This window comes from Rhizobium oryzicola (assembly GCF_030504645.1).
Lineage (GTDB): Bacteria > Pseudomonadota > Alphaproteobacteria > Rhizobiales > Rhizobiaceae > Neorhizobium > Neorhizobium oryzicola.
Window position 1 is genome coordinate 451,097 of record NZ_JAUKWQ010000002.1, and the last position, 111,800, is coordinate 562,896.

A 111,800-nucleotide genomic window follows, 5' to 3' on the forward strand; every position below is an offset into this window, starting at 1 on the left:
CTGCACCACGTATTCCTTGCCTTCGTCACGTGCCTTGCCGGCTTCCTTGGCGCCCACTTCGCCGTTGTACTGGACAAAGTCCTGATAGGCGATGGTGGCGGCGCGGATGAAGCCGCGTTCGAAATCCGTGTGGATCACGCCGGCGGCCTGCGGTGCCTTGGTGCCACGGACGATTGTCCAGGCACGGCATTCTTTGGGGCCCACGGTGAAGTAGGTGATGAGGTCGAGCAGGTGGTAGCCGGCGCGGATTAGGCGGTCGAGACCGGCTTCCTCAAGACCAAGCGCGGACAGGAATTCCTTCGCTTCCTCTTCCGGCAGCTGCGCCACTTCGGATTCGATCGCAGCGGAAATGATGACGCATTCAGCACCCTGTTCCTTTGCCATGGCGGCGACGGCTTCCGTGTGCTTGTTGCCGTTGACGGCATCGGCTTCGGCGACATTGCAGACGTAGAGAACCGGATGCGAGGTCAGCAGGTTCAGGCCCTTCAGGATGTCGATCTCTTCCGGGGCGAGCGTCTTCAAAAGCAGGCGGGCAGGCTTGCCTTCGTTCAGAAGCTTTACGACGGCTTCCATGATCGGAAGCTGCGCCATGGAATCCTTGTCCTTGCCGGTGGCGCGCTTGCGGGTCTGCTCGACGCGGCGCTCAAGGCTCTCGAGATCGGCGAGCATCAGCTCGGTCTCGATGGTATCGGCGTCGCCGACCGGGTTGATGCGGCCTTCGACGTGGGTGATGTCGTCATCCTCGAAGCAGCGCAGCACATGCACCACCGCATCGACTTCGCGAATGTTGGCGAGGAACTTGTTGCCGAGGCCTTCACCTTTGGAGGCGCCGCGCACGAGGCCGGCGATGTCCACGAAGGAAATGCGCGTCGGGATGATTTCCTTGGAGCCGGCAATCGCGGCCAGCTTCTGCATGCGCGGGTCTGGAACCGCCACTTCGCCCGTATTCGGTTCGATGGTGCAGAAGGGATAATTCGCCGCCTGCGCTGCTGCCGTCTTGGTCAGCGCGTTGAAAAGGGTCGACTTGCCGACATTCGGCAGGCCCACGATACCGCATTTGAAGCCCATAAGGGTTCACCTGTCCTTGATTTTCAGTTGGTCTGGCTATGGGGGAAAGCGGCGAGGCGGTCAAGTGGAGAGCCTGTCAGGGCTAAATGGAATCGTTCTGCCGGAAGCATTTTTCGTCAGAATCGAGGCTTTCGGCAAAGAGCATACCTGCGAGGTACGGTCGAGACGAAAGCCGAAGATAATGGCGGAAAATGATCCGGCCCTTCGGGTTGGCTGAGGCGAGTCATCTGCTTTGTCGAGCGACTTGGCCGTATGCGTTGGCTACGACGCGCGCCGCTCTCCTCGCATCTGACTTCGCCTGAGCCAACAGAACTGTTTCCATTTAGCTCTGATAGGCTCTACGCCGCCGATTCCCTTGCAGTGTGGCCTTTGCATGCCTATCCTAACGTCAGGACTGTTGCTATGTGCAACTTCGCCTGTCCGCGAAAGACGGGATGTCCCAGGTATCATTCGGAGACCTGCCGCCATGAGCGATGATACGACCCTGAAACCGAAAACCGTCACGAAGCCCAAAGTGGAGCGCCCTAAGCTCTACAAGGTCATCCTGCTCAACGACGATTATACGCCGCGCGAATTTGTGACGCTGGTGCTGAAGGTCGTGTTCCGCATGAGCGAGGACGAAGGCTACAAGGTGATGATGACCGCGCACCGGCTGGGGTCCTGCGTGGTTGTCGTCTGTACCAAGGATGTCGCGGAAACCAAGGCGAAGGAAGCGACTGACCTTGCCAAGGAGGCCGGCTTTCCGCTGATGTTCACCACCGAGCCGGAAGAGTAATTTCAGTCGTTGCGGATCTGGTAGCCCGTCTTGTTCTGGATGAAGCCGCAAGCCTGGTAGAAGCGGTGGACGCTTTCTTCCTTCTGACCTGTCAGCAGCATGATCTTGTAGCAGTGGGCCGCCAACCCGAAGTTGATGGCGTGGCGGATGACCGCGTGGCCGAGCCCCTGTTTTCGATGGCTTGATGCCGTCACCACATTCTCGATCAGCCCATAGGGGCGGGCGGAGCGCGTCAGGTTGGGCACGATGATGAGGGTTGCGGTCGATACGGCGTGGCCATCCACCTCCGCTACGAATACATGCATTCCCGGCTGGGCCAGCATAGCGTCGAATGTCCGGGACGCCGCTTCGTCGTCCAGCCTCGGATCAGCCGGGTTCAGTTCCTGGTAAAGGGAGAGCAGATCGCTCAAGTCCTCGCGGCGGGCTGACCGAACAATTGCGGCTGGTGCGCCCATCACTCCTCATCCTTCTTGGCAAACATGCGCTTCAGCATGTCGGCCATGGGGCCGGTCGTGGGCAGAGCCTTGGGCTGTTTGAAGTTCCGCGCGGCGCGGATGTGAGACTGACCGGCGGGTTTTGCGGCGCCGGCAGCCTTGGGCGGCTTCGAGCTGTCGGCCTCAGGCTTGGCACCAACAGCCAGCGCCAGCTTGTTCATGAGTTGGGAATCCTCTCCCTTCACCAGCATTGCGGCGTTGTCAGCAATGGCGTCCAGCAGCGGCTCCAGCCAGGCCTTGTCGGCCTTGGCGAAATCGCCCAGCACATGATTATGCACCAGTTCCTTGGAGCCGGGATGGCCGATGCCGAGGCGGAGCCGCCTATACTCCTTGCCGCAGTGGGCATCGATGGATTTCAGGCCATTGTGGCCGCCATGGCCGCCGCCGGTCTTGATGCGGGTGCGGCCGGCCGGCAGATCCAGCTCGTCGTGTATGGCGATGATATTGGCAGGGGTGAGCTTGTAGAAGCGCATGGCTTCGCCAACCGCTTCGCCCGACAGGTTCATGAAGGTCTGCGGCTTCATCAGCAGCACCTTCTCGCCAGCGATCTCGCCTTCTGAAATGTCCGCCTTGAACTTTTTCGACCATGGCGAAAAGCCGGGCAGGCGCTGCAAAGCGTCCACGGCCATGAAGCCGATATTGTGCCTGTTGTCGGCGTATTTGGTTCCGGGATTGCCCAGTCCGGCGATGATCAGCATGAGCAGCCTCGTCCTGTTGGTGTTGCGTTTCTCAACCCCCTATTGGACGACAAGTCAACTCAGTCCGGCTCGATTCCATATTTCGTGAAGATCGATCGCATTGTGCCATCGGCGCGGATGCGATCCAATCCGGCACGCAGTTTGGCGATGACCTTATCCGGAATGTTCTTGTTGCAGGCAATGCCGAACTCCTGATCCGTCAGTGTCAGGACGGCGCGCAGAGGCTGAAACTCCCGTTTCAGCTTTCGATAGGTCGCCGCCCGTATCGTCATCAGATCGATGCGTCTTTCCATCAGCTTTGCCAGCGTCAATTCGAAGGAGCTGCTGAGATCCAGTCTCCTGAAACCACTATTTTGCAGGATGGTCGCAATGGCCGTATCTCGCTGCGTCCCGATTGTCATGCTCTTGGCGTCGGCCAGTGTCGCGGGGTGAACACTCGTATGGCTGTTTGCAACCAAAAGAGTCGCATCGGCAAAAAGCGGAGAAACCCACTTGAAACGGGTTTCGCGTTCTGCAAGCCGCCCGGCGCCAAAGAAGCAGAATTGGTCCAGGGTCTCGGCCAAGGCAAGCGCTCGCGCCGATGGTACGATTTCCATCGTATATGCGATGTCTGTTCCAACAAGTATCGACTGCATCTCCTCGACGCTGGCGCCGATGGGAGTTCCGTCGGCTCCCAGGAACGAGTAGGGCGGATAGGACTGCGTAACCAACTTCAGCTCTGTTGCCGAAACAGTGCCGAACTGGACGAAGATAAAAGCGCCTGCAAGAACAAGAGACCTCATTTCCTCCCCCGGGTCGGTTGTTCGTAAGCTAAATCATCATGTTCCTAACCCGCGGCTTTGACCAGATCCCGATCGGCAGCGGAAAGATCAGACATCAAATCAACTATACTACGCGGCCGGGAGAACAGATAGCCTTGCCCGCAGTCGATGCCGATGTCCTGCAGAATCCGGTGCTGGTCTACGGTTTCGATACCTTCGGCAATCACGGTACAGTTCATCTTGTGCGAGATTGCGCCGATGCCCTCGATCAACATGCGGTTCTTGAGCTCCAGTTCCCTGTTGTCACCGCCAATCGAGCGAACGAAGGATTGATCGATCTTCACGATATCGACAGGGAAGCGGCTGAGATAGCTGAGCGAAGAATAGCCGGTACCGAAGTCATCAAGAGCCAGACGACAGCCGAAGTTGTGAAGCTCGTTGATGATGGTACGAATTTCCGGATTGTCGTGCATCAGCACGGCTTCGGTGATTTCCACCGTCAGGCGATGCGGCAGGATATTGTACTTCGCCATCATCCCGGCAAGCCGCATCGGCAGCGTCGGTTCGAATTGCAGCGGCGAGAAGTTGACCGCCACATAGGTGTTTTCCATTCCCGGAATGCGCGACAGCTGGGCAAGGTTTGCCAGAGCATCTTCCAGAATAAGGTTGCCGATCTGGTCAATCGTTCCGGTCTCTTCCGCTACGCTGATGATGGCGGCCGGTGACACGAGGCCCTTGCGGGGATGACGCATGCGCATCAAGGCTTCAAAGCCGATGATCTCGCCGCTTCCGATTTTCACGATCGGTTGGAAATGCGCTTCGAACCAGTTGGCGGCGATCGCCACTTCCACATCGCTTTCGATTTCCGCGCGCTGGCGGGCACGATCGAGAATGGTTTCGTCATAGACGTTGGCGCCGTTCTTGCCATCGCGTTTGCGGGCATACATCGCCATGTCCGACTTCTGCAGAAGCTCGGCGGCACTGGAGGCATGGTTGGGGTAGAGCGCGAGACCGATGCTGGCGCTGAGCCGCACGCCCGTACCGTTCGCCTTGAAGGGCATATCGAAGATATCCACGATCTTCTGGCAGAGCTCGTCAGCCCGGCGAGCGGCACCCTCTCCGGTAATGAGAAGGGCGAACTCGTCCCCGCCAAGGCGCGACGCGGCATCGGTTTGACGGATCAAGGGCTTCACGCGTTCCACGAACTGGCAGAGCACGGCATCGCCAGCGGCATGGCCGAGCGTGTCATTGATGGTCTTGAAGCGGTCAAGGTCGATGTAAAGGCAGGCAAGTTCCGTTGAGGCGGCATCGGCTTCGATGATCTTTTCATCGAGCATGCCTTCAAAACCCTGTCGGTTCAGAAGTCCGGTCAGGTGGTCGGAAATGGCCTGGCGGCGATTGCGCTGTTCGGACTGCTTGAGTTCCGTCACATCGGTCATGACGCTCAGCGATGCCGGCAGGTCCGCCCCTTCCGATTTCAGGTCGGTTTCGAGAATGAGGACGTCCATGATCCGCCCGTCTTCGCAGAGGAAGCGGACGGTGACCTCGCGAGCCGTGCTGGCGTGGTTGTCGGCCTTCTTGCGATTGATGTACAGGGCACGATCGGCCGGGAAGATCAGATCGACGAACGGCTTGCCCACGACGTCCTTGCGCTTGAAGCCCGTGGCCAGAAGCCAATAATCGCTGACGGCCCAGATCAGGTCGTTCTCGTCGAGCGAAAACAGCATGGCCGGCGTCAGGTTGTAGATTTCCGTCGTCTGCTGGTGCGCCCGTTTCAGTTCCCGCTCTTCCCGTTCGAGCTGGATCTGCATCTCATTGAAGCTTTTGGCGAGACGCCCCATTTCGTCGGTCGAGCGCCAGTCAACATGGTGGCGGGAGCCGAGGCGCCGTGTCGCCTCAATGGCGGCGGTCAGGCGCAGCAGCGGCTTCATCACCATGATACGGTTGCCGATGATTGCGGTACCGAAGACGGTCAAAATTGCGACGATGAAGATCGAGACGAAGGCAAGTTCCATCCGGTTCAGCGCCGAGAATAGCCCGATCCTGGTGAACTGCACGGTGATGGTGCCGATATGCCGCGTCCTGTCCCCGGAACGGTACAGGATCGGCTTGCTCATTGTGTCGAGATCTTCCGAGGCGTCACGCAGGCTGCTTTCGGTCAGGTCAAGCTTTGCGAGACTATCCACCACGCGGATGACCCGGATACCCTTTTCGTTGATGAGCGTGCCGGTGATCTGCCTGATGCTGTCGACATCCAGATCCCAAAGTGGCTTAGCCAGCGCCTGGGTGTTGGCAGCCATCAGAATTTCGATGTGATCTTTGAGGCTTTCCGATGCCTGCTGCGAGGACAGAGCGAGAAACAACGTAAAAAGCGGCGCCACAACAATGAGAAGTGCGCCGGATATGATCGCGATGAAACGACTCTCGACTGAATGAGTCATCGGATACTCGTTTACGTCCCTGTGTCAGCCGCGACAGAACCTCACAATTGCTGCCGGAATGATGCAGCAGTTCTACCGCAGACATTATCAATTCTCTGTTCGTTGGAAGGGATCGTTTCATTCATTCATTAAACATTGCTGAACCAGGGTTCTCTGCGGGGTGTGGTGGGTTGAGTTCTCGCGGTTAAGATGAACGAAAATGAAACAGGTGCCGCGACGCAGACATGAAAAAACCCGCCGGTTAAGGCGGGTTCTATCAATTCGGAAATGATGTCGCGCCGATTATTCGGCAGCGGCTTCTTCGGTGGTGCCGCCAGCCGGAGCAACGATCGTAGCGATCGTGAAGTCGCGGTCGGTGATGGTCGGCTTTGCGCCCTTCGGCAGCTTCACATGCGAGATGTGGATGCTGTCGCCGATCTTGAAGCCGTCGAGGTCCACGGTGATGAATTCCGGGATGTCGTTGGCGGGAACCAGCATTTCCACTTCGTGACGGACGATGTTCAGGACGCCGCCGATCTTGATGCCGGACTTCTCTTCGTTAATGAAGTGAACCGGAACCTCGACCGTGACTTCGCTGTCTGCGGAAACGCGCAGGAAGTCGACATGCATCGTGAAATCGCGAACCGGGTCCAGCTGGTAGTCCTTCGGCAGAACGGAGATTTTTTCGCCGTTCAGAACGATGGTCGCAACCGTGGTCATGAAACCACCGGCATGGATGCGCTTTGTCACTTCGTTGGTGGACAGAGCGATAGAAAGAGGTGCCTGCTTGTCACCATAGATGACAGCGGGAATGAAACCGTTGCGGCGAAGTTCACGGGAGGACCCCTTACCAACCCGTTCGCGCGCCTCGGCCTTGAGCTCGTACGTTGCGTGGCTCATGGCATTTCCTTTCGAGGTTATTTGGAGAATCCGCTTTGGCATAGCGCCATGGGCGAATTGGAAGGGCATCATCCTATGCGCTTCATCCGCGTTGCCTCCAAGGGTGTCTACGCGGACGGGAGCGCTATAATATACTTGCGCACTTGTGGCAATACTTTCGATGGCGCGCCGGCCTTTTGGGGCTTTCCGATTGTCAAGACGTTTACCAAGCATCCCAAGCATTTAGCAGGAGAGTGCTGGTAGAGCAGATGTCTTGGCGTCCAAACAGGTCCTTTCCGATGCTTTATGTCATCTCCTGCCTCGTCACCTATCACAACCCAGCCTTCGTGATCGTCGCGGCGGGTCTCTGCATCCTGGGCTCGGTGTTGACCGCCAGACTGCTGTCACGCGCGATCAGGGCGACCGGTCCGGAAAAGGCGGTGTGGCTTGGCCTGACAGGCTTCGTCGGCGGCGCAGTGATCTGGACGACGCATTTCATGGCGATGCTCGGCTATGAAAATGGCGGCGCGGCGGCCTACGAGCCCTCGCTGACGCTGTTTTCGCTGCTGATCGCGGTCCTGTCCAGCTTCGCGGGGCTTGCCATTGCGGCCTACGGAGAGCGCACGATGCTTGTGGAAGCTGGCGGCGCCATTGTCGGGCTCGGCATTTCGGGAATGCATTTTGTCGGCATGGCTGCCTACAAGGTGTCGGGCACCATCATTTGGGACAACCGCTACGTCGCAGCCTCGGTCCTTATGGCGGTGCTGTTCGGCGCGTTGACCACCAACCGCATCATCCGCCCGGTCACGCGATTTTGCCGATATGGTGGTGCCGCGGCGCTGGTGCTCGGGATCACCTCGGCACATTTCACAGGCATGGCGGGCATCGACATCGTTCTCGCTCCTGTGCAGACAGTCGCATCGGACATGCTCTCACCCATCATCCTGGGCTTCAGTGTGCTGGGCATCATGCTCGTTCTGCTGGGGCTTGCCGCGTGCACCTATCTGCTCGACGCAAAAACCAATCGCGCTGCGGTCGACCGCTACCGGCATCTGTCGCTGCATGACCCTCTGACGGGACTTCCCAACCGAACGGCCTTTCTGGAGGAACTTGCCGCGCTTCAGGCCGGTGAAAATGGCCAGCCGGGCAATGTTGCGATCTTGTCCTTCGATCTCAACCGCTTCAAGGAAATCAACGACGTGCATGGCCATGCTGCCGGCGATGCGGTGCTACAGGCGATCGGCGAGCGGCTGGCATCGGTGTCGCGGCCGAATGAATTCCTGGCGCGCATCGGCGGCGACGAATTCGTGGCCATCAGCCGCCACTATTTTGCCCGCCAGGATGCGCTGCAGGTTGCGCATCGTATTGTGAACGAGATCGGCAGGCCGATCGAATGGAATGCTGAGCGGTTCACGGTGTCTTCCAGTGTCGGCATCGCCATCTTCGACTATGACGGTTCGTCCGTGGATGATGTCGTGACACAGGCGGACGTGGCCATGTACCGCGCCAAAGCGACGGCCCCCAATACCATCTGCTTCTACGACCCTTCGATGGACCAGGCGGTGCGTGAACGCAATGCTTTGGCGATCGACATGCGCAGCAGCTTGCAGAACAACGAGTTCGAACTGTTCTATCAAGTGCAGAACGAGGCAGCGACCGGTAGGCCCATCGGCTTCGAAGCCTTGCTGCGCTGGAATCATCCGGTGCGCGGACGTATATCGCCGGCGGAATTCATTCCGATTGCCGAACGGACCGGCCTGATCAACGAGATAGGCGAATGGGTGTTGCGCAATGCATGCCGGGAGGCCGCAGGCTGGACGAACGCGCTTGGTATTGCGGTCAACGTCGCCGCGCAGCAGCTGGCTGACCTGACCTTTCCCGCCAAGGTGAAGAGCATTCTGACGGAAACGGGTCTGGACGCACAGCGTCTTGAGTTGGAAATTACCGAATCCGGTATCATTGAGGATCAGCGGCGTGCCCTTGTGGTGCTGAAGCAGTTGAAGGAAATCGGCGTAAAGATTGCCATGGATGATTATGGCACGGGCTATTCTTCTCTCTCGACGCTGATGAATTTCCCCTTCGACAAGATCAAGATCGATCGCTCCTTCGTCGAGCATGTGGCAACGGATTCCTTGTCGGCAGCGATTGTCCGTTCAACGCTGATCCTGGCCCAGAGCCTCAACATTCCCGTTCTTGCCGAAGGTGTCGAAGGTCAGGACCAGATCGATTTTCTGAAGAGGGAAGGCTGTCTGCAGGTGCAGGGATATCTCTTCGGCAAGCCCGTACCGCTGAGCGCGATCCGCCCGTTGATCGATGTTCCTGCATGGGCGGCAGAGGAGGCCGGCCCTTTAGGGCAGGTTGCCTGACCGGTTCCGTCATAGGCAGAGCGAAAATCGCCGCGTCCCATGAGATGCGGCGATAACGCTTATTGTCAAAGTGGGTGAGCGTATCAGTCGAACAGGCTGGAGACCGAGGATTCCAGCGCGGTGCGGCTAATCGCTTCGCCGAGCAGGGCGGCCGTCGAGACAACGCGGATATTCGGGGCAGATTGAACGGCAGTCGTCGGCTGGATCGAGTCCGTAATGACCAGCTCCTTCAGCTTCGAGGAACTGACGCGGGCAACCGCGCCGCCCGACAGAACGCCGTGCGTGATATAGGCCGTCACGCTGGTAGCACCGTTCTTCAGAAGCGCTTCGGCTGCGTTGCAGAGCGTGCCGCCGGAATCGACGATGTCGTCGATCAGGATGCAGTCCTTGCCGGTGACGTCACCGATCACGTTCATGACTTCGGATTCGCCTGCGCGCTCGCGGCGCTTGTCAACGATCGCCAGCTGACAGTCGAGACGCTTGGCGAGCGAACGTGCACGAACCACGCCGCCGACGTCGGGCGAGACGACCATGACGTTCTTCAGGTCGTAGTGATCCTTGATGTCGCGGGCCAGGATCGGCACCGCGAACAGGTTATCGGTCGGAATATCGAAAAAGCCCTGGATCTGGCCGGCATGCAGGTCGAGCGTCAGAACGCGGTCGGCGCCTGCTTCGGTGATCAGGTTCGCCACCAGCTTGGCAGAGATCGGCGTACGGGGGCCAGCCTTGCGGTCCTGGCGGGCGTAACCGAAATAGGGGAGCACCGCAGTGATGCGGCGTGCCGACGACCGACGGAAGGCGTCGATCATGATCAGCAGTTCCATCAGGTGGTCATTGGCCGGGAAGGACGTCGACTGGACGACGAACACGTCTTCGCCGCGCACGTTTTCCTGGATCTCGACGAAGATTTCCTGGTCTGCAAACCGTCTGACGCTGGCTTTTCCGACTGGAACATTAAGATAGGAACAGATCGCGTCGGCCAAATGCCGGTTCGAATTCCCTGCGAAAACCTTCATTGGGGTCCGCCTGTTTTTTGCGCTGGATGCGGGCCTTTTACCGCCCATCGCCTCGAATGCAAGACTGTTTTGCTCCCGCACCTGCAAAATTTGTGAAGGTTTTGCAAACGAACCCTCAGAATGGTTAGCGGCTGTTGGTTTCGCGCCACCGATTGAACTCCGCAATCGTCTTTTGACCGATCAATTCCATGGTTGGCGCGGGCACCGACCGCCAGGGGTCATCGCCGCCTTTGCTTGGGATTTTCTCCTGCCCCTGGATGCGATGAAGCCGTTGGCCGGCACCATCCAGCACATCCCATACATAGACAACGGTGACCTGTCCCTCGTCCTCGAAGGCGGACAGATAGCCCTTCAAGATCTGATCACTGCTATCGGTGGAGGCGCGAATGGTCAGGCCGCTCGCTCTCGCCGAGGCGCCCAGCTGTTTGGAGAGCGGAGCAACAACCTCCACCGGTGCCCCGATGATCGGCAGGAAGCGAATGCTGGCTCCGGATGCCGCAGCTGTCGGCTGCTGCGTTTGTGCGGGGGCGGTGGGCTGCACGGGTGCCGTTGTCTGGCCGGGTGGCGCTGGAGCCGCCGGGAAGTTCTGGGCGTTTTGTGCCATGCCGGGAAGCGGCGCTGATGCCACCGGAGAACTGCGTCCCTGATCGACGGCGCGGGCCTGTTCCTCCAGTGTGCCGCCCGGCATTGTCGATGAGGAGACGGGCGGAAGCGGTGCGCTCTGATAGGCGCCGTAACCGGTATCCGGGGACGGGGAGGCGGCCAACCTATTCGCATCCGCCTGCGTGATAGGCGGAGAGGGACGTGTCCCACCGCCGACATCCATCGGCGGTGTCAGCGCATCAGTGGTATTGCAACCTGTCAGAAGCGCGAGAGCCAACAAGGCCGGCAAAGCAGCGGGTAGCAAGCCTCGCATCTCGTCTCCCATTCTCTCGATGCAATGCTCAGGAGATTACGGGTGGTTGCAAGCCTATGTCAAATCGGGACAGCTAGCGGGCAATAAGGTCAAGTTCTATGCGGGACAAGGGCTTGGGTGCGTCCGATGTCGTGAGATAGGTGTGGCCGAGCGTCATGGCCGTTCCCGTATCGGAATCCATGATGATCATGTGCACGAAGAGCGACATGTCGGGCAGGATCTCCTGCGGATTGCTGGCATGGAACATTTGCTGTTCCATCCAGGACGGTGAGAAGCGGGCACCCAGCGAATAGCCGCAGGCGTTCAGCCGGTGCCGTGTCAGGCCGCGTTCATCCAGAACGCGTGCGTGGGTGGCGAACACGTCGCCGAAGGTGTTGCCGGGGCGCAAAACCTCTTCGATGCCCAAAATGGCTTCCCGGCAGGCGGCGTAAAGTTCGCGATGGCGGGCAGACGGTTCTCCGATGACGACGGTGCGCATCATCGCTGCATGATAGTGCGCACTGGCGCCTGCCCATTCCAGGGTCAGCTGATCCTGCGCGTCGAGGATGCGCCGTCCAGCCTTGTAGCGGCAGAGCAGGGCATCGACACCGGAGCCAATGATGAACTCGTTTGCCGGATAATCGCCGCCGCCGGCAAAGACGGCACCTTGCATGGCGGCCAGAATGTCGGCCTCGTTGCCGCCAGCCTTGATCAGGGGCAGTGCTGCTTCCAGCGCATCGTCTGCCAGGGCGGCCGCGCGTTCCACATGGGCGATCTCTGCTGGGCTCTTGATGAGGCGCAGCCGCCCGACGAGGTAGGACGCATCGCTGAGTTCGCCAAAAGTGGCGAGCTGGTTGTCGAGCAGGCGGGCGATGCGGCCGGTCATGCCGTGCGTGTCGTATTCCACGCCGAGCTTGCAGCCCAGCAGGTCCATCTCGCTGAGCAGTTCTTTCAAATCCATTGTCGGATCCGCATTGGCCCGGTCGACCCAGATATGGATGTTCTCAACAATAGAGGTGTGGCGAGCCTGCCGAAGATCGGCCGAACGGGTCAAAAGCGCCATGGTGCCATCGGCCTTCACGACCAGGCATTGGAAGAAGCAGTATCCGAAGGTGTCGTAACCCGTCAGCCAGTACATGCTCTCCTGGGCAAACAGCAGCATGGCGTCCAGCTTTTCGGCCTGCATGGCCTCCTGAAGGCGCGTGAGGCGGGGCGCATATTCGCTACGATCGAAATGAAGTGCCATGGGTCACGTCTCCGATATTGCGATTGCTGATATCTGGCGGCCGTAATCCGGTTCGCCCGCATGGGTGGTGCGACGGTAGGAGAAGAAGCGGTCTTCATCCGGATAGGTGTCGAGGTCGAGATTTTCTGCGCGAACGCCGGCGCGCGAAAGCCTGAGCATTGTCAGGCCCGGCAGGTCGAACAGCGCATGGCCCGGGCGACTCGATGGCCGGAAGAATTGCGCGTAGTCGGGATCATGTGCCTGAAAACGCTCCACGAATTCCGGGCCGACCTCATAGCTGGCGGCGGCGATGGAGGGGCCGAGGCAGGCGACGATGTTCTGCCGTGTTGCACCGAGGCTCACCATGCTGTCGATCGTGTTTTCCGCAACGCCTCCAAGAGCGCCCTTCCAGCCCGCATGGGCGGCACCGATGACGCCCGCCTGATGATCGGCAAACAGGATCGGCCCGCAATCGGCGGAAAGCACGCCCAAAACGATGCCCGGCGTTTTCGTCACCATGGCATCCGCATTTGGCCGCTCGCCCGCATAGGTCTCATCGATCATGACAACATCGGGAGAGTGAACCTGATTGACCGTGGCAAGCCGGCCCAGTGGCAGGCCGAACCATGCGGCGACGCGGCGGCGGTTCTCGAGAACCTTTTCTCGTTCATCGTTGGAGCCCAGCCCCACATTGAGGCTGCGATAGAGGCCGTGTGAAACGCCGCGCTCGCGGGTAAAAAAGCCGTGGCGGATGCGCTGGTCACCGCTGGCCAGCAGTGTGCTCTCGATCGGTGTCGGCAAGATTTCCTGCATGGGTATCTCTGATGTCGGGGAGGGGTCAATTGAGCGCACGCATCGTCGCGCGATCGCAGCTGTTGCTCTGCTTCGTTCGGGCCGGATGTTGTCCCGCGAGGGCTGGCGTGTCAACCGCCCTGTTTAGGTTGTGCCGGTCGTGATCGGCTCAGTCGCGGATGGGGCGGAAGGGGGCGAGCGTCACAGAGGGACTGGAAACGGCCAGCACCTTGAACAATTCGCCCATGCGGCCTTCGCCGGCACCGGCAAGGCGATCGACGGCCAGCGAGATGGCGCGCTGTTCCTGCTCGGCCTTGCCGCGGGCAAGCGCACTGGCGCGTTCGCCAATGCCCATGCCGAACAGGAAGTCGCTCTGGTACATGCAGCCATTCAGCTGAATGCCAACGCCACGTGCGATGCGGGCAAGATCTTCGAAGTCCACATGGCTCGTCAGGTCCGCTTCGCCGGGATGGGCCAGCGGCGGATCGAATTCATGGCGGAGTACCGCTTGCAGCGTGTCGCCGAAGCCCGTGACCATATGGCCGTAATCGATGATGACGGCGGTGCCGCCTGTCTTTTTCAGCCGCTCGCAAAGGGCCGCCATGACCGCCTGACGCGCAGGCGCGATCTCGAAGATCATGCCCTCCGGCTCGCTGGCGTGGCTTGGCGGCAGAAGGGCCGGGTCGATGGTGGCGATGCCTGCGCCGAAGGCGAGGTTGTCATCGGCATCCAGCCCCACCATTCGTTCGCGGAAACCGGTCGCGCTCTTGACGAACTGGCGGATCGGGATGGCATCGAACAGCTCGTTTGCTGCGAGCAGCGTGAAGCCTTCCGGTACATCCTGGAAATCGGAATGCCAGTGGATCTTCGAGGAATAGGCCTCCAGCGTCACGCGCTGCACACCGCGTAGTCGCTCGCTGGTCTCCACCATGTGGACCTGCAGGTTTTCATGGAGCGATGGCGCCAGCTTCGAGATCACGCGCAGCATGTCCAGCATCATGGTGCCGCGGCCGGGGCCGATCTCGACTAGCTGCGTATTTTCCGGCGTACCATGCTGTTGCCAGGCATGAACGAGGAAGATGCCGAGCATTTCGCCGAACAGCTGGCTGACCTCCGGCGCGGTGATGAAATCGCCCGTCAGGCCAAAGGGGTCGCGCGTGCGGTAATAGCCGTATTCTGGGTCTGCCAGACACAGCGCAAAATAGTCGGTCACGCTTATGGGACCGTTCATCCGGATCAGGGTCTTGATTTTCTCGGCAAGCGGCGTGGTCATGAACAGCCTCGTCCTCGCGTTATGGGTTCGGCGCCGCCCGGCGGGCGCGCCATATTGCCCAGAGACCCAGCGCCAGCATAGGCAGCGAAAGAACCATGCCCATGGTGAGCCAGCCGAAGGCAAGATAGCCGAGCTGCGCATCAGGCTCGCGGAAAAATTCGACGAAAATGCGCGAGCAAGCATAGCCGCAGACAAATACGCCCGAAACGAAACCCGGTTGCCGCAGAGCCTTGAAGCGGTGCGTCATCAAGCGAAGAAGCAGGAACAGGACGATGCCTTCCAGTGCTGCTTCATAGAGCTGGCTGGGATGACGGGCGAAGGGGCCGCCGGTTGGAAACACCATGGCCCAGGGAACATCCGTAATCCGGCCCCAAAGTTCGCCATTGATGAAGTTGGCAATACGGCCGAAGAACAGACCGAAGGGAACGACGGCCGCGACGAGGTCGAACATGCTCCAGACGGCAATCTTGTTGCGCTTGGCAAACAGGTACATCGCAAGCGTGGTGCCGGCGAGACCGCCATGGAAGGACATGCCGCCGTTCCAGATCTCAATAGCGCGCATCGGGTTTACCGAAACTGCCGCGAAATCGTAGAACACCACATAGCCAATGCGCCCGCCCAGAACGATACCCGCGGCGACCCAGACAAGAAAGTCGTCGAGCTTTTCGGAGGTTAAGGGAGCTTGCTCACCCGGCCACAGAGCCACATCAGCGAGCAGCTTGCGGGCGTAAAACCAGCCAACCAGGATGCCGGCCACATAAGCCAGGCCGTACCAGTGTACTGAGAGCGGCCCGATGGAAAATGCGACGGGATCGACATCGGGGAAAGGCAAAATGGCGAGGAAATTGGATGCTGGATACACGGATGTCTGTCCCTCGGCCCCTTATGCCGCCTGTTGCGGCGACCATGAAGGTCTGCGGGGAGGCGGTCAAGGACAATCTCTTGTCATAACCCCTTCATCCTCAAGGAAATGCTTTGCTAATTCAATGTGCGGCATGAATCTTCTTGCAAGCCAGAGCGCTAAATCCTACCTCCTTAAGCGATGATGACAGCACCGGCGCCCCCGGGCCCAAGCAGTGGGAGAAAGCCATGACGAATGGCACGAACCGAATTTTCGATGAATTCGCGCGACTGATGACCGATGCCGCCGGCGCTGCCCAGAATGTGCGCCGCGAGGTGGAAACTGCCTTCCAGGCGCAGGCGGAGCGATTCATGAACAGCATGGATCTGGTGAAGCGGGAGGAGTTTGAGGTTGTCCGCGAGATGGCAATTGCCGCCCGCGATGAAAACGATGCCCTGAAAGCCCGCATAGAAGCCCTGGAAGCGAAGCTCTCCCAGCAGAGCTGATCGTCGGGACGAATTTCCTGACTACGGTTTTCCACAAGACGGCGCGCTGTTCATTCTGGCACAGCGCGCCGTTTTTGTTTGCGTATCGATTTGCCCTTTTTAGAAGGTTAAAACACAATTAATTTCCACCCTGTGGACACTGCCGAAAAATGCTGACGGCAGAGTCAGTTAAACCATCAGGCTGAACTCGAAAAGGAAGCAGCCAAGTGAGTCGTCCCCGTAAATTCGAGGTGCGGGGGCTGGTTCTGAGACTCCGCCTCTATACACTGATTTTAAATGATGATTCGAAACGACGCCGTAAGCTCCAGACAGGGTGGCTCTGCCATTCTGCCGGTATCGGGCGAACATCTTGAGAATGTAGTTTCCGGTTTTTTGTTCGCGTCCGTTGGTGTGTTGAGCACGAATGCCGCTTTCATTTTTCCCGGTTTAGAAGGTGCCCCATGAGCCTCATTGAAATACAGATGGAACGTCATTCGAACCCGGTCGACATGATCGAGTTCGTGGCAGCCTCCAATGACTGGACGTTCGAACGCTCGGGCGAAGATGAAATCGCCATGACCGTCGAGGGTCATTGGGCGGATTATCATGTCTCCTTTTCCTGGATGGAAGAGTTCGAGGCGCTGCATCTGGCTTGCGCCTTCGATCTCAAGGTCCCCGATTTTCGCGTCAACGAAGTCATCCGTCTTCTGTCGCATGTCAACGGTCAGACCCTGATGGGGCATTTCGATCTGTGGCGCCAGGAAGATGCAATCATTTTCCGCCAGTCGCTTCTGCTCGCCGGGGGCGCGGAGCCGACGAACCAGCAGGTGGAAGGCCTTCTGGCCAGTGCTCTCGAATCCTGCGAAACCTATTATCAGGCTTTCCAGTTCGTCGTCTGGTCGGGCATGGAAGCCAAGGCTGCCCTTGATGCAGTTCTGTTCGAAACGGTTGGTGAGTGCTGATGCCGATTGAGGTTGGTGGTCCGATCGTTCTGGTCGGTGCGGGCAATATGGGTGGTGCCATGTTGTCCGGTTGGCTGAAAAGCGGCGTGTCTGGAAAGTCCATTCTCGTTCTCGACCCGGCGCCCGCCGAGGCGCTGAAGGCGAAGCTTGATGAGGCTGGCGTCTCCCATGCTGCCTCCGCGCCGTCGGACCTCAAGGCCTCCATCCTGTTTCTGGCCGTCAAGCCGCAGGTTATGGAGGCCGTTCTGCCTGGTCTTGCCTCGCTGGTAGGGCCTGAGACGGTTGTGGTCTCTGTTGCCGCCGGCAAGACGCTCGCCTTCCTCGAAAAGCATCTCGGCGAAGCTGGCATGGTTCGCGCCATGCCCAATACGCCGGCCATGGTCGGCCGCGGTGTAACCGGTGCTTTCGCCAATTCAAAAGTTTCAGATTCCCAGCGCGCGCAAGTCACGGATCTGCTGAAAGTCAGCGGGCCCGTGGAATGGGTGGAGCGCGAGAGCGACATTGACGCCGTCACTGCCGTTTCCGGCAGCGGTCCGGCCTATGTGTTCTATCTCGTGGAATGCATGGCTGAGGCAGGTCGTAAACTCGGCCTGCCGGCGGACCTCGCCATGCGGCTCGCGCGGGAAACCGTTTCGGGGGCGGGGGAACTGCTCTACCAGTCGTCCGATGAGGCGGCGCGCCTGCGCCAGAACGTGACCTCGCCTGGAGGCACCACGGCGGCGGCGCTTTCCGTGCTGATGGCTGACGATGCGATGCAGCCGCTGTTCGACAAAGCGCTGGCGGCGGCGCGCAAGCGTGCCGAAGAACTGGGAAGCTGAGATAGAGTAGCCATGGCCGAGATCAGTTGGGACGATTTCGAAAAGGTCGACATTCGTGTCGGCACCATCGTCGAGGCCGAAGTATTTCCCGAGGCCCGCAAGCCAGCCTACAAGCTTCGGATCGATTTCGGGCCTGAGATCGGCATCAAGCGTTCGTCAGCTCAGATCACCGTGCATTACACACCGGAAACGCTGGTTGGCCGTCAGGTTTTGGGAGTGGTAAATTTTCCGCCGCGCCAGATCGGTCCGGTCCGTTCGGAAGTGCTGACGCTGGGTTTTGCCGATGAGAACGGCGCTATCGTGCTGGCAGGTGTGGAGCGCGCCGTGCCGAACGGCATGAAGATGATGTGACTGATGTCACGGTTCGTGGCAATGAGCTGATCAAGGCGCCGCCACCCTGCCAAAATCAGGCGTTTCGCTCGAGGCGGCAAAGCCTTTCCGCTTATCTCAAGCCGTGCCTTACGCTGGCACCCGCACGATGGCACGCAAGCCTCCTTGCGGGCTTTCCGTCAGGGTGACGTTTCCGCCATGCGCGCGTGCGATGTCACGGGCAATCGCCAGACCGAGACCTGTGCCTGATTCATTCAGGTTTCGTGCTTCATCCAGCCGGAAGAAGGGCTTGAACACATCCTCGCGCGAAACTTCCGGAATGCCCGGACCATCATCGTCAAAGACCAGTGTCAGCCAACGGGCGCTATGGCGCGCCTCCACGTGCAGGCTATTGGCATAGCGCTGGCTGTTGGAAGCAAGGTTGGTGACGAGGCGGGTAAAGGCTCCGGGCCGCACGGCCAGAAGATCTTCCCCGTCGATCTCGTAGGTCATCGACTTGCCGTGCAGCGTAAAGTCGCTCTTCAGCTTTTCCAGGAGTTCGCTGAGGCGAAGCTCGCCGAAATCCTCTTCCGCCTCGCTGCGGGCAAAGGCGAGATACCCCTCCAGCATGCTCTGCATGTCGTCGACATCGCTGCTCATGCCGGCAAGGTCGGGATTGTTGCCGGCGAGCGCCAGTTGCAGCTTGAAGCGGGTGAGGATGGTGCGAAGGTCATGGCTGATGCCGGCCAGCATGGCGGTACGCTGTTCCATCTGCCGTTCGATGCGCTCGCGCATCTGGATGAAGGCGATGCCGGCACGGCGAATTTCATCGGCGCCGCGCGGCACGAAGGGCGACGTCATCTTCTGGCCCTTGCCGAAGCTTTCTGCTGCATCGGCGAGTGTCAGGATGGGGCGGATCTGACCGCGCAGGAAGAGCACGGAAATACCGATCAGCAGCAGCGATGTGCCGAACATCCAGACCATGAAGATATGCGTGTTGGAGGCATAGGTCTGGTTTCGAAGCGTGAAGACGCGCAGCACCTTGTCGCCCAGCTGGATGCGGATTTCCACCAGGCGGCTGTCGCCCACCGTATCGATCCAGTAGGGCAGGCGGATCTGGTCGTTGATCTGGTCGGCCAGAATGTCATCGAGCAGCGAGAAGAAGGGTTTGGGACGCGGCGGCGGCAGTTGCGCGTTGTTCTCGATCGAGATGTTCAGCGTCAGGCTATCCTGCGCGATGCGGATGATCTGGCTGTAATCGCTACCGGGCGGCGATATCTTGATGAGTTCGATGATCGCGGAAATATCGCGCGTTACGGCCTGCGACAGGCGCTCCGTCACCAGGCGCCAGTGTCGCTCCATGAAGACGGCCGCCACCACCGTCTGCAATAGCAGCATGGGAATGATGACGATCAGCACGGAGCGAAGATAGAGGCCCTTCGGCATGCGCCGCTTCAGCCACCGCCCGAAAGCCGGCCAGCCAGGCGGTGCGAAACGCCCCATGTCGCGTCTGATGGTGTCGATGATCGCCATGCTGCCTCTTGAAACGGCGCCCGGCCCGTACCGTTCAATCAATGCTCAAACGGTAGCCGATGCCGCGCACGGTTTGAAGATAGACCGGATTTGCCGGATCGTCTTCGATTTTGCGGCGCAGGCGGTTGATCTGAACGTCGATGGTGCGTTCGCCCACTTCCGCGTCGTCGCCAATCAGTTCATGGCGCGGAATTGTGTCGCCAGCACGAAGCGCAAACAGAAGCATGATTTCCTGTTCGCGATCGGTCAGACGAATGGTCTCGGCGGCACGGCGCAGCTCTTTTCGCGTGATGGAGAAGGTGAACGGGCCGAACATCACCTGATCGATCTTGGGCGTGTCAGCCGATGCGCTGCGGCGCAGGATGTTGTTGATGCGCAGCACCAGTTCGCGCGGGTCGAAAGGCTTTGGCAGATAATCGTCCGCGCCCGCTTCCAGGCCCTCGATGCGGGAAGCGGCTTCTGCGCGCGCCGTCAGAAGGATGATGGGGATAGGGCGCTTTTCGCGCATGGAGCGCGTCAGGGAGATGCCGGTTTCGCCCGGCATCATCACGTCCAGAATGATCAGATCGAAATCAAGCCCTTCCAGCTTGCGCCGGGCCTCGGCTGCTTCGCTTGCGACCGTGACCCGGAACCCTTGCTCCATCAGGTAGCGGTGCAAAAGATCGCGTATTCGCGTGTCGTCATCCACCACCAGCAGGTGGGCCGCATCGTCAGAAAGGGACACTAAACTATTACCCATCTCACTCGACCTCGTTATCGACGGCTTCCAAACCCTCTGCTCGTCCGCGCATGGCGCGCAGAAAGGCTAAAACGCCCTCGCGCTGTTCCGCACTCAGATCCTGCATTGCATGTCCGATACGACGCGACTGCGGCTCCGACAGCGCCAGTGCCAGCTCTCGTCCCGCCAGTGTGGGGTAGAGCCTGCGCTGGCGGCGATCCTTGGCGCCGGCCATCTGCCTGATATAGCCGCTGTCGATCAGCTGTTTCAGCACGCGCGCCAGCGATTGCTTGGTGATTTGCAACGTATCCAGAAGGTCCGTCACCATCATGCCCGGATGCCGGCATACGAAATATACCACACGATGATGGGCGCGGCCCATGCTGATCTTGGAAAGGATGGCGTCGGGGTCGGATACGAAATCGCGATAGGCAAAGAACAGCAGCTCGATCGTCTCGAAGTCGATCTTGCTTTCATCGACGGCAGGCATCGGCGGGTGAACCTTCTGTGCGGCTTTTCCTGTCGAACCCGGCGACACCTGTTGTCCTTTCCCATGCGCGATGCCCCTCGGCGGATGCCGGAATGGGAATCGAGATGCAAATCATTCGCATTTCGTGTTGCTGTTGATAAAGCGCGAAGCCATCCAACAATCAACCAATTAAAGGGATGGAGCTTGCGTCGTCCCCATCCAAGACTGTAAAGCCCAGGCGATACAGCATTGGGATGTCCAAATTCGGATCATGTGACAAGACTGGCACAATGCCCAGATGCTTTTGTCGACGCGCTTCGAATGCGGGAACCTTTTTGCGGAAGCGATCGTTGCGCGTTCAGAAATAGCCGGAGTGAATTCCATGTATGTTCCTGAGATCACCGCCGAAACCGGTGTGACCATCGCTTCCCCGTCCAAGCACGCCCTGCGTCCGGTTCTGGTTGCCGTATTTTCCGTCAAGCTTGCCGTCGCAGCATTTTTGCTTGCGTCCGTTTCGCTGACGCCGCCCGTCACCACAGAAATCGGCTATCTCGCCAGCGAGTGATTTTTTCGCTGCGCTGCCGGTCGTTCGGCGCTATAGGGCAGAGAGACATTCCACCTTAGCGAGACATCATGGGTAAGCTCCAGGCCGGCATTATTCCCGTTACGCCTTTCCAGCAGAACTGTACGCTGTTGTTCGATTCCGACACGAAGCAAGGTGTCGTGATTGATCCGGGCGGGGATGTCGACACGATCGTCGGCGTGCTCGAAGAGCAGGGTATCACGCTCAAGGAAATCTGGATTACGCATGGCCATATCGACCATGCGGGCGGTGCTGATGAGCTTCGCGAACGTCTGGGCATTCCGGTGATCGGCCCGCACGAAGCAGATCAGCCGCTTCTGTCCGTTCTGGAAAGCCGGGCAGCGAGCTTTGGCGTGGAGATGAAGGCCCGCAATCTGGTGCCGGACCGCTTCCTGAACGAGGGTGAGACCGTCTCTTTCGGGGAGCACGTGTTCGAAGTGTATCACTGCCCGGGTCATGCGCCGGGCCACGTCATCTTCTTCAATCGCGCGATGAACTTTGCCCATCTGGGCGATGTGTTGTTCAACGGCTCCATCGGTCGCACCGATTTGCCGGGCGGCAACCACGAACAGCTGCTGGCTTCGATCCGCGACAAGGTTCTGCCGCTGGGCGATGATGTCGGCTTTCTCTGCGGCCACGGTCCTGGCAGCCGGATCGGCGACGAGCGCCGCAGCAATCCCTTCCTGGTGGGCATCGGCGCGCCCAAGCCTGCCGAACAACCTTCACTGAACCAGTAAGTTACTGGAAGACGGCCAAGAAAAAACCCGGCATAACTGCCGGGCTTCAACTGGATTAAAGAATAGCCGTGTCGAAGGATCAGCCTGCGATCTGCAGATTGACGGCCTTCGGGCCCTTGCCACGACGATCCGGTTCCGTGTCGAAGCTTACTTTCTGATTTTCTGACAATCCGGACAGGCCGGAAGCCTGTACGGCAGAGATATGAACAAAGATATCGGCGCCGCCGTTGTCGGGCTTAATGAAGCCGAAGCCTTTGTCAGTGTTGAAGAATTTTACAGTGCCAGTCTCGGCCATGCATCAGGTCCTTTTTCCTCTGTCCGTGTTCAGCGGCGGACAGCATCACGATATAGCCCACAAGGGGCGAGCGGCAGGCATTTCGAAGATGGAGGAAAGGGGCCCGTATTGCCGCGTGGGATGAAGAAAAGTCCTGACCGGTGCTGTTCCACGTTCCCCCGCTCGGAAGTTTTGGCGCTCCCGAAACGCTTCATTATAGGTCTTCCCATGCTCGTAACTGCCCGAACATGCACAGAGTGCTGTGTTTATCGTAAATTGGCAAGAAAAAGTTTTTCGAGATGAAGGCCAAACACCGAATGATTGTACGGAATCTGGGGATTACAAGGGTTTTGGATTGGCTTGCCACTGTGGATTGATTTAGGGCGCCCTTGTAGGCTGCACAGCGCAGTCGTGTTGTTTGAAGTGGCAATGTCGCAAATTGGCTAATTTGCGTCGCATGAATTGGCTATGCCGTGCGTCGTCGTGCGAGCCATTCCGGCACAAGTTCAACCACGAGCATGGCCGCGAATATGAGGGCGCATCCGGCATATCCGGTAGGGGGCAGTTTTTCACCGAGCAGCAGGGCGCCCAGCAGGGCGCCGAACAAGGCTTCCGAGGATAGAAAGATGGCTGCTTGCGGTGCCGTGGTATAACGCTGGCCGATCACTTGCAGCACGAAGGCAAGCCCAGAGGAAATCAGGCCCACATAGAGCAGTTCCGCCGCCGCTGACCGGACGGCCTCGAAGCTGACAGGTTCGAGGAAAAGGCCGAAGGCCATGCTGAGAATGGCGCAGACGGCAAATTGCGTTGCCGAGAGTGCCAGAGGACGTCCGATGCGACCGACCCAGTAGCCAGCAAGTACAATCTGGATGCCCCAGAAGACGGCGCAGAGAATGCTCCAGAGATCTCCGGTGCTGAGGCGGGCAATATGGCCGCCGCTGAGCAGGAAAATGCCTCCGAGCGCCAGAGCACCACCGGGCCAGATGATCCAGTGCGGATATTTGCGCAGTGCCACGACCGTGATGATCGGCACGAAGACCACATAGAGACCGGTGAGGAAACTGGAATTCGTGACGGTTGTGGTGAGCAAGCCGATCTGCTGCGTGATGGCGCCGGCAAAGAGCGCCATGCCCACGGTGACAAGCCCGATGAATTGGCGGCCGGTCAACTGTGCCTTGCTTTTGCGCGCTTCGAACATTGCAAAGGGCAGGACCGCAAGCGCTGCAATGGCAAAGCGAATACCCACGAACCAGAAGGGACCTATGCGGTCCATGGCCGTTGCCTGTGCCACAAAGCCGCCGCCCCAGATTGCAGCGGCCAAAAGAAGCACGAGATTCGCCTGAGCGCGCGTCATGATCAATCCTGTTTCGGGAGGTGCTGGGCGTGCCGATGCGTCAGATACGACGAGGCTGACCTAACAGGAGTTTTTCAGCGCTTCAAGGGATAATGACCTCTTGTCAGTTCTGTTCGTGCAGTCGATCCTGCTGCGCTTTTGAAGAAGGGCGGAAACTGAGGCGCCATAGCCCGGCGGCGGCGATGGAGAAGACGATAATAATTGCGCTGAAGATGGCGCGGCTATCGGCCGTCGGCGCCTGCAGCAGCAATTGGGGGGTAACAACTTGGCTCAGTGTCGCTGTTTCGGCGGCGCTCGCGGTGTTCACCAGGACGAGCGTCGTGATCAGGCAAGCAGCCAATGTGGTGGCCGCAACCCAGAGGCTGGAGCGGGTTCTGTGCCTGCGAATTCTAGCCGATGCCTTCTCGTCGTCCACGAACATGAGCAGTGCCTCTCAAGGTCTTGCGATGACAGTGAGAAAAGCCTTTGAAAGCGACGCCTTCAGGACCGCATTGCGGCAGGCCGCGGCATTTATTGTGGCAAGATGAAGGCGCTGATCACGGGTTGTAAAATGCGCATATTTTCCGTGCGTGCAGAGCCTGTTTTAGCGAAGGTTAATCTGCTTTCGGACCGGCTTACTTTGCCGGTTTCTGCCGCTGTTTGGGCTTGAAAGCCGCGGCTTTCTTCGACATAGAACCTATGGCGATTTTTGACGTCGCCTATTCCAACTCACTCAGGATCAACTCATCATGGCCTTCCTTGCCGATGCACTTTCCCGCGTAAAGCCGTCCGCCACCATCGCCGTTTCGCAGAAAGCTCGTGAGCTGAAAGCAAAAGGTCGCGATGTGATTGGCCTCGGCGCCGGTGAGCCGGACTTCGATACGCCGGATAATGTGAAACAGGCAGCCATTGATGCGATCAATCGCGGCGAAACGAAGTACACTCCGGTTGCCGGCATTCCGCAGCTGCGCGAAGCAATCGCCAAGAAGTTCAAGCGCGAGAACGGTCTCGATTATACGCCGGCGCAGACGATTGTCGGTACGGGCGGAAAGCAGATTCTGTTCAATGCCTTCATGGCAACTTTGAACGCAGGCGATGAAGTCATCATCCCGGCACCGTACTGGGTGTCCTACCCGGAAATGGTGTCGCTCTGCGGCGGCACGCCTGTCATCGTTTCCACGACGCAGGAAAACAACTTCAAGCTCCAGGCCGCCGAACTGGAGAAGGCGATCACCCCGAAGACCAAGTGGTTCGTGTTCAACTCACCGTCCAACCCGTCGGGTGCCGCCTACAGCCACGACGAGCTGAAGGCGTTGACCGATGTTCTCGTGAAGTACCCGCATGTGTGGATCCTCACCGACGACATGTACGAGCACCTGACCTTTGGTGACTTCAAGTTCGTCACACCCGTCGAAGTGGAGCCGAAGCTTTATGATCGCACGTTGACCATGAACGGCGTGTCCAAGGCCTATGCCATGACCGGCTGGCGTATCGGCTATGCTGCCGGCCCGCTGGAACTGATCAAGGCCATGGACATGATCCAGGGTCAGCAGACCTCCGGTGCCTCGTCGATCGCGCAGTGGGCGGCTGTCGAAGCGCTGAACGGTCCGCAGGACTTCGTGGTCAAGAACAAGAAGATCTTCGAAGGTCGCCGCGACCTCGTCGTCTCCATGCTGAACCAGGCCAAGGGCATTTCCTGCCCGAACCCGGAAGGCGCCTTCTATGTCTATCCGTCCTGCAAGGGTCTGATCGGCAAGACGGCACCGTCCGGCAAGGTCATCGAGACGGACGAAGACTTCGTCACCGAGCTTCTGGAAACGGAAGGTGTGGCCGTGGTGCATGGTTCCGCCTTCGGCCTTGGCCCGAACTTCCGCATCTCCTACGCAACGTCGGAAGAACTGCTGGAAGAGGCATGCCGCCGCATCCAGCGCTTCTGCAATAACTGCAAGTAAGCAGATCGTTTTATTCGCATTGAAGGGCTCGCCGAAAGGCGGGCCCTTTTCTATTGAAGGCTCTAAAGCCCCAGCACGGTCAGCATCAGGAAGGTGGCAAACAGCACGAAATGCGTCATGCCTTCGATGGCATTCGTTTCGCCATCGTTGAGGTTTATCGCTGCGGCGATCAGTGTGATCGCCACCATCACTGTTTGCACCGGCGACATGGCCATGACGAAGGGCTGGCCGCTGTAGAGCGCAATCGCCTCCATGACCGGGACGGTCAGGATGACGGTCGAGAGCGAGGCGCCCATGGCGATGTTGACGACCGACTGCATGCGGTTGCGCAATGCGGCCCGCAGCGCCGTCAGAATTTCGGGTGCTGCGGAAATCGCGGCGACAATCACCGCCATCAGGGCGGGCGGCGAGCCGGTGCCTTCCAGGCCGGTATCTATGAAGGCGGACATGTATTCCGCGAGCACGCCGATGAGCACCACGCCGATCAGGATAATGACGATCGAGACGGTGGTATTGTCCTTTGCCGGCTCTTCATCCTGGGCGCCGTAAACGCTTGGCGCGGTGCTCTTGGGTTTTGGATAGCTGTAGCTGAAGAAGTAGCTGTGTGGGCCGACCTGCATGCGCAGGAAGAGGCCGTAGAGCGCCACCATGGCAAGAATCGTGAAGGCGGAATAATAATGCCACTTCGCCTCGGGGATGAATTCCGGAACGATCATGGAAATGCCCATGGCCGTCAGGATCATCACCCCATAGGTCTTTCCGGAATTGTCGTTGTAGGGCTGCTCGCCATGCCTCAAGCCGCCGAGCAGGGCAGCGAGACCCAGGATGCCGTTGATATCCAGCATGACGGCGGAATAGATCGTGTCGCGCACCAGCGTGGGCGAGTCCGCATGGCTCATCAGGATCGCCAGGATGATCACCTCGACGGCAACCGCCGAGAGGGTGAGGATCATGGTGCCATAGGGATCGCCGACCTTATGCGCCAGAACCTCCGCATGGTGGGCAACGCGCGTGGAGGCCAGCACGATCACGGCAATCAATAGGACGGCAGCCATGAGCGCAACTGTCTGGCCGGAAGCAATCAGACTGTGTTCCGCAAAATGGAAGCCAATGGCCGCCACAGCCGACAGCAGAAGGAACTTTTCCTGTTTGATGAGAGATGTCATGCTGTCCCGTGCGCCCTTGACCTATAGGCTGCAACTTAATGCGATGGTTTATCCTATCAAGTGCAGTGGATACGGCGCATGGAACCAGAGGCGGGTTTTCGACTTCCCCGATCTCCGGGCAACCCGCCCGTGTGATGAGCAGGAGGATGGCTGATGGCCAAGGTGGTTTACAAGATCGTGCAGCATGATGGCGGCTGGGCTTACAAGCTCGGCGATGTCTATTCCGAAACCTTCGCAACGCATGACACTGCGCTGGAGGCTGCCCGGATCGTGGCGGCGGAACAGCAGGTCGGCGGCGATTCCGAAGAAATCAGCTGGCAGGATGAAAAGGGCATCTGGCACATCGAATACAGCGATGGCGGTGATCGGCCGGAGGCGGATGTCGAGGACACGGCCGGGACGGCTGGGCGATAGTTGCCAAGCACAGGCTGGGGGCTAGCGGAGTTTCGAGACTTGAGTCCCCTCTCCCCGCCAGCGGGGAGAAGGGAAATGCACAACGTCTGCCCTCAATTTGTCTGTCGGGACATCTCTGCCTGCCGCTTGGCTTCGGCCTTGCGGGCTTCCGCCTCGATGACACTTTGCGGCTTCTTGCCGAGGATCTTGCGCGATCCCTTGTAGGAAAAGGGCTGGACCAACTGACCAATGAAGTTATCGGCCACGCGGCCGGTAATGCCGATCTTGGTGGTGGGTTCGCGTGGCGGGTTGAAATAGGTTCCGAGAAGCTGGTCCCAGACCACAAGGTTCTCGCCATAATTGGTATTGCCTTCCGCCAGATCCAGCGAATGGTGCCAGCGGTGCAGGCGCGGCGTGCTGAAGATATAATCCAGGAAGCCGGTGCGCACATCGATGTTGCAATGGGTGAGAAGCCCGATAAAGGCTGTCACCGCGCCGATCCAGAGAAACACCGGCAGCGGTGCCCCGAGAAGATAGAGCGGAATCTGGCTGAGCGCGATCTTGAAACCGGAATCGATGAAGTGGAAGCGCCCGGTATTGACGACCCACAGTCGTCCCACGCTGTGATGCAGCGCGTGGAAGCGCCACATGTAAAGGTTCTCATGGGCGAAGCGATGGGCGAGATAGAGGCCGAGTTCCGCAGTAACAAGACCGAGAACCACCTGAGCGAACATCGGTAGCTGATCCGGCCAGACATGAAATATGCCGCTGGTCAGCGGCTGCACCAGCGTAGCGACGCCCATGGGCAAGGATGCGCTGATGGCAGCCAGAATCTGCACCGCCCCCTTACTCAGCATCGTATGGGCCACGTCGTTGAAGGTTTCACCGTCACGGGCGAGCCATGTCTTTTCGAAAGGCATCAGCCGCTCGGCCAGCGCAATACCGGCGATCACTGTCAGATAGGTGACGTTGAACCAGAACAGCGGCGCGGACGACTGGAATGCGAAATGAGCGCCGATCAATCCACCGATGAAAAAAAGTGGCCAAAGGGTACGGGAAGCGAAAGCGTAGAGCACCTGAAGCCTCGGTTCAGAAGTTGGAAACACCTGCTGTATAGCTGGCCGATGAGAGTCGCGTCTATGCCCTTCCAGCTTCTGTGACATAGTCTCGCAAACCTGTGACAAGGGCATCGAACGTGGCCCGACAGCGCGGCGCTGTCTTCAGGTCTTCATGCATGGCGACCCAGGTGGGCAAAGGAAAGCGAAATTCCGGCAGCAGGCGCTGAAGGGTTGGCGCCCGCCGCGCAAGCTGTACCTGACAGATGCCGATGCCAAGGCCCGCGCGGATCGCCGTCAGCTGACCGAGGTTACTGTCTGTCCGGTAGCTCCACTCAATATCGTCCAGAGAAGGAAAGTCGGGCATGAGACTTTGCATGTCCTTGGCCGTGGACCGGATGAAGGCTGTCTTGCGGTCGAAACCGATCATGCTGTGCTGCGCCAGGTCTGCGAGATTTTGTGGCGTGCCGAACCGCTCCAGATAATCCGGATGGGCATGCAGGCCCAATTCTATCTCGCCCACATGCCGCGCCACCAAGGCGTCCTGGGCGGGGCGGGTCATGCGCACGGCAATATCTGCTTCCCGCCGCAGAAGATCTTCAACTGAATCGGAGAGGGAGAGCTCGATGGTGAGATCAGGATAGTCCCACTGCAGATGCCGAAGGATTTGCGGCAACACCTCGACGCCAATGATTTCGCTGGCGGTGATGCGGACCACGCCTTCTACCCGGTCTGCGCGTCCCGAGAGTTGACGCATGAGTGACGCCGAGGTGGCTGCCAGGGTTTCGGCGAAAGGCAAAAGGGCGCGGGCGGTATCGGTTGGCAGCAATCCCTGCTGGGAGCGGGTGAAAAGACTGCGGCCAAGCTGAACTTCCAGCTCGTCAATGTGCCGTCCTACGGTCGGCTGGGTCAGACCTACCTCCCGCGCGGCGGCTGAAAGGGAACCTTTCCGCATGACGGCCAGGAAGGTTCGATAAAGGTTCCAGTCCGGCTCATTCATTTTTGTATAGATGCTTCACGGTTTTCCGCAATTTTGTATAGTCTGAATTGGGCGGATACTCCAGCCATCGAAGCCAAGGAGATCAGGCCATGAAAAACAGAAACATTACACAGGTCCGCCCGCTTGCATTGGTGCTGGGCGCAACGGGCGGTATTGGCGGCGCTGTTGCCCGCCGCCTTTCCGATCGCGGCTGGAATGTGCGGGCGATGAACCGCAATCCGGTCGGCGCACAGGCGAAGCATCCGCAGTTCGAGTGGGTGCACGGAGACGCGATGAATGCGGCGGATGTGCTGTCTGCGGCGGAAGGCGCCAGCCTGATCGTTCATGCGGTCAATCCTCCGGGATACAAGGACTGGGACAAACTGGTTCTGCCCATGCTGGACAACACGATCGCGGCGGCACGCATCGTTGGCGCACGGGTTCTGCTGCCCGGCACGGTCTACAATTATGGGCCTGACGCCTTCCTCGATATCACCGAGGAGAGCCCGCAGAACCCGGTGACGCGCAAGGGCGCCATCCGGGTGGAGATGGAGCGGCGGCTGCGGCGCGCTGCGGATGATGGAGTGCCTGCATTGATCGTGCGCGCCGGAGACTTCTTTGGGCCGGGTGCTGCCAACAGCTGGTTCTCGCAGGGGCTGATCAAAATGGGCAAGCCGGTGCGCAGCGTCACCCAGCCGGGCAAGACCGGCATCGGACACCAATGGGCCTATCTGCCTGACGTTGCCGAGACGATGGTGCGGCTCATCGAACAGGCAGACCGCCTGCCGTCCTTCGCTCAGTTCAACATGGAAGGCGTTTGGGACCCGGATGGGCGAAGGATGATCCGGGCGATCGAGCGGGTGGTGCAGCAGCCGCTGAAAGTCGGGGCGTTCCCCTGGTGGAGCTTGTTGCCTGCAAGCCCTTTCGTGCCCTTCATGAGGGAGCTGCGGGAAATGCGGTATCTGTGGCAGCAGCCCGTGCGCATGCGAAACGAAAGGCTGCGGGCGTTCCTGGGGTCAGAACCCTCGACGCCACTGGATCTGGCGGTCGAAGCGACATTGCGCTCGCTCGGCTGCCTGGATGAGCGTTCCGCGCGCGCGACGGTAAATCTTCCCGTCCTGTAGGCGGCGCATATCCATCACCGGGCGGTGCGCCCGGTGATGGCGTTGTGACGTTACTCGGCGGCTTCTGCCTGCTGCAGCGTCGGGTAATCGGTATAGCCCTTTGCGCCGCCGCCATAGAGCGTCGCCTGATCGATCTGGTTCCAGGCGGCGCCGGTGCGGATACGCTCGACCAGATCCGGGTTGGCGATGAAGGGCTTGCCGAACGATACGAGGTCGGCCTTGCCGGTTTCAATCGCTTCCTTCGCCGTTTCCGCCGTGTAGCCGTTGTTGAGCAGCCATGCGCCCTTGCCGCCGGCATTCACGTAAGCCGCCTTGAAGGCGTCATAGTCGAAGCTGGTGCCAGCATACTGATGGGCGCGATCGCCGCCGGTGGCCCCTTCGATGACGTGGATGAAAGCAAGGTTACGCTTGGCAAGCTCGGCCACCAGATGGTTGAAGACGGCCTGCGGATTGCTGTCCGTCACATCGTTTGCCGGCGTGGTGGGCGACAGGCGAATGCCGACGCGTCCTGCGCCGATGGCGCCTGCGACGGCATCGACCACTTCCAGCGTGAGCCGCACGCGGTTCTCGATGGAGCCGCCATAGGCGTCGGTGCGCTTGTTGGCGCCGTCCTTCAGGAATTGATCGAGCAGGTAGCCGTTCGCGCCATGGATCTCGACGCCGTCAAAGCCGGCTTCCGCCGCGGCACGTGCCGCCTTGGCGAAATCCTCGACGATGCCCGGGATCTCTGAAAGCTCCAGCGCACGCGGCTCAGACGTTGCGGCAAAACCACCACTGCCGTCCTCGTTCAGGATATAGGTCTTGGACTTTGCCACGATCGCGGAGGGGGCGACGGGCGCGCCACCGTTCGGCTGCAGCGAGACATGCGAGATGCGCCCGACATGCCAGAGCTGGGTGACGATCTTGCCGCCCTTCTTGTGCACGGCGTCGGTTACCTTCTTCCAGCCTTCCACGGCACCCGGAGCGTAGAGGCCGGGAACATCGGCATAGCCCTGACCCTGCTGCGTAATGGCCGTGCCTTCCGACACGATCAGACCGGCGGTCGCGCGTTGATCGTAATACGTCACGTTCAGGTCATTCGGAACCGCCTTGGGCGAGCGGTTGCGCGTCAGGGGTGCCATGACGATGCGGTTCTTCAGTTCAAGGTCACCAAATGTGACGGCGTCGAACAGTGTTGGCATGAAGTATCATCCTTTTCGGTGTGGATGGTGGTAAGGCCTCAAAGAGAGGTCTTGAGCGTTTCAATGAAGTCACGGATCGCGTCTTCGTTGCGGTGGTAGAAGGTCCATTGACCAACCTTGGTGGTGCTGACCAACCCCGCTTTCTCAAGTGTGGCCAGGTGGCCGGACACGGTGGACTGGGAAAGCCCGCAGCGGCGCTCGAACTGCTGGGCGCAGATGCCCATCTCCAACGGATGGGCCTGGGAAGAGAAGTTCTCCTCCGGCTGGCGCATCCACTCCAGGAATTCCACCCGCAACGGGTTCGAGAGTGCTTTGAGAATTTCGGTCTTATCCATCATGGTCACCATATCGGCTACATCCGATATGTAGATCGGGTTTTTCCGATTTAAAGGGGAAGGGCAAAAAAAAGGGCCACCGGTTTCGGGGCCCTTGAGATGTGAAGGTTTGAAAACCTCCAGAGGGGAACAGCCAGCGCGAGCAACGAGGGGATGTCACCATAAGCGCCAGCTTGTTCCAATATGGGAGTGCTTCGCGCCTGCGGCAAGAGCAGCGCAGAAGTTGTCTCAGGTATTTTGTGCAACAAAGAGAATTTTGGGTAAAAAAAGAGGGCCACTGGAAAACCAGGGCCCTATAAGTGTGAAGGTAATTAAACCTCCAGAGGGGAACAGCTGCTGCGGTGGAACTGGGAGGAAAAGCCACCATGTGCATCAGCTGTGTGCGATATGGTTCTTTATTGTGCAGCGAACAATCCTTTTTTGTGCACAGCAGCTATGTCATGAACGCAGGTCAGCAAATCCTTGCCGTTCCCCGCCGCATATCTCCGTCGCCAAGTTGTTGAACAATCAACGCTTTTGAGTTCATGTGTTTAACGATGTTCTGTTTTAGAAATTCCAGTTGCGCGCCTTGGCGACGATAAAATCCCGGAAAACTTTCAGCTTTGCCGCATTCTTCATCTCGTCCGGATAGCAAAAATAGGTATCGAAGGACGGGATGTCCGCATTGATCGCCAGCTGAATCAGTCCTGGGTCGCGGCCCACGATGTAATCGGGCAGCACGGCGATACCGATTCCCAACAGGCAGGCGCGTTTGATGGACGTCTGGCTGTTGATCTGCAGATGCGGCAGGCGAGGGTTGTCGGACGAGCGCCCGGCCAGTTCGAGCCAGTTCACGTCCAGCAGGTAATTTGGGGCCGGTTCGCCGAAGGTGATGATCCGGTGATTGTCCAGATCCTCCACCGTCTGAGGCTCGCCGAAGCGGTTGATGTAGGACGGTGCCGCATAGACGTGCATGTGCACGGTAAACAGCTTGCGCTGGATCAGATCCGATTGCTGGGGCTGGCGCAGGCGGATCGCGCAATCCGCATGGCGCATGTTCACATCCAGCTCCTCGTTGTCGAGGATGAGTTGGATCGACATTTCCGGATAGAGCTGGAGGAACTCCTGCACCTTGTCCGTCAGCCAGCCCTGGCCGAGACCGACGGTCGTGGTGACGCGCAGCTTGCCGCTCGGCTTGTCCGTCGTCTCGGTCAGCTGCACCTTGACGGTTTCCAGCTTTAGGAGAACGTCATGCGCCGTGCGATACAGAAGTTCGCCCTGTTCGGTGAGGATCAGGCCGCGCGCATGGCGGTGAAACAGCTTCACGCCGACATCCTGCTCCAGCGCGCTGACCTGACGGCTGATGGCGGACTGGGAAAGGTGCAGCTTGTCTGCCGCGTGGGTGAATGAACCGGCTTCGGCTGCCGCGTGAAAGATGCGCAGTTTGTCCCAGTCGAGAGGTACGCCCATTTTTACTCCGCAGCTTCGGCAATCGGCTGGATGCCGGCCAGATAGCGTTCCGCCTCAAGTGCCGCCATGCAGCCCATGCCGGCGGCGGTGATGGCCTGCCGGAAGGTATCGTCCGTCACGTCGCCAGCGGCGAACACGCCGGGCACATCCGTCGCGGTCGAATCCGGTGCCGTCCAGAGATAGCCGTTCGGCTTCAGCTTCAGCTTGCCCTTGAAGAGTTCGACGGCCGGCGCATGCCCAATTGCGACGAACACGCCGTCAATGGCACGCTCTGTAATCTCGCCGGAACGGGTATCACGCAGCTTCACACCCGTCACCGATGGCGGCATAGGCGGCTTGGCGGGCGTGCCGGTGATCTCGGCGACTTCCGAATTCCAGAGAACCTCGACATTCGGCCGCTGGAACAGGCGTTCCTGCAGGATCTTTTCCGAACGGAAGCTGTCGCGACGATGCACGACGGTCACGCTCCTCGCGATGTTCGACAGATAGAGCGCCTCTTCCACGGCTGAATTGCCGCCGCCGACCACGATCACATCCTTGTTGCGGTAGAAGAAGCCATCACAGGTGGCGCAGGCGGAAACGCCGAAGCCCTGGAAGTGCTGCTCGCTTTCGATGCCGAGCCACTTGGCCTTGGCGCCGGTGGCGATAACAAGCGTATCGGCGGTCCAGACCTGGCCGGAATCGGTCTTCACGGTGAAGGGGCGGCGCGTCAGTTCCACTTCGGTCACGAGGTCGTTGACGATCTCGGCGCCCACATGGCTTGCCTGCTTCAGCATCTGTTCCATCAGCCAGGGGCCCTGGATCGGATCGGCGAAGCCCGGATAGTTTTCCACATCCGTGGTGATCATCAACTGGCCGCCCTGTTCCATGCCGGCGATGAGAACCGGCTTCAGCATGGCGCGTGCGGCATAGATGGCGGCGGTATAACCGGCAGGTCCGGAGCCAATGATGAGAACCTGCGTGTGACGGGCAGACATTTCGGATTTCCTTAAGACTATCGGCCCAAGCCTCGATGTTCGGGCGGACCAGCGCGGGGCGGACATTTGTCCACCGTTCTCGTCACATTTATGATCGATCCCCGCGTTGATTCAAGGTCAGCCTTGCAATTGCGCCGGGTCTGCCATGCTTACGCACAAGAATGATGCGCAAGAGAGACATAATCTTGCGCCAATTCTTGCGTTCGCCGACTAACCCGTTAAAAGGCGAGCGAAAATCAGAAGGGAAAGCCCCGTGCTTCGTGCCGAACTCGACGCCATCGACATCAAGATCCTCCGCGAACTCCAGCACGACGGTCGCATGACCAATGTCGAGCTGGCCGAACGTGTGGGGATTTCCGCGCCGCCATGCCTGCGCCGCGTGCGCAAGCTCGAGGAGGCGGGTGTGATCGAGGGCTATTCGGCGATCCTCAATGGCCCGAAGCTCGGTTACGATCTGGTGGCCTTCTGCCTGGTGGGTCTCAAGCGCCAATCGGAAGCGGATCTGAAATCATTCGCCTCTCTGGCGCAGGGCTGGCCGATCGTGCGCGAGGCCTGGATGGTGTCGGGCGACAGCGATTTCCTGCTGCGCTGCACGGCCGAGAACCTCGCCACCTTCCAGGATTTCGTCATCGAAGTGCTGACCGCCAACGAGCATGTCGACACGGTGCGCACCATGCTGACCATTCGTCAGGTAAAAAAGCTCGGTCTGGTCGAAGTGTAAGTTTCGCTCAGCGGTTCGCCAGCATCTCCGCATAGACGGCGCCGATGGCGCGGGCCTCCCGTTCTACGGAAAAGTTCTCCGTGACGTGCTTCAGTGCTGCGGCGCTATGGCTCTCCAGCTTTTCTACATCATCCAGATAGCTGGCGATACCGTCTGAGAAACTGTCGAGCGAGCCGCGTTCCACGATTGCGCCGGTTTCGCCATCCACGATCAGTTCGACAAAGGCGCCGACATCGGCGGCAATCACGGGAACGGCGCTGGCCATGGCTTCCAGCGGGGTCAGGCCAAAACCTTCCCAGCGCTGCGGTGCGACGAAGAGGTCGAGCGCGCGATACCAGTCATTGATGTTGGTGTGTTCGCCGACGAAGCGAATGCGGTCGGCAAGGCCTGATGCCTTCACGCGTGCCTTCAATTCCTCCTCGAAACCGACATGCTTTGCCGTTGCCCGTCCGGCAATGATGGCTGACCAGCCGGGGCGGGAGGGCAGGAGTCGGATCATGGCATCGACGAAGAGATCCGTGCCCTTTTGGTGGCGCACGCGGCCAAAGCAGCCGACGTACCGCTGCTGCGGATCAAGCCCGAGTGCTTCGCGTGCCCTGTGCTTGTCGGGCGCCGGCGAGAAGCGCTTCAGATCGATGCCGTGCAGGATGACTTCGCTGTCGCGTTCCAGGTAGGACGCGGTCCTCTGGCAGACGGCAATCACCCGGTCCATCCGCGAGATCAGCCACTTGGTCCAGCCCGTGTGCTTTCGCTGCGAGGCCGAGGTGAAGACGAGCTTCAGCGGCATGCGCAGCACGTCGCGCAGAAGAATGCCGGGCAACATCTCGATATTGCGGCGGGCGTGCCACACCCTGTGCCTCCGTCCCTCAGGCGGCTGCCAGAGTAAGGGCAACTGATGCCAGCGCATCGACGGCAATGTATCCGGCAGCCCCGGGCCGAAGGTGGTGACCTTCTGGCCCAGGCTGTTCTGGATCGGCACAAGCTGGATGACAGTCGAGGTCACGCCGGAAAGGCGCCGCTTGAAGTGCGGAGCAATGACCTCGATGTCGGAAAGTGCTAAAGACACGTGGGGGTCAGCCCCAGGTGACGGACAGGATTTCGTAGGCCTTCGAGCCGCCCGGCGCGTTGACTTCGATTGAGTCGCCCGGTTCCTTGCCGATCAGCGCGCGCGCGATGGGGGAGGAGATCGAGATGCGGCCTTCCTTCACATCGGCTTCCTGGTCGCCGACGATCTGATAGATCTTCTCTTCTTCGGTATCTTCGTCGACCAATTTTACCTTGGCGCCGAACTTGATCTTGGTGCCGGACATCTTGGTGAAGTCGATCACTTCGGCGCGCGCCGTCAGATCTTCCAGTTCCGTGATGCGGCCTTCATTGTGGCTCTGAGCTTCCTTCGCGGCATGGTACTCGGCATTTTCAGACAAGTCGCCATGGGCACGCGCTTCGGCAATGGCCTCGATGATGCGGGGACGTTCCTCCTGCTGGCGCCAGCGCAGCTCTTCCTGCAGCTTGGCGAAACCGGTCGGCGTCATCGGTACCTTATCTACCATTTTTCCTTTTCCTCAGTCTCATGGCCACAACGCGCGGCCACAAAAAGAAACAGGTTCCGGAGCGAAGCGCCGGAACCATGCGAAAACCTGACTTTCGCGAACTATAACAGAAGCTCATCGGGAAATGCCAGAGAATTCGAAGTTAGTGCGGATGTGCGAAATCGCCAGTCCTTGGAGCGACTTAACGGTGACGATTGACAAGTTTGTCAAGAACATATAGTGAACAAAATGATGAAGAAGTCGCTGAAAGAACGATTGGCCATCCTGTCCGATGCTGCGAAATATGACGCCTCCTGTGCGTCGAGTGGGACGACGCGACGCGATTCGAGCCGGTCCGGCGGCTTGGGTTCCACGGAAGGGTCCGGCATTTGCCACGCCTATGCGCCGGATGGGCGATGCATTTCTTTGCTGAAAATTCTGCTCACCAATTTCTGCATCTATGACTGTGCCTATTGCATCAACCGGTCCTCCAGCAATGTGGAGCGGGCGCGCTTCACGCCAGAGGAGGTCGTCTGGCTGACGCTCGAATTCTATCGCCGCAACTATATCGAGGGCCTGTTTCTGTCGTCCGGCATCATCCGTTCCTCGGATCATACCATGGAGCAGATGGTGCGGATCGCCCGCGAGCTGCGCACCACCCATAACTTTCGCGGCTATATTCACCTGAAGACCATTCCGGACGCATCGCCGCTCTTGATCGAGGAGGCAGGGCTTTATGCCGATCGCTTGTCGATCAACATCGAGCTGCCGACGGATCACGGCGTTCAGCAATTCGCTCCCGAGAAGAAGCCGGCTGGCATCCGCCAGGCCATGGGCAATCTGCGCCTGAAGATCGAGGAGGCGTCCGAGCCAACCTTGCAGAAGAAGCGGCGACGAACCTTCGTTCCCGCCGGCCAGAGCACGCAGATGATCGTCGGCGCTGATGGTGCCAATGATGCAACGATCCTCGGCACCAGTGCGCGGCTTTACGGCAGCTACGGCCTGCGGCGCGTGTATTACTCCGCCTTCAGCCCCATTCCGGATGCATCGTCGAAACTGCCGCTGATCAAGCCGCCGCTGGTGCGTGAGCACCGGCTTTATCAGGCCGACTGGCTCTACCGCTTCTACGGTTTCGACATCGGCGAGATCACCTCGGCGACCGCCGACGGCAATCTGGATCTCGACCTCGACCCGAAGCTGGCCTGGGCGCTTGCCCATCGCGATCGCTTTCCTATCGACATCAACCGTGCGCCAAAAGAGATGCTGCTGCGCGTGCCGGGGCTCGGCACCAAGGCGGTCAGGTCCATTCTCTCCGCCCGGCTCTTCAGCCGGTTGAGGCTGGAGGATCTGGCGCGGCTTGGGGTGTCGCTGCGCAAGGTGCAGGCCTTTGTGAGCGCCGAGGGCTGGAGTGCCGGGGGGCTGATCGACCGCACGGATCTGCGGGCGCGCTTCGAGCCGAAACCGGAACAGCTGTCGTTGTTTTGAAGGGAAACATCGCGCGTTGCTTGATACCCCCCTCTGTCCTGCCGGACATCTCCCCCACAAGGGGGGAGATCGACTCGCTGCACTGTCTCGACCATCTCCTATGCTTGGAGAAATCGGTTCTATACGATGAGGTTGGAGAGAGGTTGAGGGAATTGCCGTTCTGCTGATCTCCTCCCTTGTGGGGGAGATGTCCGGCAGGACAGAGGGGGGGTATTGGTCGCGCAAGCGACTTTTTCCGATGGCTCGTGAGATGAGGAAATGTGGACTGTTACGCTGAACGGGCGAGGGGATCTCGAGGAGTGGCGGGATGCCGCCCGCGCCTATTTGCGTGCAAACATCAAGCCGGAGCACATCGACTGGCGTCTGCGCGACAGTTTGAGCCTGCCTGGGCTGGCGGAGGACGCGGTTCCTGAACCCAAGCCGGATGCGCCGGCACTGAGCGTTCCGCCGCAGTTCCTGGAACTGGCGGAGGCTGTGATCTGCCATTCGGATCCGATCCGGTTTTCGCTTCTCTATCGGCTGCTCTGGCGCCTGTGCGAGGACCGCAACGTGCTGCAGATGTTGGCGGACGAGGATGTCGTGCTGGCGCGCAAGCTGGAAAAATCGGTGCGGCGTGACAGCCACAAGATGACGGCCTTCGTGCGGTTCAAGGAAATCGCCCCACGGGATCTCTCCGGTCACCGCCGGGCCTTCTTCGCCTGGTTCGAGCCGGATCATTTCATCGTGGCGCGCAAGGCGCCGTTCTTCCGCCGCCGCTTTGTCGATATGGACTGGGTGATCGCGACGCCGAAGGGTTCGGCGGCCTGGGACGGCGAGGTGCTGACCCTGTCCGACGAGCCTGCCCAGAAGCCGGATATCCGCGACGCGACAGATGACCTCTGGCGCACCTATTATGCCAATATCTTCAACCCGGCGCGGTTGAAGGTGAAGGCGATGACGGCGGAGATGCCGAAGAAATACTGGAAGAACCTGCCTGAAGCAGAACTCATTCCGCAGCTGATCGCCGATGCCGAGACCAAAGTGCTTGATATGGCGGCGCGGCAGGCAAGCCAACCACCGACCTTCCATGAGCGTCTGCAGAAGCGGGCTGTCGTCGGGGATGCGGTGTCCGCTGCGGCTGATGGGCTGGCTGGTTTGCAGCAGGCGGCGGCGAGCTGCACGCTCTGTCCGCTGCATTGCGCGGCAACGCAGACGGTGTTTGGCGAGGGGCCGGAGCGGGCCGAGATCATGATCGTCGGCGAACAGCCGGGCGACCAGGAGGATCTGGCGGGACGTCCCTTTGTCGGGCCTGCGGGCAAGGTGTTCGATACCGTGGCGGCGGAGGTGGGTCTTGACCGTTCGCGAACCTATGTCACCAACGCCGTCAAACATTTCAAATACGAGCCGCGCGGCAAGCGCCGCATCCATCAGAAGCCCAATCAGGGCGAAGTGCAGGCCTGCCGGTTCTGGCTGAGCCAAGAGATCCAACTGGTCCAGCCCAAGCTGATCGTGGCCATGGGTGCGACGGCCTATTACGCGCTGACGGATGGTCGCGAGCGGCTGGAGGATGTGCGGGGCCGGCCTCTGCCCATCGAGGGCGGGCGCATCCTGTTTGTCACCGTTCACCCCTCCTACCTGCTGCGCATTCCTGACGAGGCGCGCAAGGCAGATGAGCTTGCGCGCTACCGACAGGATCTGGCGCGGGTTGGGCAGATGGCGGTCGAGCTTCAATCCACGAAGAGCGGTTCCTTGGGCAGATTGGGCGGCGTATAGCCGCCGCCTTCAAGGCGCCGTTGGACGGAAGAATGGATGGCTGCGGTTGGCGGAATATAGCGGTGATCGCCGTCCGGAATGTAGAAACCGCCGGGCTTACCGCCATGCCGCCAGGAGGTCTTGGGCACCTTGCGAGGAATGAATTCCAGCACACGCCAAGCCGCGTTCATTGAGTCATGCAGCGGTGCCGTCGGGTCGGCTGTCACGTATTTTCCGCGCCCATGCCCATCGACCAGATCAAGCACTGCGCGGTCGTCATACAGCAGGCCGGAAGGCCGGGTTTCCCTGATCATCCATTGCAGCGGGATCTTGATCTGGGCACTTTCCGTTTCCGGATAGCCGCCACCCACATCGCCATGCACGCCTGCAAACCAGACTTCCTTGAAATCCTGCGGCTTGATGCGGATAGGGTCCTTCGGACGGAAAGGCTTGCCCCAGTATTCCTGTTCCGGTGCCCAGGGCTCCGGCTGGAACATGGTGCGCCGCTCGTCGATGGCGAGCGCCTGGCGCACGACCTCCACACTTGCATTATGGTGGGTGAAGGGATGGGTCTTCAATTGCGGATGGTGCTTGCCCGCCTCGATCACGGAAGCGACCGTATCGAACAGGCCAAGCAGCTTGATCGGCGGGCGGTCATTGCGCAGCGTGCGCTCGTAAAGGCGCATGGTGCGGAAGGCGGATGGCGCGTCGCCTTCGGCGCGTATATCAGTCTGATGCTGCTCCTGCTCGGGGATCGCCTTGTAGGTGCGATAGGCATAGTCCAGCAGGTTCAGATGCACCTTGGTCGTCAGTCCGAAGGCGTGGATGAATCCGGCCAGTACGCGGGCGGTATAGGCGCCGCGGCTGAAGCCGAAGATATAGATCCGGTCGCGGTCGTAATGGTGGCCGCGCTCATCCACGGGGCCGGCGTCGTAGAGATCGACCAGCAGCCGATAGGCCTCTTTCACGTTTTCATCGAGTCCCCAGCCGGTCGCCAGACCCCATGTCTCGGCCGCCTTTCGCCGCAGCTTCGACCAAGCATTGTCCGCTCCAAACGTGCCGACACCTGGATCATAATAGACGATCTGCTCGGTACTGCGGGTGAGGCAGCCGAACAATCTCAATATGTTGGTGCGATCTGCCGATATTTCATTCGACGTGCCATCGAACAGAATGACGATATTCTTCGACATGTTTGATTTCCCCTCGATCATCCCCGCTTCACAAAATGGTTGCATTCAATTCATGGTGCAACTCTATTTTTCCCGCAACGCTTGGATGGTCGCATGTTTTTGCGAGCCGTGTTAGGCGGCACCGAGCGGGATGAATGGAGGAGCAGCCGGATGTCGGCACAGGTGTTGATCAGTGGTGCCGGTCCGGTCGGCATGACATTGGCCGTGGAATTGACCCGGCTCGGTGTGCCGGTGCGTATCATCGACAAGTCTCCCGGACGTACCGGCAAATCCAGGGCACTCGTGCTGTGGAGCCGATCTCTTGAGTTGTTCGAGCCGAGTGGCCTTGCGGAACGCTTTGTCGCGACAGGCAATCCTGTCACCCATACTACCTTCATGGAAGGCCAGAAGCCGATCGGCACCTTCCGCCTCGACCAGCTGGAAAGCCCTTATGCCTATGCGCTGATGGTGCCGCAGACGGAAACCGAGCGGTTGCTGGAGGCGCATCTCGCGGAAAGCGGAATCCGGATCGAGCGCAACACGACGCTGCTCGATTTCGAGCAGGATGGTGCGGGCGTGACGGCGCGTCTCCTATCGGAAACAGGCGAGATCGAAACGCTCAATACGCCCTGGCTGGTGGGCTGCGACGGCGCCCATTCCGCCATCCGTCACCAGTTGGGCCTTGCCTTCGAGGGTTATGCCGAGCCGGTGGAATGGGCCTTGGCGGATGTCTATCTGCCGGATTCCGTGCCGGGTGATCAGCTGCAGGTGTCGCTTCACCCGGCCGGTGTTCTGGCGCTGTTTCCCATGGGGCAGCATCGCTTCCGCCTTATCGCCGATCTTGGCGTGGCAGAGGCCGGTCCGGATACGAGCGAGCTGACGCTTGCCCAGTTGCAGGCGATGATCGATGCCCGCGGCCGGCCGGACCTGGTGGCACGGGATCCGCAATGGTTGTCGCGTTTCCGCATCAACGAGCGCAAGGTGGCGGACTACCGCAAGGGCCGCATTTTTCTGGCTGGCGATGCCGCGCATATCCACAGCCCCGCCGGTGGGCAGGGCATGAATACCGGCATGCAGGATGCCTTCAATCTGGCCTGGAAGCTGGCTCTTGTCGTGAAGGGTGCTGCGAAAGAAGCGCTGCTCGACACCTATTCGCCGGAGCGTAGCCCGATTGCCGAATTGGTGCTGCGCAATGCCGGCGGCGGCACCAAGGCCGTCACGCTTTCCAATCCGCTTGCGCGCAGCACCCGCAATTTCGTGCTGGGTGCGGCCCTGAAAATTCCGGCCGTGCAGCGCCGTGTCGGCAAATTCCTGTCCGAACTGGATGTGGCCTATCCCAAAAGCCCGCTTTCGGTGACCGGTGAAGAGGATGCCCCGTCAATCGGGGTGAAGCCTGGCCAGCGGGTGGGCTCGGAAATTTTCGGCATCAGCCAGCAGCAGATCGGTCAGTCCGGCAAATGGATCTTGATTGGCAGCACAGAGGATGTGACCGCAATTGCTGCGGAGTTTCCGGCGCTCGTTGATGCCGCGCAGGAGAGGCGCGAGCCCGGCCTGTGGCTGGTGCGGCCGGATGGCTATCTCGGCTTTGCGGGTGCCGCGGGTGATGTGGCGGGCGCCAGGAATTATTTGCGGCGGATCGCGTAAGGACTTTCGGCGCTTCAATTCGGAAGAGCCAACTGATCGTGCCGTTGGCTCTCCTCAACTTCCGACTTTATGGTCAGCGGCCTTGAATGATTTTGATCAGGTTCGGCGTGATCTGACCGTAGTGCAGATTGTTTGCCTCGTCATAGGAAATCCTGCCTGCAGCGGCGGCATTGATAACGCGGTTGCAGTAAAGCTGGTCTACCTGATTGTCCCGAACGTCCATCACTACGGCCACCTTGTGGCGGGCCGCGGTATCAGCGCTTCGTGCCTTTATGATGCATTTTTCGATCGCCGAGGCGCGCAGGCTTTTGCTGCCCGCAAGCGCTGTCACGCCCGCATCATAATTGGTGCGGCTGGTTGCCGTACAGCTTGAAACGGCAACGCCGCACAGCACGAGAGCGATTATCTTCTTCATTCAGTCCCCACAATCCCAGAGTGTAATATCTCCGGGACAAGAGCTATCGTGGGGCTGGAACACGGTCAAGCGAAGCGCAGTATGGCATCCTGATCGTCTGCAAACAGCGTTAATCGCGAAAGCGACACAGGCCGGCCCTCACCTGAGGATGAGGGCCGGTATCGTGTCAGAAGTAGCTCTGCAGCGGACGGACTTCCAGCTGGCCCTTCTTGAGTGCCTGAATGGCTTCGGCGGCGGCGAGCGCACCGGCCATGGTCGTGTAGTAGGGCACCTTCTGCATCAGGGCGGCGCGGCGCAGCGACTTGGAGTCGGAGATCGCCTTGTTTGAATCCGTCGTGTTGATGACAAGCTGGACCTGACGGTTGCGGATGGCATCCTCGATATGCGGACGGCCTTCAAGCACCTTGTTGATCTTGACCGCCTCGATGCCCTGTTCGGCGAGGTAACGCTGGGTGCCACCGGTCGCCAGAACCTTGAAGCCGATTTCCACCAATAGCTTGATGGCCGGCAGAACGCGGGTCTTGTCTTCGTCACGCACCGACACGAAGACGGTGCCTTCGCGCGGAAGCTCGACGCCGGCACCGAGCTGGCTCTTGGCAAAGGCCAGTGCGAAATCGGTATCGAGGCCGATGACTTCGCCGGTCGAGCGCATTTCGGGGCCGAGCAGCGTATCGACGCCGGGGAAGCGAGCAAACGGGAAGACGGCTTCCTTGACGGCAATGTGCTTCAGGTTGCGCGGATCCGGCTTTGCGCCATAGGCGCCGATGGCCGCATCCAGCTTTTCGCCGGCCATGATGCGGGCGGCGATCTTGGCGATCGGCGCGCCGATGGTCTTGGCGACGAAGGGCACGGTGCGCGAAGCGCGCGGGTTGACTTCCAGAACGTAGATCGTGCCGTCCTTGATGGCGTATTGCACGTTCATCAGGCCACCGACGTTGAGCGCCTTGGCAAGCGCCGTGGTCTGGCGTTCCAGCTCGTCCACGATCTCCTTCGAGAGCGAGCGCACCGGCAGCGAGCAGGCGCTATCGCCGGAGTGAATGCCGGCTTCCTCGATATGCTCCATGATCCCGGAGACGAACACGTCCTTGCCGTCGCACAGCGCATCGACGTCCACTTCGATGGCGTTGGTCAGGTAGCTGTCGAACAGCAGCGGGTTCTTGCCGAGCAGCGTGTTGATCTGGCCGGTCTTGTCGTTCGGGTAACGCTGCTTGATATCCTCCGGCACCAGTTCCGGCACGGTATCGAGCAGGTAGCTCTGCAGCATGCTCTCATTGTGAATGATCTGCATGGCGCGGCCACCCAGAACGTAGGACGGACGCACGACAAGCGGGAAGCCGATTTCCGATGCAACGAGGCGGGCCTGCTCGACGGAGTAGGCGATGCCGTTGTTCGGCTGGGCGAGATCGAGCTTCATCAGAAGCTTCTGGAAGCGGTCGCGGTCTTCGGCAAGGTCGATGGCGTCAGGTGCAGTGCCGAGGATCGGGATACCGTTCTTTTCCAAGGCTTCCGCAAGCTTCAGCGGCGTCTGGCCGCCGAACTGCACGATCACGCCAACCACTTCACCCTTTTCCTGCTCTGCGCGCAGGATTTCGATCACGTCTTCGGCCGTCAGCGGCTCGAAGTAGAGACGATCGGAGGTGTCGTAATCGGTCGAAACCGTTTCCGGGTTGCAGTTGATCATGATCGCTTCGAAGCCGGCATCCTTGAGCGCGAAGGCGGCATGGCAGCAGCAATAGTCGAACTCGATGCCCTGGCCGATACGGTTCGGGCCGCCACCGAGGATGACAACCTTCTTGCGGTCGGAAACCTGCGCTTCCGAGCGCGTGGCGCCGACGAAGGGCGTTTCATATGTCGAGTACATATAAGCCGTCGGCGAGGCGAATTCCGCAGCGCAGGTGTCGATGCGCTTGAAGACCGGGCGTACGCCGAGGCCGTTGCGCAGCATCGCCACATCCTTTGGCTTGCCGCCGGTCAGCGAGGCAAGGCGCGCGTCGGAGAAGCCCATGGCCTTCAGCTTGCGCAGGTTCTCGGCATCCTTTGGTAGGCCATGTTCGCGGATGCGCACTTCCATGTCGACGATCGCCTTCAGCTGGGCGATGAACCACGGATCGATCTTGCAGCCTTCATGCACCTCGGCTTCCGACATGCCGAGGCGCAGCGCCTGGGCAACCATGCGCAGGCGGTCCGGGGTGGGTGTCCCGATGGCGGCGCGGATGGCGTTCTTGTCGTCGCCCTGGCCAAGGCCGGGGATTTCGATCTCGTCGAGACCCGTCAGGCCGGTTTCCAGACCACGCAGCGCCTTCTGCAAGCTTTCTGCGAAGGTGCGGCCAATCGCCATGACTTCACCGACCGACTTCATGGCCGTCGTTAGGACGGGAGAGGCGCCTGGGAATTTCTCGAAGGCGAAACGCGGGATCTTGGTGACGACGTAGTCGATCGATGGCTCGAAGGAGGCGGGCGTTGCACCGCCGGTGATGTCGTTTTCCAGTTCATCAAGCGTATAGCCGATCGCGAGCTTCGCCGCGACCTTGGCGATCGGGAAGCCGGTGGCCTTCGAAGCCAGCGCCGAAGAACGCGAGACGCGCGGGTTCATTTCGATGACGACCAGACGACCGTCGGCCGGGTTGACCGCGAACTGCACGTTCGAGCCGCCGGTCTCAACGCCGATCTCGCGCAGCACCGCGATCGAGGCGTTGCGCATGATCTGGTATTCCTTGTCGGTCAGCGTCAGCGCTGGCGCGACAGTGATGGAATCGCCCGTGTGGACGCCCATCGGATCGATGTTTTCGATGGAGCAGATGATGATGCAGTTGTCCGCCTTGTCGCGAACCACTTCCATTTCATACTCCTTCCAGCCCAGAACCGATTCTTCGATGAGAACTTCGGTCGTGGGGGAGGCGTCGAGACCGCCATTGACGATGTCGAAGAATTCCGAGCGGTTATAGGCAATGCCGCCACCGGTGCCGCCAAGCGTAAAGGACGGACGGATGATGGCTGGCAGGCCGACATGGTCGAGCGCCTGGGCGGCAATCGCCATGGCATGGCTCATATAGCGCTGCTTGCGGTCTGTCTCGCCGAGGTTCCACTGGTTTTCCAGCGCGTCCAGAGCCTTGTCGAGCGCGTCGCCGGAGAGCGTCTCGCGCAGCTTGGCGCGCTCCGCTTCGTGCTTCTTGCGGTCGGCGTCCTTGATCTCGGTGGCGTTGGCCAGCATGGAGCGCGGCGTCTCAAGGCCGATCTTCGCCATGGCTTCGCGGAAGAGGGCGCGGTCTTCGGCCTTGTCGATGGCTTCCGGCTTGGCGCCAATCATCTCGACATTATAGCGGTCGAGAACGCCCATGCGCTTCAGGGACAGGGCGGTGTTGAGGGCGGTCTGGCCGCCCATGGTCGGCAGCAGCGCGTCCGGGCGTTCCTTGGCGATGATCTTGGCGACGACCTCAGGCGTGATCGGCTCGACGTAAGTTGCATCCGCCAGACCCGGATCGGTCATGATGGTGGCCGGGTTGGAGTTCACCAAGATGACCCGGTAACCTTCCTCCTTCAGCGCCTTGCAGGCCTGCGTGCCGGAATAGTCGAATTCGCAAGCCTGGCCGATGACGATCGGCCCCGCGCCAATGATGAGGATGGATTTCAAATCTTGGCGCTTCGGCATATCGTTCTTCCGCTTGTCTATCCTGCACAGAAAGCCGGCCGGGTGAGGGTGTCACCGGTCGGGCGCAGGTCGTTGGGGTCTTTTCAGGCTAGAAGCGGCTTATAGGCAAATGTGGCCGCGGAAGGAACCCCCTAATTTCCGCAATCTTCAACGGTTTGATTTGCCCACAGGACAATCCCGCCCCATCAAGCCGCAAAATGTTCGGATGGGGAGATATACTTGAGTTCAGTGTTCAGTTTTATTGTGCGCCACCCACAACTTTTAATATCCGCTAAGGTGATAAGTTTTCATCTTATTAAAGGTGTGCGTTTTTAAATACATATTAAAATTTATACTGTCTTCTGGCGGGGCTTATTTCAATTGATTTATAACGGTTTTGTTTGGCTGTTTGCGGGAGCAAAAGGCAAATGCAGCAAAAAAAGGTTCATGTTTTTGTCAGGAGATTACGCTCCGATCGATTTTTATATCTAGCGATCGGTCTCTACCTGTTGATTTCGGTTCTGTGCCTTGCAGGAACCCGACAGTGGCAGGAGGCATCCTATGGGGTCTACTTCATTCCCTGGACCAATGCGTTCCTGGTTGTTATGCCGCTTCTGGCAATCGCAATTGACATCTGCATGATCTGCCTTCGCTTTCCGCGCCGCCGCAGTCTCGCTTACAAGCGTGTATTTTCCGCGGATCGAATCCACGCCTTTGCCGCAGGCCTCCTATTGCTGGCCGCAATGATGATTTTTCAGGGTGCGTTTACATCCATGAAGAACCTTTTGCCGGATTTCGGTGGAGGATTTGTGGATGACGTTGTGCAGGCCGATATCGATCACTGGCTTCACTTCGGTTTGGACCCTTGGCGTTATCTTTACGCGGTCGCCAAAGCGGAATGGGTGCTGCATGTGGTCGAATGGAGCTATAATGTCCTCTGGTTTGTCATCTGCTTCGGCGCTTTGTTTTTCGTTGCAACCTCCCCCAAGGCCGATGGCATCCGCCTGCGTTACTTCCTCATGTACATGTTCGTATGGGTGGGGCTCGGCAATGTGGTGGCGGGCCTCTTCCTTTCCGCAGGCCCAGCTTTCTACGGCTTTGTAACGGGTGATATGGGCCGCTTTGCGGAGCAATTGCGGTTTCTTGCGACGAGCACCGACGCCGATTCCGCCAGCGCGTATCAAGCCTATCTCTGGCAGATCCATGTGGCGGACAGGGCAGGCATCGGCGGCGGCATTTCCGCTTTCCCGAGCGTTCATGTTGCCCTGATCATGATGAATGCGATGTTCGTGAATGAATATTCTCGCACCCTCGGGCGCATCGCTTTTGCCTATACAGCATTCATCATGATGAGTTCCGTTTATCTCGCTTGGCATTACGCCATCGATGGCTATGTCTCCGTTGCTTTGGTCTTCCTGGGGCACCACGCGCTGCACTTTTCGATGTCGGAACGGTCGGCTTGTGGTACCGCAATGCAGGTCATCAAGCCGCAAGTCGCCTGATGCTCGCCATTCTGAAGGACGGGCGCGTCTGCGACTGTCACAGCCCTGTCGTTTGCACCTCATAACCATCTCTTCGACGCCCATTTGAAGGAAATGGTATGATGCTGACCTCCGCTCTTTCTCCTGTCTTTCACGCGTACAGCGAAACTCATCATCCCTTGCCGTCACGTCATGTGGGTGTGCGCTATGACCGGAGCGGAAACTTTCTCTATGAGCCGGGCAATACGATCGTCTGCCATCTGACGGAAGGTTCGGAAACACAGGCGGCGATCATCGATCTGCGGTCTCTTTATCTCGATCTGCCGGAGGTGGAGCGGCTTGCCTTCACGCCGGTCTCCAGCCTGCATATGACCCTGTTCCAGGGCATTATTGAACATCGCCGGCAGCCGGGTTTCTGGCCGGCGGATCTTCCGCTCGATACGCCCATTGATGACATGACGCAAATCATGGCGCAGCGTCTTGCCCGCTTCCAGGCCGGGCCATCGTTTCGCGTGGGGCTTGTGGATCTTCGTCCCACCGGCATGACGCTGGACGGCGTAACGGAGGCGGACAAGGCGGCGCTTGCAGAATGGCGCAATCGTCTTGTCGATCTGTTCGGCTACCGTCACCCGGATCACGAGACCTATCGCTTCCACATCACCTTCGCTTATGTCATCCGGACCCTTTCGGATGCGGCTCTCCTCGAATGGCAGCAGGTACTGGGGGAGCAGACGGAAGCATTTCAGGCGCGCTTTGAAGCAATCGAACTCAACCCACCCGCCTTTTGCAGCTTCAACGACATGAAGCATTTCGAGGAACTGGTGGTGCTTGATCATTCCTGATCGATATGAGCTCATCCTCGATCTGGGGCCGTTTTAGAATCCGGTAATTTTCGCTGCCTGCCGTACCGTTCTGGCCTCTTTCGACATGGACAGGTCCGGCAGGCGGGTTTACTGCTGCAACACTCACGACAGCAGCAAGGGCCATCCAATGCGACGACCGCTTGCGGAGGAGGCGTTTCGTGGCCGATGCAACTGCAAAACCCGTCATAAGCGATCCACAGGTCATTACGACTGCCCCGACCGTTGAGGTCACGGTGCTGCCGATCATTCTGGCGGTTAGCTTCTGCCATATGATCAACGACATCATGCAGTCGATGATCTCGGCCATCTACCCGATGCTGAAGAGCGATTATGCGCTGGATTTCTGGCAGATCGGCGTGTTGACCTTTGCCTTCCAGTGCACGGCTTCGCTCTTTCAGCCCGTGATAGGCACCATCACCGACAAGAAGCCATTTCCGTATTCGCTGCCGATCGGCATGGGGTCGACCTTTATAGGTCTGTTCCTGCTGGCTTACTCGCATACTTACGGCATGCTTCTGGTTGCCTCCTGCCTGATTGGTATCGGGTCTGCCGTCTTTCATCCAGAATCGTCCCGCGTCGCCCGTCTCGCCGCGGGCGGCCGTTATGGCTTTGCCCAGGCCACCTTCCAGGTGGGCGGCAATTTCGGCCAGTCGATCGGCCCGCTGTTGGCTGCCTTCATCATCGTGCCGAACGGGCAGGGAAGTGTCGCCTGGTTTTCCGCCGGTGCCCTGGTCGGCATCGTCGTGCTGACGATCGTCGCGCGCTGGTACAAGGCGCATATGCTGGCCAACAAGGGCCGCAAGCGGGTGCTGAAACAGCATAACCTCAGCCGCCGCACCGTGGTGCTGTCGCTTGGTGTGCTGACAATCCTGACCTTTTCCAAGAACGCCTACATGGCATCGATCAGCAGTTATTACACCTTCTATGTAATCGAGCGCTTCAGTGTTACCGTCCAGCAATCGCAGGTCATGCTGTTCATCTTCCTCGGTGCCGTGGCGCTGGGAACGGTTGTCGGTGGCCCGATCGGTGACCGCTTCGGCTCCAAGGTGGTGATCTGGTTCTCCATCCTCGGCGCGCTGCCGTTCACGCTGGCCATGCCCTACGCGAACCTGCCGATGACGATTGCGCTATCGGCCGTGATCGGGTTCATCATGGCCTCTTCCTTCCCGGCCATTCTGGTGATGGCGCAGGAGCTGGTGCCTGGACGGGTGGGACTGATTGCCGGCATCTTCTTCGGGATTGCCTTCGGCATCGGCGGTATCGCGGCGGCCGTGCTGGGCGTCTTCGCCGATCATTACGGTATCTCCTTCGTCTATACGGCCTGCTCCTTCCTGCCGGCGCTCGGCCTTCTCACCGTTTTGCTGCCGGGGCGTCGGGAATTGCGCGTCGCCTGAATCCGATGGAGGTCCATAAACTATTGGATCGCATTGAGGCGCTGCGCATTATAGTGGCCAACTGGATCAACCATAGGCGAGGGATCATTGCATGGAATGGCGGGGCCGCAGGCAATCGGACAATGTGGATGATCTGCGCGGCTCTGACGACGGCGCCTATGGCGGCGGCGGTTTCCGTTTTCCCATCGGTGGCGGTGGGGGACTTGGCATCGGCGGAATCGTCGTTGTTCTCTTCCTCTCATGGGTGACCGGCATCAACCCGCTGACGCTGCTTGCCGGTGCCGATGCCGTCGTGAATGGTAGCCCCTCGCGTAGCGTGCAGCAGCAGCCGGCGCGCCCTCCCGCCAATGACGAGATGACCGCCTTCGTGCGGACCATCCTCGCCGAAACCGAAGATACCTGGACGGAAATCTTCCGGGCCAACGGCCAGACCTATAAGGAACCGCGCCTCACGCTGTTTTCGCGTCAGGTACAGTCGGCCTGCGGTTTTGCGTCGTCTGCGACAGGCCCGTTCTACTGCCCCAGCGATAACAGGGTTTATCTGGACACCTCCTTCTTTCGACAATTGTCGCAGCAGTTCGGGGCTTCCGGTGATTTCGCCCAGGCCTATGTGATTGCCCATGAGGTGGGTCACCACGTGCAGAACCTGCTTGGCATCATGGCCAAATATCACCAGGTCCGTAGCACCATGAACGAGACGGAAGCGAACCGCATGTCGGTGCGGGTGGAACTGCAGGCGGATTGCTTTGCGGGCGTCTGGGGTAAGCATACGGAGCAGAAAGGTATCCTGGACCAGGGTGATCTGCAGGAAGCCCTGAATGCCGCCCAACAGATTGGTGATGACACACTTCAGCGTCGAGGCCAGGGTTATGTGGTGCCGGAAAGCTTCAGCCACGGCACCTCCGCACAGCGCAAGCGCTGGTTTCAGCGCGGCTTCAGCACCGGCAGCATGCGAAGCTGCGATACGTTTTCGCCTGTCTACCAACAGCTATGAGGCAGTGACACTGCCGGTATCATTTGGCGGTGTTCGGTCGGCAAATTTCGCCCGCATCTCCGCCTCATAGGGGCGGCTGACGGGCAGTGCTGTACCGCTTGCCGTGACCACCAGCAGCTTGCCGTTGTCCTTTTTAAGCCAGCCGACATGATCATCGGCTATCCAATGAGAGCGATGGATGCGCTGACCGGGGACGGGCGCACTTTCAGTGACCGCATCGGCAAAGCGCAACAGGATCAACTCGCGACCACGCGATGTGACCACTTCCGTGTAGTGATCCTGCACCGATAATCTTAGAAGCCTGCCACGATGCTGAGGTTTCAGTCGCGCCAGAATGGGCGGAGCCGCTGCCGCTGCGGGCGCTGGCGTTGCCTGTTGCTCTGGCATCGCCGCCTGTTCCGGCAAGGGAGCGCCGGTGTCCTGCAGCGGTACTTGTTCCGTCAGGGGGTGTGGCCCACTCATCGTAAGGTAAGTCAGCGCGCAGAGCAGGGGGCTGAGTAGCAGCGAAACCTTGATCTGCTCCAGCGCACTGGCGAGTGAAACGCCTTGATCGGCGAAACCTGCCTGCAAGCCCTCTACGGCAATGCCAATTGGGACAGCGGCGATGGCTGCACCAACCATCATCGTTGCCAGCCTCTTGATGCCGGTGCCGCCCCACCAGGAAACAATGAACACAATGATGATCGAGGCGATGGCAAACGCCGTAGTATGAAGCAGCAGCCAGAAGGCGAGCCGCCGGATGAACGGCATGGAATGCGCAGTGCCAAAGGGGCCAACAATGGTAAAGACGACCGCGACGATCAGGATCGTTGCCCAGAACCGTGGCGATTGAAAGAAGGACTGCAATTCACGAAGCGCGGATTGCACATAGCCGCTTTTCACGAAACCTCTCCCTCCCTTGGCGCCATTGCGATTTGCTGGGCAGGAGTTTTGGCCAATGTCAGAGACAAATTCAATTGGAGATCCTGAGCCCATGAACCTCGCTCCCCTTCTTGAAGCGCCTGTTGCCATTCAAGTGCATGTGGCCGCCGTTCTTCCCGCGGCCATCATCGGGGCATTCCTGCTGCTCTGGCGGCGCAAGGGAACGCCTTTGCACAGAACGCTGGGCAAGATCTGGCTGGCGCTGATGATGGTCACATCAATCTCCAGCTTCTTCATTCACGAATTGAACGTGATTGGAGGGTTTTCGCCGATCCATCTTTTATCGATCCTGACGATAGCAGGCTGTTTTAGGGCTTATCAGACTGCGAGAGCGGGCAATATCACCGCCCATGTCGCGGTCGTGCGACAGCTGTATTTCGGCGGCATCGTCGTTGCCGGCGCCTTTACGCTCCTGCCGCATCGGATTATGAGTGCAGTTGTTTTTGATGGCAGCAGCTTTATCCCGGTTGCAGGCTTGGTCCTGGCCGTGCTTTTGCCCTGGCTTCTGTTTTATCTGCTGCAGGACCGAAAACTTCGCTTGACCTTTTGATTGTCTCTTCTTCCGGACCATTCATGATCATCGTTCACTATCTCAACAATTCCCGTGCCCATCGCATTCTCTGGCTGCTGGAGGAGTTGGGGGTCGAGTACCAGGTCAAGACCTACGAGCGAGGGCCTGACCTTCGAGCCCCGGCAAGCCTCAAGGCCATTCATCCCCTCGGCAAGTCGCCCGTCATCGAAGACGATGGCAAGGTGATTGCCGAAAGCGGCGCAATCATCGAATATCTAATCGAGACCTACGGGGCAGGCCGCCTGAAGCCCGCAGCGGGAACGCCGGAGGCGCTTCGCTACCGATACTGGCTGCATTATGCGGAAGGCTCTGCCATGCCGCTGCTTCTCCTCAAGCTGCTTTTCCTGCGCATCCCCGCGCAATTGCCTTTCTTCATCCGCCCGTTCGGCAAGATGATTGCGCAGGGCGTGCAGGCGAAGCTGGTCGATCCACAGCTCAAGGATCACCTGGCTTTCTGGAATGGGGAGCTTGCCCGTGAGGGCTGGTTTGCGGGAGGGGAATTCTCCGGTGCCGATATCGCCATGAGTTTTCCCGTCGAGGCTGGCATGACCCGCATGCAAGCGGAAGGAGATATCTCGGCTGTTCGCCATTATCTCGACGCCATCCGCGCGAGGCCCGCTTATCAAAGAGCCATTGAACGGGGTGCCTACATCTACACGAAGAGCTGACCGAGGCGGCACAGCATCTGTAAGGCGTTTCTCACATATCACGTCGGGTGATGGGTCTCTTCAATATTGCTTCTGAATTAGGCAAAAGGGTTGCCACTTAGGCAGGCCTGATCTAATTCCGTGTCAGACCGCTTGTCCCCGTTCAATGGGCAGCGGTCTTTTTCGTCCAGGAGCAGATCATGTCCATCACCGCCACTGCGCCTTTGACGCAGTCCGATAATTCGTGGCGAACCCATCTCTGGGCGACCTTCAGCCTCGGCGTGCCCTTTGTCGGCGCGCAGCTTGCGCAGATGGCGATCAACACGACAGACGTGATCATGGTGGGCTGGCTGGGCACCACCGAGCTGGCGGCTGTCGTTCTCTCCAGCCAGATGTTCTTCATCGTCTTCATCTTTGGGACAGGCTTTTCCAGCGCGGTCATTCCGCTCGTGGCGCAGGCTGTCGGACGTGGTGATCGGACGCAGGCGCGTCGGTCGACACGCATGGGCATGTGGGTGGTGCTGATGTATGGCCTGCTGACAGCGCCCATTCTGTGGTTCTCCGAGCCGATCTTGCGAGCCTTGGGGCAGGCACCCGACGTTGCGGCGCTGGCGCAGGGATATTTGCGCATCCTGCAATGGGGTATCTTCCCGGCGCTGTTGCTGATGGTGCTGCGCGCTTTCCTCAGCGCGTTGGAGCGCGGCGGCATTGTGCTGTATCTGACGCTCGGTATGTTCTGCCTCAACGCGGTCATGGACTACCTGCTGATCTTCGGCAATTTCGGTTTTCCGCAGATTGGGTTGAACGGCGCTGCCATCGCATCGCTCAGCGCCAATCTGCTCGGTCTGCTGCTGGCTATCCTCTATATCCGTAGCCATCCGCAGACGAATGCCTATCAGTTGTTCGTGCGTTTCTGGCGGCCGGACTGGCCGGCGTTTCGCGAGATCTTCAGCCTTGGCCTGCCGATCAGCTTTACCATTCTGGCAGAGGCCGGACTATTCAGTGCGGCATCGCTGCTGATGGGGATGCTGGGCAAGGCGGAACTCGCCGCCCATGGCATCGCGCTGCAGCTTGCCTCCATCGCCTTCATGATTCCGCTGGGGCTTGCGCAGGTGGCAACTGTGCGTGTGGGGGTTGCCGATGGCCGCGGCGACAGGCTTGGGGTGCGCCGCGCAGCAGTCGCTGTCATCGCCGTCGGGCTCTGCTTCTCCGTGGTGGGCAGTGCGCTGTTTGCCATCTTGCCGGAAAAGCTTGGCAGCCTGTTTCTGGATACTCGCCAGCCGGATGCGCGCGCCGTGTTGGAGCTTTCCATTCCGCTCATTATGATGGCAGGGGCGTTTCAGCTGTTCGATGGGTTGCAGGCGGTGGCCGCCGGTTTGCTGCGAGGGGTGAAGGATACGAAGATTCCCATGCTGCTGGCGCTTGTGGCCTATTGGCCGATCGGTTTCCTCTGCGCCTGGGTATTTGGCTTTCCGCTGAAACTTGGCGGTCCCGGTATCTGGGTGGGTTTCGTGACGGGGCTGATTGCCGCGTCCATCTTCCTGTGCATCCGCTTTTGGCTACTGATGCGCCGGCATTGATCTCAACAAAAAGGCGGCGAATTCGCATCCGCCGCCTTCTCCTGGATGATTTTAGTGCGTCTTAAGCGCGTTCGGCCAGAGCTGGCTCGCCCTTGCGCTCACGCACGAGATTCATGAAGCGGCGGAACAGGTAGTGGCTGTCCTGCGGGCCAGGCGAAGCCTCGGGATGATGCTGCACGGAGAAGACCGGCTTGCCAGTCAGCCGCAGGCCGCAATTGGTGCCGTCAAACAACGAGATGTGAGTCTCTTCAACACCTTCCGGCAGCGACTTCGAGTCGACCGCGAAGCCGTGGTTCATGGAGACGATCTCCACCTTGCCGGTCGTGTAGTCCTTGACCGGGTGGTTTGCGCCATGATGGCCCTGGTGCATCTTCTCGGTCTTGGCGCCGACGGCGAGCCCCAGCATTTGGTGGCCGAGGCAGATGCCGAATGTCGGCAGATCGGTCTTGATGATCTCGCGAATGACCGGCACGGCATATTCGCCGGTTGCTGCCGGGTCGCCAGGGCCGTTGGACAGGAAGACGCCATCCGGCTTTAGTGCCAGAATGTCTTCCGCCGAGGTTGTCGCGGGAACCACCGTGACTTTGCAGTCGAGGCCTGCGAAGAGGCGCAGGATGTTCCGCTTCACGCCATAGTCGACGCAGACGATGTGATACTTGGCATCCGAGGCCGACAGTTCGTCATAGCCTTCGTTCCAGACCCAGGGCTTTTCAGTCCACTGCGAAGACTGACCGGACGTTGCTTCCTTGGCGAGGTCGAGACCGACAAGACCGCCCCAGGCGCGTGCTTCCGCCTTCAGCGCTTCGATGTCGAAGACGCCATTCGGGTCATGCGCGATCACGGCATTTGGCGCACCCTTTTCACGGATCCATGCTGTCAGAGCGCGAGTGTCGACGCCCGAGAGACCGATAATGCCGCGCGAGGCCAGCCAGTCGTTCAGGTGGCGCGACGAGCGGAAGTTCGAGGGGTCAGTGATGTCGGCCTTAAAGATCACGCCGACTGCGCCGCGTCGTGCTGCAGGCGTCAGATCTTCGATATCTTCGTCGTTGGTACCGATATTGCCGATATGCGGGAAGGTGAAGGTGACGATCTGGCCGAGATAGGAAGGGTCGGTCAGAATTTCCTGATAGCCGGTGAGAGCGGTGTTGAAGCACACCTCAGCCGTTACCTTGCCTGTCGCGCCGACGCCGATGCCCTCGATGACCGTTCCGTCCGCCAGGACAAGAAGGGCTGTGGGCTTGGCTGTGGTCCAGGGTGCAGTTTCAGTCATAATGGTTCGTCTCCGCCCTTGGCCCGCCACGGATCGCAGCGGGGCCCGAGGGCCGTTTATGGTCGCAGAAAAGGGCGCGCGAATGGGCCGCGCTCAAGATTTGTGTTAAATTGTCGTGCAGGTGCGGGAAAATAAACAAAGCCTTCCCCGCGGTCAATCGCGAGCAGCCTGAATTGCCTGAATTTCGTGGGCATTATCGATGAGTTTGAGCCCATACAGAGAATACGCAAGCTTTGTTGCCCGTTTCGTGCGGCTCGTCTATGACCCGTGCGAAGCTTTGCTCCACCCGCGAGGAACTCCTTATGTGGGTTACGAGTGATGAGATTGCCATGTCGTATCGTCCGCCATGGGCGAATGCGCTTCAAGGAGGTAGATAAGATGATCCGTGAACAGCTGACCGCTGCGATGAAGGAAGCCATGAAGGCGAAGGATGCCCGCAGGCTATCAACCGTTCGCTTGGTGCAAAGCGCCATCAAGGAGCGTGACATTGCTCAGCGCGGTGCCGGCAAGGATGAGGCAAGCGATGACGACATCCTGCAGATCATGCAGAAGATGATCAAGCAGCGCGAAGAATCCGCCAAGATTTACGAGGAAGGTGGGCGCGCCGAGCTTGCCCAGCAGGAGCGTGAGGAGATCGAGGTGATCCGAAGCTTCATGCCGGAGCAGCTCTCGGATGAGAAGATCGAAGAGATCTGCCGCGCCGTGATTGCCGAAGTTGGGGCGCAGGGCATGAAGGACATGGGCAAGTGCATTGCCGTTCTGCGCGAACGTTACGCAGGCCAGATGGACTTCGCCAAGGCTTCGGCGATCGTCAAGGATTTGCTGAAGTAATCGCACTGCAGACGTTCCAAAACAAGCGAGGCAGGATCGGGGGAGATCCTGCCTCTAGCGCCTGGACATTTAACAGCCATCTGGGGGGACAGTTGGGCTGTTTTTCGAGATTCCGCCACTGGGGTTTGGGCGATATCCCGTGGATGTGATTACCCGTTGGAGAGTGGGACGTCGGGCAACCACGAGAGCTGGTGTAGTCCTGCCTGCGCCAGCCTTCAAATTACAAAAACATAATTTTTTGCAATCTTTGTCTGCCTCAAAAAAGTCTTAAGCTCGCTCCTTTCTAACCTATTAAGGGAAGCGCGTGACCTTCAGCGATAGCTCGTCGCGGCCATGGTGGGTTCTGCTTCCGCGTTACTCTTACTTCACGCCCGGCATGTTCTGTCTGCCTGTGGATTGCGTGTGTTGATCGCCACGCCCATGGCTTTCCGGAGCCCTTGCGCCTATAGAACAATGTTTCCGCGAGGTGACGATGCGCTTTCCCAATACCTTTCTTGACGAGATACGCGATCGCGTGCCGATTTCGGCTGTGGTCGGCCGTCGCGTCACCTGGGATCGGAAGAAGACGAATGTGCCGCGTGGCGATTACTGGGCCTGCTGCCCGTTCCACGGCGAGAAAAGTCCAAGCTTTCACTGCGAGGACAAGAAGGGCCGCTATCATTGTTTCGGTTGCGGTGTGTCCGGTGACCACTTCCGTTTTCTGACGGAGTTGGAGGGCCTGAGCTTTCCGGAGGCCGTGCAGCAGATTGCCGACATGGCCGGTGTTGCCATGCCGCAGCCGGATCCGCAGGCAGAAAAGCGTGAGAAGGAGCGCACGACGCTTCTTGATGTCATGGAAATGGCGACCCGCTTCTTTCAGGATCAACTGCAGACGGCTGTCGGTGCAAAGGCTCGTGCCTATTTGCGCGACCGTGGCCTGACGGCAAAGACTATTGAAACCTTTCGCCTCGGCTACGCGCCCGAAAGCCGCAACGCGCTGAAGGAGCATCTCGCATCCAAAGGTGTGCTGAAGGAACAGATGGAAGCCTGTGGTCTCGTGATCCATGAGAATGTGCCGGTCTCCTACGATCGCTTCCGTGACCGCATCATGTTTCCCATCCTGTCCTCACGCGAAAAGGTGATCGCGTTTGGTGGACGCGCCATGTCGCCGGATGCGCCGGCGAAATATCTGAACTCCAACGAAACCGAGCTCTTCCACAAGGGCAATGTGCTCTACAATTTCACCCGCGCCCGCCGCGCGGCTCAAGGGGCCGCAAAGGGCGCCGAAGACAGTGGCACCATCATTGCCGTCGAAGGCTATATGGATGTGATCGCGCTTCATCAGGCCGGGGTGGAGAATGCTGTCGCACCGCTTGGCACGGCACTCACGGAAAATCAGCTGGAGCTTTTGTGGCGGATGACGCCGCAACCGGTCCTGTGCTTCGATGGCGATGGCGCGGGCATTCGCGCCGCTAACCGCGCCGCAGACCTGGCTTTGCCGCATATCAGGCCGGGGCGCTCGGTGCGCTTTGCGCTGCTGCCTGATGGCAAGGACCCGGATGATCTGGTGCGTCACGAGGGCAGGGCGCCCTTTGACAAGGTGATGGCGCAGGCCAAGCCGCTGGCAGAAATGATCTGGTCTCGCGAGACGGCGGGTGCCAATTTCGATACGCCGGAAAAGCGCGCGGAGCTGGAGGCGCGGCTGAAGCAGATTGTCTCGGTGATTGCGGACGAAAACGTGCGCCGCCATTACCAGCAGGACATGCGCGACCGGCTGAACGGTTTCTTTTCCGTAGGGCGAATGAACGGCGGCGAGCGTCGCCAGCCCTATCAGCAGGGGCGTGGCTTTGGCGGGCGTGGCGGCTCTCAAGGCGGACAGCAACGCGGCGGCGCCCAGCGGGGCGGCCCGTCCGCCGGGCTCGGTGTATCGGACCGGCTGGCGCGCTCAGGCATGGTGCGTGGTCATCAGGATTTGCCGACGCTGCGCGAAACCGTGCTGGCGCTGACCATCGTCAACCATCCGCAACTGCTGCTGGAGGAATATGACGAGATCGCCTCGATCGATTTCGACAACCGCGATCTCCAGCGCTTCTGGTCTGCCGTGCTGCCCGCTGCCGCAACGGCGGGGCCTCATCTGTCGCGCGACTATCTGGTCGAGCGGCTGTCGGCTGAAGGTTTCGAGGCGCTGATCACGTCTCTCGACCAGCAGGTGCGCAATGCCCGGCTATGGATCGCGACCGTTCAGGCGGCGCCTGAGGATGCGCGTGAAGGCTATCGGCAGGCGCTTTCGCTGCACAAGCGGACAAAGGCGCTGCGCTTCCAGAAGATCGAGCTGGAGCGGGAACTGGCGGCGGCGACGGAGGTTGGTGACGAAGACAATGTGGAGCCTCTGTTGCGCGCACTGCAGGAAGTTCAGATGGAGATCCAGCGCATGGAAAACCAGGAAGCCATCATTGATGGCTTCGGTGTCATGTCGGGGCGCGTCAAAGGCGTTGCTGTCAGCCAAAGTGCATCCGGTTAAGCTACTATTACAAATTGTAAGTCTAAAGACCCTTGTCTTATTGAACTGCATCACTAGATATTGGCCAACCCTCCGCTCTAAGTGCGAAATACGCGGGGATCCGAAATTTTCCATGTGCAATCGACGGTGAGCCTTGAATAAGGCTTGACGGGGAGCAAAATTGTGGGAATCACCGTCTCAAGCAGAATTAGGTGAAGCGAGGCGGGAAAGCTGCGATGACACGGCCAAGGCGGGTTGGTCATATCGTGGCCGCACTCTTGGTTAAGCGGGAATTAATGTCCACCCGGTACGTGTCTGTTTGCGATTCGCAAAGCCGCTGTTCCGAGCGTTGCCGCTAAGGCTTGGCGCATCGCTGCATAGGACGTCCAAGGAAAGACGAATACATGGCAACTAAAGTCAAAGAAAACGAAGAAGCTGAAAACGAACGCGATGGCGCTACGGATGGTCCGCTTCTCGATCTTTCTGACGACGCGGTCAAGCGAATGATCAAAGTCGCAAAGAAGCGCGGCTATGTGACCATGGACGAGTTGAATGCGGTTCTGCCGTCGGAGGAAGTGACCTCCGAGCAGATCGAAGACACTATGGCCATGCTGTCTGACATGGGCATCAACGTCGTTGAAGACGAAGAAGCCGAAGAGCAGAACGCAACCGAAGACGAGAGCGACGACGAGGCCGAGAGCGAAGGCGGCGAATTGGCCCCGACGACTGGTACCGCCGTTGCCGCGACGAAGAAGAAAGAGCCGACCGACCGTACCGACGACCCGGTGCGCATGTATCTGCGCGAAATGGGCTCGGTGGAACTTCTGTCGCGTGAAGGCGAAATCGCCATTGCCAAGCGCATCGAGGCTGGCCGCGAAACGATGATCGCCGGGCTTTGCGAAAGCCCGCTGACCTTCCAGGCGCTGATCATCTGGCGCGACGAGTTGAACGAAGGCACCACGCTGCTGCGCGAGATCATCGATCTCGAAACCACATATTCCGGTCCAGAAGCCAAGGCTGCACCGCAGTTCCAGAGCCCGGAAAAGATCGAGGCGGACCGCAAGGCTGCCGAGGAAAAGGAAAAGACCCGCAGGCCGCGTGCCGCCAGTGACGATGACATCACCAATGTTGGTGGTGACATGCCCATGCCGGAAGAGGAAGAAGAGGACGATGATGAATCGAGCCTGTCTCTTGCCGCCATGGAAGCGGAACTGCGCCCGCAGGTCATGGAAACGCTCGACACCATTGCCGATACCTACAAGAAGCTGCGCAAGCTGCAGGATCAGCAGGTGGAAGCCCGTTTGTCCTGCACCGGCACGCTGTCTTCCGGTCAGGAGCGCCGCTACAAGGAACTGAAGGATCAGCTCATCACGGCGGTGAAGTCGCTGTCGCTGAACCAGAACCGCATCGACAGCCTTGTCGAGCAGCTCTACGACATCAACAAGCGCCTCGTGCAGAACGAAGGCCGCCTGCTGCGTCTCGCGGAAAGCTATGGCGTGAAGCGCGACAGCTTCCTGGAGCAGTACCAGGGGGCCGAGCTTGATCCGCACTGGATGAAGTCGATCTCCAATCTCGCCGCTCGCGGCTGGAAGGAATTCGCACGCGCTGAAACCAATACGATCCGGGAGATCCGTCAGGAGATCCAGAACCTTGCGACTGAGACCGGCATTTCGATCTCGGAATTCCGCCGCATCGTTCACATGGTACAGAAGGGCGAGCGCGAAGCACGCATCGCCAAGAAGGAGATGGTCGAGGCCAACCTGCGTCTCGTCATCTCCATCGCCAAGAAGTACACGAACCGTGGCCTGCAGTTCCTGGATCTCATCCAGGAAGGCAATATCGGCCTGATGAAGGCGGTCGACAAGTTCGAGTATCGCCGCGGCTACAAGTTCTCCACCTATGCGACGTGGTGGATCCGTCAGGCGATTACCCGTTCGATCGCCGACCAGGCCCGCACGATCCGTATTCCGGTGCACATGATCGAAACGATCAACAAGATCGTTCGCACATCGCGCCAGATGCTGCATGAAATCGGCCGCGAGCCGACGCCGGAAGAACTGGCGGAAAAGCTTGCCATGCCGCTCGAAAAAGTGCGCAAGGTTCTGAAGATCGCCAAGGAGCCGATCTCCCTCGAAACCCCGGTGGGCGACGAAGAAGATTCACATCTCGGCGATTTCATCGAGGACAAGAACGCGCTTCTGCCGATCGACGCTGCCATCCAGGCGAACCTACGCGAAACGACGACCCGCGTTCTCGCCTCGCTCACGCCACGTGAAGAGCGCGTTCTGCGCATGCGCTTCGGCATCGGCATGAACACGGACCATACGCTGGAAGAAGTCGGCCAGCAGTTCTCGGTCACCCGCGAACGTATCCGCCAGATCGAAGCCAAGGCGCTGCGCAAGCTGAAGCACCCGAGCCGCAGCCGCAAGCTGCGCAGCTTCCTGGATAGCTGAGGCAGCTGCCGAATATTAATGAAGAGAGGCCGGAGTGGAAACGCTCCGGCCTTTTTGCGTTGATTGCATGTTATCGTGCCGCTCCTGCTGCCGTCCTCGACTTTCAGCCCCCTCCTTCTCCCTTTTGCCGCGTCTGCATCTCGGGCCGTCATCCTGCCTCACCCGCCGTCATCCTCGGCCTTGAGCCGAGGATCCAGCTATTGAGGCGAAGTGACGGTGCGTCTGTGGATGCTCGGGTCAAGCCCGAGCATGACGCCCGTGGGAGGGCGCGAAAACCTGGGTGTAAACGGGAGCGCCTCTCCGGGTGCCCTCAACTTTGCCTTGTCGGGTAGAGGACGGTTGTGCATGTTGGAGAGGATTGAGGGGCAGGGGTACTGATGACGGATCGTGTGCCGCACATTGCAGATATCGCGGATCGCAAATCACTGGCGGTTTATCTCCAGGACCGTCCGATAGCCGAGGCGCAGGTGCTGGCGCTACGATCGGCCATTCGTGTTATGCCATTGATCGTGAGTCCAAACCGGCGGCTAACTCTTGAAACGTTTAAGGCGGCGTTATTTTCTTGGTCGGCACGCAGTTTTCCGGCCTATGAAAAGACTTTTTTAGCCGTTGCCAGTCAATCTCTAGGTGGCGGCGGCGTTGCTGTTGCAGGTTCTGCCCGCGGCGGTGTACCCATTATCAGTAGTGCCCTCGTTGTACTCAGCCGTAATGCTCGCGTTGCTGTCCGTCGCGCCGCCCGTTCGGCCGACCCTGCCTCCGCCGCACTTGCGGTGGCATCAGTCGCCTCTATTGCTAGGACCGCTGCTACTGATGCGACCGGAGAGGTCGTGTGGCACGCTATTGCCAGTGATCTCGTGAGCATGCGGCATGCCTCTGTGGGCGTCTGTCTTACCGAGCCGATCTGGCCACAGGGACGGGTGCCGCACGAACTTCTCGATTGGGAGGTGGCGTTTAGAAGCGCGCTTGACGCGTTTAGCCCCGATTGGCAGCTCATTTATACTTTCTATCAAGCCTTGCGGGACGGTGTTACTCCCTTCGCTAGGCTGGGGGAGGAGGTAGGGCCGGTTATGCTGGCGCTGGCACAGGAGGACGGTGCCTTCTGGGCGCGGAAGCCTGACATCGTTATGCGGGATCTGGCGGAGCGGCTGGAGACACGTCCACAGCCGGAAGCGGCTTCGAACAAATTGGCTGATAACATTAACTTCTTCATCAGCTATTCCACCAAAAACGAGGCTGAAGCCCGCGAGATCAACGGATACTTGGAGGACGCGGGCTACTCGACAATCGTTCAGCTCAAGGATTTTGTGCCGGGATCTAACTTCGTCACCGAAATGCAGAAAGGTCTAAACGCAAAACGGTTTATGGCCCTTTTGTCGCCCGCCTATTTTTCGTCGAAGCAATGTCAGGCGGAGTGGAGTGCCGCTTATAACCGTGATCCCTCCGGTGAGCTGCGGTATCTCGTCCCGATCCTGATCGAGAAGACCGAGTTGCCGCCGTTGGCGAAGCAGATCGTCTATAAATCAATTGTGGGCCTTTCCGGTGATGCTCGGCGCAATGCAGTGCTTGAGGCTATCGGCAAGCTGAAGCGTTCCGAAGTCCCCGGTATACGCTCCCCTTATGAGTTTGAGCTAACGCCGAGGCATACGATAACCGCTGTGGCCGGGACGATGAACAGTGTGAGTGTTCTGCCGGGCCGTGATCCCGGGGATGCACGGAGGCGACTGGAGGCGGCGAGGGACATCGCGATTGATTTGATCGGTGGATTGGCAGAAAGCCGCTTTCAGGTAGGTCACCACTATAAAAAGGAGTTGGAAAATTATCGCGACCGGCTGCCAATGAACGCCACGGAAAGCATCTATTCCGCCGATGCAGCTTTACGCAATCTGCGGGACGATCTTGAGAGTGATTTACGGTACGGTATTGTTTGCGATCGCTTTGCCCCACGGCTTCAGCGCTTGATTGAGGCTCATTACGGGCTAAGGGTCTATTTCCCGGAATTGCTCAGCTTCTACGACGATGTGAAGCAGGCTCGCCAAGCAGAGCCCCCGCCGTTGGAGGCGCTGAGCGAGTTGCGGAAGGTCGTCCAAAGCAATACGCCTGCAGTGTTCGATACATCAGTCGGCGCGGCTTTTGGGCATGCCGTGGATGTTGCGCACCCCGCAAAAGAAACCCAAGAAGGGGCGTCCAGCCAAGAGTCACTACCCTCAGCTCACATTACCTTGCCGCCTGATCCGATTGCCGGTGTAGATCCTGTCCGCGCCGCTCAGCATGCCGAGATGAGCATGCAAAATCGCATTTGGGCAGTTTTGCGCCGTGTCGAAGAAGGGGGCAAGACTGCTGAGCGTATTGATAAGGCTGTTTCGGCTTATGCCAAATGGATCGACCCCATACTCGATTGGCTCTCCAATTCCAGTTGAGTAGTGCGTGTTTGAACAGACAGGACCAAAAGCCCGGCTGGAACTCTCCAGCCGGGCTTTTGCGTTTCAGGCGGGTTTCACCAGGGCTTGAACGATGCGCCTGGTGACGGGCAGGGCGCAGAGCAGGGTGGGGAAGGCGATCAGCCAGGAGATGCCCCAGGCGGACATCCAGCCTGTGACAAAGCCCGGCGCGGGGCCGAGGTTCTTGAGCGTTGCGACGCCTGAGACGACGAAGGTCATCAGGATAGAGAGAACTAGCGGCATGAGAATCCCGGCGTAGTGGGCGGGAAAGCGTATTATCATGGGAAAAGTCTTTCTGACGTAGGTCTTCGAGGCCATCTTGCAGCATTCACTTGAGCTCATCGACGGATCGACGACCTGTGTTGGAATGCGTTGCTTCACGTCAGACGCTTACGGCTGGACATTGCCAGCAGTCATTTCCTAATCCGGGCTTCACGCGATTGGCAAGAGGGGAATGGTGAATATTGCGGGATTTGCCCGCAACGGGACTCGCGCCCGCAAGCTTTCAGCCCTACATCGGTGCCATGCAGGATGAAGATTTGCAGGCGCCGAAGCGGCGCAACGGCTTGAAGTGGGGCATGATTGCCTCTGTCGCCCTGCATGCCATCGTCGTCCTGCCCTTCTTCCTGACGCTTTCCCCGCGTGACTTGACGCCGAAAGAAGAGAGCGTATCGGTGGATCTCGTGCCGCCGCAGCCGGAGAAGGCACCGGAGGAGAAGAAAGAGGAGCCTCCGCCGCCTGAGGAAAAGAAGCTGGAGCTTCCCCCACCGCCGGAAGAGCAGAAGAAGGCCGAGGCACCACCTCCACCTCCGCCTCCACCGCCCCCGCCACCAGCACCCAAGCAGCAAAACCCCAAGGAGCAGCCAGAGGGACAGGATGTGAAGGCGCCGCCGATCCCTGCTCTCAGGCCCGTGTTCCGCTTTGGCGACAAGACGCAAGGGCCGGAGAAGCAGCTGGATGGCAATAGCGCAGACGCGGATGCAAAGCCGGAGGAGACCCCGTTGAAGGATCAGCCGGCGCCCCCAACTGCTGCCGCGACGCCCTCGACGCTGGATGCAAAACCGCAAGCCGAAGCTGCCAAAGCGGAACAGGCGAAGCCCGACCAACCCGATGCGCCGGCGACGGACAAGGCGGATGCGGCCGCCCCGAAACTGCCTGATATCACGCTTCCAGAGGTTGGGCCGGGGCTGGCCGATAACCCTATTGCTCTAGGCTCTGCCGCTTCCGCGATTGGCGAGGCACCGAAGCCAACCGTCAAGCCTCAACAGGAGAAGACTGTGGCCGATAAGGTGCCGCCACCGAAGGAGGTGAAGAAGCTTTATTCCCAGGCGGCCACGGGCGACCTTGGTGCTATGATGACAATGGCAGGCGTCAGCCGCGGAGAACGGGTAGGGGAGCTGTGCTCAAGTGAACTCGTTGCGCAGTTGCAGCGCTCCGGTCAGCACTATCCGCCCGACATACTGCCCGCATTGCGCCAGTCGACGGGTACTGTGGTCGAACCGAGCAATCTCGCGTTTCGTGCAAAGGGCGCCTGGTATGATCTGCGTCTGCGCTGCGAAGTGGATGCCGGCGCAACGCGCGTTCTCTCTTTTGCCTATTCGGTGGGCGAGCCGGTGCCGCGGGCCGAATGGCGACAGCGCCGCTTCCCGATGGACTGATCCCTTCCTTTGTGATTCAGGAGTTCGCATGCCTCAAACGCTTTTGACCATTTCCACCCGCGGGCAGGGTCTCTACGAGTTCACCGATCAGGTGGCCGACTTCGTGAGATCATCAGGGGCGGAGGAGGGGCTGCTGACCGTGTTCGTGCGCCATACCTCGTGTTCGTTGATCATCCAGGAGAATGCCGATCCGGATGTTCAGCGAGATCTGAGGGAATTCTTCCATCGCCTTGTGCCACCAAGTGATGATGCCTCCATGCGCTGGATGGTGCATACGACGGAAGGGCCGGATGATATGCCGGCCCATATCAAGGCGGCGCTGACGGCCACATCGATCGGTATTCCCATCATGCGGGGGCGCCTGGCGCTTGGGACATGGCAGGGCATCTATCTGTTCGAACATCGCGACAGGCCGCACCGCCGTGAGGTCTTCCTGCATCTATCCGTCTGAAACGACACAGCTATTGCCTATGAAGGCGCGCGCTCCATATGAACGCTGCGTGAACGGAAGGTTTGGCGACCGTTCAGACAAATCGGCATAATTTTAGCCAATCGCTATGAATTGGCGAGCCAATGACGGAGAAACACCCATGACCAATCTTTTTGCAAAAGCGGGCCTTGCCGTACTGATTGCAGCATCCGGCTTTGCTGCCACCTTGACCGGTGCGGAAGCAGCCAGCGTACAGGGCTTCACGACCGTGCAGTGGGATCGGGGTGGCCCGCCGCCGCGTCACTGGGGTCCAGGTCCCGATCGTCGTGATCGCTGCTCTCCGGGCCTGGCGGAAGAAAAGGCCTCGCGCATGGGCCTTCGTCGTGCCCGCGTGGTGGATGTGAACCCGCGCGTCGTGGTCGTGGCAGGCTTTGACCGCCGTGGTCCTGACCGGATCGCCTTTGCCAATGTTCGCGGCTGCCCCGTTCTGCGTCGCTAACAATTTGCGATCAGTCGCCTCTATCGCGATGGATCGATTGAGATCGCCCGCTGCAGTGGTCCTGCAGCGGGCGGTTTTCGTTACTTGCCGAGCTTGAAGCGCACCTGAACCGCCACGTTATAGGTGTTTTCGCCGCTGGCGATCGGCACGCTATCAGCCGCCATTTCCTTGGCCATCATGCGCGGGGCCGGCATGGCAGGCATGGGCCTGACATTATTTTCCTCGATCGACAGAATGGATCCCAGCTCCGTGCCGGCCGCTTCCGCCATCAGGCGGGCCTTCTCCATGGCATCCTGAACTGCCTTTCGCCGCGCCTCGTTCAGGGCAGCCTTCGGGTTTTCGTTGATGAAGCTCACCTGGCCGCCCTGGTTGACGCCGAGCTTGACGGTCTTGTCGATCAGGCTACCCAGCTTTGTCAGATCTCGGACGCGAACGGTGACGCCGTTCGACACCTGATAACCGACAATGACAGGGGCGACCGGCTTGTTGTTGCGCATTTCCGGCTGGTTGTATTGCGGGTAGATCGAGACGTCGCTGGTCTGAAGGTCTCGATCAGCAATGCCTTCCGCCTTCAGTGCGGCCAGCACATCCCGCATGGCGCCGTTGTTGGCCGACAGAGCCGCAGCCGCCGTTTCCGCGGTGCGGGTGACGGAGAGTTGCAGCATGGCCTGGTCCGGCGCGACGGAGACCTGACCTTCACCCGTGACGGAAATCTGCGGGGTTTCTGGAGCCTCTGCTGCAAACGCAGATGATGCCATGGGAGACAGCAGCAGGGCACCGGCCAGTGCGGTTGCGCCAAGGGTGCCTGTCAGTCGAGCCTTCATCACGATCCTCCGTGTTATGATTGTCCATCAAGCCATTGCTGATGTGCAGGCAGCGGTGCATGTCGATTGTGAAGCCAATGCGGCGACTGCTTGTGATGCCGAGAATTTTCCGCTACACGCATCCTCCATGCGCCGACGTGAACCATTGCACGCGGCGCGCGCTGCCCGTAACGGGCAGCCGGGCCTGTAGCTCAATGGTTAGAGCCGGCGGCTCATAACCGCTTGGTTGGGGGTTCGAGTCCCTCCGGGCCCACCATTCAACTTCTAACTTACTGTTTTTGTTTCGCTTTCTGGAATAGATCCCTCACGTTGATCAGTGTGAGGGGCAAGTTCGTTCATCAACTGTTCGCTCACTATACGCGAACTGACCACGCCCAGGCGCTCTCTGTCGGCCTGTCTGGTGTAGACTTCAGCCTGCTTTGAGTTCGACCATCCGAACTGGCTCATCAACTGATGGGCCGTTGCGCCGCCGTTTGCGGCCATGGTCGCGGCCAATTTTCTCAGGCCGTGCGAATTCTTTTCGATTCCCGCCTTGCGAGCGGCTTCCCCAAACCAATTCCCAAAACCAGCCACAGCAAACGGCTTGTTGTATTCTGTGACAAGAAAATGCAGATCACCTGTCGGTGTAGCATTGATGATGTCGATCACCCGCTGTGGCAGCTCGACGGCAATTCGCGCCTTCGTCTTCTGTGTTCCGATCGTCAGTACGTTGCCTCGCAGGTGCTGGCGGCCGACACGAACCAAGTCGGATCGCCGAAGGCCCGTATGCATGGCTAGCTCCAGTGCAAGCCTCTGCTTTGTTCCGATGGGCCATTTGATGCAGAAGGCTCGAACGTCCTCTATCTCCCACGCCGGAAAGCCGTCACCATCCAGCTTGAACTTCGGGATGCCTTCAGCCGGGTTCGCATCCATATGGGCGTTTCTCACAGCCCACTTGCAGAGCGACGATATGGATTTCAGGTAATTGTTCGCAGCGGCTGGTGTGTCGGCACGATCTTCCATGCCGGCCATCACGGCTTTACGGTTGATCAGCGTGAAAGGCTTATCTGCAAGCCTGATACCGCTCCTGTCTTTCTTTTCCTTGATGTGGTGGAAAATGTTGCTGCGCTGCTTGCGTGTGGCGGGCTCCAGCTTTGCCCAGTCGGCGCTTTCCATGTATCGCGCCATCAGCCATCCGATTGTCTGCGGGATCTCGCGCGGCATCTTCTTCAGATCGGCACCAGATAGCGCAGCTTGATAAGCCTGCATGAAATCAGGTTCATTCGGAGCCGGAAGGCGAACACGCTTTCCCTTGCCGATTCGGAAGTAGTAGACCCACTGTTCCAAACGGCCCCTCTGCTTCACAACATAGAGTGGGAGCTTCCTCGGCATACCGTCGATCACAGACGTATTTCCTCCTGTTCAGCAACGGCGCGCCGGCTGTTGATAACGGGGATATCGGGGGCAACCCGGATCAAAACGCCATTTCTTTCAATCTCCACGCGCAAGCCGGGGTTCTTTAGCACGAACTCTCCCATGCGTTTGAGATCGGAGGCCTTGACTATAGCGGGTGTGCTCATCTCTGACCTCTAACTCTCGCTGTCGCAGTGTTGCAGGTTGAACGATTCGGCCACCTTCCGGCCTGCGTGCCTTGGGTTGACGTACGTGCCCAGAAACACGGCCACGCTTTTCCAGCCGCCGGCTTCCATCGTTGTCTTGATATCGTTGCCAAGCGCTATGGCGTTGGTGGCGAAGGAATGCCGTCCGCAGGTATGTGAAGGCTTGTATGGGATATCAGCGCGTCCGCAGATCTCGCGAATGCGCACATTGACATGGCTGCGATCGGTCAACCGGAAGACCGTCGTGGGCCGCTGCGCACTCTGCCGCAGGGCGTAGAACCGCGCGATCATCTGGTCTGAAAGATGACGTACGGAATAGGTGCTGGTCTTGGTGCGCAACAGGACGGCAGTTTTCGCGGCGAGATCGACATCTGGCCAAGCAAGGCGCAAAGCCTCGCTGACGCGAGCACCGGTCTGAGACATGAACATCACCAACGCGGCAATATGAGGCGCGCCATCACGGTCGCATTGACGGAAGAAATCGTGAAGCCAGGTCTGTGACGCAGCCTTTTTGCGCTTGGGCTGTTCCTCTTTCAGGTTTCGCAACCGGCTTTGCGGACCCCATCCTCGATCGTATCCGTGATACAGCACCGCCCTGATAGGCGTGATCACGCAGCGATTCCGTGTCGAGTTGCTATGCGCAGGATAGAGTGTCTTTGCCAGCTCACGCACATCGTAGGGGTAGATCGCAGCAAGCGGCATGTCGCCAAGGTGCGGCATGATCTTATCCAGATAGCGGCTTTCGTGGCCGTTGCTGATGTAGCTTTCAGCGGCCTGGCGGAAGGTCTTTTCGCTGGGGTAGGTGAACGCGGTCGAACAGGGATGAACCGTCATGGCGTCGATCCATCCTTAATTGTCGGTTGGGGTGCGGGGTGCGCTAACAGATGATGCATCCCAGCTAGATTGCAGCCAGCATTCGCCTTCTTCCGGTTTTTGAATGATCCGCTATCGTGGTTGAGGATGGTCTCTGGCGATACCCGTTTGGAGGCTGCGGTGAGCGGCGAGGTTAGCATTGTGAGAAGATTTTTAAAGACGAAGGCAATTCTGGCGTGCCTGATTGTTATCTTTTCAGTGGGGCTAGTCTTAATCAACGATGTAAGCTCAAACCCGCGTTCTGCGCTGCTGGTGGCGGTATTCGGGCCCACAGGTGCACTTTGGTTTTTTCGGGTGGCCAGCTCATTGGTCATCGCCTTTTGCGCCTGGGCGATATGGGAGGACGTCAAGTCGGACAGGCGAGTAGACGCCTTGGTCAGACGGCGGAACAGCATCGAAAACAGCGTCAAACGCGAAGAATAACCCCCCACATGTGACTGGGGCGCGGGTATTGCCTCGATAGCGCGAGCAATATCGCCAGCACGGGCATTGCCGATGATGCGAGCTTCCGGAACGCATGCCTTCGCGCATTCTAGGACGTAGGATAGCACTTCGTGAGGTGATCCGTTATCCGGTGCGACGATGGTGGCGAGCTTCTGTTCGCTGATATCTTCCACGTCCACATGCGTCTGAGGCGAGGGGATTACCTCAACGGTGACAATATCCAGTGGCGACGGCGGGACCTTTGCGAGCATCGCCAGATAGGTCGCTCTCGCGGCGTCGGGAGTGGCGCAATCCTCATGATCCGGAGCGCATTCCATTTCCTCGGTCGGGATCTCGGGAACGAGCTTCCAGCCTTTCGGGACGCTCACATGTGATGAGGGTGAAGGGAGGCGATGAAGGCGCGCGAGCACATCCACTGCGATCTCTTCACTCATGTCTCTGCCGCGATAGCCAAGGGCGCTATCCCCCGGCACGCTCTTGGCGTTGCGAGCGCCGTTGTATCCGCGATCATAGGCTGACCTGATTGCGTCTCTGACGAACTGTTCGCCGTCGTCGCCCAACCTCAAATTCGGTTGGGGTGTGGGGGCCAAACTAGAGCTGGACTTACTTGAATATGAGCATATATTTGTAACCATCGTCAGCAGATTTAATGGGCGCTGACGGCTGTGAGCTCTAATCGCTTCCGCCTGATTGAACCAGGAGGGGCTGATTTGATGAAGCCACAACTCGTGCTGATTGCCGAGGACGAGACCCTGATAGGTTTCATGCTCGTTGAATCTCTTATTGACGCTGGGTTTGATTCTCTTGTTAGCGTGACAGCTCGGGAAGCTATTTCCGCGCTCGAATTGGACGCGCCGCGTTTTGCAGCGTTGCTTACGGACATCAAGATGCCAGGTACTGAAACCGGTTGGGATGTCGCGAGGCGAGCTAGAGAACTGTCGCCCCAGATCCCAGTCATTTACATGACGGGCGATAGTGCTGACCAATGGCGAGCGCAGGGTGTGCCAGGCAGTGTGCTGCTGCAAAAGCCATTTGCGCCTGCGCAATTGGTTACAGCTCTCACTTCCCTGCTTAATGATGCTGGTATGGCGGGCATATCTCACTGAGTTAGTCATACTGTTCACCCTCCAAATGCGTTTGGGGTGAGTGGCAGGCCGCAATCACAGCATCTGCCGCACGCAGAGCCTTGGCCCATTCGTGGTAAGGCGTGCCGTCCGACAAGAGCGTTTTGGCTGACGGCTCATAGCCATATGCAGAATAGATCGTCTCGGCTATCGAGACGCGATCTGCGGTCATTTGTTCCTGGGGCTCTGGTGCGGTCGAGAGGACGCGAACCCGACGCAACATCTTCTCGACCTCATCGATCAAAGCGGAGGCATCGCAGAGCGGCTGGCTCATCGTTTCGTTAGCCGAGAGATTGATGTCCTGCTGCGCGTCGAGAAGGTGTTCGATCAGATCATCGATCTCGTTTGCAGACGGCAGCACATGCGTTTGGGGTGAGTGGCAGGCCGCAATCACAGCATCTGCCGCACGCAGAGCCTTGGCCCATTCGTGGTAAGGCGTGCCGCCAGCCAAAACGCTCTTGTCGGACGGCTCATAGCCATATGCAGAATAGATCGTCTCGGCTATCGAGACGCGATCTACGGTCATTTGTGATGATGGCGTGGGGTTCGTCAGACGATAGAAAACAATATCATCATGGTCTCCGTGCCTGCTGTCATATGACCATCTCGTGGCGTAGCCTGAGCCAGCTTGCGCCTGAGCTTGCTTGCCGTATCGAAGTATGACTTCGACTGCAGTACCTTCTGGAACAGGCATTTCGCCACCCTGCCAGCGAATCCAGCTTTGTGATGACGTGGGCTCCATGACCTCGCTGTAGGGGTAGGTATCGATCTTATCGTCTGGCATATCTTCGCCGGCATCAAGATCGACAATCGAAGAGCCCTCCAGGCAAGCCGCATGACATGTGCCTTCGCTAATGTCGGTGGCGCACAGATCGTCTGACTTGAATGGCTCGTCGCAGATGGGGCAGCAACCAGGCTTTTGCTTTTTCGGCCAGAAGTCGTAGACCGTCAGCAGCCAGTGTTCGAGCCTGTTATCGACGATGGCTTCGAGATCTCCCACCTTGACCATCAATGTGTCCGAAAGAGCCGGGTCAGGTGTATCGCCCAGTTCGTGGATGGCGCGAACGACCATCTGCGCAAGGGTCAGTTTGGGTGCGGAGTTTTGGTTGGTGGTCATGTCCTTATCCTCTCATCCAAAGTTTGAACCCTGCGTCGAACGCCTCCCATCGGGAGGCCGCGGCGGGATTCTGGTTGAGTTCTTTGAAGCTGGTGATGTTCATCAGCTCGCGCAGCAGGCTGCGGGTTTCGTTTTCATCCGCTGACGACGGAAGGCCGTGGCACTCGACGAGGTAGCGGCGGAAGGCGCGATCTTGCTTGCACAGGATGCTGGCGCGCTGGGCGTGATCCTGTGGCTTCTTCGGCTCGGTGCGTCTCTGTTGCGGCTGCTGCTGTGATGTGGTCGCCTTGCGAAGCTGGCGTATGGCTTCCTCACGAAGCATCAGCAGGGCGCGCAACCAGATCGCCGATTTGCGCAGCAACATCTGCACATCCGGCGGCGCATCGGCGGCAATGGTGGCGACCGGAAATACTTCACCGGTCATGGGGTCGCTGGTGTAGATTACCGCCTCGCGCGTCTTCAGGTCATAGCTGCTGGTCAGGTCACCCGCCATTTCCACGGCATCGATGATGTCAGGCACCATGGCCCTGGCTTCCACGAGGTTCATGATGCTTGCCCTTCTTTCTGGAGGGCTTGATCGAATAGCGCCTGCACGGCTTCACTGGTCGCCGTGAGGCATGGAAGGTGCGCAGATAGGCAGAGCTCTTTTGCCGCCAGGTGCATCCCGCAGTCGAATTTCACTGAAAGGATATCGCTGTGACCCCGGAAGCCATCTGTTGATCCGCGCCAGTTCACTCCACGGACAAAGGTGCCATCGATCCACTCCTTACGAGCAAAGGGGGCTCCGCAGCACGGGCAGCCCTCCAAGGCGTCCAGGGCTTGGACGATCACATCTGAGGCTTCGATCCATTCCCTCTCCGGCTGTGTGGCCGCACTCGATACCCTGGGAAGGTCCCACCCGGACCGAAAATTGTCCGTACGTTCGGTCGTCGTGCCTGTTGAATACTCCGCGCCGCCACGGGCTGGCAGGATGCTTCCAAACATGTCCGCCTGTGTGCCACCGCTCATTTGAACCTCGGCATCAGGATGTATGTCTCGTCCACATCAATGGTCGGCCGGAACATGGCGGCGCGATCCGGAGCGAAGAAATGTAGCTCCACATCCTGGGTGGATACACTGCCCAAAAGTGCGCGAATGTACTTTCCGCTGAACCCGATACGGATCGGCTCGCCATCGTAATCGACGGCAATCTCTTCCTCGGAAGCTTCTCCATCGCCTGCGTTCATCGCCAGCTTGATCAGGCCTCGTTCCATCTGCAGGAACACGGAATCCTTCTCCAGATCCTTGGCGACGAGACACACACGAGCCGAAGCCCCCTTGAGGGCGGCGACTGACGAAATTGCCTTCGTGACCTGTTCCTTTGGGATGATCTGGTTATAGCCGGGGTACGTGCCGTCAATGAGCTTTGAAACAAGGGTCACGCCACCGCATGAAAACCGGATCATCGCATCGGTGACGGTTAGTGCTGCTTTCCCCTTGCGGTCACCAAAGATCTTTGAGACTGCCTTTACGGTCTTCAACGGAAGGATCACGCCGGGAAACTGAAACGGTTGCTCCATGGCAACTCTCACTACGGCGAGATTGTGCCCGTCACATCCAACGATGGCGATCTTGCCACTATCGGGGTGTAGGTACGGCCCGGAAAGGAAAGGCCGCGTCCTATCCTCACGGATGGCGTAGATGACCTTTGAAAAACCATCGAGCAGCGGCGCGATATCAATCTCGTTCGGCTCGCCACTCATTTTATCTGCGATCGACGGGAAATCTCGCTCCGGAAGTGTCAGCAGCGAAAACTTTGATCGTCCGGCCAGGATGCGGACCTGATCCGGAAAGGCGCCAGCCGCAAAGATGATGTCCGCTGCCTCCGGCAGGTTGCGAACGATCTCGCGCAGCGCCGTACCATTGACGGTGATTGCTGCTGTTCCATTATCGTCGGCAAGATCGCAAGAGGTTTCAACCTCAATCGTCAGATCGGTTCCGCGCAGGAGCAACTGACCTTTTTTCGGGCGCAGCAGGACATTCGCCAAGATAGGGATACCAGACTTGTGATCGACGGCTTCAAAGACGGCATCGAGGGCAGGGAGTAGCTCGGCGCGATGAACGCGAAACAGTTTTCCTTCAGCCATGAGCGAGCACTCCCGGCTTGCATCGATCCGCAACGCGCGCCTCATCGAGAGGCGGACGCAGATCGCACCGCGTGCCAAAGAGGTCGTAAATCCGCTGCAGGATTTCCAGATTAGGATCGCCATCCGCCACCGAACGGTAAAGCCGCTCGATGTCTGGCTGAATATCTTCCAGTGTTTCTTCAGGGAAGAAATCCCCGCAATCAGAGCAGACGGGCATTGCGGCCTCCTTCAATGTGTCCTGATTGAAAAAATGAAAACGAGCAGCGCGCCCCAACATCCGAGCGAGATAAGGAGAGCGCACCAGGTGACGGAGCGAGGCGGCTTCATGGCGTCGCTCTTTCGGGCTGCGCTGTTCCGTGTAGAAACGACAACCTGGGCAAGGAAATGCGGCTGACATGGCGCGTACCGGAGTTGGCTGCCGGTCGCAGGTGGTAAATGATGACCTTGTCGGGGCGCGAAAGATCTGGCTGCGGCTTCGGATCATGCAGATCAATCATCCGCGAAATGCCGTGATCCGTCATGAAGTTGCGGGCGTGGTCCGCTGTCACGTTGAACTGTCTGGCGATTTCCTCTGTCGTATAGCCAGCGAAAACCAGCTCGCGTATGCGTTCAACGTCCGAAGGAGTAAGGAGGACTGTGGACATCATGCCGCCCTCCGATCAAAGCGAACATGGCTCCCATCTGGGCAAACCATTTCCAGTTCGTGAGGCACTCTCCGGCACTCCGCTTCAGCCTCGGCGCGGGTGTATTTCCCTGCTGACTGGGTGTCTGTGGAGTAGCCCGCGTATTGCGATCGGTAATAGGAGCCCTTGTCGCGAGCCCAGATCATGTAGGTTTGCTCAGTCCCGAAGAGGATCGTCTTCAAGGTGTGCGCACGCTGGAAATCCATGTGCTGGACCGCAATCTGCAACTCGCGCTCTAGCCTGTTGCGCCGTTCTTTTTCGTTGCGCTTCACACGGAGATCGGCAGGAGCGGCTGTGTAGAGTTCAAAGCACGCCTTGTTGCGCAGCTTTCCACCAGCGATCACCCACCACATGTTGTTGATGTTGTAATAGGCAGCGCCGCGTAGGATGCGCCCGCTGTAGTCGGCGAACCAAACCGTCTGACCTTGATCGAGCAGCGCACCATCCTTGGCTTTTCGATTATGGTCACCGCTGGGCACGGGCCTGCCGAGGGCTTTGTCCTTATGCCGGCTTTCAGCGTAGCGCTTTTCGATCCGCGCCATCGGTCGAAGATGTTCTTCATTCCGACGATCGACCGTGATTGGCGCGACACCCTCCAGCCAAGCGATGACGCGGCGAATCTCCAACTCCACCCGGCGCGCATCCTGCGCCGACATTCGCTTGAGTTTGTCGAAGTCGTAATAGCGGCCATGACTATTGATTTGCGGGGCAGTCTCCGACCAGAACTCCACCTTCACGACACGGCCCGCTACTTCGATCGCGCAGCGAAGAGTGCCCTTTGCGCCCTCCCGCTGAAACGGACTGAGCGATGGCCAACGAATACGGGTTTCCCGGTCGGCCCGGATGGACCAGCCACGTGCACGCATGCGGCGGATCAGTTCGCCGTAGATCTCCGTGCGGAAGGACGGGTCATTTGCATCGTCCTGCCAGATGCCGAGGCTGGCGTCGTGAATTCTGATTTCGAGAGGCTTCCTCATCACGCCCTCCGGTTTTCGCGGGTGGCAAGCAGGTGGTGCAGCTCGTGATCCATCTTCGCGCCACCGCGCGCTGCGTTGGTGTGGAAGGCAATGCCTTCCGCCATGCGGCAGGCTTCCTCAATCGCCGCGGTATCACCTCGCTCAGCCCGACGCAGGGCGGCTTCCGCCTGTTTCAGGTAACCGGCGGCGGCTGCCAGTTCCGCCTGGCGCATGCGATCACCCAAGCTGGGGTGGCTGGGAAACGGGATTATGGTTACTTCGGGTTTCATGCTTCCTCCGCCGGCGGGGCAACCACGCCGCTGTTGATGAAATCGGGGAAATTCGGGCCGGTCGGCCGAGCCTTCCTGCCATCTAGATGCTTGAAGACGGTCAGCGCCCATTGACTGACTATGGCCGAAGCCAAATCCGATGGCGTGCGCCCCATCTCGGCCGCAATGCGGTTCAGCCGTGAACGCTCGGTATCTGTCAGTGCGAGCGTGATGGGCGAGGGTGCCTCCATGGCGGATCATGGGCTAGCGCCCTCAGATCTTGAAGGCAGCGTAAAAGCCGAGCCCGTAAACGACGGCGGCCGACAGAAGGCATTCCGCCTTGCGCTGCAACAGCGTAAACCACACGCTTGCGAAGAATGACGCTGCGATGATTGCCAGGCCGAACACGCCAACGATGAGCCGCGAGCGGCGCACCAGTTCCGCAAGATGCGCCACCGAATTATCATGCGCATGCCAAAACGCGCTTTCCGGGTCGTTCGTGCCGGGATTGTCAAGAATTACGGGCTGCATGGTGGTTCCCTTCCATCCGTTTGCAATGCCGCCTGCCGGGGTGGAAGCAGGCGGACATGCAAGCGGATCTTCAGGCGGCGCGGCGTTGAGCAGAGGCGACGATGCGACCTGCTTCAGCGGAATAGCGGTCAATCTGTGTCGATGTGTAACCTTCGGCGATCAGCTCGTCGCGGGTGAGGCCAATTCCGCGCTCCAGTGAAATGTCTGCCATTTCCTGGGCGATGTTGCGGGCGATAACGGGATTATGGTGCTGCATATTCGTTCTCCATCCTTTGGACATGCAGCACCCATCGCCGCGTCCAGAACGGGCGTTCGCTTCACGGCGATGAGGCTGCGTTGACCGATCGGGCAACTTCACGAGGCCAATCGGATGGAGGGGATGTTACCCATTATGGGGAATATTGCAACCCCAAAATGGGGAAGTTTTTTAAGGCGAGCTCGTTGCGTTCAACCCTGTTCGAGAAGTTCAAGCAGATTGCGGATTTCAGAGCACGTCTTTTCGCGCCCGAGCGCCTCAGATTTATCTCGGAAATTTGTCGTTGCTAGCGTTTCAAACTCGGCTCGAATTTCATGCGGCGCTTCAGGAATCAGCTTTACAAGACTTGTCGCGGCTTTCCCCTTCAATGGGAGGCCGCACATCTGTCCTTCACGCACCAGCGCCAGTGCATAGATCGCCTTTTGCCTATCTGCGCTTGTAGGTGGCTTCGGTTTTTGAGTATTGGGCGCGGCAGCTGGCTGCGCAACTGATTGTCGCCAGCCCTGGGCTCGCATGCATGTTTCAAAAACGTTTGCGGATCGGACCGCGTTGTCTAAAGAATTGACGATTTGAACCGTGTTTACATAAGTTGGCGTGCCAAAAGCCACTACGGATCGCTCAGAAGATTGTGCAAGGAGTTGGCACTTTGCCTTTGCCACCTCAAAGTTCTCAGGGTTTTGAGACAGTGGCTCATAGGTCGCACTAGTTTGGCAGCTAGCCAAGGATATGCCTAACACCACTATCGTCGCCGCTCTTTTTGCCATCGCGCTAATCCCCCTGCCGCAACCTAAAGCAGAAAACTTGTACAATTGGCATGGGTTAGCGCAAGAGTGGAGGGAAGCTTAACCGGTTAAATTACCGTCTCAATTGAAGATTTCCTTGTATTCCGCCTTGTTGCGCCACGTGCTTTAGGGCTGAGCGAGGCAATACAGCAAAAATTTCGCCTATCCAATCGAGTTGAACATTCTCAATAGGGGCAGCATTCCACGAGATCAAGTTTACCCCCGAAGAACCCTTTGTGATCGTCTTGATAAAGCGTCTACCATCCGCCGTCCTGACTGCTGCTTCCTCGCCGTAAAATGCTGACAAGGGACGCTTTTGCTCACGGTAAACGATCACAACAGATCTATCTTTGAAGACGGGCAACATGGAATCACCCCGTACCTCGAATGCGACCATGTCGTCGGGCAGCGGAAATGGAACCTCAATTTGATCCAGACCTTCCGGGGGCGTCTGCTCGTATTCGGGCATTATTTCCGCCCCAGCTCCGATGTATCCCATGATCGGCACTGTTTCTCGATCCGCATCTTCCAATATTTCGGCTGGCCTTACCTGAAAGGCGCGAGCTGCCAATTCAATGTAATCTGAGGTAAGCCGCCGCTCCCCACGCTCAAGTTTGATGAACTGACCGCGTGAAACACCCATAGCGTCGGCGGCCTGTTCGTGCGTCCATCCGGCCGCTGTGCGAAGTTGTTTTAGTTTGTTTCCCATAGTGGGGAAATAATTCACAGGGCCGCTCATCTGTCGCGCCCCATTTTGGGGTTGCAAGACTTCCCCATTATGGGTAAGTTTTCCGCATGCAGCTGAACCACTACATGACCATCAACGCAATTAGCGATGAAGATTTTGCTGAGTTGATCGGCGGTGTTTCTGCGTCTGGCGTTAAGAAGTGGCGGTACCGAGAGAGGGTTCCTCGGCCGGAACAGATGCGCCGGATCGCAGAGGTGACGAGATCTGCAGTCTGCCCGAACGACTTCATTCTGGTTAGGGAGGCCGCTGAATGATGCGCCTCCGCTTCGATGTTCCCAGCGCGGGATTTTCCCTATTTCCCCGCGCCACCTGCCAGCCGGTCCTCGGGTCCAGCCCGAGGATGACCTCGCCAAATAGAGGATCGGCTGGCTTTTCTTTTCCCCTGCGCGCATCGGCTTTCCTCCTCCTCTGCGGCCGTCGCGCACGCCCCGGCGTTGTCCTCCTCCCACGGCGCCGGGGCACCCCCCTTCACCTATCGCGGCTGGCGGACTGCCTTCTGGCTGCCGCGAGGCGCCGCCGGTTAACGATTGGAGCCGGCGGCGCTCCCGTTCCTGATGTGCCTGAATGTGCATGCGGGCCTCCATGAGCTGATGGCCTGATTACTCGCATCCCCTGCTTCTTCCCAACACGGGAAAACCTGAGCCGCTTTCCCTGCTCGGGAACGTCTTTTTGCTTTCTGGAGGTAACCGCAATGAGTGCATTGCTTTTTCGGTTGAAGGCGGCGCAGCGCGATCTGATTGAGCGCTGCGGCGGCATCATGCGCGTGGTGGAGAAATCCGGCTATTCCAAGAGCGAGGTTGGCCGGTGGAACAATGCCGGTGAGCCGGACCTGATGCCGCTTTCCGCGATTGTGACGCTGGAGGCAGATTGCGGCCTGCCGTTGGTGACCTGCGTGCTGGCGGAAGCCAATGGCCGGCGGCTGACGGACCCGGAAGAGGAGCGGCGCGCCGAAAGCTGCGTGATCGCGCGCCATGCCGATGTGATGCGCAACGCGGCGGAACTGGCGCAATCTGTTGCTCTTGCCATCGCGGACGGCCAGGTGACCCCCGCTGAAGCGTCCGGCGTGGACCGGATGGCGAGTGCGCTGGAGAAATCGGTCTCGGATCTTCGTGCTGCGGCGGCGGCGATCAAGGCGCGCGGCGGCGACAAGGCCCAGCTGCATGTTGTGGGCGGGGAGGGCTGAGCCATGGGCTTTACCAAACTTTCCCCACCAGAAAAGGCGAAAACCGGCTGCCTGAAGATCTTTACTGCCCAGTGGGGGGGGCGCAATGCGCAAATGCGCATAGCCATCTCCATTCCCGGTGCCCTCTACACCATCGCCTTCGGGGCGGCGGAAAAGCTGGATCTCTTTCTGGGCGACGGATCAGATCTCGGCAAGCTGATGCTGAAGCCTGCGGAAGGCGATGGCGGCTTCAAGGTGAAGATGCTGAAGAACACCTTCATCGTGACGCTTCCGGTGACCGAGGATATACCGCAGATCAGTCTGAAATACGATAATCCCGACCATCGCACCCGCGCGGGCGAAAGCCTGGTGATCGATCTACCGGAATGGGCCTTTGTGAAAGGCAAGTGGCGAGAGATCCAGAAGGCGCGCGCCACGGCAAGTGCGCAAAATAGCGCACAGGCGGCGGCCAACCCGACCACACGCAAGGATGCGCTTGCGCGCATCGGCAACTTGAAGTGACGGGCCAATGACAGAGGATCGCCCGCTCACAGGCCGCATCGTTTTTGATTTCGATCCACCGGCAATGGCTATGACGCTGGACATGATGCTGCGGCGCATTGTTGCGCCGGAGGATCACGCGGCTTTGCTTGCCGTGGAATGCGGCATGGACCGGCGCGCGGCGGAGCGCCTGCAGCGTGTGCCGCGTGGCCAGCCGGTGCAGCCATGAGCAAACGCCGCGCCGCCTTTCTTTCCAGCCGGACGCACTGCCCGCAATGCGGGCGGGCGCGTGTTCTGCCGATGGAAGGGGACGCGGCGCATTTCGAATGCGGAATGGTGGTGGAGCTGAATGCGGGAAGCTTTGCCGTGGTGGTGCCGTGCCGGCGGCCATCCGAGATCTCCATTCGCCACTGGAACCAGCAGACAGAAAAGGAATGAGCGGATGGTTCGCCAGGTGGGGGCCAACAGGGATTTGATGCGCCGTCAGCGGATCAGCGCGCAAGCGCTGGAGCTGTGGCGCGCAGGCGATATGAGCACATTTTGCATCGCCCGCGAACTGGAAACGGATGAGCGCGAGATCTGCCATATCCTTGAAGAGGCAGAGGGCCGCGCCACCAAATTTGAAGAGGGGCGGGTGTGATGGCTGATGATTTTGACCCTTTCGCCATTGCTGGCGCTGGCCGATCAGCGGAAGCAGACCGCAAAACAGGTCGCGCGATCGGCGATTCAGGACCGTCTGCGAATTTGGCGCGTGATCAGCTGCGGGACTTTGTCGAGCGCATCGAGCGGCTGGAGAAAGAGAAGCAGGAAATCGCCGATTTCATCAAGGATGTCTATGGCGAGGCCAAGGCGTCCGGCTTCGACCCGAAAATCCTGAAGCGGGTGATCGCCATCCGGAAGAAGGATCTGGCTGAGTGGCAGAAGGAAGACGCCGTTCTCGATACCTATCTGTCGGCGCTGGGGATGGTGGCCGATGCCTGATCCCAAAAAACCGTTCAGCATTCCCGGCCCGAACCAGCTTGCGGTCATTCGCGCCGCCGTAAAAGATGGGCGGTTTGAAGAGGTGACGCAACCCAGTGATCGCAAGGCCGCTCTGAAGGCCAACAGCCTGGGCTTCCTGGATCGCGACAGGAAATCGGCGTCCATCTGGTACCCCACCGACAAGGCGCGCGCGCTGCTGACCTGGCTGGAAAGCGAAACGCCTGCGGGTGAGGGGAATCAGCCTGCGCCATACCAGCTTTTGCCGCCGCTTTCGCCGGAAGATTATGCAGCCCTTGAAGCCGACATCATTGCGCGCGGCGTACTGGTGCCGGTGGAATATGACGAGGCAGGCAATATTCTCGATGGGCACCACCGGGTGCAGATTTGCGAAAGCCTTGGCCTTGTCGATTGGCCGCGCTTCGTCCGCAAGGGCCTGTCGGAAGAGGAGAAGCGGGCGCATGCGCGGGCGCTGAACCTCAACCGCCGCCATCTCAGCAGCGCGCAGAAGCGCGAGATCATCGAAGAGCAGCTGAAGGAAACGCCCTCGATCTCTTCCCGCGCCATTGCGGCGCGCATGGGTGTTGATCACAAGACGGTTTCGGCGGTGCGCAGCTCGCTCGTTTCGAATGGGGAAATTCCCCAGTTGGAAAAAACGGAAGGCCGTGATGGCAGGATGCGTCCGGCAAAGCCAATGCGCACAATGTTTCTGCCTGACCGCGCCAATGTTAAAGAGCTGAAGGTGGTCGCGAAGCAGATCCGCGACAGGGAACGCGAGGTCAGTCGCTCCGTTCGCACGGGGCTGATCAACGCCATTGCCGAGCAGGGCAAGGTGGTGGCGGGTCAGATGCCGCGCGCTGCCTTTGCCGTGGGGTATGCAGATCCGCCATGGCAGCAGGAAGCGTGGAGCGACGAGACGGGACAGGATCGCGGCCTGATGTATCCCGCCATGCCGCTCGACGAGATCATGGCGCTCTGCGCTGGCGATCGCTCTCCGTTCACGGCGGATGCGATCCTCTATCTCTGGGTGACCACCAACCGGCTGGATGACGGCCTTGCCGTTTTGAAGACCTGGGGCTTCGACTACGTGTCTGCCATCACCTGGGACAAGGTGAATATCGGCATGGGCCGTTGGGTGCGCGACCGCACGGAACATCTGCTGATCGGCAAGCGCGGCAATTTTCCGGGCCTGATCCCCGGCACGCAGCCGGAAAGTATTTATGCGGAGCCCAAGACCGCGCACAGCCGCAAGCCGGTGTGGTTTGCCGAACAGATCGAGCGGCTGTTTCCCGACATGCGCAAGCTGGAGCTTTTCCAGCGACGCGAAAGCCTCAGCGAGGGCGATATCCGACGGAACGGGAACTGGAGTTTCTGGGGTTTCGAGGCCTCGGAAGGAGAGGCAGCATGAACGTGTTTGCGGGGACATTGTTCGGGGATGCCAGCACCTCCGATCTGCTGCAACAATATGGGCGTCTGCCGCCACTGATCGTGGACAGTTTTGCGGGTGGCGGTGGCGCATCAACTGGTATCGAGATGGCACTGGGTCGGCCTCCCGATATCGCCATCAACCACAATCCGGCGGCGCTGGCGCTGCATGCCGCGAACCATCCGCAGACGCTGCACCTTTCGGAAAACGTCTACCATGTCGATCCGCTGGATTACATGCGCGGGCGGCATATCGGGCTCATGCATTTCAGCCCGGACTGCAAGCACTTCTCAAAGGCAAAGGGCGGCAAGCCGGTGGAGCGCAACATTCGCGACCTAGCCTGGATCATTCCCGGCTGGATCGAGCGTATCCAGAGGAGCGGCGGCAAGGTGGATGTCGTCACCATGGAGAACGTCGAGGAATGGAAGGATTGGGGACCGCTTGTCGAGACGGACAAGGGGCTGATGCCCTGTCCGGCGCGGCGCGGCCAGACCTTCAAGGCATGGTGCAAGGCGATCCGCAAGCTTGGCGGCAAGATCGAATGGCGGGAGCTGCGTGCCTGCGATTACGGCGCACCGACGATCCGCAAGCGGCTGTTCCTCGTCATCCGGTTCGATGGTCAGCCGATTGAATGGCCGGAACCGACACATGGCGATCCAAAGAGCGAGGATGTGCTCGCCGGCCGCAAGCTGCCATGGCGCACCGCGGCGGAAATCATCGACTGGTCTCTGTCATGCCCGTCGATCTTTGACACGTCAGAGCAGATCATGGCGAAGCACGGGCTTCGTGCCATTCGTCCGTTGGCAGACAATACCATGGCCCGCGTGGCGCGCGGCATGAAGCGCTACGTTCTGGATGCGGAACGTCCATTTATCGTAAACCTGACCCACGGCGGGCCGGAAGAGGATGCGGCGCAGCCGTTCCATACTATTACAGGCGCGAATCGTGGCGAGAAGGCCGTTATCTCGCCCTCCATCACGAGGTTCAATAGCGGCGCAACCGGTTCCGATCTGCGCGAGCCCATGTCGACCATAACGGCCAACAGCTACATCCAGCGTTCTGGCGGCGCCGCACCTTTGGGCATGATCGCGCCCGAACTGATGAGCATGAAGGGGACATCCCGGCGTATTCGCGCATGCGACGAACCCCACCCGGCCATTCTGGCGGAAGGCAATCATTCGGCGCTGATCGCTCCCGTTCTGACCTATGCGCAGCAGGGCGGTAATTGCAGGACGGTCGAAGAGCCGCATCACACGATCACTGCCAGCCAGAAAGACCAGAACGCAGTCATCATTCCAACGCTGGTCGGTTGCGGTGGCAGGGCAGGGCAAAGCCGCCCGCGCGGCGGAAACGAGCCCATGGCGACGATCACGACAAAGGCTGACAGCTGTGTGGCCACAGCCTTCATTGCCCAGCAGAACAACGATAGCCGGCGCGTCGGTGGCGTCAATCCCGGGCGGCCTGCGGATGATCCGCTTTCGACCGTGACGGCAACAGGTGCACAGCAGGCACCAGTTGCTGCTTTCATCGCTCGCCATTTCGGGGCTTCTGTCGGACATCGTGCCGATGATCCATCCGCCACCATCACGGCTGGCGTCAACAAATCGGCTCTCGTTGCTCCATACTTTCAGAAGTATTTCGGCACTGGCGACGGCGCCCGTGAGGACGCCCCTGCCCATACGATCACCGTCAAGGACCGCTTCGGGCATGTCGAGGCGGCGCTCGATGCGCCACCCTTCACTCCGGACCAGGCGGACAGGGCGCGCGAGGTGGCGGACTTCATGCGGGCGCATGGCTTCTGGGACGAACGCGAGTTTGTGACGCTGGAAATGTCAGGCATCACCTTCGTGATCGTCGATATCGGCATGCGGATGCTGACACCACGCGAGCTTTACAACGCTCAAGGTTTCCCGCCGGATTACATCATTGATGGCGGTTGGGAAGGTGAGGGCGAAGACCGCCGCTGGCTAGAGTTTCCGAAGAATGTGCAGGTGTCCTGCGTCGGCAACAGCGTTTCACCGCCGCCCTACGCTGCGATCGTGGCCGCGAACTGCCCGCACCTTGTGGTGCAGCGGGAGGCCGCTGAATGAGCCACGACGCCCGATTCTCGATCATTCCCGGCTGGATCGTGACAGATCCGCGCCTGAGAGGCCGCGATCTGCAGGTGTTGTGCCTGCTGGGTCGCCACACGGACAAGCACGGCTGGTGTCGCCGCAGCCAGGTGAAGATGGCGGACCAGCTGGGCTGTGCTCGCTCCACCGTGCAGGCCTCGCTTGACCGTCTGGGTGACATCGGCGTGGTGGAAAAGCATGTCGAGGAAAGCCGTGACGGGCGCGACAGCGCGCATTCCTACCGCGTGATCTATGACGCGCCGCCGCCGGCTGGCTATGATTTCGATGCATATCAGATTGCGGATGATGAGGAAAATCATCCTATTTCGACGCCTGAAACAGGCACCCCCCCTGCCGGTATATCGGCACCCCCTGCCGGTCCAGAGTCGGCACCCCCTGCCGGTCCTGGATCGGCACCTATTAACGACCCTTATTTAACGATCCCACCTAAACCAGAGAGACAGACGCGCGAGCGCGATTTCGACGGGATTTCGGAAAATGATCCGAAGGCGGCGCTGAAGACTTTCAAGCAGTGGTATCCGACATGGCCGACCTATGTGGATGACAGCGAGCCGAAAGCGCTGAAAGCGTGGATGGATCTTACGCTGGAAGAGCGCAATGAGGCTGCGGAACGGTCGGAAGCCTATATCGCGGCGGTGAAGGCGGCAGGCCGCAAATATGTCTGCTCATCGCCTGTCTATCTTGCCGAAAAGCGCTGGCGGAAGCTGGATGCGCTGGAAGCGGTCAAGCCGAAACAGGCTGGCACGGCGGCATCAGGCCGAACGGCTGTCGGTGTGTTTGGCCCGGCCTATGCGGCAGCACGCATGCTGTCCTTGCTGGATGGTCCTGTTGATTTCGATTTGCCTCCAGACTTGCGCGAGCGGGTGCGGGCAACCTTCGAGGTGCATTCGCGGCGCGGCGGACAGGCAGGCCTCAGCTATCGAGAGCGGCTCGGCCTCGGCCTCGACGAAAATGGCGATCTGATCTTCCCAGATGACTTCGAGCGTCAGGAATGGCGTAGGCGTTTGGCGACGGAAGGTTTCCCGGAAGTCAATAGACTGCACGATGCGGCCAAGGAACGCTCGCATGTGACGGTGGATGGCGCCTTCGAGCGAATGAAGCTGCTTTGCGAATTTGTGCCCGTTGGATCTCAGGCATGGCAGCGGTGGCGCGAGCTGCATGAACTGCGAGGCTGGCCGTTTGTGCCGACGCCTGCGGGCATGAAAGGCGTCTATTTCCCGATTGGCGGGCCGGAAGGCCTGGAAGAGTTCGAGCGTGCGGCGCGCTCGTTGATGCAAGCGAGGGACGAAGATGATGCAGCATAAGGCGCTGATGGGCTTTCCGATTGGGATCGCTCGCAAGGGCGAATCAATGCGCGGTGTGTTGCTGGAGCGGCTTGAGGCCTGCGCGGGGCCATGTGTGAAGCGGTGGTTTGCTGCGCGTGTGATGACTGGCCGCGAATTGGCTGTGGAAAACCAACTGGTGTCTTTGGGCATAGACGCACTGGTGCCGATGCGCAAAGGCCCCGATTTGAGGCGGCGCGGGCGCATCATTCCGGGCGTTCTGATGCCGGTCATCCATGGTTATGTGCTGGTCCATATGCCTCCAGAGGGGGCTGAGCTGGTGGCTTTGCAAGCTATCGATCACTTCATTTCCATCGTCGGCGGATACGAGAATCCGATGCCTATTACGGACAATGAAGTGAAGCGCTTCAAAGCCTTGGCGGATGACGGCGCATACGACTGGGAGCGTCCGACAGGTAAAGTCTTGCGCTCTGGCGATCGGGCCAAACTCTATGATGGGCCGTTCGTCGGTATGGCCGGTGAGGTCATATCTTGCCGCTCTGATGGAAGGGGCGATGTCGTGGTGCTGATCGACATGCTTGGCGGGAAAGTGCCTGTCACCGTGCCTCTTGCAATCTGCGAAAAGCTGTGAGAGTCATTTCGCCGTTGGACAAGCTGATGATCCTGCAGTGAGCCTCTGAGAACACACGAGAGTGTGGGGTGTAAAGCCCGAGGTCGGTACACCGGTCAGCCCCAGCCTTGACGGTCCAAAGCGGACATCGACTCAAGGCCAGTGCGTAAGCTATGGTTTCTGCTCTAATAGCCAATTGATTGCGCGCCTAATGAGTTCTCGGATGAGTTCATTGATGAAGCGTTTCGCTAGATGTTTTGCGATCCTGGTCATGTGACCTCCTTTTGTTGCTTAGGAGGATTGACCGCGAACAGTTGCAGTCACCAATCGGCGTCCTAGTGGGCGCCTTTTTGCATCTATGGGTATGGGTAAGCTCAAGACATTTGCAGGAACAGTCCGAGCGATCGATACGCGAACTGTTAGACCGCCTCCAAAGAAGGCGGATGCTGATCTACTGACGCCGGAGCATCGCCAGTGGGCGAATGAGGTGAAGCGTCGTGCTGGCTATCAGTGCGAGGCTGTCGAGAACGGCATGCGCTGCCAGGTGAAAGCACCTGCAAGATTATTCGCGGATCACATCGTCGAGCGTCGAGACGGCGGCGCGCCTCTCGATCCTCTCAATGGTCGATGCCTCTGCGGTTCGCATCATACCCGCAAGACGGCGGCTGCACGGGCAGTAAGGCTGGCATCCCGGCAGGGGGATGGGGTTTAATCTGCCTACCCGACTTAGGGTGCCTAACCGCACGGGTCCCATTCGCATACTTTTTTTGTACGTCGGCATATTTTCCCACCCGGTGCACTCGATTTGCCGGGCTCCATGCAAGTAGCGCCAATAAACACCAATGAAAACAGAGTGTTGCCCGCTTCCGCAAAGCGGAATTGGTAAAATTCGAGGGTTTATTCCCATTTTGGCTGGGGCGCTGGAACCATGACCGACGAGGTGCAGCAGTTCGATCTCTTCGGCAATCCTTATGAGCCGGGTAGCCGCAAGCATGGGCGCCCCAGTCACGAACCGACAGAGGCGACGATCGTCAACGTGATGGTGCTGCTGGCCGCCGGTCAGACGAACAAAGAAATCGGCAAGGTCCTCGGTCTCGATGTGAAGACCCTGAAGCGGCACTACGGCCACCTGCTCGGTCAGCGCGACGTGATGCTGAACCGCTTGCGCACGAAGCTGCGGACCGCACAGATCCAGATCGGTCTGGCCGGCAACGCCGCGGCGCTCTCGGCGGCTATCAAGTCACTCGATGGTGTTGATGCTGAGCGGATCGAGCGAGAGCTGAGAAACCGCGCGGCCAATGCGCCATCTGGCAAAGGCTACATCAGCAAAAAGGAAACGCGCCGGGAGGCTGCGCGGAATGTCGGGGGCAAGTTCGCGCCTCCGCCGCCGCCGCGGCTGGTTGCAACCAACGGCCAGGCGATAGCCGCCGCTGAGGAAGAATAATTCATCATGCGCTTCACCACGGCCTGTCCAGACTGGGAACGGCGCATCCTCGCGCGCGAAAGCCTGATTCCGTTTGCACCACTATTCCCGGATGAAGCGGAAGCGGCGCTCGATGTCTTCAAGTCGTTGCAGGTCACGGACCTACCAACCTTTTTCGACAAGAAGCTTGGCCGGCATCGCCACCCGACTTTCGGGGAGACCTGCGACGACTGGGTGTTTGATTTCGTCGCCGCGATATTCGGATCGTATGATCCGGATATGGCGAGACGTCAAATCGAGGAGTTCTTTCTCCTCATCGCCAAGAAGAACACCAAGTCCACCATCGCCGCCGGCATCATGCTGACGGCACTGATACGGAACTGGCGCAACAATCAGGAGCTTTTGATCCTGGCGCCGACGCAGGAAGTCGCGGGCAATTCCTTCAAGCCTGCGGCATCCATGGTTCGTGCAGATCTAGAGCTTTCGACGCTGCTGCATGTGCAGGATAACCTGAAGCAGATCACCCACCTCACTACCAAGGCCGTCCTGAAGGTGGTGTCTGCCGATAGCAAGACGGCTTCTGGCAAGAAGGCAGCCTTCGTCCTGGTCGAGGAGCTTTGGCTGTTCGGCAAGAAGGCTGGCGCCAGCGGCATGCTGCAGGAGGCGACGGGCGGCCTTATTTCCCGGCCGGAAGGTTTCGTGATCTACATTACGACCCAATCCGATGAGCCGCCGTCTGGCGTGTTCAAGGAAAAGCTCGATTACTTCCGCGATGTGCGGGATGGCAAGATCGACGATCCGCGCAGTCTTGGAATTCTCTATGAGTTCCCGGATGCGATGATCGATAGCGAGGCCTATCTCGATCCGAAGAACTGGTATGTCACCAACCCGAACATGGGGCGCTCGGTTCGTCAGGATTGGCTGGAGCGAAAGTTCCTCAACGTGCGCAGCGGCGCCGATGAGGAGGGCGACAGCTTCCAGGGGTTCCTCGCCAAGCATCTCAATGTCGAGATCGGCATGCGCAGCCGCGCCAACCGCTGGGCCGGTTCCGATTTCTGGCTCTTCGCGGAGGACGAGGAGCTTGCGTCTCTGCCGCATTTCGATGCGCTGGAGCGGCTGCTGGATCGTTGTGAAGTCGTGGCCATCGGTGTGGATGGCGGCGGCCTTGATGACCTTTTTGGCCTGACGATCATCGGTCGTGAGCCGGAAGAGATCGAGGTTGAAATCAAGGTCAACGGCAAGATGACCAGCGTCTTCATGAAGCCCTGGCTCTCCTGGTCGCATGCCTGGTGCCATCGCAAGCTGCTGACGGCCCGCAAGAAGATCGCGCCGACGCTGCTGGATATCGAAAAGGCAGGCCAGCTGACGATCGTCGATAATGCGCTGGAAGATATCGCCTCGATTATCGAGCTGGTGAAGATGGTGAAGGAGCGCGGTTTGCTCGCCTGTGTCGCGGTAGACCCGGCAGGTATTGGAGATTTCGTCGAAGCTCTTGCGGTTCCGGATGTCGATGTGACCGAGGAGAACGGACTGCTCGTCGGTGTGCCGCAGGGCTTTGGCCTGATGAACTCGATCAAGACCACAGAGCGGCGTCTGTCGAATGGCCTGCTCAAACATTCCGGTGGACCTTTGATGCGCTGGTGTGTCGGTAATCTCAAGATCGAGCCGACTGCAACCGCGATCCGCGCCACGAAGCAGACGGCGGGGGATGCCAAGATCGACCCGGCCATGGCGTTGTTCAATGGGTCCACCATCATGGTGAAGAACCCGGAGGCGCATGACCCGCGCTCGGCATACGAAGATCATGACCTATTGGTCATCTAAGGGAAACCGATGGGCCTTTTCAGCTTCTTGAGCGGACGCGGATCTGCCACGGTCGAAAAATCGAGCGCTGGCGCGCCGGTTTCCGGCGCCTTGCCGATCCTGGGCTCAACCGCATCGGTTGCCGGTGTTCAGGTCAGCCAAGTCACGGCCATGGAGGTTTCAAACGTCTATGCCGCCGTTATGCAGCGCGCCAAGGATTTTGCGCGATGCACGCCGCGCCTGTTCCCGGTTGAGGATGGTCGCAGCGGTGAACCGAACAAAACGCATCCGCTTGCGCGGATCCTGAGGCGCCCGAACTGGGTGCAAACTTGGTTCGAATTTGCCGTGCAGATGCATGTCGCTTTCATCCTGCGTGGAAATGCCTATGCGGTGATTTTGCGCAAGCCAGATGGCGATCCTCAGTATCTGATACCGGTGAACCCGGACAATGTGCTGGTGCTAGAGGCGTCGGATGGCCAAGTGTTCTACCAGGTCAATCGGAGCGGGCTGTTTCAGCTCGCCGTTCTGCGCGACCTTCCTGTTGCTATTCCTGCTGAGGACGTCCTGCATATCCGCAGCCTGTCGTTCAATATGTTGACCGGCGCGCCGACCATTGGACTGGCCAGCAACACGATCGGTATTGCCATGGCACTGGTGCAGCAGGCAGGCCGATGGATTGCTCATGGCGCGCGGCCCGCCGGTGTCTTGCAAAGCAAGAAGAAGCTGACGCCGGAAACGGCCGAACGGCTGCGTCGGCAGTGGGAAGACTTAAAAGCTGGCATCCAGAACGTTGGCAAGACGGCTATTCTCGAAGACGAAATTGAATGGAAGCCAATGCAGCTTACCTCGGTGGATCTGCAATTCATCGAGCAGCGCCGTCTGGCCGTTGAGGAGACGACACATTGGTTCGGCGTTCCGCTCTACAAGCTCGGCAATCTGGGCAGTCTCGGAAGCGTCAAGATCGATGATGCCGAACAGGTTTACGTCAATGGCACGATCATGCCTGACATCGAGATGTGGGAGCAGAAGCTCGAAATGCATTTCGGGCTTGATGATGCCGGTCTCGAAGCCGACTTTGACGAACGCAACCTGCTGCGCGCGTCGGAATCGGTCCGCATCAACAACCAGCGCCTCCGTGTGATGTCCGCCCTGGCCACGCCGAATGAATGCCGCCGCGAAGAGGGGCTGCCGCCGAAACCGGGCGGTGATGTTCTGATGTTCCCGGTCAATCTCGGTGCGCTTGGCTCAGACATTTCCGGAAGCCCGGCCGATGGCGCCGGCAGACCAGATAGCGGCACGCTGCCGGATGGCGGCAATGGCAGCAAGAAACCAGAGACCGATTGAGGGCACCATGGACCTGATCAAAAAAGCCTATTCGGCCAAGTCGGAGGAGCTTGCAGACCGCCAGGTGCGCGTCATCGTGTCAACCGGCGATGTCGATCGCTCCGGCGAAATCATCATTCCTGACGGTATCCGCTGGGAGGCCTATATGGCGACGGGTGCCGGGCCCGTGCTGTGGAATCACAATCAGAACATGCCGATTGCCAAATGCGTGTCGATCGAGCGGCAGGGCAATTCTATCGTGGCGCTTGTCCAGTTCCCGCCGGAAGGTCAGGACGCGGATTCTGACAAAGTGTATGGCCGTGTAAAGTTCGGCTCTGTTCCCGGCGTCTCTATCGGTTTTCAGCCGGTATCCTCTGAGCCGCTCGATAAGGGCAACCCCGTCAAAGGCCCGCAGCGCTATCTGGCCTCGGATATGATGGAGTTTTCCTTCACACCGGTGCCTTGCAATCCTTCTGCTGTCGTCGTGGACAAGTCGGCGCGTGTACCGGTCTGGAAGGTGGGTGCTTCCCGCAATCTGGCGATTGGCAAGGGGCAGGGCGATGATATCCTCGACCATGCCGATTTCGATAGCGACAGCCCTGACACGGTTCTCGCGCGCAAGGGCTTTCTTGCATACGACGCCAGCCGCCCGGATGCGCGGGATGCCTATGTGCTGCCCTTTGCGAAAATGATCAATGGCCATCCGACGGTTGACCCTGATCTGCTCAATGCCGCCAAGTCGGGCCTCGAAACGGCTGGGCTGCCTGACGAGGTTGTGACGAAAGCCCGCGCAGTCATCGAACATTACGAGGGCAAGATGTCCACCAAGCCATCCATCATCAAGGCCGGCGCAACGGTCCAGATCAAGAGCCTGAACCATGTCGCGGAGTTGGCGAGGATCCTGTCAAACCTCTCCTGGCTGGAAGATTGTATGGAATGGGATTGCATGTATGGCGGCGATGAAGCGAGCTTGCCCGGCATCCTCGGCGAAGGCCTGCAGGCACTCGGCTCTGCCCTTATCTCGATGACGCAGGCCGAGGTGGCTGCTCTGACCGATGATCAGAGTGAAGACGAGACAGAGGCAGTCATCAAGGGTGTCGTTTCGGCAGGCGCCTCACCCATGGTGAAGGCTCTCATCATGGCCCACATAAAGGCTGGCCGCAAGTTCTCGGCATCCTCCATCACGACGATGCAGGAAGCCTGTAAGGCCATCAAGGAAGGGCATGACGCCATCGCTGCCTTGATGGACGAAACCGATAGCTCCGACATGGGGCCGACTGACGCGTCCGCCACGGCCGACACGGTCAAGGCGATGACGCCCGCGAAGGTCAAACGCCTGCGCGAACTGGAAGTGCTGCGGCTCAAAACCGCAATCTGATCCCCGGCGACAGGCCGATCCCCAACAATCTGACCGACATCGCGCCGCGGGCGCCACGGAGAGACGCATGACCATTCACACGAAAGTTGCCGACCTGCTCAACCAGCGCCAGAAGGCCTTCGAGGATCTCGAGGCTGTCGCTCTTGCCGATAACACGTCGCAAGAAGAGTACGACGCCAAGAAAAAGGCGGTGGAAGATCTCGACCAGCGCATCAAGCGCGCGCGTGACGCGCAGGCGCTGGCGGCCAGCACCGCCCAGCCTGTCGAGGGGCAGCAGAAGGCAGTCCCCGCTTCGCCGGAAAACGATTCCTACGTCAAGGACAAGACGCTGCTTCTTGGCGGCATTGCCAAGATGATGGGCATGGGAACCGGCAATCTGGATCTGGCGCTCAAGGCGTCCGAGCGCGCTTATGGCGAAAGCCATCCCGTCACGAAGGCGCTTCAGGTTTCTACCGGCTCGGCTGGCGGCTTTATCGTGCCCCCGGATGTCATGAATGAAGTTATCCCATTGCTGCGGGCGCAGTCCGTGGTCCGTGCAGCCGGGCCGCGCAATATTCCGATGCCCCGCGGTACCATGACGCTTCCGGGACAGGCTTCTGCCGCATCGGCATCTTACGGCTCCGAAACCCGTACCATCACCAAGTCCGAGCAGAAGTTTAACCAGATCGTTGCCAGCTACAAGAAGCTGACGGCCCTGGTGCCGGTTTCCAATGATATGATGCGTTATGCGGACCCGGCTGTTGACGCCTTTGTTCGCGATGACCTGGTGAAGGTCATGGGGCTCCGAGAAGATGCGGCGTTCCTTTTCGGTGATGGCACTCAGGATACGCCGCGCGGTTATCTCTCCTTCGCGAATTCATTTGGCACAACACAGGGTATCTTCTCGTCTGCGGCGAATTCCACGCCGGCCGCCGGCGGAAACTGGATTACATCGACGTCGTCCTATACGCTTGCGACTGTTGCGGCAGAGCTCGGCGGCGCAGTCAACAAGTTGGATACGGCAAACGTACCGAACACAAAGCGCGTTTGGTTCATGCACCCGCGCTCCTACAACTACCTGTTCAACGTGCAAAACAGCCTGGGCAGCTACGTTTACCGCGACGAGCTGATGCGCGGCTCGCTTCTGACCTCTCCGGTCATGAGGTCCACGCAATTCCCGATCAACATCTGGAACGTCGATGGGTCGCAGAAGGATTGCAGCTTCGTAATGCTGGTCGAGATGACGGAGGATATCATCCTCGATTCGATGCAGCTGGAGCTCTCGGTCTTCCGCGAAGGCTCCTACATCGACGAAACCGGCGCCACCATTTCGGCAATGGCAAACGATCAGACCGTGATCCGCGCAATCGCAGAGCATGACCACCAGATGCGCCATGATGCTGCGGTCGCTGTCATCCAGTTCGTTCGCTGGGCGCCTGCCATCTCCTGATGTTGATCTGACGGCGCGCGGTTGATCCGCGCGCCTCTCACTGTCGTGTCCACGCGACACTCCCAATCTTCTTCGAGGAACCTATCATGACTTCCACCGCCGTCACTCAGCATGACGTGGCCAGCCTTGGCCGCATTCGCCGTCTCTCCGCTCGTGCATCCGGTACCGCCGGTGGCGCAGGCGACAATACGCTTGTTACCGGCGCCACCATTGACCGCATGTCGGGCGGTTCATTTGCTGGCTCGGCCGTTTTCGCCCTCGTCGGCGAAACCACACTGGCAGCTGCAGCCACCTTGTCGCTTGCCTACACGATCAAGCATAGCCCGGATGGTAGTGCCTGGGCGACCTACGCAACTGGCGCCAATGCGGTAATCTCGACCGGTGCCACTGGCGGTTCCACCAATCTGATCGAGCAGGAAATTCCGGTCGATCTCAATTCTGCCTATCGCTTTGTGCGGCTGGAATTCATCCCAGACCTCTCGGCGGCCAATACGGACACTTTCGATCTGCGTGCCGTTGCCTTCCTGTCTGGCTACGATCGCCTGCCACAATAACCGCCCTATGGCGCGGCAATTGCGCCGCGCCAACCACCACCGGGGAAGGATTGAAATCCATGGACGACGTTTCCGAAACCATCCGCCAGCTGCTGCGGTCCACCGCACTTGGCATCGCTGAGCGCGATCAGGTGCCGCCTGGCATCCTGCATATCCTGTCGGCGCGTGATTTGCTCCTCGGCTCGCTGCTGCAGGAGTTCAACGCCCTGATGAACACCGGCCTACAGGCGAACGCGCCGGTTGAGAGCGATGCGACGCCTGCGGATGAGACTTCGCCGCTTCCGGCGGATGCGACCGCCGCTCCGACAGACCCGGCAGCTGAAGCGCCGGCGCCTGTCGCTGAGGCGACCGCAAGCGAGACGATCGAGGATGTCGCGCATGTCAATGAGCCTGTCGCTGTGCCTGAAGCTTCTGTCGTTGCCGCCGAAGAAGCCGCGCCCGCGGCGGAAGCGCTGCCGCAGCCGGAAGCCGAGCGAGTTGAGGTCGCACAATGAAGACTGTGACCCTGACGCAGGATCTGCGGCCGTGGCGCGCCGGTGATGATGTCCATCTTGAGGACGTGGTTGCACAGCAGCTGGTAGACAATGGCGAGGCGGAAAACCTGCGGCCGTTTGCGCCGCTCGGCGTCCCCATCGAAGACCGCGCCATGAAGCCGGGCGATGGTAAGCGCGGCTATCGCACCAAGGCTGCATAAGGAGCCGTTTGTGGGCTATCGCATCATCACCACTGTCGTGACACCGGCATCCAGCCAGCGGCTTGCATCGCTCGACGATGTAAAGGCAGAGCTGGGCATTACGGACGCCACGCAGGATGCTCTTCTCGGGCGCCTTATTGATGTGTGCTCCGCAGCAGCAGCGCAATTTTGCGATCGGGTCTTTCCGCTGGAAACGGTCAAGGATGAGGTATGGCCGGATCGCGAGCCGCACGGCTGTCAGGTTCTGCCCGGAATTCACGTTCTCCAGCTCTCCCGTTGGCCAGTCGGGACAGTCGCATCCGTGACGGAAAACGGCGACCCGCTGACTGATGGCGTTGGTTATCGGGTTGATCCTGTCGTGGGGCAGGTACACCGGTTTGATGCGAGCGGCTATCCATGCCCCTGGCGAGCCTGGCCCCTCGCTGTCGAATATGAGGCGGGATACGCAGCCGTTCCGCTCGATGTGCAAGATGCGGTGATCCGGCTTGTGCGGGCTCGATATTTCGCTAAGGGCCGCGATCCCTATCTCCGTTCGGAATCGATCGAAGGCGTGCGCTCAGCCAGCTGGTGGGTGCCGACCGGAACGGATGCCGCTGCCATGCCGCCTGACGTGGCGGATATTCTCTCCAACTATCGCCAGCCGCAGGTGCGTTAATGACCCCGCAGGAAGCCATTGCTGCCCTGGACAAGGACATTGCTGCCTACGGCCAGCCCGTGACGCTGAAGCGGGGAGCCCTGTCAGTGGAGACGCGCGCATTCGTGCGCGGATACAAGCCCGCAGAGCTTATTGGCGGCCTGAAGCAGGGTGATAGCGCGGTGATTTTTTCGCCGACCGGCTTGAAAGACTGGCCGGACATGAAGCTCAAGAACGGCGACCAATTCGTCACTGCCGGAAAAACCCGGAATATCGAGATCGCCGACCCTGTCTATATGGGATCGACGCTGGTGCGCGCGAACGTGACGGTGCGCGGATGACGACGTTTGAAGCCTTTGCCCGCGAAATCCGCCTTGCCACCGAAGGCCTCTCGCAAGAGGCCATATCGGCTGAGCTGGCGAAGTTTGCAAAGGAAGAGCTGGCGCGGGCGATTTCCAGCGGCGAGGCTCCCGCCACATACACACGTTACGTCAATGGCCGTGAAGGTGTGCCGGAAGAGGCTGTCGAGGCGCCGGGGCCAATTCTTTACGTCTTCTCGAATTGGAAGATCGTGATTGAGGCGGCGCTGGAAGCGCTGATCCATGCAAGCCCCCGTAAGAGCGGCGACTTCCGCAAATCCTTTGTGGTGATTGTCGGCGGCAAGGCGGTGACCGCCTATGACGATATCCCGTCTGAGGCGGAAGTGATCATCACCAATGCGCAGCCCTATGTGCGCAAGATACAGGTCAGCCGGGGCGGCTCTCGTTTCGGCTCGGCTGGAAAGGGCTCGGCCATCAAGGTTCCACCACGTCTGTTCGATGCGGGGCGCCGCGCCGTCATTTCGCGCTTCGGCAGTTCCTTCGTGCAGGCGGAAGTGCGGTTTCTGGATCTCGGAACGGGTATCCATCCGCTCATTCCATACATCCTGAAAGGTCGCCAGAAGGTGCGTAAGGCCAAGCAGAATATGATGTCGCTCGCATTTCGTGAGGGTCGTGCAACGCTTGCCCGCCGAAAGGTTCTGGAAGCAGGCCAGCGCCTCACGTACCCCTCGCTCGTGCTGAACATGGTGGACTGATGTCGAGCCCTGAAGCGTATTCCGCCATTCATGATTACCTGGCGACCCAGTGGGCAGCCCGCACGCCGCTCGTCTTCGAGAACGAGCAATTCGAGCTGCCTGATACGCCTGCCTATTATGTGCAGGTCGAGATCTTCGGCGATTTCTTCGACCAGGCCTCGATCGGCGGCGGCCAGCCCGTTGCCAATCTGTGGCGTGAGGAAGGCCAGATCCTTGCGCATGTCATGTGCCCGCGCTGGGAAGGCACGCTTCAGGGGCGCACCTATGGCCGTCTGCTTTGCGACCTGTTTCGAGGGCAGGAGTTTTCCGGCATCCGCTTTCGCCGCATCTCGCTTGGGGCTTCGGAGCCGGGCGATGAGGACGGCAATTACTTTCGCATGACAGCCAGCATCGACTGGCAGCGCGACGAGCCCTGACGGGCGCCATTCACGAAACGATCGAGATCTTCAATCCCGACCGGCCGCGCAGCCGGCGGCCGATAGCCCATGGAGAAACGACATGACTGACAGCAATCGCCTTCGGCTGACGAGCGTCCGCGAAACCACGCTCGGCGTTACCCCCAATTCCCCGCGCATGCGCACGGCGCGCATCACCGGTGAAAGCCTTTCCTACAAGCCGGATTTCGTGAACTCGGAAGAGCTTCGCTCCGATCGCATGAATGCCGATCCGATCAAGACCAATGAAACGATCGGCGGCGGCATCAACTTCGAATTCTCTTTCCCTGTCCCAGACAGCCCGTTCAGCGATATGATCGCGAGCCTGTTCTTCAATGATTGGGTGAACGCTCCCTTCCGCGACAATGACGGTACGGCAGGCAGCAAGGTAACCAGCATTGCCGCGACCGGCGGCGTCATTGCGGTGGCTGCTGGTGCCGCCTTTGCAGCTGGTCATCTGGTTCGCCTGACCGGCTTTGGTGTTGCGGGCAACAATGGTGTCTTCAAGCTCACGACAGGTTCTTCCACGGTTCCGGCTGTGGGCAATGGCATTCTGACCGATGAGGCCAGCCCGCCTGCGGTGGCGCGGGTCAAGGTTGTTGGTTTCGAAGGTGCTTCCGGCGATATTCAGGCAGTGTCCGATGGCCTGATGGCGACGACGCTCGATTTCACCACCTTCGGTCTTGTTGTTGGTCAGTGGGTGAAACTCGGTGGCTCTGCCTCCGGCAACAAGTTTGCCACGGCGGCGCTGAATGACTGGGCGCGCATCACCAAGATCGCCGCCAAAAAGCTGACGCTGGATAATCTCCCGGCCTCCTGGACAACCGATAGCGGTGCAGGCAAATCCATCCGCGTCTTCTTCGGCGATACCATCAAGAATGGCACGAGTATGGTGTCGCTCACCCTTGAAAAGGGCTTCATGGGGCAGGCCACGCCCACCTATATCGTCCAGCGTGGCATGGTCGCCGGTCAGGGCGAATTCTCGGGCGAAAGCGAACAGATCCTGAAGGGTTCCGTCACCTTCAACGGCATGACCGGTGCGCAATCCACTGTGTCTCTTGATGACACCCCGGATGCCGCAACCACTAACGGCGTGATGTCGTCAGGTGTGAACGTTGCTCGTGTTGCGGAAAACGGCGCGGCGGTGACCAGCCCGAATTTTGTGAAGTCCGCTTCGATCCAGATCAACAACAATCTGCGAATGAAGACAGCAGTTGGTACGGTCGGCGCTGTCGATATTGGTGTTGGCGAATGCGCCGTCACTGTCAATCTCGACACCTATTTCGGCAACAACGCGGTTCTCGCGAAGCTCCTGGCCGGCACGCCATCGAACTTCTCGCAGCGCACGCAGAAGGATGGCCAGGCCGTGATCATGGCTGTGCCGCGCATGACCTTCAACGACGGCAACCCGCAGGCCGGTGGCAAGAACCAGGACGTGATGCTCCAGCTGACGGCCTCCGCGTCCATTGACCCACTCACCAGCGCGCATGTGCTGATGGATCGCCTCGAATACTACGAGGGCTGATCGGCTCTTGCTTCAATCCCTCCGGATCTGGGGAATTCGCGCGAATGGGCGGGTGGCAATGCCGGTTGCCGCCCGCATCCTTCCGGCAAAGGACAAACGGAAATGGTACTGAAAATTGCATCTTTGAAGGCCAATCTCGCCCGCGAGAACAATGGCGATTGGATCGAATACCCGCTCTGGGAAGGCGTCGAGTTCAAGGTTTCCGGCTTCCGCAAGCCTGAATACCAGGCAGAACGCGACCGCATTTTCCGCAAGCTCGCCCGTGATCATAAGGGCAAGCCCGTGCCGGTTGATGTTCAGCGGGCGGCGCTTGGACCGATCATGGCGAAGCACCTCCTACATGATTGGAAGGGTTTGGACGAACCCTATTCTGAGGATCGTGCCCGCGAATTGCTGTCTCAGCCGGAATATCGCGTGTTCTATGATGCGGTCGAATGGTGCTGCAACGAAATTGCCTCGGTAGATGCCCAGTTCGAGGATGACGCGGCAAAAAACTCCGTGCCGCGCTCCGCTGGCAGCTCGAAAGCCAGCAGTCAGGCGACTGGCTGAGAAAGATCGCGGAAGAGTTTCCGGACGAGTTTCCGGAGGCGGATATTCCGGTCATGCCGGAAGAGGCTGAGCCCCAGATCTGGGACCGCTTCATCTGGCGCGCCTGGGATGTTCTTAAATTCGACCGCACCTATCCCGGCATGGGTGGCGAAATGCCTATCCCTTACCGGGCCTATACTCAATATGCTGCCGATCATGACATCCGCGGCGAAGACTTCGCTTTCTTCCTGAAAATGATGACCGCCATCGACGATGAATATCTGTCCTGGCGGGCTGAGCAGGCTGAAAGGCAAGCACAAGAACGCAAGGCGCGGGGATAGGCCCGCGCCGGCATCACGTCTGAGGCTGATATGGTCGTTTCCATTGAAAAGTCGATGCGGTTCGTGGCTGGTATGGACGCATCCGGTTATGAACGTGGCACACGCACGATCGTGGCCGCCAATGCCGACGTTGCGTCATCGTCTGAGCGCGCTGGTAAGGCGGTACGTGAGACGACAGCCAAGATCAGTCAGGCTGGCAACGGCCTTGCTGGATTGGAAAGGAAGTTTTCTCCAACAGCGGCGCAGATGCGCGCCTTCGAGCGTCAACTTAACATTTTGAATGGCGCGCTCGATAAAGATGCAAACGAACTTGAGCGGTGTGCCGTAATTCTTGCCGGCATGCAGCAGAAATATCGGGTCACTGCCGATGCGGCGACATTTGCGGCGGCTGGTCACGCGCAGCTTGCCAAGGCCATTGATGATGCCAATGCCATGATGCGGGCCCAAGAGGCCGAACGCTATGCGGCTCGTCTCGAGGAGCTGCGGCTGCGCATGGATGGTGCCTATGCCTCTACGAAGGCACTCTCGGCTGAGCTGTCAGACCTGGCGGAATTGGAGCGAGCAGGCATCCAGATTACCGGCGGGTATGAGGCCGCCCTCAACAATTTGATCGTCAAATATGATGCCACGGCGCAGGCCGCCAAGCGGATGGCGGATGAGCAGGCGCAGGTGATTGCGCGTGCGCGTGCCGAACAGCAGCAGCTGACTAGTCAGCAGAACATCAACAGCCTCACGGGCGTGCGGGATTTTCAGTCGGGCGCGGCGCGGGATAGCGCATCCGTCTTTTCCGCCGCGGCAGATGAGGCAGATAGGCTCGATCAGTCGGTTGCGCGGCTTCGCGCTTCCATCAACCCGTTGGGTGCTGCGCAGTCTCGTCTCAATGCCGAGATGGCCGAATATGACGCGCTGGCCTCAAGGAACCTGATCTCGACGGAAGAGCTGGCGCGCGCGCAGGCCATAGCGCAGGCCCGCTATGAGGCGACGGCCCGCGCGATCGAGAAAGAGCGCGCCGCCAACGACAACAAGGGCAGCCTGCAATCCTACCAGCTGCGCAATCTTATGTATCAGGGCACGGACCTTATTCAGGGTCTGGCTTTGGGAATGCCTGCGCAGCAGGTGCTGTTGCAGCAGGGACCGCAGATCTTTGACGCCCTGAACAATGGCGCGGGCGGCCTGTCCGGCAGCCTGAAGGCGCTGGCTGGCTTTGTCAACCCCGTGACGGTGGGAATTGCAGCGCTTGCGGCTGGTGCCATCATTGGCGGCAAGGCGCTGTCCGACTACCTCGCCTCGATCAAGGCTGTTGAGGTGGCGGCTTCCGGGCTGGGCCGCGCGACGGCTGGCACTGCCCAGGAGATGGAGGCGGCAGCCGAGGCGGGTGCCCGCGCCGCCGGAATTTCTATTTCATCAGCCCGTGAGATGGAAGTGCAGTTCCTGCGCACGGGCCAGATCGGCAGCCAGAACTTTCAGGGGCTCATTGCCGTCAGCAAGAACTTTGCGGCCACCATCGGCACGGACAGTGCCACGGCCAGCAAGACGCTTACGGATCTCTTCGCAAATCCGGCTCAAGGTGCGCAGCAGCTCTATCGCCAATATGGCCTGATCGACAGCGCGACGGCGGAATATGTGCAGCGGCTGACTGCACAGAACCGCGCAACGGAAGCTCAAGCCGTTTTGCTGGCGGCATTGCCGCAGCGGCTGGTGCAGGCTGCGGAAGCCACCACGGCCCTTGGTCGCGCATGGGACTATGTGAAGAATGCCTCTTCGAACGCGTTCGATTCGATCGGAAAAACTATCGATCAAGCTGTGTCCGGGCCATCTCTCGATGAGAAGATCAGAAAGGCCGCGCAGGAGTATCAGCGGTTCAATAACCAAAGCCGTTTTCTTGGCGTCCTCAACGGTGCTGATAATCGCGCAGCCTCCGCAAAGGCCACGCTTGACGACTTGATGGAGCAGGAGCGCCGGCTGCAGCAGCTGCAGGCCGCGCGTTCGCGCGCCGCCGCCAACCAGAATGTGATCGCGCGGGCGGAAGACGTCGCAGCGCTGGCTGGCGTCAACAAGGAATTGCGCGAGCGTATCGATCTGGAAGATCAGCTGGCCAGCGTGCGTGCGGGCATCTCTGCCGCATCTGCTGTGGGCAGTGGTGTTTCGCCGGAGAAAAACGACGAGCTTCGCCGCACGGAAGATGCGCTGACGCAGGCTTTGAACAATCGCATGACGGCGCTTCAAAAGGAGCAGCAGCTTTCCGAAATCGATATTCGTATTTCAGCTGAACGCAATCCGTTGGTGCGGGCGCAGCTGGCTGCGGAGCGGGAAGAGATTCAGCTGAACGGTCAGCTGATCACCAGTGATGATCTCAAGACACGCAAGAAAATGGCCTATAATCAGGTCATCGAGCAGACGGTTGCCAGCACGCGTGGGCAGATTGCCGACATGCAGACGGAAATCGATGTTCGCCGTCAGTTGGCGGGGCAGGTTGATGGCGGCTCTCTTTCCATTCAGGAAGCGAACCGGCGCCTGCAGGAGGAGCTTGCTCTTCGCCCGCTGATCGCGGCGGCTGCCGTTGCGGAAGGTGCCGAGAAGCAGCGTTTGCTGACGCTGATCGGTGATCTTCGTCGTGCTTACGACGACATGGCGGAAACGCAAAAGACGGCTGCTGCCCAGTCGATCGTACAGGATCAGAATGACCGCCTGCGCTCGCTGCAAACGGAGATATCGCTGGTCGGGCAGGTGGGCGGGGAGCGCCGCCGCGCTATGGCGGTGCTGGAAGCGGAAATCCAGATCCAGCGCGAAGGCATCAAGGCAGATTCTGAGCGGGCGCGGACGATTCGGGACAATGCGGCTGCGATTGCCGAGCTGACCGACAAGCTGAGCGTCCAGCAGGCTTTGGGCGATCTCAAGTTTCAGGGCGAGCAGTTTGGTCGCCCCAAGGAAGAGCAGCAGGTCTATGAGCAGATCCGCCAATTGGGGCTGGATATCAACTCGACGGACGGCAAGCGCGTTGCCGACGCAATTCGGCTGAACCAGCAGCTGGAGCGCCAGCGCGAAGCGATCGACCAGATGGCTTCGACGCTTGCCGGCATGTTTTCACAACCGATCAAGGGTGCGGGCGATTTCTTCACGAAGCTCGCCAGCGGGTTTGCATCAATCGGCCAGCAAAACCTTCAGAAGGCCTTCACGCAGCTGCTGGGGGGCGGGCTGGGCGGATCATCCTCAGGCGGAAGCATCCTGGATGTGCTCTCCAGCGGTATCAACAAGCTCTTTGGCGGATCCTCTTTCGGGAATGAGCAGACGCGGCAGGTAAGCAGTATTGCGGCGAAGGTTTCGGTTCAGCCAGTTGCCAATGTGATGACCGGTCTGTCTGGAACGATTGCAAAGACCACCGAATCCGTGTCCGGCTCGATTGAGCAATATGCGGCGGCCATTCGACAAATTGAGAGCAGCGGCAATTATGGCGCGCTTGGCCCGGTGACCAGGAATGGTGATCGCGCCTATGGCGCCTATCAGGTGATGGGCAACAACATTGCCTCCTGGACGCAGGAGCTTCTGGGGTATTCTGTTTCGACCAAGGAATTTCTGAGCAACCGATCTCTGCAAGACCAGGTGTTTTATCAGCAGTTCGGCAAGTCCCTCGATAAGTTCGGAAACTTCTCAGATGCGGCCTCGGTCTGGTTTTCCGGTCGCCCATTGGCCGGAAACACAAGGAGCGACGGCTACAATACGACGCAGCAATATGTGAACAAAGCCTTGGCCGCATTGCCGTCAAGTATCAAGGCGGGCGCGGCAGAGGGAATCACACAGAGTCTCTCCGATAACCGCCTGAACGCGCTTCTGGCCTCGCCGGACTTCAAGCCGAATACGACCTATGGCGAATTAATCGGCGCGCCGGGTGCTGCTGGTGGCGCACAGATTGGCGTCGGTGGCGCTTTGTCCGCTGGCCTTGGCGGTTTCGGTCTCGGTGCGCAGAGCGGCAGTCCAGCCATGGGCGGCATTGGTGGCGCCTTGTCCGGCTTCATGTCCGGTGGTCCCGTTGGTGCCGTAGTCGGCGGCATCGCGGGGCTTCTCGGTGGCCTCTTTGGAAAATCTCAGCAAAAAGCGCAGGAGCGTGCGCAGGCGCGTCAGACCCTGAATGCGAACAAAGAGCTTATCCAGCAGCTATTCGCGCTCGGGCAGGGGCAGGGTGTCGGCGCCACTGCGCAAAGCTACAATCAGTTTTACGATAAGACAGCCGAACTGGACCTTGCCGCGCAGAAGGCGGGTGACCGGGCGCTGGTCGAGCGCCTGCGCGCCAACGTGAACAGCTTCTTCATTCTGCTGGAACAGGACTATAATTCCAAGCTGCCTGGACTTCTGAAAGCCTATGGTTCCGGCCTCGGTTCCAACAGCCCTTTCGTGAAGGGCGCTCAGGAGATGGAAAGCCTGCGCGACGAGGTGAAGAACTTCGTGGCCGATGCGCAGCAATTCGGTGATCTGCAGCTGAAGAACAACCGTGATCTCACGCCGGAACAGCTAGCGAAGCGTGTTCAAGATGCGCAGGATGCAGCGCAGAAGATGGTGCTCTCTTCCATCACAGGCACGCGCGAACTGGGCAATATGGAATCAGCCCTGCTGAAGTTGCAGGGCTCCACCTCTGTCGCAACGCAGACGCTGGAACAGCTCGGCATGTCGGCGGAAGATGCGGCAAAAGCAGTCAGTGGTGCGCTGAATGTTGCGGTCGGCAAACTGAAGGATAGTTACAACTCCGACCTGATGGGCTCGATCGGAGAACTCTCCGGCGTCGGCTATGTCGGCAGCATCCAGAATGCGCTTTCCAAATATGAGAGCCGGCTGGCGGATACCTCGCAACTTGGGTTGGATGGCTCGCTCGCGCTGCGGGAGCTGTCGCTGTCGATCAAGGAAATCGTCACGCAGGCCAATCTCGGCAAGGAACAGATTGCGGCACTGGGGGCAAGTTTTCCGGATCTGCAATTTATCTTCAACGGCATTTCCTCGACCAGTGTTGCGCTCTCTGACGCCACCTCGCAACTTGATGCGGCCTACCAGAAGCAAAGCCAGACGATCGACGATCTGATCTCGACCAGCAAACAGGCGATTTCGTCGCTGAAACAGTTTCGCGACAGCATGAAGCTCGGCAGCACCTCGCCGCTGTCACCGGAAGCCAAGGTTGCGGAAGCTGCAAGGCAGTTCCAGCAGATTGCCGACAAGGCGCGCACGGGCGATTCCGATGCGCTGGGTCAGCTCAGCCAAGCGGGGCAGGCCTATCTCGATGCGGCGAAGAACTACTTTGCATCGTCGAACGACTATTACCGCATCTGGTCCGAGGTCGATAACACGCTCTCCAGCGTTCAGTCGGCCACGGAAGGACAGCTCTCGGAAGCGCAGAAGCAGAAGGCGGCACTGGATGCGCAGGTGAATGGCATCCTGAAGGTCAACGACAGCGTGCTGTCGGTCAAGGATGCGCTCGACCAGTACAACAAGGCGAATGCCGACAATCTGGCGGCGCTGCAGCAGCAGCTGGGGTTGATTGCCCAGTCCGGCGCGTATTCGATCGCCAGCGCCTTCCAGCAGATGGGCGTAACGCCCACGCAGCAGGATACCGCCTACTGGCAGAATCAGGTCAAGAATGGCCGCGATATCGAGCAGGTGACGGAAGCCATCAAGGGTGGCCGCGAAGCGCAGCTCAACGAGCTGTATCGCCAGATCATGGGCCGCGATCTCGATGCGACGGGCCGGAACTTCTTCCTGAATTCGGGTAAGAGCTTCGACCAGATTGCCGCTGATCTGCAATATGCCAAGGCGCATGGCGCTATGCGCTTTGGTGGCATTGTTGGTGCATTCGCGTCCGGCGGCATGGTGGGCAACGGGCTCTACGATATCGATAGTGTGCGGGCGCGCTATGCAGGTGGCGGGGATATCCTGTTGGCGGGTGGTGAGCATGTGACGCGCGCACCTTCCGTCAATGCCCGTACCGCGCCGACGCTCGATTATATCAACCGTACCGGTCAGCTACCCGGCAACGATAATTCCGCGCTTGTGGCGGAGCTTCGGAACCTGCGCGCCGAGGTCGCCTCGCTGAAAGCTGAGCTGTCCCATGTCGCCAATGTCACGGCGACAAGCGGTCAGGTGGTTGCGGGTGCCGTGTCGGAAACGACAGGTGCGGTGCAGGCGCTTGGCAAAAAGGCGGCGCAAGCCGGTCTGGCGAGGTCATAAATGCGGGCGTCGGAATATCTGGTCGAGGTCGAGGCACACGACGGTGCCTCGATCGTCAAAAAGTACGTGTCCACCTGTGGCTATGTCACGGGGCCGGCTGATACCCCTGCCAATACCGTCTATGCGGCGGCAATCGCGGATGCCGGCACCTATTCGTCATCCTTCTTCGGAACCGGCCGCACTACGGGCAAGGCTGAAGTTGGCTATGGCGATATCATCCTTGCCAATGCTGACGGCGCTTTGGATGACTGGCTGTCTCTCGCCTTTGATGGGCGGCCGATCACGATAAGGCGGATCGCGAGCCCGCAGGCGGCATTTTCCAGCGCGGTCACCGTCTTTACGGGCACGGTGCAGTCGCTGGATAGCTCCAGCGCGCGCACCACCTTGCGGCTGCGGATCTATGACCGTCGCCTGGTGCTGGATAAGCCGCTGCAGACAAACCGCTATGGCGGCACCACGACCAGCGGCGGCATGAATACCGCTGACGGCAATGACGATCTGAAAGACCGCCTGAAACCGCTGGTGTTCGGCAAGGCCTTCAACGTGCCTGCCACGCCTGCGAATGCCTATGATCTGATCTATCAGGTGCATGACGGGGCTGTATCTTCCATCATCGCCTATGACGGTGGCGTGGCGCTTGAGGCGGGGGCGGATTTCGCAACGATCGCGGCCTTGCGGGCGGCGACGATCCAACCCGGCACCTTTGCCACGGCCAAGGCCCTCGGGCTCTTTCGGCTCGGCTGGTCGCCTGCTTTTGACGTGACGGCCGATGTCGTCGAGGGCGCGGCGACCGCCGATCGATACCCGGCCGCGATCGCAAAGCGGATCATGGCGCGGATGGGCTTGAGTGCTGCTGATTATGGCGCGGCAAGCTTTGCGGCGCTGGATGCCGCCGCACCGATTGAATGCGGCATCTATCTAGACTCGGAAACCAACGCGCTGGATGCGATCGACAAGGTGATGTCTTCGGTCGGCGCCAGTATCGTGCCGGATGCGCTCGGTGTGTTTCAGGCGGGACGGATCGCGGTGCCTGGCGCGCCGGTCATGACCATCACAGAGCATGATGTGCTCAATGATGGCGGCGACCAGGGCGGCGGATCGTTCGGGGTGATTGCCAATCCTGACATGGATGGCGCTGTGGTGGCCTGGCGCGTCATCCTCAAATATCGCCAGATCTACCAGACACAGGACCGATCGGCGCTGGCGGGAAAGATCAGCGATGCCACGCGCGCCTATCTCGCCAAGCAATGGCGGGAGGCGACGGCCGATAATGCCGGTATCAAGACCGTGCATCTGCTGGCGGATGAAATGACGGCGGAAACGGCGATCGCCGCGCAGGCCGATGCGGAAGCGGAAGCGGCGCGGCGGCTCGGGCTCTATGGCGTGACCCGCTTCGTGCTGTCGGTTGATGTCAGGATCTCGGATGCGGTCCTGGCCACGCTTGGCGCATCGGTCAATGCGGTCCTTCCGCTCGGCCTGTTTCGAAATGGCCGCGCCATGCTGGTGATTGGCCGTGTTGAAGAGCGCTCCAAAGAGCGCGTGACGCTGACCCTTTGGGGGTGAAATGCCGCAAATCGATGTTTCAGGGCTGACCGCTACCGGCGGGGTCAGTCTGGTGACACTTGACGTGACAGTTCCGACCGTGACGGGGGAATTGCCCTATCTTACGCTTGGTGCTGTCGAAATATGGGCGTCATCCACCAATGACCGCGCCACGGCCGCGAAAGCCGGTGAAACGGCGGGACGGCAATTCGTGCACTCCAACCTGCCGTCTGGCGTGAATACCCGCTATTACTGGTCACGGGCGCGCAATGTGGCTGGCACGGTGGGCAGCTGGTTTCCGGCATCCGCCACGGCGGGTGTTGCCGGCACAACGCTGGCAACCGCGCCCGGTGCCAACAGCGTCGGCACGGACCAGCTGCAGGACGGTGCGGTCACCACGAATAAGGTCGCCAGCATTGCGGCGTCCAAAATCGTGGCAGATAGCCTGTCTGCCATTTCCGCCAACCTCGGTACGGTCACGGCCGGCACGGTCACGGGCGCGCTTGTCCGCACGTCCAGTGGCAGCACGCGGGTAGAGCTTGATTACAGCAGCAATGCCCTGAACTGCTATCTTGGCGGCTCATTTGTGGGCCGTTTCGGTGGGTCATTTAGTATCGATCCGGTGCTTTACATCACTGGCGGCTCTGCGGGTATTGCGGTTTCCGTCTCCACCTCTGGAACCGCAGGCCAATTTACAAATAGCGGCAGCAGCTCTGACTCTCATGGTCTGCGTGCATCGTCGGGCGGCGGCATGGGTCTGGTGGGTATTGCCAGTGGCGGCGGTGGCTATGCCTTTTATGCGGAGCGCGGATCTTACGGACCCTTCACCGGCGCGCATGACGCCATGCTGGCCAAGGCTGCCGAAATCGACTTTGGCGATATCGTCTGTGATGTTCGTGTGCTGGCGCGGGGCGGCATTGATGACACGCTGACCGAGGTGACGCGATCGACGCAACGCGGGCAACCGGCCGTGGTCGGGGTGCTGACCCGGCGCGCTGCCTATGACCCGGTAACCTATCTTGCGGGCCTGCCATCTCTCGCCAATGAGCGCGACGAAACATCGTCCTTCTTGCGCCAGAAGCTGGCGGAACGCTTTGACCGTGTGACGATCAATGCTCTTGGCGAAGGCCAGATCAATGTGTGCGGCCGGGGCGGCGATATCGCGGCCGGTGATTTTATCATCGCGAGCGATCTACCCGGCAAAGGCGAGCGCCAGCCGGACGATGTGTTCCGCGCCACCACGGTCGCCAAAGCCCGCGAGGCGGTGACCTTCTCCAGTTCTGATGAAGTCAAGCGCGTGGCTTGCATCTACATGTGCGGGTGATCCATTGGCGAACGCTCTTTTCCTTTATGATTGTCAGTCCGATCGGGGCGCGCTGTCGGGCGGCTCCTGGGCTCCCGCCCTTCCTCTCGCCAACCTGCAAAACGAGCGGCTGGAGAAAATAACCCGCTCTGCGGATCTCGCGCTTGCCAGCACGTTGATGCATGTGGCGTTGGCGGCTCCCCTCGAAATGCGCGCCCTGGCGCTCGGGCCTTCCAATCTCACCACGGGCTATAGCCGGCGCGTGCGTGCCTGGGCCGATAGCGGACGCACAGCGCTGTTGCATGATAGCGGCTGGGTGCGGGGTGCGGCGCAAGCGCCCTGGAATACGCTCAACTGGTCAGATCCGGCCTTCTGGGATGGTTATCAGCCATGGGATGATGACGAACGCGGCATGTGGCTGATCTACATTCCTGATCAACCCGTTGTCGCGCAATATTGGACGATTGAGATTGATGACCGCAACAATTCGGACGGTCATCTGGATTTCGGGCGGCTGTTCATGGGCCGCGCCTGGCAGCCGTCGCTCAACTACACCTATTCCGGCAATGGGCTTTCGCTGCAGGAAAACTCCGTTAAGGCCAGCACGCTTGCGGGCGGGCTTGTAGTCGGACGGCGGATCAACCCGCGCGTCTTCCGCTGCGCTTTCGACTACCTGCCAGAAATTGAGCTATTCGGGCAGGTCTATGATTTCCAGCGGGTGACTGGATTTGATGGGCAAGTCTTTGTCATTCCCGACCCTGAGGATGATCAGTACCTGCAGCGCCGCGCCTTCCTTAGCACGGCCACGCGCATGGATGCGCTGACGCAAGCCGTTTTCGCCCGAGGTGGCACAGCCTTTGAATTTCGTGAGGTGATATAAATGGCTATTCCTGCCGATGTGCAGGCCGCTTTGGCGCGCCTGCTGCAATACAATTCCAACCCGGTCAGCGCCTCCAATCCGTATGGCATGGGCGATTACGGCAACCTGATCAATTTTCCGCTCGCTCTGGCGGATGTTTCCACGGTCGCGGACTGGTTTGGCGCGACGGGCGGCTTGCCGGGGCCTCAGGGTGATCCTGGTGCGAATGGCACCAACGGGACCAACGGCACCAATGGTGCTGACGGCAATGACGGGTGGTCGCCTGTCCTGGCTGTCGTTGTGGATGGCGCGCGCCGGGTGCAACAGGTTGTCGATTGGGCAGGCGGCGAAGGCACCAAGCCCGCAACGGGAAAATATGTCGGCGCAACCGGCCTTGTGACGGATATTGCCAGCGCGGTCGATATCCGGGGCGCATCCGGTTCGGGTACGGGGGATGTCGTCGGGCCGAATTCGTCTGTCACCGGAAACGTGGTGACTTTCGGCGGCACGTCCGGCAAGAGCATTCAAGATAGCGGCGTTGCTCTGGGAACAGCGGCTTCCAAGAATACCGGAACCTCTGCGGGGCAGGTGCCTGTTTTAGATTCGGGCGGTAAGCTCGCGACCTCGACATTGCCGACGCTCGGCACGGCATCTGCAAAGGATGTCGGCACCAGCGCGGGGCAGGTGCCCTTGCTCGATGGCGGCGGGAAGATCCAAGTCTCTGTCCTTCCAGATGCCGTTCTGAGTAATCTGAAATATCAGACGGGGTGGAACGCTGCCACAAACACGCCTGCCATACCTGCCGCCTCTGACAGCAACAAGGGCTGGTACTATATAGTCAAAACGGCTGGCACCACGACGATAGACGGCGTGAATGATTGGCAGAACGGTGACTGGATCGTTTCCAATGGCTCCAGTTGGGACAAAATCGACAATACTGATCAGGTGATCAGCGTTGCCGGCCTTCAGGGGGTTATCTCAGCTGCAGCGCTGAAGACGGCTCTGGCGCTGGTCGTTGGGATGGATGTGCAGGCTTATGATGCCAACACTGCTAAGGTCAATATTGCGCAATCGTGGGGTGCCGTCCAACGCTCCGCCGTCACCGCGTTGATTAGCGGCGCGACCATTTCGATTGATGCTGCCTCGACCAACGATT

110 protein-coding genes and 1 tRNA gene (2 of these 111 running past the window's edge) are annotated in these 111,800 nt (G+C 59.5%); 61 read left to right on the forward strand and 50 right to left on the reverse strand.

Going from position 1 to position 111,800, the window contains the following annotated elements; all coding sequences use genetic code 11:
* A protein-coding gene (gene ychF, locus Q2T52_RS09470; RefSeq protein WP_302076469.1) for a redox-regulated ATPase YchF crosses the window boundary here: on the reverse strand, positions 1–1,068 show its 5' portion. 36 nt of this gene lie to the left of the window's left edge; 1,068 of the gene's 1,104 nt are visible here — the first part of the coding sequence; it begins with the start codon at positions 1,066–1,068; its stop codon lies beyond the left edge, outside the window.
* 466 nt (positions 1,069–1,534) lie between these two features.
* On the opposite strand from ychF, the gene clpS reads away from it, so the two are divergent.
* On the forward strand, positions 1,535–1,843 hold the full coding sequence (gene clpS / locus Q2T52_RS09475; RefSeq protein ID WP_302076470.1) for an ATP-dependent Clp protease adapter ClpS: 309 nt from the start codon (positions 1,535–1,537) through the stop codon (positions 1,841–1,843).
* 2 nt (positions 1,844–1,845) lie between these two features.
* Here clpS and Q2T52_RS09480 read toward each other — a convergent pair whose 3' ends face one another.
* The 5 genes from Q2T52_RS09480 to Q2T52_RS09500 all read right to left on the reverse strand — a co-directional run bounded on the left by Q2T52_RS09480 (position 1,846) and on the right by Q2T52_RS09500 (position 7,116).
* Positions 1,846–2,298: a GNAT family N-acetyltransferase gene (locus tag Q2T52_RS09480; protein ID WP_302076471.1), complete on the reverse strand. Its 453-nt coding sequence runs from the start codon at positions 2,296–2,298 to the stop codon at positions 1,846–1,848.
* Positions 2,298–3,035, reverse strand: a complete 738-nt coding sequence (gene pth, locus Q2T52_RS09485) for an aminoacyl-tRNA hydrolase (RefSeq protein WP_302076472.1) — start codon at positions 3,033–3,035, stop codon at positions 2,298–2,300. The genes Q2T52_RS09480 and pth overlap by 1 nt, the downstream gene beginning before the upstream one ends.
* A 59-nt stretch (positions 3,036–3,094) precedes the next feature.
* Positions 3,095–3,817, reverse strand: a complete 723-nt coding sequence (locus Q2T52_RS09490) for a substrate-binding periplasmic protein (protein WP_302076473.1) — start codon at positions 3,815–3,817, stop codon at positions 3,095–3,097.
* Positions 3,818–3,861: 44 nt separating this feature from the next.
* Entirely contained in the window at positions 3,862–6,237 is a 2,376-nt protein-coding gene (locus Q2T52_RS09495; RefSeq protein ID WP_302076474.1) for a putative bifunctional diguanylate cyclase/phosphodiesterase, read from the reverse strand.
* Positions 6,238–6,519: 282 nt separating this feature from the next.
* Positions 6,520–7,116, reverse strand: coding sequence for a 50S ribosomal protein L25/general stress protein Ctc (locus Q2T52_RS09500; RefSeq protein WP_302076475.1), 597 nt, complete (start codon positions 7,114–7,116; stop codon positions 6,520–6,522).
* Between the two features lie 278 nt (positions 7,117–7,394).
* Between Q2T52_RS09500 and Q2T52_RS09505 the strand changes: the two genes are divergently transcribed.
* Positions 7,395–9,461 carry a putative bifunctional diguanylate cyclase/phosphodiesterase gene (locus Q2T52_RS09505; RefSeq protein ID WP_302076476.1) on the forward strand — a complete coding sequence of 689 codons (2,067 nt, stop codon included), beginning with the start codon at positions 7,395–7,397 and terminating at the stop codon, positions 9,459–9,461.
* Positions 9,462–9,544: 83 nt separating this feature from the next.
* Here the strand turns inward: Q2T52_RS09505 and Q2T52_RS09510 are convergent, their stop codons facing one another.
* From Q2T52_RS09510 to lgt, 6 genes are all read right to left on the reverse strand, one after another.
* On the reverse strand, positions 9,545–10,477 hold the full coding sequence (locus tag Q2T52_RS09510; RefSeq protein ID WP_302076477.1) for a ribose-phosphate pyrophosphokinase: 933 nt from the start codon (positions 10,475–10,477) through the stop codon (positions 9,545–9,547).
* A 124-nt stretch (positions 10,478–10,601) separates the two neighbouring features.
* Positions 10,602–11,393: a hypothetical protein gene (locus Q2T52_RS09515; protein WP_436799516.1), complete on the reverse strand. Its 792-nt coding sequence runs from the start codon at positions 11,391–11,393 to the stop codon at positions 10,602–10,604.
* Positions 11,394–11,466: 73 nt separating this feature from the next.
* Entirely contained in the window at positions 11,467–12,618 is a 1,152-nt protein-coding gene (locus Q2T52_RS09520; protein WP_302076478.1) for a M24 family metallopeptidase, read from the reverse strand.
* A gap of 3 nt (positions 12,619–12,621) precedes the next feature.
* Positions 12,622–13,410, reverse strand: a complete 789-nt coding sequence (gene pgeF, locus Q2T52_RS09525) for a peptidoglycan editing factor PgeF (RefSeq protein ID WP_302076479.1) — start codon at positions 13,408–13,410, stop codon at positions 12,622–12,624.
* A 148-nt stretch (positions 13,411–13,558) separates the two neighbouring features.
* On the reverse strand, positions 13,559–14,662 hold the full coding sequence (locus Q2T52_RS09530; RefSeq protein ID WP_302076480.1) for a class I SAM-dependent methyltransferase: 1,104 nt from the start codon (positions 14,660–14,662) through the stop codon (positions 13,559–13,561).
* Positions 14,663–14,681: 19 nt separating this feature from the next.
* Complete coding sequence (gene lgt, locus Q2T52_RS09535) at positions 14,682–15,524, reverse strand: prolipoprotein diacylglyceryl transferase (RefSeq protein WP_302076481.1); 843 nt, start codon at positions 15,522–15,524, stop codon at positions 14,682–14,684.
* Positions 15,525–15,751: 227 nt separating this feature from the next.
* Here lgt and Q2T52_RS09540 point away from each other — a divergent pair, with 227 nt between their 5' ends.
* From Q2T52_RS09540 to Q2T52_RS09555, 4 genes are all read left to right on the forward strand, one after another.
* A complete protein-coding gene (locus Q2T52_RS09540) occupies positions 15,752–16,009 on the forward strand; it encodes an accessory factor UbiK family protein (protein WP_302076482.1) in 258 nt (85 codons plus the stop codon).
* A gap of 440 nt (positions 16,010–16,449) precedes the next feature.
* Positions 16,450–16,950, forward strand: coding sequence for a type III secretion system chaperone family protein (locus Q2T52_RS09545; RefSeq protein ID WP_302076483.1), 501 nt, complete (start codon positions 16,450–16,452; stop codon positions 16,948–16,950).
* On the forward strand, positions 16,950–17,768 hold the full coding sequence (gene proC / locus Q2T52_RS09550) for a pyrroline-5-carboxylate reductase (RefSeq protein ID WP_302076484.1): 819 nt from the start codon (positions 16,950–16,952) through the stop codon (positions 17,766–17,768). The genes Q2T52_RS09545 and proC overlap by 1 nt, the downstream gene beginning before the upstream one ends.
* Before the next feature lie 12 nt (positions 17,769–17,780).
* A complete protein-coding gene (locus Q2T52_RS09555) occupies positions 17,781–18,119 on the forward strand; it encodes a tRNA-binding protein (protein WP_302076485.1) in 339 nt (112 codons plus the stop codon).
* Between the two features lie 108 nt (positions 18,120–18,227).
* Here the strand turns inward: Q2T52_RS09555 and Q2T52_RS09560 are convergent, their stop codons facing one another.
* Genes Q2T52_RS09560 through Q2T52_RS09570 form a run of 3 tightly spaced genes read right to left on the reverse strand, consistent with a single transcriptional unit; the run spans position 18,228 to position 20,866 of the window.
* Complete coding sequence (locus Q2T52_RS09560) at positions 18,228–19,610, reverse strand: ATP-binding protein (protein WP_302076486.1); 1,383 nt, start codon at positions 19,608–19,610, stop codon at positions 18,228–18,230.
* 34 nt (positions 19,611–19,644) lie between these two features.
* Positions 19,645–20,334: a response regulator gene (locus tag Q2T52_RS09565; protein ID WP_436799517.1), complete on the reverse strand. Its 690-nt coding sequence runs from the start codon at positions 20,332–20,334 to the stop codon at positions 19,645–19,647.
* A gap of 16 nt (positions 20,335–20,350) precedes the next feature.
* Positions 20,351–20,866 carry a MarR family winged helix-turn-helix transcriptional regulator gene (locus Q2T52_RS09570; protein WP_436799518.1) on the reverse strand — a complete coding sequence of 172 codons (516 nt, stop codon included), beginning with the start codon at positions 20,864–20,866 and terminating at the stop codon, positions 20,351–20,353.
* Positions 20,867–21,179: 313 nt separating this feature from the next.
* On the opposite strand from Q2T52_RS09570, the gene Q2T52_RS09575 reads away from it, so the two are divergent.
* Together Q2T52_RS09575 and Q2T52_RS09580 are read left to right on the forward strand one after the other, a co-directional pair.
* A complete protein-coding gene (locus Q2T52_RS09575) occupies positions 21,180–21,362 on the forward strand; it encodes a hypothetical protein (protein ID WP_302076488.1) in 183 nt (60 codons plus the stop codon).
* Between the two features lie 68 nt (positions 21,363–21,430).
* Complete coding sequence (locus Q2T52_RS09580; protein WP_302076489.1) at positions 21,431–22,117, forward strand: MBL fold metallo-hydrolase; 687 nt, start codon at positions 21,431–21,433, stop codon at positions 22,115–22,117.
* 79 nt (positions 22,118–22,196) lie between these two features.
* Here the strand turns inward: Q2T52_RS09580 and Q2T52_RS09585 are convergent, their stop codons facing one another.
* The 3 genes from Q2T52_RS09585 to Q2T52_RS09595 form a co-directional block, all read right to left on the reverse strand.
* Positions 22,197–22,412, reverse strand: coding sequence for a cold-shock protein (locus Q2T52_RS09585; protein WP_003494703.1), 216 nt, complete (start codon positions 22,410–22,412; stop codon positions 22,197–22,199).
* A gap of 445 nt (positions 22,413–22,857) precedes the next feature.
* Positions 22,858–23,745, reverse strand: a complete 888-nt coding sequence (locus tag Q2T52_RS09590; RefSeq protein ID WP_302076490.1) for a DMT family transporter — start codon at positions 23,743–23,745, stop codon at positions 22,858–22,860.
* 103 nt (positions 23,746–23,848) lie between these two features.
* The gene (locus tag Q2T52_RS09595; protein WP_302076491.1) at positions 23,849–24,166 is read right to left on the reverse strand and encodes a hypothetical protein; all 318 of its coding nucleotides are present in this window, start codon (positions 24,164–24,166) and stop codon (positions 23,849–23,851) included.
* Between the two features lie 307 nt (positions 24,167–24,473).
* Between Q2T52_RS09595 and Q2T52_RS09600 the strand changes: the two genes are divergently transcribed.
* On the forward strand, positions 24,474–25,676 hold the full coding sequence (locus Q2T52_RS09600) for a pyridoxal phosphate-dependent aminotransferase (protein ID WP_302076492.1): 1,203 nt from the start codon (positions 24,474–24,476) through the stop codon (positions 25,674–25,676).
* Positions 25,677–25,738: 62 nt separating this feature from the next.
* Here Q2T52_RS09600 and Q2T52_RS09605 read toward each other — a convergent pair whose 3' ends face one another.
* Positions 25,739–26,842, reverse strand: a complete 1,104-nt coding sequence (locus Q2T52_RS09605; RefSeq protein ID WP_302076493.1) for a calcium:cation antiporter — start codon at positions 26,840–26,842, stop codon at positions 25,739–25,741.
* Between the two features lie 153 nt (positions 26,843–26,995).
* On the opposite strand from Q2T52_RS09605, the gene Q2T52_RS09610 reads away from it, so the two are divergent.
* The gene (locus Q2T52_RS09610) at positions 26,996–27,256 is read left to right on the forward strand and encodes a DUF2188 domain-containing protein (RefSeq protein WP_302076494.1); all 261 of its coding nucleotides are present in this window, start codon (positions 26,996–26,998) and stop codon (positions 27,254–27,256) included.
* A 92-nt stretch (positions 27,257–27,348) separates the two neighbouring features.
* Here the strand turns inward: Q2T52_RS09610 and olsE are convergent, their stop codons facing one another.
* Positions 27,349–28,311, reverse strand: a complete 963-nt coding sequence (olsE, locus tag Q2T52_RS09615) for an ornithine lipid hydroxylase OlsE (RefSeq protein ID WP_302076495.1) — start codon at positions 28,309–28,311, stop codon at positions 27,349–27,351.
* A gap of 61 nt (positions 28,312–28,372) precedes the next feature.
* The gene (locus Q2T52_RS09620) at positions 28,373–29,290 is read right to left on the reverse strand and encodes a LysR family transcriptional regulator (protein WP_302076496.1); all 918 of its coding nucleotides are present in this window, start codon (positions 29,288–29,290) and stop codon (positions 28,373–28,375) included.
* An 89-nt stretch (positions 29,291–29,379) separates the two neighbouring features.
* On the opposite strand from Q2T52_RS09620, the gene Q2T52_RS09625 reads away from it, so the two are divergent.
* On the forward strand, positions 29,380–30,393 hold the full coding sequence (locus Q2T52_RS09625; protein WP_302076497.1) for an SDR family oxidoreductase: 1,014 nt from the start codon (positions 29,380–29,382) through the stop codon (positions 30,391–30,393).
* A 50-nt stretch (positions 30,394–30,443) separates the two neighbouring features.
* Here Q2T52_RS09625 and Q2T52_RS09630 read toward each other — a convergent pair whose 3' ends face one another.
* The 4 genes from Q2T52_RS09630 to trxB form a co-directional block, all read right to left on the reverse strand.
* Positions 30,444–31,574 carry an alkene reductase gene (locus tag Q2T52_RS09630; RefSeq protein ID WP_302076498.1) on the reverse strand — a complete coding sequence of 377 codons (1,131 nt, stop codon included), beginning with the start codon at positions 31,572–31,574 and terminating at the stop codon, positions 30,444–30,446.
* 38 nt (positions 31,575–31,612) lie between these two features.
* A complete protein-coding gene (locus Q2T52_RS09635; protein WP_302076723.1) occupies positions 31,613–31,909 on the reverse strand; it encodes an ArsR/SmtB family transcription factor in 297 nt (98 codons plus the stop codon).
* Between the two features lie 546 nt (positions 31,910–32,455).
* A complete protein-coding gene (locus Q2T52_RS09640) occupies positions 32,456–33,358 on the reverse strand; it encodes a LysR family transcriptional regulator VtlR (protein ID WP_302076499.1) in 903 nt (300 codons plus the stop codon).
* A 2-nt stretch (positions 33,359–33,360) separates the two neighbouring features.
* Complete coding sequence (gene trxB / locus Q2T52_RS09645) at positions 33,361–34,335, reverse strand: thioredoxin-disulfide reductase (RefSeq protein WP_302076500.1); 975 nt, start codon at positions 34,333–34,335, stop codon at positions 33,361–33,363.
* A gap of 253 nt (positions 34,336–34,588) precedes the next feature.
* Here trxB and Q2T52_RS09650 point away from each other — a divergent pair, with 253 nt between their 5' ends.
* Positions 34,589–35,056: an Lrp/AsnC family transcriptional regulator gene (locus Q2T52_RS09650; protein ID WP_302076501.1), complete on the forward strand. Its 468-nt coding sequence runs from the start codon at positions 34,589–34,591 to the stop codon at positions 35,054–35,056.
* A 7-nt stretch (positions 35,057–35,063) separates the two neighbouring features.
* Here the strand turns inward: Q2T52_RS09650 and Q2T52_RS09655 are convergent, their stop codons facing one another.
* Both Q2T52_RS09655 and greA read right to left on the reverse strand, forming a co-directional pair.
* Positions 35,064–36,122 (reverse strand): glycosyltransferase family 4 protein, encoded by a 1,059-nt coding sequence (locus tag Q2T52_RS09655; RefSeq protein WP_302076502.1) that lies wholly within the window; start codon positions 36,120–36,122, stop codon positions 35,064–35,066.
* 7 nt (positions 36,123–36,129) lie between these two features.
* Entirely contained in the window at positions 36,130–36,606 is a 477-nt protein-coding gene (gene greA / locus Q2T52_RS09660) for a transcription elongation factor GreA (RefSeq protein ID WP_302076503.1), read from the reverse strand.
* Positions 36,607–36,837: 231 nt separating this feature from the next.
* Between greA and Q2T52_RS09665 the strand changes: the two genes are divergently transcribed.
* Positions 36,838–38,070, forward strand: a complete 1,233-nt coding sequence (locus Q2T52_RS09665; protein ID WP_302076724.1) for a putative DNA modification/repair radical SAM protein — start codon at positions 36,838–36,840, stop codon at positions 38,068–38,070.
* A 258-nt stretch (positions 38,071–38,328) separates the two neighbouring features.
* Positions 38,329–39,822 (forward strand): UdgX family uracil-DNA binding protein, encoded by a 1,494-nt coding sequence (locus tag Q2T52_RS09670; RefSeq protein WP_302076504.1) that lies wholly within the window; start codon positions 38,329–38,331, stop codon positions 39,820–39,822.
* Here the strand turns inward: Q2T52_RS09670 and Q2T52_RS09675 are convergent.
* Entirely contained in the window at positions 39,777–40,994 is a 1,218-nt protein-coding gene (locus Q2T52_RS09675; RefSeq protein ID WP_302076505.1) for a T6SS phospholipase effector Tle1-like catalytic domain-containing protein, read from the reverse strand. The two genes, Q2T52_RS09670 and Q2T52_RS09675, sit on opposite strands and share 46 nt — an antisense overlap.
* A 150-nt stretch (positions 40,995–41,144) precedes the next feature.
* On the opposite strand from Q2T52_RS09675, the gene Q2T52_RS09680 reads away from it, so the two are divergent.
* Positions 41,145–42,617, forward strand: a complete 1,473-nt coding sequence (locus tag Q2T52_RS09680) for an FAD-dependent monooxygenase (RefSeq protein WP_302076506.1) — start codon at positions 41,145–41,147, stop codon at positions 42,615–42,617.
* A gap of 73 nt (positions 42,618–42,690) precedes the next feature.
* On the opposite strand, the gene Q2T52_RS09685 is transcribed toward Q2T52_RS09680, so the two are convergent.
* A complete protein-coding gene (locus tag Q2T52_RS09685; RefSeq protein ID WP_302076507.1) occupies positions 42,691–43,032 on the reverse strand; it encodes a hypothetical protein in 342 nt (113 codons plus the stop codon).
* Positions 43,033–43,198: 166 nt separating this feature from the next.
* Positions 43,199–46,681 (reverse strand): carbamoyl-phosphate synthase large subunit, encoded by a 3,483-nt coding sequence (gene carB, locus Q2T52_RS09690; protein WP_302076509.1) that lies wholly within the window; start codon positions 46,679–46,681, stop codon positions 43,199–43,201.
* A gap of 407 nt (positions 46,682–47,088) precedes the next feature.
* Between carB and Q2T52_RS09695 the strand changes: the two genes are divergently transcribed.
* From Q2T52_RS09695 to ypfJ, 4 genes are all read left to right on the forward strand, one after another.
* Entirely contained in the window at positions 47,089–48,162 is a 1,074-nt protein-coding gene (locus Q2T52_RS09695; RefSeq protein ID WP_302076511.1) for a phosphatase PAP2 family protein, read from the forward strand.
* Between the two features lie 101 nt (positions 48,163–48,263).
* Positions 48,264–48,983: a DUF1868 domain-containing protein gene (locus Q2T52_RS09700; protein WP_302076725.1), complete on the forward strand. Its 720-nt coding sequence runs from the start codon at positions 48,264–48,266 to the stop codon at positions 48,981–48,983.
* Between the two features lie 179 nt (positions 48,984–49,162).
* A complete protein-coding gene (locus Q2T52_RS09705; RefSeq protein ID WP_436799519.1) occupies positions 49,163–50,398 on the forward strand; it encodes an MFS transporter in 1,236 nt (411 codons plus the stop codon).
* Positions 50,399–50,489: 91 nt separating this feature from the next.
* On the forward strand, positions 50,490–51,392 hold the full coding sequence (gene ypfJ / locus Q2T52_RS09710) for a KPN_02809 family neutral zinc metallopeptidase (protein WP_302076513.1): 903 nt from the start codon (positions 50,490–50,492) through the stop codon (positions 51,390–51,392).
* Here ypfJ and Q2T52_RS09715 read toward each other — a convergent pair.
* Positions 51,387–52,274 carry a LytTR family DNA-binding domain-containing protein gene (locus Q2T52_RS09715; RefSeq protein WP_302076514.1) on the reverse strand — a complete coding sequence of 296 codons (888 nt, stop codon included), beginning with the start codon at positions 52,272–52,274 and terminating at the stop codon, positions 51,387–51,389. The genes ypfJ and Q2T52_RS09715 overlap by 6 nt on opposite strands.
* Before the next feature lie 91 nt (positions 52,275–52,365).
* Here Q2T52_RS09715 and Q2T52_RS09720 point away from each other — a divergent pair, with 91 nt between their 5' ends.
* The 3 genes from Q2T52_RS09720 to Q2T52_RS09730 all read left to right on the forward strand — a co-directional run bounded on the left by Q2T52_RS09720 (position 52,366) and on the right by Q2T52_RS09730 (position 55,111).
* The gene (locus tag Q2T52_RS09720; RefSeq protein WP_302076727.1) at positions 52,366–52,863 is read left to right on the forward strand and encodes a DUF2306 domain-containing protein; all 498 of its coding nucleotides are present in this window, start codon (positions 52,366–52,368) and stop codon (positions 52,861–52,863) included.
* Positions 52,864–52,886: 23 nt separating this feature from the next.
* Positions 52,887–53,552 carry a glutathione S-transferase family protein gene (locus Q2T52_RS09725; protein ID WP_302076515.1) on the forward strand — a complete coding sequence of 222 codons (666 nt, stop codon included), beginning with the start codon at positions 52,887–52,889 and terminating at the stop codon, positions 53,550–53,552.
* A 179-nt stretch (positions 53,553–53,731) separates the two neighbouring features.
* The gene (locus tag Q2T52_RS09730; RefSeq protein WP_302076516.1) at positions 53,732–55,111 is read left to right on the forward strand and encodes an MATE family efflux transporter; all 1,380 of its coding nucleotides are present in this window, start codon (positions 53,732–53,734) and stop codon (positions 55,109–55,111) included.
* Between the two features lie 61 nt (positions 55,112–55,172).
* On the opposite strand, the gene carA is transcribed toward Q2T52_RS09730, so the two are convergent.
* Positions 55,173–56,381, reverse strand: coding sequence for a glutamine-hydrolyzing carbamoyl-phosphate synthase small subunit (gene carA, locus Q2T52_RS09735; protein WP_302076517.1), 1,209 nt, complete (start codon positions 56,379–56,381; stop codon positions 55,173–55,175).
* Between the two features lie 378 nt (positions 56,382–56,759).
* Between carA and Q2T52_RS09740 the strand changes: the two genes are divergently transcribed.
* The 4 genes from Q2T52_RS09740 (at position 56,760) to Q2T52_RS09755 (ending at position 64,561) form a co-directional block, all read left to right on the forward strand.
* Positions 56,760–57,212 (forward strand): GatB/YqeY domain-containing protein, encoded by a 453-nt coding sequence (locus Q2T52_RS09740; protein WP_302076518.1) that lies wholly within the window; start codon positions 56,760–56,762, stop codon positions 57,210–57,212.
* A 472-nt stretch (positions 57,213–57,684) separates the two neighbouring features.
* Positions 57,685–59,712 (forward strand): DNA primase, encoded by a 2,028-nt coding sequence (gene dnaG, locus Q2T52_RS09745; RefSeq protein WP_302076519.1) that lies wholly within the window; start codon positions 57,685–57,687, stop codon positions 59,710–59,712.
* Between the two features lie 383 nt (positions 59,713–60,095).
* Entirely contained in the window at positions 60,096–62,144 is a 2,049-nt protein-coding gene (gene rpoD / locus Q2T52_RS09750; protein ID WP_302076520.1) for an RNA polymerase sigma factor RpoD, read from the forward strand.
* Positions 62,145–62,521: 377 nt separating this feature from the next.
* Positions 62,522–64,561: a toll/interleukin-1 receptor domain-containing protein gene (locus Q2T52_RS09755; RefSeq protein ID WP_302076521.1), complete on the forward strand. Its 2,040-nt coding sequence runs from the start codon at positions 62,522–62,524 to the stop codon at positions 64,559–64,561.
* Positions 64,562–64,627: 66 nt separating this feature from the next.
* Here the strand turns inward: Q2T52_RS09755 and Q2T52_RS09760 are convergent, their stop codons facing one another.
* Positions 64,628–64,864, reverse strand: a complete 237-nt coding sequence (locus Q2T52_RS09760) for a DUF2798 domain-containing protein (RefSeq protein ID WP_302076522.1) — start codon at positions 64,862–64,864, stop codon at positions 64,628–64,630.
* Between the two features lie 182 nt (positions 64,865–65,046).
* Between Q2T52_RS09760 and Q2T52_RS09765 the strand changes: the two genes are divergently transcribed.
* The 3 genes from Q2T52_RS09765 to Q2T52_RS09775 all read left to right on the forward strand — a co-directional run bounded on the left by Q2T52_RS09765 (position 65,047) and on the right by Q2T52_RS09775 (position 67,169).
* Positions 65,047–66,240 carry a DUF930 domain-containing protein gene (locus tag Q2T52_RS09765; RefSeq protein WP_302076523.1) on the forward strand — a complete coding sequence of 398 codons (1,194 nt, stop codon included), beginning with the start codon at positions 65,047–65,049 and terminating at the stop codon, positions 66,238–66,240.
* 28 nt (positions 66,241–66,268) lie between these two features.
* Positions 66,269–66,691 (forward strand): secondary thiamine-phosphate synthase enzyme YjbQ, encoded by a 423-nt coding sequence (locus Q2T52_RS09770; protein WP_302076524.1) that lies wholly within the window; start codon positions 66,269–66,271, stop codon positions 66,689–66,691.
* A 139-nt stretch (positions 66,692–66,830) separates the two neighbouring features.
* The gene (locus Q2T52_RS09775; RefSeq protein WP_302076525.1) at positions 66,831–67,169 is read left to right on the forward strand and encodes a hypothetical protein; all 339 of its coding nucleotides are present in this window, start codon (positions 66,831–66,833) and stop codon (positions 67,167–67,169) included.
* Positions 67,170–67,249: 80 nt separating this feature from the next.
* Here the strand turns inward: Q2T52_RS09775 and Q2T52_RS09780 are convergent, their stop codons facing one another.
* The gene (locus tag Q2T52_RS09780; protein WP_302076526.1) at positions 67,250–67,993 is read right to left on the reverse strand and encodes an SIMPL domain-containing protein; all 744 of its coding nucleotides are present in this window, start codon (positions 67,991–67,993) and stop codon (positions 67,250–67,252) included.
* Between the two features lie 180 nt (positions 67,994–68,173).
* Here Q2T52_RS09780 and Q2T52_RS09785 point away from each other — a divergent pair.
* Positions 68,174–68,249 (forward strand) — tRNA-Ile (locus Q2T52_RS09785).
* An 8-nt stretch (positions 68,250–68,257) separates the two neighbouring features.
* On the opposite strand, the gene Q2T52_RS09790 is transcribed toward Q2T52_RS09785, so the two are convergent.
* Genes Q2T52_RS09790 through Q2T52_RS09805 form a run of 4 tightly spaced genes read right to left on the reverse strand, consistent with a single transcriptional unit; the run spans position 68,258 to position 71,468 of the window.
* Positions 68,258–69,376 carry a tyrosine-type recombinase/integrase gene (locus Q2T52_RS09790; RefSeq protein WP_302076527.1) on the reverse strand — a complete coding sequence of 373 codons (1,119 nt, stop codon included), beginning with the start codon at positions 69,374–69,376 and terminating at the stop codon, positions 68,258–68,260.
* Positions 69,373–69,552 carry a hypothetical protein gene (locus tag Q2T52_RS09795; RefSeq protein WP_302076528.1) on the reverse strand — a complete coding sequence of 60 codons (180 nt, stop codon included), beginning with the start codon at positions 69,550–69,552 and terminating at the stop codon, positions 69,373–69,375. Before Q2T52_RS09795 ends, Q2T52_RS09790 begins: the two co-directional genes overlap by 4 nt.
* Before the next feature lie 9 nt (positions 69,553–69,561).
* Positions 69,562–70,425, reverse strand: a complete 864-nt coding sequence (locus Q2T52_RS09800) for a tyrosine-type recombinase/integrase (protein WP_302076530.1) — start codon at positions 70,423–70,425, stop codon at positions 69,562–69,564.
* Entirely contained in the window at positions 70,422–71,468 is a 1,047-nt protein-coding gene (locus Q2T52_RS09805) for a hypothetical protein (protein ID WP_302076531.1), read from the reverse strand. The genes Q2T52_RS09800 and Q2T52_RS09805 overlap by 4 nt, the downstream gene beginning before the upstream one ends.
* A 153-nt stretch (positions 71,469–71,621) precedes the next feature.
* On the opposite strand from Q2T52_RS09805, the gene Q2T52_RS09810 reads away from it, so the two are divergent.
* The gene (locus Q2T52_RS09810; RefSeq protein ID WP_302076532.1) at positions 71,622–72,014 is read left to right on the forward strand and encodes a response regulator; all 393 of its coding nucleotides are present in this window, start codon (positions 71,622–71,624) and stop codon (positions 72,012–72,014) included.
* 1 nt (position 72,015) lies between these two features.
* On the opposite strand, the gene Q2T52_RS09815 is transcribed toward Q2T52_RS09810, so the two are convergent.
* The 12 genes from Q2T52_RS09815 to Q2T52_RS09870 form a co-directional block, all read right to left on the reverse strand.
* A complete protein-coding gene (locus Q2T52_RS09815; RefSeq protein WP_302076533.1) occupies positions 72,016–73,149 on the reverse strand; it encodes a hypothetical protein in 1,134 nt (377 codons plus the stop codon).
* A gap of 4 nt (positions 73,150–73,153) precedes the next feature.
* Positions 73,154–73,696, reverse strand: a complete 543-nt coding sequence (locus Q2T52_RS09820) for a hypothetical protein (protein ID WP_302076534.1) — start codon at positions 73,694–73,696, stop codon at positions 73,154–73,156.
* A 457-nt stretch (positions 73,697–74,153) separates the two neighbouring features.
* Positions 74,154–75,275 carry a DNA polymerase III subunit beta gene (gene dnaN / locus Q2T52_RS09825; protein WP_302076535.1) on the reverse strand — a complete coding sequence of 374 codons (1,122 nt, stop codon included), beginning with the start codon at positions 75,273–75,275 and terminating at the stop codon, positions 74,154–74,156.
* The gene (locus Q2T52_RS09830) at positions 75,268–75,492 is read right to left on the reverse strand and encodes a hypothetical protein (protein ID WP_302076536.1); all 225 of its coding nucleotides are present in this window, start codon (positions 75,490–75,492) and stop codon (positions 75,268–75,270) included. Before Q2T52_RS09830 ends, dnaN begins: the two co-directional genes overlap by 8 nt.
* Positions 75,493–75,598: 106 nt before the next feature.
* Entirely contained in the window at positions 75,599–75,922 is a 324-nt protein-coding gene (locus tag Q2T52_RS09835; RefSeq protein WP_302076537.1) for a helix-turn-helix domain-containing protein, read from the reverse strand.
* Positions 75,919–76,935 carry a hypothetical protein gene (locus Q2T52_RS09840; protein WP_302076538.1) on the reverse strand — a complete coding sequence of 339 codons (1,017 nt, stop codon included), beginning with the start codon at positions 76,933–76,935 and terminating at the stop codon, positions 75,919–75,921. Before Q2T52_RS09840 ends, Q2T52_RS09835 begins: the two co-directional genes overlap by 4 nt.
* The gene (locus Q2T52_RS09845) at positions 76,935–77,204 is read right to left on the reverse strand and encodes a hypothetical protein (RefSeq protein WP_302076539.1); all 270 of its coding nucleotides are present in this window, start codon (positions 77,202–77,204) and stop codon (positions 76,935–76,937) included. The genes Q2T52_RS09840 and Q2T52_RS09845 overlap by 1 nt, the downstream gene beginning before the upstream one ends.
* Complete coding sequence (locus Q2T52_RS09850) at positions 77,201–77,434, reverse strand: hypothetical protein (RefSeq protein WP_302076541.1); 234 nt, start codon at positions 77,432–77,434, stop codon at positions 77,201–77,203. The genes Q2T52_RS09845 and Q2T52_RS09850 overlap by 4 nt, the downstream gene beginning before the upstream one ends.
* A gap of 22 nt (positions 77,435–77,456) precedes the next feature.
* On the reverse strand, positions 77,457–77,714 hold the full coding sequence (locus tag Q2T52_RS09855; RefSeq protein ID WP_302076542.1) for a hypothetical protein: 258 nt from the start codon (positions 77,712–77,714) through the stop codon (positions 77,457–77,459).
* 70 nt (positions 77,715–77,784) lie between these two features.
* The gene (locus Q2T52_RS09860) at positions 77,785–77,970 is read right to left on the reverse strand and encodes a hypothetical protein (protein ID WP_302076543.1); all 186 of its coding nucleotides are present in this window, start codon (positions 77,968–77,970) and stop codon (positions 77,785–77,787) included.
* 191 nt (positions 77,971–78,161) lie between these two features.
* Entirely contained in the window at positions 78,162–78,734 is a 573-nt protein-coding gene (locus Q2T52_RS09865; protein ID WP_302076544.1) for a hypothetical protein, read from the reverse strand.
* Positions 78,735–78,825: 91 nt separating this feature from the next.
* Entirely contained in the window at positions 78,826–79,491 is a 666-nt protein-coding gene (locus Q2T52_RS09870) for an XRE family transcriptional regulator (protein ID WP_302076545.1), read from the reverse strand.
* A gap of 700 nt (positions 79,492–80,191) precedes the next feature.
* On the opposite strand from Q2T52_RS09870, the gene Q2T52_RS09875 reads away from it, so the two are divergent.
* The 30 genes from Q2T52_RS09875 to Q2T52_RS10025 form a co-directional block, all read left to right on the forward strand.
* Positions 80,192–80,683 carry a hypothetical protein gene (locus Q2T52_RS09875; protein WP_302076546.1) on the forward strand — a complete coding sequence of 164 codons (492 nt, stop codon included), beginning with the start codon at positions 80,192–80,194 and terminating at the stop codon, positions 80,681–80,683.
* A 3-nt stretch (positions 80,684–80,686) separates the two neighbouring features.
* On the forward strand, positions 80,687–81,184 hold the full coding sequence (locus Q2T52_RS09880; RefSeq protein ID WP_302076547.1) for a hypothetical protein: 498 nt from the start codon (positions 80,687–80,689) through the stop codon (positions 81,182–81,184).
* A gap of 7 nt (positions 81,185–81,191) precedes the next feature.
* Positions 81,192–81,392: a hypothetical protein gene (locus tag Q2T52_RS09885; protein ID WP_302076548.1), complete on the forward strand. Its 201-nt coding sequence runs from the start codon at positions 81,192–81,194 to the stop codon at positions 81,390–81,392.
* Positions 81,389–81,601, forward strand: a complete 213-nt coding sequence (locus Q2T52_RS09890) for a hypothetical protein (RefSeq protein ID WP_302076549.1) — start codon at positions 81,389–81,391, stop codon at positions 81,599–81,601. The genes Q2T52_RS09885 and Q2T52_RS09890 overlap by 4 nt, the downstream gene beginning before the upstream one ends.
* 4 nt (positions 81,602–81,605) lie before the next feature.
* Positions 81,606–81,803: a hypothetical protein gene (locus Q2T52_RS09895; protein ID WP_302076550.1), complete on the forward strand. Its 198-nt coding sequence runs from the start codon at positions 81,606–81,608 to the stop codon at positions 81,801–81,803.
* 104 nt (positions 81,804–81,907) lie between these two features.
* On the forward strand, positions 81,908–82,144 hold the full coding sequence (locus Q2T52_RS09900; protein WP_302076728.1) for a DUF2312 domain-containing protein: 237 nt from the start codon (positions 81,908–81,910) through the stop codon (positions 82,142–82,144).
* On the forward strand, positions 82,137–83,549 hold the full coding sequence (locus tag Q2T52_RS09905; RefSeq protein ID WP_302076551.1) for an MT-A70 family methyltransferase: 1,413 nt from the start codon (positions 82,137–82,139) through the stop codon (positions 83,547–83,549). Before Q2T52_RS09900 ends, Q2T52_RS09905 begins: the two co-directional genes overlap by 8 nt.
* Positions 83,546–85,657, forward strand: a complete 2,112-nt coding sequence (locus Q2T52_RS09910) for a DNA cytosine methyltransferase (protein WP_302076552.1) — start codon at positions 83,546–83,548, stop codon at positions 85,655–85,657. Before Q2T52_RS09905 ends, Q2T52_RS09910 begins: the two co-directional genes overlap by 4 nt.
* On the forward strand, positions 85,654–87,003 hold the full coding sequence (locus Q2T52_RS09915) for an LvrA C-terminal domain-related protein (protein WP_302076553.1): 1,350 nt from the start codon (positions 85,654–85,656) through the stop codon (positions 87,001–87,003). The genes Q2T52_RS09910 and Q2T52_RS09915 overlap by 4 nt, the downstream gene beginning before the upstream one ends.
* The gene (gene nusG / locus Q2T52_RS09920) at positions 86,990–87,613 is read left to right on the forward strand and encodes a transcription termination/antitermination protein NusG (RefSeq protein ID WP_302076554.1); all 624 of its coding nucleotides are present in this window, start codon (positions 86,990–86,992) and stop codon (positions 87,611–87,613) included. The genes Q2T52_RS09915 and nusG overlap by 14 nt, the downstream gene beginning before the upstream one ends.
* A gap of 907 nt (positions 87,614–88,520) precedes the next feature.
* Positions 88,521–89,036: a LuxR C-terminal-related transcriptional regulator gene (locus Q2T52_RS09930; RefSeq protein WP_302076556.1), complete on the forward strand. Its 516-nt coding sequence runs from the start codon at positions 88,521–88,523 to the stop codon at positions 89,034–89,036.
* A 6-nt stretch (positions 89,037–89,042) separates the two neighbouring features.
* Positions 89,043–90,839, forward strand: a complete 1,797-nt coding sequence (locus Q2T52_RS09935; protein ID WP_302076557.1) for a terminase large subunit — start codon at positions 89,043–89,045, stop codon at positions 90,837–90,839.
* 9 nt (positions 90,840–90,848) lie between these two features.
* Positions 90,849–92,162: a phage portal protein gene (locus Q2T52_RS09940; RefSeq protein ID WP_302076558.1), complete on the forward strand. Its 1,314-nt coding sequence runs from the start codon at positions 90,849–90,851 to the stop codon at positions 92,160–92,162.
* Between the two features lie 7 nt (positions 92,163–92,169).
* On the forward strand, positions 92,170–93,519 hold the full coding sequence (locus tag Q2T52_RS09945; RefSeq protein ID WP_302076559.1) for an HK97 family phage prohead protease: 1,350 nt from the start codon (positions 92,170–92,172) through the stop codon (positions 93,517–93,519).
* 67 nt (positions 93,520–93,586) lie between these two features.
* A complete protein-coding gene (locus tag Q2T52_RS09950) occupies positions 93,587–94,948 on the forward strand; it encodes a phage major capsid protein (protein ID WP_302076560.1) in 1,362 nt (453 codons plus the stop codon).
* A gap of 86 nt (positions 94,949–95,034) precedes the next feature.
* Entirely contained in the window at positions 95,035–95,502 is a 468-nt protein-coding gene (locus Q2T52_RS09955; RefSeq protein WP_302076561.1) for a hypothetical protein, read from the forward strand.
* A 59-nt stretch (positions 95,503–95,561) separates the two neighbouring features.
* On the forward strand, positions 95,562–95,996 hold the full coding sequence (locus Q2T52_RS09960; protein ID WP_302076562.1) for a hypothetical protein: 435 nt from the start codon (positions 95,562–95,564) through the stop codon (positions 95,994–95,996).
* Entirely contained in the window at positions 95,993–96,196 is a 204-nt protein-coding gene (locus Q2T52_RS09965) for a hypothetical protein (protein ID WP_302076563.1), read from the forward strand. Before Q2T52_RS09960 ends, Q2T52_RS09965 begins: the two co-directional genes overlap by 4 nt.
* 10 nt (positions 96,197–96,206) lie before the next feature.
* Complete coding sequence (locus Q2T52_RS09970) at positions 96,207–96,851, forward strand: head-tail connector protein (RefSeq protein WP_302076564.1); 645 nt, start codon at positions 96,207–96,209, stop codon at positions 96,849–96,851.
* Positions 96,851–97,171, forward strand: a complete 321-nt coding sequence (locus Q2T52_RS09975; protein ID WP_302076565.1) for a hypothetical protein — start codon at positions 96,851–96,853, stop codon at positions 97,169–97,171. The genes Q2T52_RS09970 and Q2T52_RS09975 overlap by 1 nt, the downstream gene beginning before the upstream one ends.
* Positions 97,168–97,905: a hypothetical protein gene (locus Q2T52_RS09980; protein ID WP_302076566.1), complete on the forward strand. Its 738-nt coding sequence runs from the start codon at positions 97,168–97,170 to the stop codon at positions 97,903–97,905. The genes Q2T52_RS09975 and Q2T52_RS09980 overlap by 4 nt, the downstream gene beginning before the upstream one ends.
* Complete coding sequence (locus tag Q2T52_RS09985) at positions 97,905–98,321, forward strand: hypothetical protein (protein ID WP_302076567.1); 417 nt, start codon at positions 97,905–97,907, stop codon at positions 98,319–98,321. The genes Q2T52_RS09980 and Q2T52_RS09985 overlap by 1 nt, the downstream gene beginning before the upstream one ends.
* A gap of 82 nt (positions 98,322–98,403) precedes the next feature.
* Entirely contained in the window at positions 98,404–99,864 is a 1,461-nt protein-coding gene (locus tag Q2T52_RS09990; RefSeq protein ID WP_302076568.1) for a phage tail tube protein, read from the forward strand.
* 102 nt (positions 99,865–99,966) lie between these two features.
* Positions 99,967–100,413 (forward strand): phage-derived protein YdaY family protein, encoded by a 447-nt coding sequence (locus tag Q2T52_RS09995; protein ID WP_302076569.1) that lies wholly within the window; start codon positions 99,967–99,969, stop codon positions 100,411–100,413.
* 53 nt (positions 100,414–100,466) lie between these two features.
* Positions 100,467–100,733 carry a hypothetical protein gene (locus Q2T52_RS10000; protein WP_302076570.1) on the forward strand — a complete coding sequence of 89 codons (267 nt, stop codon included), beginning with the start codon at positions 100,467–100,469 and terminating at the stop codon, positions 100,731–100,733.
* A 30-nt stretch (positions 100,734–100,763) separates the two neighbouring features.
* Positions 100,764–106,940, forward strand: a complete 6,177-nt coding sequence (locus Q2T52_RS10005; protein ID WP_302076571.1) for a phage tail length tape measure family protein — start codon at positions 100,764–100,766, stop codon at positions 106,938–106,940.
* Complete coding sequence (locus Q2T52_RS10010) at positions 106,941–108,503, forward strand: hypothetical protein (protein WP_302076572.1); 1,563 nt, start codon at positions 106,941–106,943, stop codon at positions 108,501–108,503. It begins immediately after the preceding gene.
* 1 nt (position 108,504) lies between these two features.
* Positions 108,505–109,806 (forward strand): phage tail protein, encoded by a 1,302-nt coding sequence (locus Q2T52_RS10015; protein ID WP_302076573.1) that lies wholly within the window; start codon positions 108,505–108,507, stop codon positions 109,804–109,806.
* Between the two features lie 4 nt (positions 109,807–109,810).
* On the forward strand, positions 109,811–110,665 hold the full coding sequence (locus Q2T52_RS10020; RefSeq protein WP_302076574.1) for a hypothetical protein: 855 nt from the start codon (positions 109,811–109,813) through the stop codon (positions 110,663–110,665).
* A protein-coding gene (locus tag Q2T52_RS10025; protein WP_302076575.1) for a hypothetical protein crosses the window boundary here: on the forward strand, positions 110,666–111,800 show its 5' portion. Its footprint extends 257 nt past the window's final position; the window shows 1,135 of its 1,392 coding nt (coding positions 1–1,135); its start codon is at positions 110,666–110,668; its stop codon lies off the right edge, out of view. It begins immediately after the preceding gene.

Excerpts from the sequence above, each read along its gene's own strand:
- clpS (WP_302076470.1), top strand. The coding sequence starts at position 1,535 with ATGAGCGATGATACGACCCTGAAACCGAAAACCGTCACGAAGCCCAAA.
- Q2T52_RS09480 (WP_302076471.1), bottom strand. The coding sequence starts at position 2,298 with ATGGGCGCACCAGCCGCAATTGTTCGGTCAGCCCGCCGCGAGGACTTG.
- pth (WP_302076472.1), bottom strand. The coding sequence starts at position 3,035 with ATGCTGATCATCGCCGGACTGGGCAATCCCGGAACCAAATACGCCGAC.
- Q2T52_RS09490 (WP_302076473.1), bottom strand. The coding sequence starts at position 3,817 with ATGAGGTCTCTTGTTCTTGCAGGCGCTTTTATCTTCGTCCAGTTCGGC.
- Q2T52_RS09495 (WP_302076474.1), bottom strand. The coding sequence starts at position 6,237 with ATGACTCATTCAGTCGAGAGTCGTTTCATCGCGATCATATCCGGCGCA.
- Q2T52_RS09500 (WP_302076475.1), bottom strand. The coding sequence starts at position 7,116 with ATGAGCCACGCAACGTACGAGCTCAAGGCCGAGGCGCGCGAACGGGTT.
- Q2T52_RS09505 (WP_302076476.1), top strand. The coding sequence starts at position 7,395 with ATGCTTTATGTCATCTCCTGCCTCGTCACCTATCACAACCCAGCCTTC.
- Q2T52_RS09510 (WP_302076477.1), bottom strand. The coding sequence starts at position 10,477 with ATGAAGGTTTTCGCAGGGAATTCGAACCGGCATTTGGCCGACGCGATC.
- Q2T52_RS09515 (WP_436799516.1), bottom strand. The coding sequence starts at position 11,393 with ATGCGAGGCTTGCTACCCGCTGCTTTGCCGGCCTTGTTGGCTCTCGCG.
- Q2T52_RS09520 (WP_302076478.1), bottom strand. The coding sequence starts at position 12,618 with ATGGCACTTCATTTCGATCGTAGCGAATATGCGCCCCGCCTCACGCGC.
- pgeF (WP_302076479.1), bottom strand. The coding sequence starts at position 13,410 with ATGCAGGAAATCTTGCCGACACCGATCGAGAGCACACTGCTGGCCAGC.
- Q2T52_RS09530 (WP_302076480.1), bottom strand. The coding sequence starts at position 14,662 with ATGACCACGCCGCTTGCCGAGAAAATCAAGACCCTGATCCGGATGAAC.
- Q2T52_RS09540 (WP_302076482.1), top strand. The coding sequence starts at position 15,752 with ATGACGAATGGCACGAACCGAATTTTCGATGAATTCGCGCGACTGATG.
- Q2T52_RS09545 (WP_302076483.1), top strand. The coding sequence starts at position 16,450 with ATGAGCCTCATTGAAATACAGATGGAACGTCATTCGAACCCGGTCGAC.
- proC (WP_302076484.1), top strand. The coding sequence starts at position 16,950 with ATGCCGATTGAGGTTGGTGGTCCGATCGTTCTGGTCGGTGCGGGCAAT.
- Q2T52_RS09555 (WP_302076485.1), top strand. The coding sequence starts at position 17,781 with ATGGCCGAGATCAGTTGGGACGATTTCGAAAAGGTCGACATTCGTGTC.
- Q2T52_RS09560 (WP_302076486.1), bottom strand. The coding sequence starts at position 19,610 with ATGGCGATCATCGACACCATCAGACGCGACATGGGGCGTTTCGCACCG.
- Q2T52_RS09575 (WP_302076488.1), top strand. The coding sequence starts at position 21,180 with ATGTATGTTCCTGAGATCACCGCCGAAACCGGTGTGACCATCGCTTCC.
- Q2T52_RS09580 (WP_302076489.1), top strand. The coding sequence starts at position 21,431 with ATGGGTAAGCTCCAGGCCGGCATTATTCCCGTTACGCCTTTCCAGCAG.
- Q2T52_RS09585 (WP_003494703.1), bottom strand. The coding sequence starts at position 22,412 with ATGGCCGAGACTGGCACTGTAAAATTCTTCAACACTGACAAAGGCTTC.
- Q2T52_RS09590 (WP_302076490.1), bottom strand. The coding sequence starts at position 23,745 with ATGACGCGCGCTCAGGCGAATCTCGTGCTTCTTTTGGCCGCTGCAATC.
- Q2T52_RS09595 (WP_302076491.1), bottom strand. The coding sequence starts at position 24,166 with ATGTTCGTGGACGACGAGAAGGCATCGGCTAGAATTCGCAGGCACAGA.
- Q2T52_RS09600 (WP_302076492.1), top strand. The coding sequence starts at position 24,474 with ATGGCCTTCCTTGCCGATGCACTTTCCCGCGTAAAGCCGTCCGCCACC.
- Q2T52_RS09605 (WP_302076493.1), bottom strand. The coding sequence starts at position 26,842 with ATGACATCTCTCATCAAACAGGAAAAGTTCCTTCTGCTGTCGGCTGTG.
- Q2T52_RS09610 (WP_302076494.1), top strand. The coding sequence starts at position 26,996 with ATGGCCAAGGTGGTTTACAAGATCGTGCAGCATGATGGCGGCTGGGCT.
- Q2T52_RS09620 (WP_302076496.1), bottom strand. The coding sequence starts at position 29,290 with ATGAATGAGCCGGACTGGAACCTTTATCGAACCTTCCTGGCCGTCATG.
- Q2T52_RS09625 (WP_302076497.1), top strand. The coding sequence starts at position 29,380 with ATGAAAAACAGAAACATTACACAGGTCCGCCCGCTTGCATTGGTGCTG.
- Q2T52_RS09630 (WP_302076498.1), bottom strand. The coding sequence starts at position 31,574 with ATGCCAACACTGTTCGACGCCGTCACATTTGGTGACCTTGAACTGAAG.
- Q2T52_RS09635 (WP_302076723.1), bottom strand. The coding sequence starts at position 31,909 with ATGGATAAGACCGAAATTCTCAAAGCACTCTCGAACCCGTTGCGGGTG.
- Q2T52_RS09640 (WP_302076499.1), bottom strand. The coding sequence starts at position 33,358 with ATGGGCGTACCTCTCGACTGGGACAAACTGCGCATCTTTCACGCGGCA.
- trxB (WP_302076500.1), bottom strand. The coding sequence starts at position 34,335 with ATGTCTGCCCGTCACACGCAGGTTCTCATCATTGGCTCCGGACCTGCC.
- greA (WP_302076503.1), bottom strand. The coding sequence starts at position 36,606 with ATGGTAGATAAGGTACCGATGACGCCGACCGGTTTCGCCAAGCTGCAG.
- Q2T52_RS09665 (WP_302076724.1), top strand. The coding sequence starts at position 36,838 with ATGAAGAAGTCGCTGAAAGAACGATTGGCCATCCTGTCCGATGCTGCG.
- Q2T52_RS09670 (WP_302076504.1), top strand. The coding sequence starts at position 38,329 with ATGTGGACTGTTACGCTGAACGGGCGAGGGGATCTCGAGGAGTGGCGG.
- Q2T52_RS09675 (WP_302076505.1), bottom strand. The coding sequence starts at position 40,994 with ATGTCGAAGAATATCGTCATTCTGTTCGATGGCACGTCGAATGAAATA.
- Q2T52_RS09680 (WP_302076506.1), top strand. The coding sequence starts at position 41,145 with ATGTCGGCACAGGTGTTGATCAGTGGTGCCGGTCCGGTCGGCATGACA.
- Q2T52_RS09685 (WP_302076507.1), bottom strand. The coding sequence starts at position 43,032 with ATGAAGAAGATAATCGCTCTCGTGCTGTGCGGCGTTGCCGTTTCAAGC.
- carB (WP_302076509.1), bottom strand. The coding sequence starts at position 46,681 with ATGCCGAAGCGCCAAGATTTGAAATCCATCCTCATCATTGGCGCGGGG.
- Q2T52_RS09695 (WP_302076511.1), top strand. The coding sequence starts at position 47,089 with ATGCAGCAAAAAAAGGTTCATGTTTTTGTCAGGAGATTACGCTCCGAT.
- Q2T52_RS09700 (WP_302076725.1), top strand. The coding sequence starts at position 48,264 with ATGCTGACCTCCGCTCTTTCTCCTGTCTTTCACGCGTACAGCGAAACT.
- ypfJ (WP_302076513.1), top strand. The coding sequence starts at position 50,490 with ATGGAATGGCGGGGCCGCAGGCAATCGGACAATGTGGATGATCTGCGC.
- Q2T52_RS09720 (WP_302076727.1), top strand. The coding sequence starts at position 52,366 with ATGAACCTCGCTCCCCTTCTTGAAGCGCCTGTTGCCATTCAAGTGCAT.
- Q2T52_RS09725 (WP_302076515.1), top strand. The coding sequence starts at position 52,887 with ATGATCATCGTTCACTATCTCAACAATTCCCGTGCCCATCGCATTCTC.
- Q2T52_RS09730 (WP_302076516.1), top strand. The coding sequence starts at position 53,732 with ATGTCCATCACCGCCACTGCGCCTTTGACGCAGTCCGATAATTCGTGG.
- carA (WP_302076517.1), bottom strand. The coding sequence starts at position 56,381 with ATGACTGAAACTGCACCCTGGACCACAGCCAAGCCCACAGCCCTTCTT.
- Q2T52_RS09740 (WP_302076518.1), top strand. The coding sequence starts at position 56,760 with ATGATCCGTGAACAGCTGACCGCTGCGATGAAGGAAGCCATGAAGGCG.
- dnaG (WP_302076519.1), top strand. The coding sequence starts at position 57,685 with ATGCGCTTTCCCAATACCTTTCTTGACGAGATACGCGATCGCGTGCCG.
- rpoD (WP_302076520.1), top strand. The coding sequence starts at position 60,096 with ATGGCAACTAAAGTCAAAGAAAACGAAGAAGCTGAAAACGAACGCGAT.
- Q2T52_RS09755 (WP_302076521.1), top strand. The coding sequence starts at position 62,522 with ATGACGGATCGTGTGCCGCACATTGCAGATATCGCGGATCGCAAATCA.
- Q2T52_RS09760 (WP_302076522.1), bottom strand. The coding sequence starts at position 64,864 with ATGATAATACGCTTTCCCGCCCACTACGCCGGGATTCTCATGCCGCTA.
- Q2T52_RS09770 (WP_302076524.1), top strand. The coding sequence starts at position 66,269 with ATGCCTCAAACGCTTTTGACCATTTCCACCCGCGGGCAGGGTCTCTAC.
- Q2T52_RS09775 (WP_302076525.1), top strand. The coding sequence starts at position 66,831 with ATGACCAATCTTTTTGCAAAAGCGGGCCTTGCCGTACTGATTGCAGCA.
- Q2T52_RS09780 (WP_302076526.1), bottom strand. The coding sequence starts at position 67,993 with ATGAAGGCTCGACTGACAGGCACCCTTGGCGCAACCGCACTGGCCGGT.
- Q2T52_RS09795 (WP_302076528.1), bottom strand. The coding sequence starts at position 69,552 with ATGAGCACACCCGCTATAGTCAAGGCCTCCGATCTCAAACGCATGGGA.
- Q2T52_RS09800 (WP_302076530.1), bottom strand. The coding sequence starts at position 70,425 with ATGACGGTTCATCCCTGTTCGACCGCGTTCACCTACCCCAGCGAAAAG.
- Q2T52_RS09810 (WP_302076532.1), top strand. The coding sequence starts at position 71,622 with ATGAAGCCACAACTCGTGCTGATTGCCGAGGACGAGACCCTGATAGGT.
- Q2T52_RS09815 (WP_302076533.1), bottom strand. The coding sequence starts at position 73,149 with ATGACCACCAACCAAAACTCCGCACCCAAACTGACCCTTGCGCAGATG.
- Q2T52_RS09820 (WP_302076534.1), bottom strand. The coding sequence starts at position 73,696 with ATGAACCTCGTGGAAGCCAGGGCCATGGTGCCTGACATCATCGATGCC.
- dnaN (WP_302076535.1), bottom strand. The coding sequence starts at position 75,275 with ATGGCTGAAGGAAAACTGTTTCGCGTTCATCGCGCCGAGCTACTCCCT.
- Q2T52_RS09830 (WP_302076536.1), bottom strand. The coding sequence starts at position 75,492 with ATGCCCGTCTGCTCTGATTGCGGGGATTTCTTCCCTGAAGAAACACTG.
- Q2T52_RS09835 (WP_302076537.1), bottom strand. The coding sequence starts at position 75,922 with ATGATGTCCACAGTCCTCCTTACTCCTTCGGACGTTGAACGCATACGC.
- Q2T52_RS09840 (WP_302076538.1), bottom strand. The coding sequence starts at position 76,935 with ATGAGGAAGCCTCTCGAAATCAGAATTCACGACGCCAGCCTCGGCATC.
- Q2T52_RS09845 (WP_302076539.1), bottom strand. The coding sequence starts at position 77,204 with ATGAAACCCGAAGTAACCATAATCCCGTTTCCCAGCCACCCCAGCTTG.
- Q2T52_RS09850 (WP_302076541.1), bottom strand. The coding sequence starts at position 77,434 with ATGGAGGCACCCTCGCCCATCACGCTCGCACTGACAGATACCGAGCGT.
- Q2T52_RS09855 (WP_302076542.1), bottom strand. The coding sequence starts at position 77,714 with ATGCAGCCCGTAATTCTTGACAATCCCGGCACGAACGACCCGGAAAGC.
- Q2T52_RS09860 (WP_302076543.1), bottom strand. The coding sequence starts at position 77,970 with ATGCAGCACCATAATCCCGTTATCGCCCGCAACATCGCCCAGGAAATG.
- Q2T52_RS09865 (WP_302076544.1), bottom strand. The coding sequence starts at position 78,734 with ATGGCAAAAAGAGCGGCGACGATAGTGGTGTTAGGCATATCCTTGGCT.
- Q2T52_RS09870 (WP_302076545.1), bottom strand. The coding sequence starts at position 79,491 with ATGAGCGGCCCTGTGAATTATTTCCCCACTATGGGAAACAAACTAAAA.
- Q2T52_RS09875 (WP_302076546.1), top strand. The coding sequence starts at position 80,192 with ATGAGTGCATTGCTTTTTCGGTTGAAGGCGGCGCAGCGCGATCTGATT.
- Q2T52_RS09880 (WP_302076547.1), top strand. The coding sequence starts at position 80,687 with ATGGGCTTTACCAAACTTTCCCCACCAGAAAAGGCGAAAACCGGCTGC.
- Q2T52_RS09885 (WP_302076548.1), top strand. The coding sequence starts at position 81,192 with ATGACAGAGGATCGCCCGCTCACAGGCCGCATCGTTTTTGATTTCGAT.
- Q2T52_RS09890 (WP_302076549.1), top strand. The coding sequence starts at position 81,389 with ATGAGCAAACGCCGCGCCGCCTTTCTTTCCAGCCGGACGCACTGCCCG.
- Q2T52_RS09895 (WP_302076550.1), top strand. The coding sequence starts at position 81,606 with ATGGTTCGCCAGGTGGGGGCCAACAGGGATTTGATGCGCCGTCAGCGG.
- Q2T52_RS09905 (WP_302076551.1), top strand. The coding sequence starts at position 82,137 with ATGCCTGATCCCAAAAAACCGTTCAGCATTCCCGGCCCGAACCAGCTT.
- Q2T52_RS09910 (WP_302076552.1), top strand. The coding sequence starts at position 83,546 with ATGAACGTGTTTGCGGGGACATTGTTCGGGGATGCCAGCACCTCCGAT.
- Q2T52_RS09915 (WP_302076553.1), top strand. The coding sequence starts at position 85,654 with ATGAGCCACGACGCCCGATTCTCGATCATTCCCGGCTGGATCGTGACA.
- nusG (WP_302076554.1), top strand. The coding sequence starts at position 86,990 with ATGATGCAGCATAAGGCGCTGATGGGCTTTCCGATTGGGATCGCTCGC.
- Q2T52_RS09930 (WP_302076556.1), top strand. The coding sequence starts at position 88,521 with ATGACCGACGAGGTGCAGCAGTTCGATCTCTTCGGCAATCCTTATGAG.
- Q2T52_RS09935 (WP_302076557.1), top strand. The coding sequence starts at position 89,043 with ATGCGCTTCACCACGGCCTGTCCAGACTGGGAACGGCGCATCCTCGCG.
- Q2T52_RS09940 (WP_302076558.1), top strand. The coding sequence starts at position 90,849 with ATGGGCCTTTTCAGCTTCTTGAGCGGACGCGGATCTGCCACGGTCGAA.
- Q2T52_RS09945 (WP_302076559.1), top strand. The coding sequence starts at position 92,170 with ATGGACCTGATCAAAAAAGCCTATTCGGCCAAGTCGGAGGAGCTTGCA.
- Q2T52_RS09950 (WP_302076560.1), top strand. The coding sequence starts at position 93,587 with ATGACCATTCACACGAAAGTTGCCGACCTGCTCAACCAGCGCCAGAAG.
- Q2T52_RS09955 (WP_302076561.1), top strand. The coding sequence starts at position 95,035 with ATGACTTCCACCGCCGTCACTCAGCATGACGTGGCCAGCCTTGGCCGC.
- Q2T52_RS09960 (WP_302076562.1), top strand. The coding sequence starts at position 95,562 with ATGGACGACGTTTCCGAAACCATCCGCCAGCTGCTGCGGTCCACCGCA.
- Q2T52_RS09965 (WP_302076563.1), top strand. The coding sequence starts at position 95,993 with ATGAAGACTGTGACCCTGACGCAGGATCTGCGGCCGTGGCGCGCCGGT.
- Q2T52_RS09975 (WP_302076565.1), top strand. The coding sequence starts at position 96,851 with ATGACCCCGCAGGAAGCCATTGCTGCCCTGGACAAGGACATTGCTGCC.
- Q2T52_RS09980 (WP_302076566.1), top strand. The coding sequence starts at position 97,168 with ATGACGACGTTTGAAGCCTTTGCCCGCGAAATCCGCCTTGCCACCGAA.
- Q2T52_RS09985 (WP_302076567.1), top strand. The coding sequence starts at position 97,905 with ATGTCGAGCCCTGAAGCGTATTCCGCCATTCATGATTACCTGGCGACC.
- Q2T52_RS09990 (WP_302076568.1), top strand. The coding sequence starts at position 98,404 with ATGACTGACAGCAATCGCCTTCGGCTGACGAGCGTCCGCGAAACCACG.
- Q2T52_RS09995 (WP_302076569.1), top strand. The coding sequence starts at position 99,967 with ATGGTACTGAAAATTGCATCTTTGAAGGCCAATCTCGCCCGCGAGAAC.
- Q2T52_RS10000 (WP_302076570.1), top strand. The coding sequence starts at position 100,467 with ATGCCGGAAGAGGCTGAGCCCCAGATCTGGGACCGCTTCATCTGGCGC.
- Q2T52_RS10005 (WP_302076571.1), top strand. The coding sequence starts at position 100,764 with ATGGTCGTTTCCATTGAAAAGTCGATGCGGTTCGTGGCTGGTATGGAC.
- Q2T52_RS10010 (WP_302076572.1), top strand. The coding sequence starts at position 106,941 with ATGCGGGCGTCGGAATATCTGGTCGAGGTCGAGGCACACGACGGTGCC.
- Q2T52_RS10015 (WP_302076573.1), top strand. The coding sequence starts at position 108,505 with ATGCCGCAAATCGATGTTTCAGGGCTGACCGCTACCGGCGGGGTCAGT.